We start from the raw sequence: 111,205 nt of genomic DNA, 5'->3' as shown, positions 1-111,205 counted from the left end.
GCCGGGAGCTGGCCACCGCGGGTTCGCGGGTGCGGCTGTGCAAGGGGGCGTACTCGGAGCCGGAGTCGGTGGCGTACCAGTCGGCGCTGGAGGTCGACAAGTCGTACGTCCGGTGCATGAACATCCTGATGTCCGGCGAGGGATACCCGATGCTCGCCACCCACGACCCGCGACTGATCACGATCGGGGCGGACCGCGCGCGGTGGTTCGACCGGGCGCCGGAGGAGTTCGAGTTCCAGATGCTGTACGGCGTCCGGCCCGACGAGCACGCCCGGTTGGCCGGCGAGGGCTACACGGTGCGCGTCTACGTCCCGTACGGCGGCCAGTGGTACGGCTACCTCATGCGCCGGTTGGCGGAACGTCCGGCGAACGTGGCGTTCTTCGCCCGCGCATTGACCTCCAGATCGTAACCGCGTCCGGCTGAACGGCGGATTCCGCCGCCGTTCGGTTCGCCATAACCTCCGGCGGTGACCGACCCGGGAAGCGACCGTCCGAGCGGCCGACGGTGGCCGCTCTGGCTCGGCCTCGGCCTGGCGTTGACGCTGCTCGCCTGTGTGTTGCCGGTGGGGTTGGCGGCGAAGTACGTCGATCGGTTGCCCGACGCCGCGGGCGCGGCGGCCCGGTCCACCCCGCCCCCCGCGCGCAGCCCGCGGCCCGGCGACCCGACTCCGGTGGCGCAGGCGTGGCTGCGGGAGCGGATCGCCGAGCTCCTCCAGCAGCAGGCCGCCGCCCTGCTCCGCGGTGATGAGCGTGGCTTCGTCGCGGTCGCGGACCCGGCCTCGCCCGCGGCGGGCGCGCTGAAGCGGCAGTTCCGGGCGCTGCGCGCCCTGCGGGTGACCGCCTGGCAGCCGCGCGTGGACACGGTCCCGATCCGGGTGGCCGGCGGCGTCGAGTGGCGGGTCCGGGTCAGCTACCAGCACTGTTTCGTGGTCGCCTCCTGCCGTACCGGCCCCGTGGTGATGGAGAGCCGCTGGCGCGACGCGGCGGGGCGGCTGCGCATGGTCGCGGTCGAGTCGTCGCTGTCGGCGCGCGAGGGGCCGCGCCCGTGGGCGGTCAGCGACCTGGTCGTGGCGGTCGGCAGGCGGGCGCTGGTGGCGACGACGCCCGCGCACCGGAAGCTGCTGCCCGGGCTGCTGGCCGAGGCGGAGGCGGCGGCGGTGGTCGCGGACCGGTACGCGGTGGGCGAGGCGCGCCCGGATCGTTACCGCGTCTTCTACGCGGGGGCCGCGGAGTGGCGCCGGTGGTACGGCGGCGGGCGGCCGTCGTGGACGGCCGGCTACGCGGTGGCGGTCGGGGGCGGCCACTACGAGGTGGTGCTCAACGGCGGCCGGCTGCACAGCACGGTGCTGGGCGATCTGCTGCGGCACGAGCTGACGCACGCGGCCTCGCTGCCCGATCAGGGCTACCGCGACGGCGGCAACTGGTGGCTGGTCGAGGGGATGGCCGAGCTGGCCGGCGCGGGTGGCCGGCCGGTGCGCCAGTACGACGGCCTGCCCGAGCTGCGCCGGCTGCTGCAGTCGGACGCGTGGAACGGCCGGCTGGAGACGGCCGAGGCGGCTGCGGCGGCCGACGACTGGGACGTCACGGCCCGGTACGCGATCGGCTATCTCGCGGTGCGCCACCTGGTCGACCGGTTCGGCGAGCGGCAGCTGCTCGCCTTCTTCGCGGCGGTGGTGCACGACGGTGCGACCCCGGAGGCGGCCGCTCGGCAGGTGTTCGGCGAGGAGTGGCCGACGCTGCAGGACGACTGCGTCGCGTACCTGCGGGCAGCGGCGGGGTAGCCGGCGGGGACCGCCGTGGCCGGCGCTCGGTGTGCGCCTGACATAGTGGGCGTGCTCCCAGCGCGGAGTCCCGGTCCGCGTCCGTAAGCGGCTCGGGGCACCCGTCCGGTGGGCCCGGTGGTGCCGCCGGGCCGCCGGGCGCCGCGATCCGCGTCGCCGCCCCGCTTCACTGATCATGATCAAGTAGCCGAAGCCGTCGCGGCGGTCACAGCGGCACCGCTACCGTTCCAGTTACACGCGCGTTGCCCGCCCCGGCGCGGAGCATCCCCGCCGGGCGGCACGCGCCGGGGATGGGATGGATCGGTGAGCCATGACCGGATCACCACAGTCCGATGGCCGGCTGTCGGAGGTCAAGTTCCTCACCGTCGCCGAGGTGGCGACGGTGATGCGGGTGTCGAAGATGACCGTCTACCGCCTCGTGCACTCCGGTGAGCTCACCGCCGTGCGGGTGGGGCGGTCCTTCCGGGTGCCGGAGCACGCGGTGCACGAATACCTACGGGGGGCGTTCCAGGAGTCCGCGTGACGATCGCCACGCCGACGGCGCCGCCGTCGCGGGTCGCGGGCAGGCGTGGTGACTCATGTCCATGGGGCCGCGTTGGTGCTGATGAGGCCGTCGGGCTACCCTGGAGCCCGACCGTGACCACGCCCCGGGTCGTCCCACGCCCCCCATGCGGGTCCGGTCCGCTGTCCAGATCGGTTGCCGGCGTCGCCTCACCGCGACTTCCGGCCCGACCCGCACGTTCGTTGAAAGGGCTGTCGTATGGGCTCTGTGGTCAAGAAGCGCCGCAAGCGTATGGCCAAGAAGAAGCACCGCAAGCTGCTGCGCAAGACCCGCGTCCAGCGTCGCCGTCTCGGCAAGTGACCGCGGCCGGGTCCTGACCCGGCCCGGGTAACGCCGGCTCCCCGTCGACCTCCGGAGGCCCAGATGAGATCGCGGCTCCACCGCCCCGGTCCAGGCCGGTCCGTCCGGAGGACACGTTGACCGTCGACCGGTCCCCGGAAGTTCCGGGGACCGTCGTCGTCACCGGCATCAGCCGCCCGCTCGGCGCGCGGGTCGCCGCCCGGCTGGCCGACGACCCGCGAATCGCGCGGGTCGTCGGCGTCGACGCGGTCGACCCGTCGCCCGAGCTGGCGGCCCTGCTCGACCGCGTCGAGCGCGTCCGCGCCGAGGCTGGCGCGGCGGGCACGATCATCGCCGACCTGCACGCCGAGGCCGTCGTGCACCTGGCGGTCCTCACCGCGCCCGACCCGCAGCACGGCGGCCGGGCGGCGATGAAGGAGCAGAACGTCATCGGCACGATGCAGCTGCTCGCGGCCTGTCAGCAGGCGCCGCGGGTGCGCAAGCTGGTGGTCCGCTCCTCGACCGCCGCGTACGGCGCCTCCTTCCGCGATCCCGCGGTCTTCACCGAGGAGACCGAGCCGCGCGAGGTGCCGCGGGGCGGTTTCGCCCGGGACATCCTCGACATCGAGGGCTACGTCCGCGGGTTCCGTCGCCGTCGCCCCGACGTGACCGCGACCGTGCTGCGCTTCGCGCCGTTCATCGGCTCGACGATCGACACCACGTTGACCCGGTACTTCGCGCAACCCGCCGTCCCGACCGTGCTCGGGCGCGACCCGCGGTTGCAGTTCGTACACGTGGACGACGCGTTGGAGGTGCTGCACCGCTCGGTGACCGGGGAGCACCCCGGCACCTTCAACGTCGCCGGCGCCGGCGTGCTCACGCTGTCCCAGGCCATCCGGCGGGCCGGCCGGGTCGGTGTGCCGGTCGTCGAGCCCGGGCTGTCGGCCGCGGCCGGGTTCGCCCGGAGCCTCGGCTTCGGACGCTACGGCCTCGATCAGGTCGACCTGTTCGTGCACGGCCGGGTGGTCGACACCACCCGGCTGATCGAGGAGTACGACTTCACCCCGCGCTCCACCGCCGCCGCCTTCGACGACTTCATCCGCGGACACGCCGGCGGCCGGGTCGTGCGCGCCGAGCAGCTCGCGGCCGCCGAGGCGGCGATCCTGGACGGCATTCGTCGGGTGCGGGCCGCTGTCGAGGAGCGATCATGAGCGATCGGCGCGCACCGCGGCGTGGCCGCGACAGTAGGGTCTCGCCCGGCGGCCCGGCCGGCATCAACGGCAAGCGGGTCGTGCTGCCCCCACCCGTGCCCGGTGCCCCGGACGCCGACGCCGCGCCGCGCAACGGGCAGCGGCCCACCGGGTCGCCGCCACCCGCCGTGGCCGATCAGCCCGCTGACGTCTGGGACCGTCGGGTCGCCTCGGGTCTGGCGTTCCTGCGCCGTCGCCTCAGCGGCGACTACGAGGTCGACGAGTTCGGCTTCGACCCCGACCTGAACGACCACGTGTTCCATCCGGTGCTCCGGCTGCTCTACCGCGAGTGGTTCCGCACCGAGGTCTTCGGGATCGACAACGTGCCGACCACCGGGGCGGGCCTGGTCGTCGGCAACCACTCCGGCACCGTCGCGCTGGACGCGCTCATGCTCTCCGCGGCGCTGCACGACCGGCACCCCGAGGGCCGTCACCTGCGGCTGCTCGGCGCGGACCTGGTGTTCCGGATGCCGTTCGTCTCCGAGCTGGCGCGCAAGTCCGGGGGCACGGTCGCCTGCAACCCGGACGCGGAGCGGCTGCTGCGCGGCGGCGATCTGGTCGGCGTCTTCCCCGAGGGCTTCAAGGGCGTCGGCAAGCACTACTCGCAGCGCTACAAGCTGCAGCGCTTCGGCCGCGGCGGTTTCGTCTCGGCGGCGCTGCGCACGGGCACCCCGATCATCCCGGCGGCGATCGTCGGCGCCGAGGAGATCTATCCGATGCTCGCGGACATCAAGCCGCTGGCGCGGCTGCTCGGGCTGCCGTACTTCCCGGTCACGCCCACATTCCCGTGGCTCGGGCCGCTGGGGATGGTGCCGCTGCCGAGCAAGTGGATGATCGAGTTCTGCCCGCCCATCCCGACCGCCGACATGATGGAGCACGCGGACGACCCGATGGTCGTGTTCAACCTCTCCGACCAGGTCCGGGAAACGATCCAGCAGGCGCTCCACCGGCTCCTGGAGCGTCGCCCCGACCCGTTCGCCCCCTGAGGCGCGGCCCGGGCGCTCAGTCGAGCGTGCGCAGGTCCAGCGCGTGCCAGCTGGTCGTCTCGTTGTCGCCCGTCGACCACCACAGCAGCCCGGCCCGGGTGAGCACGCTGCCCACGCCGTCGGCCACCACCACCGTCCGCTTCCGCTGGATGTCGTAGAGCACCAGCTGCTGCTTGGACGTCACCGCCGTCTGCGAGTTGACCAACGACAGCACCTCGAAACGGTCGAGCAGCGCGACGTCCATCACCGACGCGGTCGCGGTGCCGCCCGCCACGCGTTGCCGCTCGGACCCGTCCGGACGCATCAGGTCGAGCCGTGCGGGCCCGTCCTCACCGGAGAGGACGAGCACGCGGCACCAGACCGGGCTGCAGGTCAGCAGCTCGGTCGGCGCCGCCTTCACCCTGACCACCTGCTCGCCGTCGACGTCGCGCAACTGCACCGGCCCGGTCTGGCCGCTGCCCGCGCTGACCAGCCACGGCCACGCCGACAGCGCCCACTGGCCGGGCTCCGTGCGGGCCGTCACCGGACCCCCGCTCAGCGCCACGGACCGGATCTCCGTCTCGCCCTGCGTGTCGCGCGGCACGGACATCCAGTGCAGGCGGCCGTCGGCAGCGACGATGTCGTACTGGGAGTTGAAGAAGACGACGTCACCGGTGTCGGCGGTGACGCGGCGCGGCGGGGCCCCGGTCCGGAGGTCGGCCGCCCAGATCTCGGTCCGGCCCAGCCCGGCCCCGTCCGCGACGGATTCCGCCCACGCCACGTCATCGCCCGCCAGCACGAAGCCCACGTACTGTGGGGAGGCGGCGGCGGGCAGCCGGCGCAGCTCGCGCACCTGACCGTCGGCGGCCCGCAGCACGAGCCGGAGCTGTCGCCCGTCCGCGCTGGGTGCGGTGCCCAGCGAGGCGTGCGCGTCGAGGAAGAACAGCGGGGCGTAGCCGGGACCGTCCGGCAGCACACCGGGAATCTCGGTCGGCTTCGCGTCCGGCCAGGTGCCGGCGAGGGTGACCAGCCCCGGCGCGGCGGGCCGCTGCGGGGTCTCCGTCGGGAGGCCGAGCAGCGCGGCGGCGGCGGCCAGCGCGGCGACGAGGCCGACGGTCGTCCACCCTCGGCCACGGCGCGGGCCGGCCTCCGCGCGGGTTCCGCCCGGACCCGGGCCGCCCGCCGGCGCCGTCACCGAACCAGCCGCCGTCTGCGACGCAGCGCCAGCCCGGCGGTGACCGCGCCGACCACGAGGCCGGCGGCGGCCGTCGACGGCACCGCGATCCTCGCCGCCTTGCGCCCGGTGCGGAAGTCGCGGACGCCCCAGCCGCGCTCGCGTGCCTCGCGGCGCAGGGCGCTGTCCGGGTTCACCGCGACCGCGTGCCCGACCGCCGAGAGCATCGGGATGTCGTTGGAGGAGTCGCTGTACGCGGTGCAGCGGCTCAGCTCCAGCCCTTCGACGTCGGCGAGCTGGGTGATCGCATCGGCCTTGGCGGGCCCGTGCATGAGTTCGCCGACGAGCCGACCGGTGTAGGCGCCGTCGGCGACCTCCGCGACCGTGCCGATCGCCCCGGTCAGCCCGAGCCGTTGCGCGATGACCCGGCCGATCTCGACCGGCGCGGCGCTGACCAGCCAGACGCGCTGCCCGGCATCGAGATGCAGCTGTGCGAGCGCCCGCGTGCCGGACCAGATCCGGGGCGCCATCAGCTCATCGAAGATCTCTTCGCTGAGGCGCTCGACGTCGTCGACCCGCCAGCCCTCCACAAAGGCCAGCGCGGCCTCCTTTGCCTGCGACATGTCGCCGGCGTGCTCGGTGGCGAGCAACCGGAACCGCATCTGCTGCCAGGCAAAGCGCGCCAGGTCGCCGGTGGTGAAGTACTTGCGGGCGGCGAGGCCGCGGGCGAACCAGTAGATGGAGGCGCCCTGCATCATCGTGTTGTCCACGTCGAAGAACGCGGCGGCCCCGAGATCCGGCGGGACGGCCAGCGCCTCCTCCAGCTCGGTCGCGGCCCAGCCGGCGGTGTGACCGTGCGCGTCCGTGCTGACGGTCACCTTACGGGTACGGGCCACGCCCCGACCTCCCTCCGCTCGAACAGCGCCATTCCGCCTCCCGCGAGGGTATCCGGCGCACCCCCCGATCACCCGTGTTGTGCCACGCGGATGCGTGTCGGGGGCCTCCGACGCGATGTCGGAAGCCCCCGGGCGGCGCGTTGCTCAGTCGAGGATCCCCTCCAGCAGCCGGCCGAGTCCGCCGAAGAGGCCCTCATCGGTGCCGGCCGGCGCCGGGGTCGCGCTGGGGGTGGGGCTCGGCGTGCCGGCGTCGCTGTCCGGCGTCGGGCTGCCCGGAGTCGCCGGCGCCGTCGTCCGTTCCACGGACGGCGGCGATGCCGGGGTCTGCCAGTGCGGCGGCTCCGCGTACGACGGCGCGGACGCGGTGACGCAACTGTGCGGCAGCGGTCCGAGGGCGTCGGCGCCGGGCGAGCCGTCCGGACCGCACGGGAGCGCGCGGCGCAGCGAGTCGGCGCGCTGGTCGACCGCGTCGAGCAGCGCGAGCGATTGCTGTGCGCGGTGCCGGTTGCCGCCGGTCGTCGTGGCGACCAGGGTCGCGACGGCCGGGCGCTGCTCGACGACGAACGCGCGGATCGCGTCCAGGGCGGCCGCGTCCTTGCGCTGCGCCGCGGAGGTGGTCATCAGCTTCACACCCTGCCGGGTGTCGGCGTCCATGTCGTCGAGTACGGTGCTGAAGCCGCTGCCGCCACGCACCGTGCCGGCCTCGCCGAGCCGGGTGCGGGCGAAGTCCAGCGAGAGCTGCCCGCGGGACAGATCCGAGCCGGCGAGCGCCAGCTGGGCCCGTTCGGTTGAGCGCTTCACGCCGTACAGCGCGTCGCCGGGCACGGCGTTCTCGCTGGCGGCGGACATGCCGGAGACCGCGACGGCGCCCGCCACGACGCCGACGACGATCGCACCCCGGGCACGCGCCCGCTGCGCGGCGAGCGCGGGACGGATCCGTCGCGGCTCACGGCCGGCGTCGCCGTCCGCCGCGGCGTCGGGACCCGCGGTGACCCCGATGCCGTCGCGTTCGGCCGTGGCGATCAGCATCGCCCGCAACCCGGCGCGGAAGTCGGGCTCGGGTCGGGCGTCGATCGACGGCTGGAGTGCGGTGATGCGGTGCCCGACGGCCACAAGCTCGGCAAGATCCTCGTCGACGCGGTCGCGCACGTGGTGCCGTCGGCCCCCGTCGGCTTCGTCGAGAAGCTGCGCGAGGCGCTCGGCGCGTCGGCGGTAGAAGATGAGCGTGTTCACTGCGGACACCTCCCTTCGCTGGTCACGACTATGCGGCCGGCGTGCTCGCCGGCCGATGCGACCGTGACCCGGTCCGACCCGGCGTGGTCGGACCCGAGGCAGCTGCCCGGTCCGCCCTGGGCTGCGGAAATCCCGGGGCCGCCGGCGGTCGCATCCCAACAAACGGGTGATGCGCGGGACCGGTTACGGGTGGATCGGCAAAATAACTACGAAGAGTGAGCGGCGCCCCGGCGATACCCGGTCCACTCACGATTGAAACCCATCGGGTAGAAGGCGCGCCAGCGCGCGCACCGCCCGGTACTGCAGGGCCTTGATCGCCCCCTCGTTCTTCCCCATCGCCTGCGCGGTCTCGGCGACCGAGAACCCTTGCAGGAAGCGGAGCACGATGCACTCCTGCTGCTCCGGGTTGAGCTGCTTCACCGCGGAGAGCAGGGCCACGTTGGTGATGTGGTCGAGCACCGCCGCCTCCGGGCTGCCCTCGGGCCCCCGGTCCTCGCGGTCCGCATCTAGAACATCACCCGTAGTAACCTCCAGTCGGTACCGACCCGACTTGAAGTGGTCCGCCACCAGGTTCCGCGCGATCGTCACCAGCCAGGCGCCGAGGTCGCGTCCCTGCCACGTGAAGCTGCCGATCCGCTTCAGTGCGCGCAGGAAGGTGTCGGACGTGAGGTCCTCGGCCAGTTGCCGGTTCCCGACCCGGAAGTAGACGAACCGGAAGACGGTGTCCACATAGCGGTCGTAGATCAGGCCGAACGCCTCGGCCTCGCCGGCCTGCGCGCGTTCCACCAGCGTCCAGACCTCGGTCGCCGGGTCCGACGGGTGTGGACGGCTCGGGTAGCCGCCGGGGGAGCCGCCGGAGCCGCTCGACTCCTCGGTCGCGGGGACGGCCGGCAGCACCGCCGTGTCCGTCTCCGCGGGTGCGTGCCCGCTGCCGCCGTTCGGGGCCTGCTTCGGTCCGGGCTGGACCGGCATCGTCGGCCGGGTCGGCGCCGCGACGCGTCCCGACTTCGCATTGCTCCCCGGCGGCACGTGCCGGGTGGGCGCCTCGTTCAGGTGCGGCCGGTTCCGGATGCGCTTGCTGCTCCCGTCGCCCCGGACGGCCAGGCTCAGCATCTCGTTCATCGACCCGCGCAGGACCTGCAGGCCGTCGTTGAGCGCGGTGCGTGCTGACTGCACCTCGCGGCTGGCGAGTTCGCCGCCGTATGCGTACGCGGTCACTGACCCTCCTCCGCTCGCCCGCCGGCGAGCGCGGCCGGGCCCCGCGACCCGGCACCGTCGCTGTGGGAGTGGGCCCTCGCCCGGTCGCGCCCCACCGCCACCGCGGCGGGGAGCGCCACAAGGCGACACCCACCCTTGAGGTGCTGGTGCAGTGTCTGGACGGGCACAGCGGCCTCCTCGGGCTGAGGGGTGTCGACTCACAGCAAAACGGGCGCGCCGACCCTCGTGATGATAGGGCCAACGTCACCCACGCGTGTGGAGTCCGTTACACAGAGCTGAATCATTTCCTTAAAGCAACCTTTGATGTCGCACACCCTGTCCGGCGTCGGCTACTAAACGGCGCGATCGACGCATCCCGGCAGCTCGCGGCGGCGGAACGGGCGTGGTGCTCAACCGTTCGGCGCGTCGGGGCCGCGCGATGACCGCCTCCCGAGCGCCGGGAGGCCGTCGTGGCCCGCCGCGAGGGCTGAGTCGGGGCGCCGACTGTGCCAGACTCATCGATCGTGCAGGAACCCCCCACCGCTGCCGATTTCGACGCCTTCGCCGGCAACCTCGCCGAGCGGGTACGCCGTGCCGCCGCGACCGGCGCCCATCGGCCGGCCCTGATCTGGCGCGACCGGACCGTCACCTGGGGGGAGCTCGACGCCCGGGTCGACGAGGTCGCGCACGCGCTCGGCCAGCTGGCCCCGCCCGGCGCCGCCCCCGCGCCGCGGATCGCGATCGCGCTGCCCAACTCGCCCGACCTCGCGGTCGCGTTCTTCGCCACGCTGCGGGCCGGCCTCGTGGCGGTGCCGGTCAACCCCGAACTCACCGCGCGGGAGCTGCGCCATGTGCTGGCCGACTCCGGCGCGGCGCAGCTGATCTGCACCGAACAGGTCCGTGATGCCGTCGCCGGGCTCCGGGCCGAGCTGCCCGGGCTGCACGCCGTACACACCGAGCTGCCCACGCTGCCCGGCGGCCCGCCGCGGCCCGCGGCCGTGACCGACGTCGCGGATCTCGCCGTCCTGCTCTACACCTCGGGCACCGAGGGCTGGCCGAAGGGCGCGATGCTGTCGCACCGCGCCCTGCTGGCCAACCACGCGCAGCTGGCCGGCCTCCGGCCGCCCGTGGTCGGGCGCGACGACCGGCTGCTGCTCGCGCTCCCGCTCTTCCACGCGTACGGCCTCAACACCGGGCTCGGCGCGGTCGCGTACCACGGCGCCTGCGGGGTGCTGATCGACCGGTTCGACCCGGTTGAGACCATGGCCGCCGTCGTTCGGCACCAGGTCACCGTCGTGATCGGAGTGCCGTCGATGTTCACCGCGTGGTCGACGCTGCCGTCGTCCCCGCCGGGCCCGCTGCGGTTCGCGGTCTCCGGCGCCGCCCCGCTCGAGCCCGCCAGCGCGCTGCGCTTCGCCGAGCTCACCGGGGCGCCGGTCCACGTCGGGTACGGCCTGACCGAGACGGCGCCGGTGCTCACCTCCACGCTGGCCGCTCCCCGGGTCAAGCCCGGCTCCATCGGCCGGCCGATCCCCGGGGTCGAGCTCCGGCTCGTCGCGGCCGACGGCGAGCTGCTGTGGCGCGACGGAGCGGCGGGCGCCCAGCCGGAGGAGGAGGGCTGGGACCTCGACGTGGCCTCCGACGGCACGGACCCCGGCGAGATCGTGGTCCGGGGGCCGAACCTGTTCTCCGGCTACTGGCCGGACGGTCGGGGCGGGCCCGACGCCGAGGGCTGGTGGGCCACCGGGGACGTCGGATACGCCGACGCGGACGGGGACCTGTTCCTCGTCGACCGGCTGGGGGAGCTGATCCTCGTCAACGGGTTCAACGTCTACCCACGCGAGATCGAGCAGGTGCTCCGGTCACACCCCGGCGTCGCGGAGGCCGCGGCGATCGGGGTGCCCGACCCGCGGACCGGTCAGGCGGTCAAGGTCTACGTGGTGCGGACTCCGGGCAGCGAGGTCGACGCCGCCGAACTGTCCCGGCACTGCGCGCACAATCTGGCACGCTTCAAGTGCCCGTCTTCCGTCGAGTTCGTCGACACGCTGCCCCACTCGGCGATCGGCAAGGTACGGAAGAAACTGTTGGGGTCGGCGCCCTCCGCGGGAACCGGCGCGGCACGAGCGGAGGAGGGCGGTGCCGGTGAGTGAGGCGCGGCTGACCCTGATCACGCGGCCGGGATGCCACCTGTGCGACGACGCCAAGGAGGCGATGGACCGGGTGACGGCCGCCACCGGCGAGCGCTGGGTCGAGCGGGACGTGACGGGTGACCTGGAGCTGGAGCGCGAGTACGGCGACCGGCTGCCGGTGGTGATCCTCGACGGCAGGGAACACGGCTACTGGCGGGTCGAGGAGGAGCGGCTCCTGCGCGACCTGCGGCGCGGGCCGCGCTGACGGGGTCGTATGGTGCTCCGGTGGCATCGGCACCTACGCACCTCGTCTGGGACTGGAACGGCACGCTCCTCAACGACCTGCACCTGGTCGTCTCCGCGACGAACGCGGCGTTCGCCAGCGTCGCCGGCCCGACCGTGACCGCCGAGGAGCATCGGGTCCAGTTCCGCCGCCCGATCTCCGCCTACTACGCCGAGGTGCTGGGGCGGGCGGTCGACGCCGAGGAGTTCGGCCGGCTGGACACGATCTTCCACGACGCGTACCGCAGCGGGCTCACCACGTGCGAGCTGGCCGACGACGCGAAGAGCGCGATCGAGTCGTGGCAGGGCACCCAGTCGCTGCTGTCGATGTGGTTCCACGAGGAGCTGCTGCCGGCCGTCGAGACGTACGGGCTGACCACGTCGTTCCGGCGCGTCGACGGGCTGCGCGCCGCGGTCGGCGGCGGCCCGAAAGCGGACCACCTCGCGCGGCACCTCGCCGAACTCGGCATCGACGGCCGGTCCGCGGTGCTGATCGGCGACTCCATCGATGACGCGGACGCGGCCGAGTCCGTCGGGGCGACCTGCGTGCTCTACACCGGCGGCTTCACCGACGCCGAGCGCCTGCGCGCCTCCGGCCGCCCGGTGGCCGACACCCTGACCGAGGCGGTCGCACTGGCGGGTCAGCTGCGCAGGTAGGCCAGCACAGCCGGCACCCGGCGGTGCTGCTCGTCGTCCGCGGTCGGCGTGCCCGTCGCGGTTGCGGTGGTCATGTCGTCGACGCTATTCATGCGCACCGCTCACCCCCATCCTGCCGACCGGCCTCTTCACGGTAGGGCTCTCCCTGCCACGTGCCGTCGACCACGTCGTCGCCGCGCCGTCGGGTGTCCGACGCGGGCGGTCGGAGAAGTCGGAATGGGGCGATAATCGCGAAACCGTGCCCGTTCCGCCGCGTGCGGGGATCATGCGAACGGAGGGTCCGGTGAACGATTGCCGCGATCGATCAAGATCGCGATTTGTGCACGCCTTCACAAGCGAATACTCTGATACCCCGAAGAACCCCGCTAGCACAGCCGATCACGGCGATCGCGACAGGGGCACCCGCAGTGGCCGGCCGGTTCGGCAGGTCGAGGATCGCACCGCACGGAGTCACATGAGTCAGAACCGCCCAGGCGCGCCCGGCCGAGCCGGTGCCGTTCCGGCGCTTCCGGATCTCCCTGAGGCGACCGTGGCGCGGCTGCCCGAATACCTCCGCGCTCTGCACAATCTCGCCGACTCCGGCGACGACACGGTCTCCAGTGAAGGGCTCGCCGCAGCCGCGGGCGTCAATTCAGCGAAATTGCGCAAGGATCTCTCGCATCTCGGCTCGTACGGCACGCGTGGCGTCGGTTATGACGTGGCTCTCCTCATCGAACAGATCGAATACGTGCTCGGGCTCACTCAATGCCGGGCGGTCGCCCTGGTGGGAATCGGTAATCTCGGTCACGCTCTGGCCGGGTACGCCGGCTTCGCCAGCCGCGGCTTCCGGATCGCCGCGCTCTTCGACGCCGACCCCGCGCGCGTCGGCGAAGAGATCAGCGGCCTGACCGTGCGGCACATCGACGAGCTGCCGACGATCGCCGCCGAGGAGTCCATCGCGATCGGAGTGATCGCGACCCCGGCGGCCGCCGCGCAGACCGTCGCCGATCAGTTGGTCGCCGTCGGCGTCACCAGCATCCTCAACTTCGCGCCCTGCGTGCTCACCGTTCCCGAGGGGGTGGACATGCGCAAGGTCGATCTCGCGATCGAACTGCAGATCCTGTCCTTCCACGAGCACCGCAAGGCGGCGCTGACCGCGCTGCCGGGCGGGCTCGTCGGCGGGGCCGAGGAGACGGACGGGCGGGCGGGGCGGGCCGGAGTGGAGGCGGTCGGCTCGTGAACCTGCTCGTCGTCGGCGCGTCCTACCGCACCGCCCCGGTCGCCACGCTGGAACAACTCGCCGTGGCACCCGGGCAGCTCACCGACATCCTCCGCCGCCTGGCCGCCCAGCCCTACGTCCGCGAGGCCGTCGTCCTCTCCACCTGCAACCGGGTCGAGGTCTACGCCGCGGTCACCGGCTTCCACGGCGGCCTCGGCGACGTCTGCGCCGTGCTCGCCGCCCAGGCCGGCTGCGCGCCGGCCGAGCTCGCCAACAACCTGTACGTCCACTACGAGGCCGCCGCCGTGGAGCACGCCTTCCGGGTCGCCGCCGGGCTCGACTCGATGGTGGTCGGCGAGGCGCAGATCCTCGGCCAGCTCCGTGACGCGTACCACGCCGCGACCGAGGCCGACACCGCCGGCCGGCTGCTGCACGAGCTGATGCAGCAGGCGCTGCGGGTCGGCAAGCGGGCGCACGCGGAGACCGGCATCGACCGCGCGGGGCAGAGTGTGGTGACCGCGGCGCTCGACGTGGCCGCCGGCCAGTTCGACGGGGGCCTCGCCGGCCGGCCGACGCTGGTCGTCGGCGCGGGCGCGATGGGGGCGCTGTCGGTGGCGACGCTCTCCCGGCTCGGCGTCGGGTCGCTGGCCGTCACCAACCGGGGCGCCGCCCGCGCCGTCCGGCTCGCCGAGGCGTACGGGGCCAGCGCGCTGCCGTTCGAGGAGTTGCCCGCGGCGCTGTCGGAGGTGGACGTGGTGGTCGCCGCGACCGCCTCGACCGAGCCCGTGCTCACCCGTGAGGTGGTCGTCGGCGCGCTCGAGCGGCGCCGGGCCGCCGGGCGGTCGGCCACGCCGCTGGTCCTGCTCGACCTCGCCGTGCCGCGCGACGTCGAGGCCGCCGTGGCCGAGCTGCCCGGCGTCGTGGTCGTCGACATCGACCGGCTCGCCACCTCGGTGACCGAGGCGCCGGCCGCGGCCGACACGGCGGCCGTGACCCGGATCGTCACCGGCGAGGTTGAGGCGTTCCTCACCTGGCTGCGCGGGGCCGACGTCGCGCCGACCGTCGCCGCGCTGCGCGGCCGCGCCGACGACGTGGTCAGCGCCGAGCTGCGCCGGCTCGCGCAGCGCCGCCCGGACTTCACCGACGAGCAGCGGGCGGAGGTCGCGCACACCGTCCACCGGGTGGTGCAGCGGCTGCTCCACTCGCCGACCGTACGGGTCCGCCAGCTCGCGGCGGAGCCCGGCGGCGACCAGTACGCGGCGCTGCTGCGGGAGCTGTTCGACCTGGAGGTGCCGCAGAGTTCGGGCGCCGACGCCGTGCCCGATCTGGGAGGTGAGTGATGACCGCGCTACGTCTCGGCACCCGGGGTAGCGCCCTGGCCGTGGCCCAGTCCGGACGCGTGGCCGACGCGCTGCGTGCCGCGACCGGGCGCGAGGTCGAGCTGGTGGAGATCGTCACCGCCGGCGACCGCTCCACCGCCCCCGTCGCCTCGCTGGGCGTCGGGGTGTTCGTCTCGGCGTTGCGCGACGCGCTCGGCGCGAAGGAGATCGACTTCGCCGTCCACTCGTACAAGGACCTGCCCACCGCCGGTCACGACGGCCTGCACATCGCCGCCGTGCCGCAGCGGGAGGACCCGCGGGACGCGCTGATCACGCGCGATGGCCGAATGCTGACCGAGCTGCCGCCCGGCGCCACGGTCGGCACGGGGGCGCTGCGGCGGATCGCCCAGCTGCACGCGCTCGGCCTGCAGTTGCAGGTCACGCCAATTCGAGGCAACGTTGACACCCGGATCCGTCGGGTCACCGGTCCGGACGCCGATCTCGACGCGGTCGTGCTCGCCCGCGCGGGGTTGGCCCGGCTCGGGCGCTCCGACGAGATCACCGAGACTCTCGACCCGATGCTCATGCTGCCCGCCCCCGCTCAGGGGGCGCTGGCGGTGGAGTGCCGGGCGGACGACACGGACCTGGTCGAGCTGCTCGCCGCACTCGACCATGCACCGACCCGCGCCGCGGTCACCGCGGAGCGGGCGTTGCTGGCGACGCTGGAGGCAGGTTGCAGCGCGCCGGTCGCGGCGTTCGCGGAACTCGCCGAGGGCGACCACGGTGACGAGATCTACCTGCGCGGGGCGGTGATCAGCCCGGATGGAGCTCGCGACATCCGGCTGTCCCGCACCGGAACGCCCGCCGACGCCGCGGAGATTGGTAAAGCGCTCGCCGCCGATCTCCTCGACGCCGGCGCCGACACGATCCTTGTCGCGCCCATGCCGTCCGGCGCACAAGCCCAGCAACTGGGGAGCACAGAATGACCCGCACCCGTAAGCCCGTAGGCCGTATCGCGTTCGTCGGGGCCGGCCCCGGCGACCCGGGCCTGCTGACTCGCCGGGCGCACGACGCCCTGGTCGAGGCCGACCAGGTGATCTACGACCGTGGCGTACCGGAGCCGCTGCTGGACGCGATCCGCGCCGAGGCGAAGGCCGACGCGCAGTTCAGCCCCGCCGAAGGGGTCCCGGGCGACGTCGCCAAGATGCTGATCTCGGCGGCCCGTTCCGGGCTCTCCGCCGTGCACCTGGTCGCCGGTGATCCGTTCGGGCACGACGCGGTCGTCAAGGAGGTGCAGGCGGTGGCGCGTACCGCCGTGCACTTCGAGGTGGTCCCGGGCGTCGGCCAGGCCGAGGGGGTCGCGACCTACGCGGGCGTGCCGCTGCCCGGCGTACGCACCGCCGCCGACGTCGACGACGTCGCCACGCTGGACTTCGACGCGCTCGCCGCGGCGATCGGGCGCGGCTCGCTCGCGTTGGCGGTGGATGCCGGTGACCTCGCGGCGATCCGCGACGGCCTGCTGGCGGCGGGCGTCGACGGCACGACCGCCGTCGGGGTGACCGGAGACGGCACCGGCGAGACGCAGTACACGACGACCTCCACGGTGGACAGCTTCGTGGCGGCGGCGCTCGGCTTCACCGGCCGTGTCGTGCTCACTGTCGGCGGCGGTGTCCCGCAGCGGGACAAGCTGAGCTGGTGGGAGAACCGGCCGCTCTACGGCTGGAAGGTGCTCGTCCCGCGGACGAAGGAGCAGGCCGGCGCGATGAGCGCCCGGCTGCGCGCGTACGGGGCGATCCCCTGCGAGGTGCCGACGATCGCCGTCGAGCCGCCGCGCACCCCGGCCCAGATGGAGCGGGCGGTCAAGGGCCTGGTCGACGGGCGCTACGCCTGGGTCATCTTCACCTCGGTGAACGCGGTGCGGGCGGTCTGGGAGAAGTTCGCCGAGCACGGCCTGGACGCCCGGCACTTCGGTGGCGTAAAGATCGCCTGTATCGGCGAGGCGACCGCGGACGCGGTCCGCGCCTTCGGCATCCAGCCCGAGCTGGTGCCGGCCGACGAGCAGTCGTCCGAGGGCCTGCTGGCCGAGTTCTCGCCGCACGACGAGATCCTGGACCCGGTCGGCCGGGTGCTGCTGCCCCGCGCGGACATCGCGACCGAAACGCTCGCCGCCGGTCTGATCGAGCTGGGCTGGGAGGTCGACGACGTGACCGCGTACCGGACGGTCCGGGCGGCGCCGCCGCCCGCCGAGATCCGGGACGCGATCAAGTCCGGTGGCTTCGACGCCGTGCTCTTCACCTCGTCCTCGACCGTGCGCAACCTGGTCGGCATCGCCGGCAAGCCGCACGCCCGCACCGTGGTCGCGGTGATCGGCCCGAAGACGGCGGAGACGGCGACGGAGTTCGGCCTCCGGGTCGACGTGCAACCGGCGCACGCATCGGTGCCGGACCTGGTGGAGGCGCTCGCGTCCTACGCCGTGGAGCTGCGGGAGAAACTGGCGGCCATGCCGGCGAAGCAGCGCCGTGGTTCCAAGGTGCAGGGCCCGACCGCCCTGAGATTCAGGTGAACTAGGAGTCGTCATGGGTTTCCCGGAGGTACGCCCGCGCCGCCTGCGACGGACCGCGCCGTTGCGCCGGCTCGTCGAGGAGACGCGGGTCGCCCCGGCCGAGCTGGTCCTGCCGCTCTTCGTGAAGGAGGGGCTGACCGAGGCGCGGCCGATCCCGTCGCTCCCCGGCGTGCTGCAGCACTCGCGTGACTCGCTGCGCAAGGCCGCGGTCGACGCGGTGCAGGCCGGCGTCGGCGGGCTGATGCTCTTCGGGGTGCCGACCGCCCGCGACGAGACCGGCTCGGCCGGCCTCGATCCCGACGGCATCCTCAACGTCGCGATCCGCGACGTCGTCGCCGAGGTCGGCGACGCGACGGTGGTGATGAGCGACCTCTGCCTGGACGAGTTCACCTCGCACGGGCACTGCGGGCTGCTGGCGCCGGACGGCACCGTGGACAACGACGCGACGCTGACCGCGTACGGCGAGATGGCGGTCGCGCAGGCCGCCGCCGGCGCCGGCGTGGTGGGACCCTCAGGGATGATGGACGGACAGGTCGGGGTGATCCGGCGCGCGCTGGACGCCGCCGGCTACCGGGACACGGCGATCCTGGCGTACGCGGTGAAGTACGCCTCCGCCTTCTTCGGCCCGTTCCGCGACGCGGTGGAGTCCACGCTGCAGGGCGACCGGCGCACGTACCAGCAGGACCCGGCGAACCTGCGCGAGTCGCTGCGCGAGGTGGAGCTGGACATCGCCGAGGGCGCCGACATGGTGATGGTGAAGCCGGCGCTGCCGTACCTGGACGTGCTGGCCGCGGTGCGGGCGGCGGTGGACGTGCCGGTGGCGGCCTACCAGGTCTCCGGCGAGTACGCGATGGTCGAGGCCGCGGCGGCGAACGGCTGGATCGACCGGGAGCAGGCCATGATGGAGTCGCTCACGTCGATCCGGCGCGCCGGCGCGCAGATCATCCTCACCTACTGGGCCGCGGAGGCCGCACAGCTACTGCGCGATCGCTACTGATCCCGCGAGCTGTCGCGGCCCGCGAGCTGTCGTGGCCCGCGAACTGTCGTAGCCCGCGAGCTGTCGCGGCCGGGAGGCGCGGTAGTGCGCTGGCTCTCTCCTTTGCTCTGCTTACCCATAGGGAACGGACAGCGTCCGGATACCGGACACGACCTGTTGCCTCCGGGTAAGCAGAGCAAAGGTGGCCGTTGCGAGATGGTCGCCGCCGCTGTTCAGTGGTGTTATCCACAGCCCCGTCCACAGGAATCTCGGCCTGGTTGCCGCCCCGCCGTGCGGCTGCCAGGGTGCGGGCATGAGCGACGCCGTCGAGCCGCCGGACGGAACAGCGCGAGTGGGGGAGTACCCCGTCGCGGGGCTGGTCCGGCGTGCGCGCCGGATCGCCGACCTCAGCCAGCGGCAGCTGGCCCGGTTCGCGAAGGTGTCGCCGGCGACGGTCGGCAGGATCGAGGCCGGGTCGATGACGCCGAGCCTGGCGGTGCTGGAACGGTTGCTCGGCGCCGCGGGGCTCTACCTGGCGGTGGTGGACCAGAACGGGCGTGTCGTGCTGCCGATGCAGGACCGCGACGACCTGCGCGACGGTGCCGAGCGGCGCTACCCGTCGCACCTGGACACGATCTGCGACCCGGAGCCGGGCGAGTGGTGGGGGGACGTCTACGGGTTGGCCCGGCCGCCGGAGACATACCACCGCGACCGTGGGTACCGCGACGCGCAGCGGCGGCGCAGCCAGTGGGAGGTCCGGGTCGCACAGAACCGGGGCGTCCCGCCGCCGCCCCCCGACCCGGCCTTTTACGGCTACTGAACGAGTCGGCGTGACGCGTACGCCTGCTGAAACGGCCGGCCCGCCACCCATGGGGGCGGCGGGCCGGTTCGTGTCGAGCGGATGCGGACTAGTCGTCGTTGAGGATCGTGCCGATCGCGATCGGGTCCGCCAGGCGCAGCCCGGGGACGCCGGCGACGACGAACGCGAGCTTCTCGTCGGCCTCCCGCTTGCGGTCCCCACGCGCCGCGACCGTGAAGGTCAGCGACGTCTCTCCGGCGGCCAGCGTGCGGCACCCGGCGTACGGGTCGTAGTCCGAACCGGACGAGGCCGTGATCCCCAGCGTGGTGGCGCAGATCAGCGCCGGCTGGGAGAGCGGCCGCGACACCCGGACGGTGAACGCGATCGGGGTCGTGCCCCGCGCCCCCTCGACCACCGACACGTCGTCGACGGTGAGCGAGGCCCGCGACCGGAAGCGCGCCACCTGCGGGTCGTGGTCACTCGACCCGCGCGAGCCGTCGCCGTCGTACCCCGGCGTCCAGTCCGCGTTGATGTGCGCCGCGCGCATCTGCACCAGGTCGCCGTGGAGTGGCCCGTTGACGAAGAGATGGTCCAGCGTCTGCACCTGCCCGCCGAAGACGTACGAGTACGCCGCCGACGGCGCGTCCGCGGCCAGGTCGTCCCAGAGGTTGCGCAGCCCCGCCTCGTACAGCGGCGCCAGCTGGTCCGACGGCGTGGGCGAGGCGCCCGTCGCGATCGGGTCGTCCGGCCGGGGGAAGACGTTCAGGTCCCCGCCGAACACGACCCGCGCGTGCGGGTCCGCCGCCTCGATCGCCGTGACGATCGCCGCGCCGTACCCGGCCTGTTCCCGCCGTTGCCCGACGCGGGCGTCCGGGGTCGACGAGAAGTGGTTGCTCAACGCCCACAGCGTGAGGTGCTCGGTCACGCCCGGGGCCGCGAGCACCTCGAACTTCGCCACCTGCGGTGCCCGCGTGAAGACCTTCGTCCCGTCCACGCCGGTCGAGCGGTCCAGGTCGGCCGGGAGCTCGGCGTTGAGGGTCTTGGGGTTCTGCACGTCGGCGTTGGTCGGCACGCCGGCGGCCCGGTACTGCACGGTCGGCGCCGATCCGAGGACCGGGTCGGTGGCGGTCGCCTCGGCGAGCGACAGCCGGTCGGTCCGGTACAGGAACGCCGAGGTGATGCCCCGGGCGTCCGCACCGGTCCGGTCGTAGGCGGCGGCGTACGCCGGGCCGCCCGCGGCCGCCACGGCCAGCGCCAGCTCCTGCAGCGTGTCCGGCGCGCCGTCGGCGTTGTTGGTGTCGCCGCAGACCAGCGCCCGGTCGGAGACGGCGCAGATGTCCTGGTCCTCCGCCTCCTGCACGAGGATCAGGTCGGGGGAGTGCAGGTCTTTCCTGATCTGGTCGGCGAGCGCCGCGAGCGACGCCTCGTACTCCTCGGCGCTGGCCGGAACGTAGTCGAACGGCGGGCTGACGCCGGGGCAGCCGGAGTTGCCGACGAAGTCGCAGCCGTCGAAGGGGTCGTCGCGGAAGTCGTACAGGTTGTGCACGTTGTACGTGGCGACCGCGAACTCCTCGGAACGCTTCGCCGGCTGCGGCGGGTGGTTCGCCGACGGGTCGGTGCCGGCGGCGAAGGCGGCCTGCTCGACCTGGATCCCGTACTTGCTGAAGGAGTACGAGAGACCGCCGACCGCGTCCGCGGTCAGGGTGTCGAAGGTGTGCACCGGCGGCAGCAGCGCGGCGCTGTCCTGCGCCGTCCACTTGACGCCCGAGGTGCCGATCAGGATCCGTTGGCCGTTGCCGTCGTCGAAGAGCCGGTCCGGGTTGTTGTCCAGCGGATGGGCGTCCCGGAAGGTCCGCCGGGCGTACGGGTCGGCGCGCTCCATCAGCGGATCCTCGCGGTCCACCAGCCAGATTTCCGAGTCGGCGGTGGAGGCGAAGGTGCTGCGCGGGCCGACCGAGCCGCTGCCGGCGCGCACCCGCATCCGCATCCCCTCGTGCCGCTCCCAGAACCGGTCGGCGGCGACGAGGTCGGCGGGCGGTGTGGCGTCGACGGTCGCGACGGCGGTGTCGACGTCGAGACCGGAGGCCAGCTTCTGGACCAGCGACGCGCCGGTGAGCTGCGTCATGAAGCTGAACTCCGCGACCCGGGCCCGCAGCACCACCTCGTCACCGACCGTCGGCTCGTAGCCGCCGATCAGGGACGTGTTGCTGCCCATGAACACGAAGATCCCGTCGGAGCTGGTGGCGTCGTCGTCCTCGACGCCGGCCCGGCTCTGCAGGAAGAAGCCGTGCTGTGCGGCCCCGGCCGACGTGCGGGAGAGGGTCCGCTGCGTGATCACACCGCGGACGTCGTGCAGCACGCTGCTGCTGCCGTTCCCCGACGCCGGTGCGAGCGGCGAGCGGTCCGTCCGCCCGGACTCCGCGTCGGTGGTCGGCCCCTGCACCTCACCGACGGTGAGGACGGTGGTCACCTGGATCGTCAGGGCGCACGACGTGGCCGCGCCATCGGCGTCGGTCGCGGTCAGCGTCACCGCGTACGAGCCGGCGGGGACGTCGGCCGTCGCCGTCACGGTGGCCCGCGCGGTGCCGCCGACGCCCGCCGCGGGGGAGAATGCCGTACGCGAGATCAAGCCGCGGGTCGGCGTCGGCGTGACGGCGGTGACGGCCAGGTCGACGACGGTGTCGTCCGCGTCGGTCGCGGTGACCTCCCGGCTCGCGGTCGTTCCCATGGGGGTGACCAGCGCGGTGCCGCAGGTCAGCACGGCCGGCTGATCGATGGGGCCGCCGCCGTCGACGGCGTGGGTGCCGAGCCCGTCGAACGTGTCGACCGGGAACCCGGCCCACTGCGTCGCCGGGTCGAAGGCGTCCGTCGGGTCCGTGTCGCCGGCGGTGACCGAGGGGAGCCGGCGCAGGGTGTTGTCGGCGGTGCTGGTCAGCCCGGCGCCCCACTCGGTGCCCGGATCGACGCCGACCTGCCCGATCGAGTCGATGACGGCGCCCGTGGCGCCACCCTTGCGCAGCACGATCGCGTCGTCGCCGTTGAACAGGGCCGCGCCGGTGGTCTGGTCGGCCTCGGCCAGAATCGCGGCCGCGGCCGACGAGTGCGCGAAGACGAAGGTGTCCGCGGCCGCGACGGTGCCGGCGAGCGCGATGTTCGTCGGGGTGGGCGATCCGTTGAAGTAGAGCTGGAGCAGATATTGGCCGGCGCCGAGGTCGACCGGGGCGCCGGTGCCGTTGTAGAGCTCGACCGCCTTGTTGTTCGACGAGCCCTCGACGTACTCGGAAATCAACAGCTCGGTCGGCGCGGCGGTGGCCGCGGCCGGCGCGAAACCGACGGCGGCGACGGTCGCCGCCGCGCCGGTCGTGACCGCCAGAAGCGATCGGAGCGAACGCCGCGACCGGATCCGGTCGGCGGGCGGGGGACAGTGGGCGCGCAGACGGCGCATGAAGCCTCCACAGGGGCGGGCCAGGGTTCAACGCACGTTAAGGGGCGTTTCTGGCCTGCGTCTATCCCCCGGTGGTCTCTGTGATGAACCTTCCGATTTGAGCCCGACGACCGATCAGCCGACGGGTCAGTGCTCGGCTTCCAGGCGGTGCGCGATGTCGGCCACGTCGGCCCCGAACTCCCACCAGTCGCGGTCCGGCTCGAAGCCGAGCTCGGCGTTCACCTTGAGCATCGACTCGTTGGCCTGCGCGTTCCAGGTCTGCACCTCGGCGAGCTTCGGCTCGGCGGCGCGCAGTTCGAAGAGCATGCGCGCCTTGATCGCCCGGTCGATGCCGTAGCTCCGGTGCCCCTGCGCGACGATCGTGTCGTACTGGTCCGCCCGGGTGGGGTGCTGCGCCGGCACGACGACCTCGGTCAACCCGGCCACCTCGCCGGTCTGCTCGTGAATGGCGAGCACGATGTACGGCTTCATGCCGCGCCGGTGCAGGCAGGCGAGACTCTCCCGGAGCCGCTCCGGATCGTACGAGCTCGGGCGCAGGTCGAGGTCGCCGTCCTCGACGTCCCGCAGCTCCGCCTTGGCCCGCGCGTACGCCTCGATCATCTGGGGGTCGGTCGGGCCGCCGGGGTGAAACTCGATCCGGTAGCCGGCCGCGACCCCGCGGGCCATCTCGCCGAGCGCCAACCAGTCCACTGCGGACAACCGCAGCACGCTGCGGATCTCCACGTACTCCCGGTTGAACCCGTTGGCGTCGTAGAACGCGACGGCCGGCGTCCCGCCGATCACCTCGACGCCGAGCGCCGTGAACCCTTCGTGATAGACCCGGCGCGCGGCGATCCCCAGCAGGCGCCGCCCCAGCCCCCGGCGGCGCACGGCGGGATGGACCAGCAACTCCACGACGCCGATCTCACCGAGCAGCAGGACGTTGACGTAGCCGACGATGCGCGTCGGCGAACCGTCGGCGTCGGGCTTCTCCTCGGCGATCCACGAGATGCGCCGCTCGCCCGGCATCGTTTCGCTCAGGTACTCCCGAAGGGAACTGTCCTGCCACAGTGGATCATCCGGCAGGTCGGCCGCGACCGCCGCATTGAGCGTGTCCAGCAACGACTGGAGCTCGCCGGACGACGCCGTCCTGGGATCCCACTCGCGCACCATCACGCGTCTAGCTTGCCGCGATCGCAAGCGTGGGGGAAGTGCCCGTCGCGGAAAAGTATCGGGTAATGACGCTACGTGCGACTGCGGCGCCCGTATTCGTTCGCGGTGTCGAAGACGTCTTGGGCGTATGGTCGCACGTCATTGTAGGAAAGAATGGCGTTCCACCAGTCCGGCGCGGCCGTGAGGTCGCGGCCGTTCTTGCACAGATAGTTACCGGCGGCGAGGGCGGCGTCATAGATGTTGTTGGGATTCTTCACGCCGTCGTTGTCGCCATCGGCGCCGATCTCCCGCCACGTGCTCGGAATGAACTGCATCGGGCCGATCGCCCGGTCGTACATCAGGTCGCCGTCGATCTCGCCGCGGTCGGTGTCGCGGATCAGTTGCGTCCCGCCCTGGCCGGTCAGCGGCGGACCCACGATCTGCGGGCTCGCGAGGCCGTCGGGCTGCAGGGTGGCGTTGTACGTGCCGTGTTGCGACTCGACCTTGCCGATGGCGGCGAGCGTGGTCCAGGTGAGCCGGCATCCGGGCGTGGTCCGCGCCAGGACGAGCTCCGCATAGCCGTACGCCTGCAGCGCCACCGCGGAGATCCCCAGCCGGGCGGAGAGCGGCTGCGCCCACCCCGCCAGCGCCTCGGCGGGGCGGCCGACGGTGACGCCGCCGGGGGCCGGGGTGCCGGTGGGCGTGCCGAGCGGCGGCGCGGCGGTGGGGTCGACCGGCAGCACCGGCAGGTCGGGAACGTCCTGCGTCGGCCCGGCCTCCGCCTCGGCCGCCGCTGGGCGCGGCGCGGGGGCGGTCGCCGGCACGACGAACGCGCCGGCGGCGCCGGCGGTGACGACGAGGGCGAGCAGGAGCAGCGCGGGCAGGGTCAGTCGGCCGCTCGGCCGGCGCGACCACGCGGCCACCGTCCGGCGGGTGGCGTTACCCGCCCGCCCGACGGGCGCCAACCCGCCGACGGCGTGGGTGAACGCCGCCCGCAGCCGCCGGGTCCGGCCCGGCACGGCGGCAGCGCCGGCCGGTGGGGGAGCGACGTCGGCGCTGGCCGGCGTCGCGCTCGCGCCGGCGGGCGCGGTCTGTGCGGGCGCGGTCTGTGCGGGCGCGGGTGGGGTGTCGGTAGCCGTCGTGTCGGTGGCCGTCGTGTCGGCCGCGCCGGTCGCGCCGGCGTCGCCTGTCGTCGACGGCGCGGCGTTCGACCGCGCGGCGGTGACCGCGGTCGGTCCGCCCGCGGCCGGCGCCGTGGTGCTCTCGCCGGTGCGCGCCGTGGCGGTCGCCGGAACGGGCCGCGTCTCGGTGGGGGTCGCGGACCGGGCGGGCGGCAGCGGCTCGGATTCGGGTCGGGGCGCCGGGACCGTGGCCGGGGCCGGGGCCGGGGGCGCGACTGCCGGAGGCGCGACTGCCGGAGGCGTCGCGGGCCGTAGTCGCCGGACGCGCGCGGTCTCCTCCCCATTCACCACCCGTCGAGTATTACCCATGAATGCGCCGACGTCAGGGGCCGCCGTACCCTGATGCCATGCCGCGCTACGAGTTCCGCTGCCGCGCCTGCGGCGACACTTTCGAGGTAAACCGTCCGATGGCCGAGGCGTCCGCGCCGGCGCCCTGCCCGCAGGGGCACGGCGACACGGTCAAGCTCCTGTCCACCGTCGCGGTGACGGGACGCGGGGCGGCCGGCGGCCGGGAGTCGGTGCCCACCGGCGGCGGCGGGTGCTGCGGCGGCGGATGTGGCTGCTGAGGCACGGACGGTCTGTCGCGTTCGTGTAGATTATGGAGAGTTACGAGGGATGTTTCCTTCCAAGATCATCCGGAAGGCGCCCAAGTCTGTCCTCTCGTGCCACAACCGCACCCGCCCGTCGTCGTTGCGTCAGCCGTAGCAACCCTGTTGGTCATGCGCAGGTCGATGGAGGCTACTGACATAGTCCCTGGTTGAGACCTTGAGTCGGGTCTTTGTGAACCGTTTCTACGATGCGCCCCTGGCCGGGCGTACGGGAGCATGGATCTCGACTTCCAGGGGGGCGGAGGTTCAACGGGTGTCGGCACGCACGCATCTGCCGAGTGGTCTGGTGACCTTTCTGTTCACCGACATCGAGGGCTCGACGCGGTTGGCCCGGATGCTCGGTGCCGGATACCTGCCGGTCCTGAGCGAGCATCGCCGACTGTTGCGTCGCACCCTGGCCACGAGCGACGGCGCCGAGCTCTTCACCGAAGGTGACTCGTTCTTCGTCGCTTTCGCCGACGCGGGCGCGGCCATGGCGGCCTGCGCATCGGCGCAACGGGCGCTGACCGAGCACGAGTGGCCGACGCCCGACTCGACGCCGCGGGTCCGGATGGGGCTGCACACCGGGCACGCCGAGCCGGTCGGCGGTGAGTACGCCAGCCCCGAGGTGCACCGCGCGGCCCGGATCGCCGCCGCGGCCCACGGTGGACAGGTGCTCTGCTCGGCCGCCACCGCGCGGCACGCCGCGCCGCTGCCCGCCGACGCGTCGCTGCTGGATCTCGGGCTGCACCGGCTCCGTGGCTTCGACGACCGCGAGCGGCTGTTCCAGCTCGTGGCGCCCGGCCTGGAGCGGCAGTTCCCGCGTCCGCGCACCGTCGACGCCGCGACCCACAACCTGCCCAACCAGGCGACCGCGTTCGTCGGCCGGGAGGCCGAACGCGCCGAGCTGGACGCGCTGGTCCGCGGGCACCGCCTCGTCACGGTGGTCGGCGCCGGCGGCGCCGGGAAGACCCGCCTCGCGGTCGAGCTCGCGGCCCGCACGGTCGGGGTGTACCCGGACGGCGTCTGGTTCGTCGACATCGCGACCGTCACCGACCCCGGCCTGGTCGCGTTCGCGATCGCCGCCGTGCTCGGGTTGCGTCCCGAGCCGGGCCGTCCCATCGTCGACACGTTGGTCGAACACGCCACGTCGCGCCGGATGCTGCTGCTGCTGGACACCTGCGACGCGCACCTGCCGGCCGTCGCCGACGTGACCGCGCGGCTGCTCACCGGCGGCAGCGGGGTCCACGTCCTCGCGACCAGCCGCGAGCCGTTCGGGCTGCCCGGCGAGGTCGTGTGGCGCATCCCGCCGCTCTCGGTCGAGCCGCCGCCCGGCGGTGGCCCCAGCGACGCGGTGGCGCTGCTGCTGGAGCGGACCTCGGCGGCGCGCGGTGGCCGGTTTCCCTCGCCGGCCGAGTCCGTCGACCTGCAACGGGTGGTCGCGCGCCTCGACGGCCTGCCGCTGGCGATCGAACTGGCGGCGGCGCGGCTGCGGGTGCTCTCCGCCGGCCAGTTGGCCGAGCGCCTGGACGACGTGCTCGGCACGCTCGACGCGGGCCGGAGCGAAGACGCGGGCCGGACCGAAGACGCGGGCCGGAGCGAAGACGCGGGCCGGGGGGACGATGCCGCCAGGGGGGACGACGCCGGCCGGCCGGGTCCTGCCCGCGACGACCGCGCCCGCGTTCGTCCCCCGGGGTGGGTTTCGGCCGCGCGGGGCGGCGACGGCCGTACGGCGATGCGGGAGACCTCGGCCGACGCGCGCCGGCGCGCACTCGCCGCCGGGGTGCTCGTGCCGCAGCAGCGCACGCCGCGCTCGGTGACCCAGCGGCACATCACCATGCAGGCCACCGTCTCCTGGTCCTACCGCACGCTCGGCCCCCGAGCGGCGCGGCTGCTGCGCTGGCTCTCCGTCTTCTCCGGTCCGGTCGACCTGCCGACCGTGGAGTGGCTGCTCGAAGAGGACGCGCTGGACCCGCTGGCGGTGCTGGTCGACAAGTCGATGATCCAGGCGGAGCCGCACGCCTCGGGCAGCACGTACCGGATGCTCGACCCGATCCGTGGCTATGCCGCGCGGCGACTGGTCGAGGCGGGCGAGGAGCGGGCCGCGCGCGACCGGCACGTGGCGTGGGCGCTGCACGCGCTGCGCCAGGCGCATCTCGGGCGCGACGGGCAGCCGGTGACGCTGTCGCTCTACGCGCTCGATCCGCTCGCCGACGAGGTGCGCGCGGGCCTGCGCTGGAGCGCGACCGGCGGCAGCGCGCGGCGGGGACTGCAGCTCTCCAGCGGCCTGGACCAGTGGTGGCGGGAACGCGGTATCGGCCGCGAGGGGCGGCTGTGGCTCTTCCGGCTCTACGGGCGGATCGCGGAGACCGGGGAGCCGATCCCCGAGGCGGAGCTGGCCGCGGCGTACCACATGCATTCGCTGCACGCCGGTGCGGACGGGGAGTTCGCCGAGGAGCTTCGCTTCTCGCAGCGCGCCGAGGCGGCGGCGCGGCAGGCCGGCGACGCCGCGCTGCTCGCCCGGGTGCTCGGCGGCCGCGGCGCGACGTTGATCGACATGGGACAGCTGGTCGAGGCGGAGCGGGTCTGCCGTGAGGTGATCGACGGCGCGAACGCCGACGGCGTGGCCGGCGACGGGTTGTTCGCCGTCTACAGCCTCGCCGAGCTGCTGTGGCGGCGCGGCGCGCTGGACGAGGCCGCCGAGCTGCTCGGCGCCGCCCGGCCGGTCGAGGCCACCCGGCCGGTGGAGCGCGGTCGACGCACCGTGGACATGCTGCTGGGCATGGTCGCGCTGGCCCGTCGCGACCTGGTGGCGGCGCACGACCACCTGGTCGTGGCGCTGCGCTCCCGGATGACGTACGGCTTCCACCGTCGCGCCTGCGAGACGCTGAACGCCATGGCGGTGCGGTGCGCGCTGGGCGGCGACCCCGTCACCGCGGCGCGGCTGTTCGGGGCGGCCCAGGCGACCCGGACGGTGCTGCGCGGCACGCCCGGAATGTTCGGGGCGTACTGGGCGGACGAGCAGGCGGCGGTGCGGTCCGCCATCGGTGACCCGGCGTTCGACGCGGCGTACGCCGAGGGGGCCGAGCTGAGCCTCGAGGAGGCGGCGGTCGTGGCGCTCGCGGTGGAGCACCCGGACCTGACGATCGGCTCGCGCCGCTTCGCGGGCGGGGAGATGGGGGCGCGGGAGGCGACGCCGCGGCACCCGGCGGGCAAGCGGGAGGCGTCGGCGGTGCGCGACGTGGCCCCCCGTCGCGACCCGTCCCGACGCGACTCCGCGGCCACCACCGCGCCGCGCTCCGCCCGTCCGCGCCCCTGACCCGGGTCGCGGCCGCCCGCGGGCGATCCGCCGCGACGCGGGCGGCGACGGCCGCCCCGGGGCGATCCGGGGCGGCCGTCGCCGGTGCGGCGGTCAGCGTACGAAGCGGGGCGCGCTCGCGGCGCTCTCGTTCCCGATCCGGTCGACCGCGCTCACCACGTACGTGTACTGCCGACCCGCCTGAGCGGTGGGGTCCAGGAAGGTCTGCGAGCGGCGTTCCGTGCCGCGGACGGTCGCCAGGATGGCGCCGGCGTCGGCGAGCTCGCACCGGCCGGGCACGGTTCTGCCGTCGAACCGGTACACCACGTAGGAGGTGGCGCGGTCGAACGGGCCCACGCCGTTGGCCGGGTGTCGCCAGGTCAGCCGCACCCCGCCGGCCTGCCGCTCGGCGCTGATGACGACCGGCGTCATCAGCGGCCGGCTCGGCAGGTGCGGCATGGTCGGCACCAGGGCCGGTTTCGCGTAGTGCTCGCGGGCGTAGATGTCGGTGGCGCCGAGCTTGTTCGCCCGCACCTGCACGGCGCTGAAGTGGATGTTGCCCGTGACCTGGGGGTGGTCGCGGTTGAAGGTGAGGTGGCGGGACATCTCCGCCGGGTCGTGCCAGGCGGCGGGCTGGCCGGGTTCGCCGATCTTGTAGTCCGCCTGTCCGACGTAGAGCTGCACGTGCGTGCCCTCGACCACCTGCGCCCACCACGGCACCAGCTTGGCGTAGTCCGCGACGGCGAACCCGAGATGCCAGTAGACCTGCGGCACGATGTAGTCGATCCACTGCTGCTTCACCCACTTGCGGGTGTCGGCGTAGTTGGCGTCGTACGACTGGGTGCCGTTGGTGTCGGAGCCCAGCGGGTCCGCGGCCCTGTTGCGCCAGATCCCGAACGGGCTGACCCCGAACTTCACCCACGGCTTGGCCGCCTTGATCTGCTGGCCCATCTCCTGGATCAGCAGGTCGATGTTGTGTCGCCGCCAGTCCGCCCGGCTCGCGAAGCCGGCGCCGTGGCGCGCGAAGGTCTCGGCGTCCGGGAAGTCCTGCCCGGCCGCGGGGTACGGGTAGAAGTAGTCGTCGAAGTGCACTCCGTCGACGTCGTACCGGGTGACGGCGTCCATCATCGCGGTCTGCACGAACCGCCGTACCTCGGGGATGCCGGGGTTGTAGTAGAGCCGGGAGCCGGCGGCGTTCACCGGGTAGGCGACGGTCCAGTCGGGATGCCGGCGCGCCGGGTGGCCGGGCGCGAGCTTGTCGAGGTCGGGTCCCGCGCCGTCCGGCATGGAGACGCGGTACGGGTTGAACCAGGCGTGGAATTCCAGGTTCCGCTTGTGCGACTCCTCGACGAGGTAGCCGAGCGGGTCCCAGCCGGGGTCCTGGCCGCGCACCCCGGTCAGGAACTCGGACCACGGCTCGTGCGGCGACGACCAGAACGCGTCGGCCGTCGGCCGCACCTGGACGACGACGGCGTTGTGGTTGAGCCGCTGTGCCAGGTCGAGCCAGCGTTGGTATTCGGCCTTCTGGGTGGCGACCCGGTCGGGGGCGGTGTAGGACGCCTTCGTCGGCCAGTCGATGTTGACGACCGACGCGATCCACATTGCCCGGAACTGTCGCTTCGGGGTGGCGGGGTCGGGCGCGCAGGCGGCGGAGGTGGGGGTCGGGGAGGCGCTGGCGCCCGCCGCCGGCGTCGTCGTGGTTGTGGTGGCGAGGCCGCCGAGCAGCGCCGCCGTGATCAGTGCGGCCCGGAGCCGGGCTGGTCGTGCGGTCATGCTGGGTCCCTTCGGGAGGGGAGCGACGTCGCGGACCATTGCCGGCAAGATCCATCGTCGGCCCGGTTCCGCTGGAAGGAAATTTTCATAATCCGGGTGCCGCGCGCAAGACTCCTCCGGGTCTGCCGCACCCCTTGGCTGCGTGGTTGCCGCGATTATTGCTCGCGTTTCGTCCGGCTTGAGATGGTTCATGACTGATTCGGGCCGCTCGGCGCGAGAATGGCACACCGGGGAGGCGTCCGGGGCTGATTGGATCACTCCGGCTATCTTGTGGTCGTGCATGCGGACGAAGCGGCGGCGCGGGGCGCGCTGTGATCCACTTTCCCGCCGTACGTCAGGGTCCGCTCCGTGCCCTGAGCGTGCGGCTGCTGGCGGCCCTCGGGCTCGTGTTGTGCGTCGTCAGCGTGGTCTACCTGGACCGTGACGGCTACCGCGACCTCAACGAGGACGGCGTCAGCCTCCTCGACAGCTTCTACTACGCGGTCGTGAGCCTCTCGACGACCGGATACGGCGACATCACCCCGGTCACCAACTCGGCGCGACTGGTCAACGTCCTGGTCATCACCCCGGCGCGGGTGCTCTTCCTGATCATCCTGGTCGGCACCACGCTGGAAGTCCTGACCGAGCAGTTCCGCACGACGCGCCGGGTGGTGCGGTGGAGGAGAGACGTGAAGGACCACGTGATCATCTGCGGCTACGGCACCAAGGGCCGCAGTGCGATCTCCGCGCTGCTGGAGACCGGCTTCGACAAGCAACGGGTCGTGGTGGTCGAGCGCAACGCCGTGGCGCTCCGGCAGGCGACGGCGGAGGGATTCGTCACGGTCGAGGGCTCGGCCACCCGGTCCAACGTCCTCAACGAGGCGAGCGTCAAGAGCGCCCAGGCGGTGATCATCGCGACGGACAGCGACGACGCCGCCGTCCTGGTGACGCTGACCGTACGGCAGCTCACCGGCGGCAAGGTCCGGATCATCGCGGCGGTACGGGAGGCCGAGAACGCCCCGCTGCTCAAGCAGAGCGGCGCCCACCAGGTGATCGTGTCGTCGTCCACGGCCGGCCGGCTGCTCGGGCTCTCGACCTCGGCGCCGCCCCTCATCGATGTGGTGGAGGACCTGCTCACCCCCGGCCAGGGGATGGCGCTGGCGATGCGCTCCGCCGAGCGACACGAGGTCGGGCTCGCCCCGCGGGATCTGGAGGCGCTCGTGATCGCGCTGATCCGGCGCGGCCGGGTGGTGTCGCTGGCCGAACCGGCGGGAATCGCCGTGGAGACCGGCGACATGCTGGTCTACGTCCGCAACGACCGTCCGTCGAACAACGGCGTCACGGTCTGATCCCCGACCCGATCCGGAAAAACCCCCGACCCCGATCACGGAAAAACCCCGCCGGTCAAGGACTTGTTCACACGATCGGAGATCGAAATCCTTGACCGACGGGGCCTTCGGCGTGGTCGGCGGGGTGTTAGAGGATCGTCCAGGTGTCGCCGGAGGAGAGCAGAGACGCGAACTCCTCTTCCGGGGTCCCCGTCGTCTTCGCCTTCGCGACCTCCACCTGCGACTGCACGAGGCTGTCGTAGGACGGGCGGGAGACGTCGCGGAACACGCCGATCGGGGTGTTCCGCAGGTCGAAGCCGGGCAGCCGGGAGAGGGCGAACGCGTACGCCGGCTCCTGCACCGTCGCGTCGTGCACCACGATCTCCTCCGGGCGCACCGAGGACGTCGGCCGGACCTCCAGCCCGAAGCCGCCCGGCGGGTGCACCACGCAGAACTGGCCGTCGGCGCCGAACGTGATCGGCTGACCGTGCTCCAGCCGGATCAGGAAGTCGTCCCGGGTCTCCGGGTCCTTGAGCTGGTCGAACGCGCCGTCGTTGAAGATGTTGCAGTTCTGGTAGATCTCCACGAACGCCGAGCCCTCGTGCTCGGCCGCGGCCCGCAACACCGACTGCAGGTGCTTGCGGTCCGAGTCGATCGTCCGCGCCACGAAGGTGGCCTCGGCGCCCAGCGCGAGCGAGAGCGGGTTGAACGGCGAGTCCGCCGAGCCGACCGGGGTCGACTTGGTGACCTTGCCGATCTCGGAGGTCGGGGAGTACTGCCCCTTGGTCAGGCCGTAGATCCGGTTGTTGAAGAGCAGGATCTTCAGGTTGACGTTGCGGCGCAGCGCGTGGATCAGGTGGTTGCCGCCGATCGACAGCGCGTCGCCGTCGCCGGTCACCACCCAGACCGACAGGTCGGGACGGGACACCGACAGCCCGGTCGCGATCGCCGGGGCGCGGCCGTGGATCGAGTGCATCCCGTAGGTGTTCATGTAGTACGGGAAGCGCGACGAGCAGCCGATCCCCGAGACGAAGACCGTGTTCTCACGCGCGATGTTGAGCTCCGGCATGAACGACTGCACCGCGGCGAGAATCGCGTAGTCGCCGCAGCCGGGGCACCAGCGCACCTCCTGGTCGGACTTGAAGTCCTTGGCGGTGAGCTTGAGGGCGACCGGGGTGCCGCCGGCGCGCCCGTTGGGCACGGACTCAGGCATTCTTCACGACCTCTTCCAGCATGGTCTCCAGCTCGGCGGCGGTGAACGGCAGGCCGCGGACCTGGTTGTAGGGGATCGCGTCGACCAGGTAGCGGGCCCGGATCACGTGGGCGAGCTGGCCGAGGTTCATCTCGGGGATGACGACGCGGTCGTAGGAGCGGAGCACCTCGCCGAGGTTGGCCGGCATCGGCGACAGGTGCCGCAGGTGCGCCTGCGCCACCGGGAGGCCGCGCTGCCGCAGCCCGCGGCAGGCCGCGCCGATCGGCCCGTACGTGGAGCCCCAGCCGAGCACCAGCACCCGGGCGTCGCCGTCCGGGTCCTCGACCTCGACGTCCGGCACCGGGATCGCGTCGATGCGCGCCTGCCGGGTACGGACCATGAAGTCGTGGTTCGCCGGGTCGTACGAGATGTCGCCGGTCTTGTCGGCCTTCTCCAGGCCGCCGATGCGGTGCTCCAGCCCCGGCGTGCCCGGGATGGCCCACGGCCGGGCCAGCGTCTCCGGGTCGCGCAGGTACGGCAGGAAGCTCTTGCCGTCCTCGCTGTTCGGCGCCGTGGCGAACTCGACCTGCAGGTCGGGCAGCGAGTCGACCTCGGGCAGCAGCCACGGCTCGGAGCCGTTGGCGACGTAGTTGTCCGACAGCAGGATCACCGGCGTGCGGTACGTCAGCGCGATCCGCGCCGCCTCGATGGCGGCGTGGAAGCAGTCGGAGGGGGAGCGCGGCGCGATCACCGCGACCGGCGCCTCGCCGTGCCGGCCGAAGAGCGCCATGTTCAGGTCGGCCTGCTCGGTCTTGGTCGGCATGCCGGTCGAGGGCCCGGCCCGCTGCACGTCGACGATGACCAGCGGCAGCTCCAGCGCCACGGCCAGCGAGATGGTCTCGCCCTTGAGCGCCACGCCGGGGCCGGAGGTGGTGGTCACGCCGAGCGCGCCGCCGTACGAGGCGCCGAGCGCCGCGCCGATCGCCGCGATCTCGTCCTCGGCCTGCATCGTCGTCACGCCGAACCGCTTGTGCTTGCTCAGCTCGTGCAGGATGTCCGAGGCCGGGGTGATCGGGTACGCGCCGAGGAAGACCGGCAGCTTCGACCGCACGCCGGCGGCGACGAGCCCGAGCGAGAGGGCCTGGTTGCCGGTGATGTTGCGGTAGGTGCCCGGCCGCATCTTCGCCGGCTTCACCTCGTAGCGCACCGAGAAGTTCTCGGTGGTCTCGCCGAAGTTCCAGCCGGCCCTGAACGCCGCGATGTTCGCCGCGACCAGCTCCGGCCGGGCGGCGAACTTGCGCTCCAGGAAGCGGATGGTCGACTCGTAGGGGCGCGAGTACATCCAGGAGAGCAGGCCGAGGGCGAACATGTTCTTCGCCCGCTCCGCGTCCTTCTTCGAGATGTCGTGCTCGGCGAGCGCCCCGACCGTCATCGAGGTCAGCGCGACCGGGTGCAGCGCGTAACCGTCGAGCGTGCCGTCGTCGAGCGGGCTCACCGTGTAGCCCACCTTCGCCAGGCTGCGCTTCGTGAACTCGTCGGTGTTGACGATGATGTCGGCGCCGCGCGGCAGGTCGCCGAGGTTGGCCTTCAGTGCCGCCGGGTTCATCGCGACGAGCACGTTGGGCGCGTCGCCCGGGGTCAGGATGTCGTAGTCGGCGAAGTGCACCTGGAAGCTCGAAACCCCGGGCAGGGTGCCGGCAGGGGCCCGGATCTCGGCCGGGAAGTTCGGCAGCGTGGAGATGTCGTTGCCGAGCTGAGCGGTTTCCGAGGTGAACCGGTCACCGGTGAGCTGCATGCCGTCGCCGGAGTCGCCAGCGAAACGGATGACCACCCGATCCAGTTGACGGACCTGCTTGGTCACGTGAGCTGACCTCCTTGCGAGCCGGCGGCGGCGGGTTCGCACGTCGATGGGCCGGCCCGCTCCGTTCTTCACCCCAGAGCCTACGTCGGGCTGAGCGGTCTGCCATGGCCCGGGTCCGCGGTGTGGGAGGACGAACTGGCAGGGTTGGCGGTGTTTCGCGCCCACCCACGCGGCCCCGGCCTACATCGACGTTACCCACATCACGCCCGGACCCACGTGTCAGATTCCCGCGTCCGCGGGGGTCAAGCGGGGAACGGCGCCCGATCCTCGGGCCGCGGGTCGTCGGTCATCCGCCGCCGCAGCGAGACGGTGGCGATCGTCAGGGCGGCGACCACCGTCAGGACCGACACGATGATCACTACCCGGCTCACCCACGGGTTCGCCGGCGCGGCGCCCTGCGCGGCCACCGGCGCGTACGTGGGGAGCAGCCCCTGCGAGGCGGTCGTGATCGGCTCGGGGGCGGCGGGCTGCGGGGCGTCCGTGGCGGCGCCCGCCGGATCCGGGCTGCGCCGGTGCCCGCCGGTGGCCACGAGGTCGCCGGTGTGCGTCTCCCCGGCCGTGCCCGCCGGCCCGGGGCGGGCGGGCGTGGGGGGCGCGGGTGGGGCCGGCGGCGAGGTCCGGGCCGGCCGCGGCCGGGTCGGCGGTGGTGCGGTCGCGACCGGAGGCGTCGGCTCCGGCGCGGGCGGCGTGGTCGCGGTCGGCGTGGGCTCCGGGTCGGTCGCCGGCTCGGTGGGGTCCGACTGCCCGTCCGTTCCGGCGGCGGGCTCGGTCGCGGACGCGGCGCTCAGCGTGGGCGCCGGCGGGACCCACAGCGCCGGCAGGGCGGCCAGGCCGAGCGCGGCGAGCGCGGTGACCGCGCAGACGCGGGCGATCGCGTACGCGGGTCGCCGCTGCCGGGACTGCGTGGACGCCATTGACCCTCCGGGCTGAGCTACGGGCCCCCATCCTTAACGACCGTTGTCATCCGGCACTAGTCCGCGAGTGAAACAAATGGGTAACACGAGCGGGATCGCGCCGACCGTGGCGCGGCGGGGCACGCGGTAGGCTCCGGCGCATGAGCGGTTACCTGGGCTCCTACGCCACGCTCGGGCTGCTGCTGCTCGTCGGCGTGATCTTCTTCGTCGTCGCGTTCGGCGCCAACCGCCTGCTCCGCCCGGCCCGCCCCGCCGACCCGCCCGGCAAGCGCGAGACGTACGAGTGCGGCCTCGACCCGGTCGGCGCCGACTGGGCGCAGGCCCAGATCCGGTACTACGTCTACGCCTTCCTCTACGTGCTCTTCGCGGTCGAGGCGGTGTTTCTCTTCCCCTGGGCGGTCGTCTTCGACCGGCCCGGCTTCGGCCTGATCACCGTCGCCGAGATGGGTATCTTCGTCGCGGTCCTCGCGCTCGGCATCCTGTACGCCTGGCGCAAGAACGTCCTGCGCTGGAGTTAGCCCCCCGCTGCCGTCGTCCGGGCGCGCATTCCGGCCCGTCCCGGCCGATCAGGCGAGCGCCCGGCGGGAGACCGCCGGCGGCCGGTCCCCCCGGATCGAGGCGACCACGTCCAGCACCCGTCGTGTCTCGCGCACCTGGTGCGCCCGGAACACCCGCGCCCCCAGCCACGCCGACACCGCGGTCGCCGCGAGCGTCCCCTCCAGCCGCTGGTCGACCGGCAGGTCGAGCGTCTCGCCGATGAAGTCCTTGTTCGACAGGGCCACCAGTACCGGCCATCCGGTGCCGGTCAGCTCGCCCAGCCGCCGCGTGATCTCCAGCGAGTGCCGGGTGTTCTTGCCGAAGTCGTGGGCCGGGTCGATCAGGATGCCGTCCGGGCGTACCCCCAGCGCGACCGCGCGCTCCGCGAGCCGGGTGACCGTCCCCACCACGTCGGCCACGACGTCGTCGAAGGCGGCCCGGTGCGGACGGGTCCGCGGCGTCAGGCCGCCGGCGTGCGAGCAGACGAGCCCGGCGCCGGTGTGCGCGGCGACCCGGGCCAGTTCCGGGTCCGCGCCCGCCCAGGTGTCGTTGAGCAGGTCGGCCCCCGCGGCGACGGCCTCCGTCGCGACCTCGGCCCGCCAGGTGTCGATGGAGATCACCACGTCCGGGAACGCCTCCCGCACCGCGGCGATCGTCGCGACCGTGCGCCGGATCTCCTCCGCGACGTCGACCTCGGCGCCGGGGCCGGCCTTCACGCCCCCGATGTCGATGATCTCCGCGCCCTCGGTCACCGCCCGTTCGACCGCGCGCAGCGCGGCGTCGGCGGCGAAGGTCGCGCCCCGGTCGAAGAACGAGTCGGGCGTACGGTTCACGATCGCCATCACCGCGAGCTCGCCATCGGCGAACGTGCGCGGGCCCAGTCGTAGTGGTCCCATCCTCGAAGCCTCCTCGCCGGGCGCCGCGGGGCCGCGGTCTCCTGCGAACATGATCGCGCGTCGGGGGCGGCCGGAGCGTGCCACCCGGCGCGGGCGGCGTGGTCGCGCCGACCCGGTCGGGGTGGCGGGGTCGCTGTGTCCCGTCCCCCGTGCCACGATCGGTCCATGGGTCAGCTTCTGCTCCTCTTGGTCGTCGCGTTGACCGTCGCCGCGGTGGTCTTCGGGGTCACCGTGCTGGTCACCGGCGGCGATCCCGGTCTGGTCCCGGCCGAGCCGGACGGGAAGGCCGTTCCGCTGCCCGCCACCCGGCCGCTGGTCGAGAACGACGTCGCCCGGGTGCGGTTCGACACGGCGGTGCGGGGTTACCGGATGGCCCAGGTCGACCAGGCGATGCGGCGGGCGGCCTACGACATCGGCTACAAGGACGAACTGATCGGGGTGTTGGAGGCGGAGGTCGCGGCGCTGCGCGAGGGACGCGTCGCGGAGGCGGACGTGCTCCGGCGCGCCCGCGAGGCGGCGCTCGCCCCGGTGGCACAGAAGCCGGACCCGGCGACCGACGGGGCCGCGGGCGCCGAGGAGGAGCAGGCGTCCGCGACGGAGGCCGCCGCCGCGCCGATCGGCCCCGCGGAAGCGGCGACGGAGCGGGCGAACGCCGACGTGCCCGACCCGACCGGCGACCCGACACCGGCCGCAACGGAGACGGCTTCCACCGACGCGCCGCCGACCGCCGCAGAAGCGGGTGGGCCCGCGCCCGCCGTGACCGTGCCCGCGGATGCCCCGGTCGGCGGCGACCGGAGCGCTGCCGCGGCCAACGGCTCGACGGTGCCGTCGCTGCGGGGGGATCTTCCGGCGGAGCCGGCGGTCGACGAGGGCGGCATCGACTCGGTGACCCGCGCGGAGACGCCGGAGGACGGGCGGGTGGGCCGTCCCGGACCGGACCGGACGGAGGGCGACGCGGCCGCTCCGGCCGTGACGCCCTCCGGCGATGCCCCCGCGGAGCGGCGGTGAACGGAGCGGACGCCGGCATGAACGGGCAGGGCGACGCCGAGGGGCTGCGCGAGGCCGCCCAGCCGGGGGCGGGCGAGGTGACGGCGACGGTGATCGTGAACGCCCCCGCGCCCCGGGTCTTCGCGGCGCTCACCGCCTGGGAGCGGCAGTCCGACTGGATCCCGTTCACCACGGTGCGGGTCCTGGTCGGCGACGGCGGCGAGGGGAGCCGGATCGAGGCGGTCACCGCGGTCGGCCCGGCCGTGATCCGCGACGAGATGCGGGTGGTGCACGTGGACGCGCCGTACGAGGTGCGGGTCGTGCACGACGGCCGGCTGCTGCGTGGGCCGGGGGTGATGCGGTGCACCCCGATGGGGCCGGAGCGCACCCAGGTGGTGTGGCACGAGTGGTTCCAACTGCCGGGCGGCGTCGCCGGGCGGGTCGCGTGGCCGGTGCTCTGGCCCGGCTCGAAGGTCGGTCTCACCCGTGCGCTGCAGAAGTTCGCCCGGCTCGTCGAGGTGGGCCAGCTTCCGTAGCCCGGAACCGTCCGACCGGTGGCCTACCGTTGCCGCGTGACTGATCTGCTCATCGGGGCCGACGGCCTGGCGCGCTGCGGGTGGGGCGCGAGCACGCCGGACTATGCGATCTACCACGACGAGGAGTGGGGGCGGCCGCTGCGCGGCGACGACGCGCTCTACGAGCGGCTGACGCTGGAGGCGTTCCAGTCCGGGCTCTCCTGGCTGACCATCCTGCGCAAGCGGGAGGCGTTCCGGGCGGCCTTCGACGGGTTCCGCATCGGGGCGGTGGCCGGCTACGGGGAGGCCGACGTCGCGCGGCTGCTCGCCGACGCCGGCATCGTCCGCAACCGGGCCAAGATCGAGGCGGCGGTCGCCAACGCCCGGGCGGCGCTGGAGCTGCCCGACGGCCTGGCCACACTGCTGTGGTCGTACGCACCGGCGCCCCGCGCGCGGCGCCCGGCCTCGTTCGCGGAGGTCCCGGCGCTCACCCCCGAGTCGACCGCGCTGGCCAAGGAGCTGAAGAAGCGCGGCTTCCGGTTCGTGGGCCCCACCACGGCGTACGCGCTGATGCAGGCGACCGGCATGGTCGACGACCATCTGGCCGGCTGCCACGTGCAGCGGCCGGCGGAGGCCGTGATGGGATGACACCATGAGCGACATCAGCCAGCTCGGTGCGCCGGCGCCCCGCACCGGCGACCAGCAACAGCGAGCGGCCGTGGGCGCCTGGGCGGTCGTCATCCCGGGGCGCCGTTACGAGGCCGAACGTCTCTTCCACCACGACACCCTGGAGCTGACCGGCCTGGCGGACGGGCCGCGGCCCGCCCCCGGCGACGAGGTGCTGGTGGTGACCGACGGCGAGGCCCCGGTCGTGGTCGCGTTGGCGCGGGTGGCGGTGGACTACGACGGGCGCGAGGGGCCCGACGGCGGCGAGCCGCGCCCCGACGACGGCACGCTCGTGCTCACGTACACCCGGCGCGCGTTCGACGAGCCGCTGCCGGCCGACGGCCTCACCGTCGACGGGCTGCTGACCCGCCTCGACCCGGTCACCTTCCGGGACTTCGCCGGCCGGCTCGCGCCGCTGCCCGAGAAGACGACCTGGCTGGTCAGCATCGACCTGCCGATCGAGGCGCCGTCGCCGGCCGAGGCCGTCCGGCTGTTCTGGTCGTACGTGATGGAGCTGGGCCCCCGCGAGCTGCCCGCGTTCGTCTCGCCGTCGGGCGACGAGCTCGCGATGCAGGCGTTCGTGCTCGGCGACGAGGCCAACCTCGACCCCGAGGAGGACGAGGACTGACCGCTGGCGCGTCGGGGCGAGGGCGCCCGTCACCGCCCCTGGTAGACCGGCTTCTCCTTGTTGACGAAGGCCGCGGTGGCGTTGCGGTGGTCGGCGGTGACGCCGCAGATCGCCTGCGCCTGCGCCTCCGCGGCCAGCGCCTCCGACAGCGTTCCGGCGTCGCCGATCGAGAGCTGTCGCTTGATCGCGCCGTACGCCACCGTGGGCCCGGCGGCGAGCCGTGCCGCCAGCTCCTGCGCGGCCGGCAGCACCAGCGCGTCGTCGTCGACCAGCCGGGTCAGCAGGCCCAACCGGTACGCCTCGTCGGCGCCGACCGGCTCGGCGAGCATCAGCAGCTCGATGGCCTTGGCGTGGCCGACCAGCCGGGGCAGCGACCAGGACGCCCCGGTGTCGGCGGCGAGGCCGACGTTCGCGAACGCCATCAGGAACTTCGTGCCCGGTCCGCCGATCCGGAAGTCGGAGAGGAACGCCAGCGAGGCGCCCGCCCCGGCCGCCATGCCGCGGACGGCGGCGACGACCGGCTTCGGCAGGTCCGCCAGGCCCGCCGCGATCGGGTTGTAGTGCCGCTGCACGGTGCCGAGCGGATCGACGCTCGGTGCCTCCAGCGTGGCCACGTGCTCCCGCAGGTCCTGTCCGACGCAGAATCCGCGACCGGCGCCGGCGAGCACCACGGCGCGGCAGGACCGATCCGTCGCCAGCGCCGCGATCGTGTCGCGCAGCGCCTCCTTCAACGCCACGTCCAGCGAGTTCATCGACTCCGGCCGGTTGAGGGTGAGGGTGACGACCGCGTCGGTGCGGTCGATGAGCAGCGGTTCGGTCACTGGTGGGACCCTCTCTGTTTGACGGCTCGACTGCAGGCGTCGAGGCACTGGTCGACGAAACGGTCGGCGGCCGGCCGGAGCCGCGCGGCGTGCCGGTCGAAGAACGCCGCGGCGCTGGTGCCGGGCCAGCGCTCCGGGAGCAGCGCCGGCGGAAGCTGGGGGTCGCGGAAGAGGAAGCTGCGCCAATCGTGCACGAGGCGGAACCGCGCCGCGTACGCGTCCTCGTCGCTGCTGCGGGTGGTGATCTGCGACAGCAGCGGGCGTTGCGACTCCACGAAGCGTTCGTACGCCGCGGCGATCTCGGCGAGGTCCCAGGCCCGCCGCACCACCCCCATCGCGCCCGGCGTGCCGGCGGCGTGCGTGGCGGTGAACCGTTCGTAGCGCACCCCGGCCTCGGTGAGCAGCCCGTCGACGTCCTCGCCCGGTCGGGTCGCCACCCAGGTGCGCTCGTCGAGCATGCCGTATCCGAGGTACGCCAGGTTGGCGCCGAGACGCTGCCGTTCCCGCCGGGACGGGGGCGCGTCGAGGACGAGTAGATCGAACCGGTTGTCCCAGCCGATCTTGCCGGTGCGGTAGATCCGGGCGGCCGCCTCGTCGAGCCGACGGGCGGCTTTCGGGGTGAGCAGGTAGCCCGGTCCGGCGGCGAGTCGGAGTGGGTGCAGCCAGCCCTGGCGGACCATGCGCGATACTGCGGTGCGGACCGCCGGGGGCGCGATGCCGAGCGGCGCGAGCAGTCTGACCAGGGCGGCAACGGGTGCGCGACCACCGCGGGGCCGGAGGTGGTCGCCGTACAGGTCGAAGAGCGCCGACCGTGCCTGCATGACGGGTCATTGTGACAGCCCGCCGCAAGATAAGCTAGATCTTGTCACATCAATCCAGGCTCGGTTTGGGTCAAGCGGTGTTCATCAGGGAAAATCGTTGCTCGGCACCGCGGGCCGTGAGCGCGGTGAGGCTGACGAAGCGGCTGCGGGGCTGCCCGCGGCCCTGATGTAAGTCTGAGGGGAGACAACATGGCGGCGATGAAGCCGCGGACGGGCGACGGTCCGCTGGAGGTCACCAAGGAGGGCCGGGGCATCGTCATGCGGGTTCCGCTGGAGGGTGGTGGCCGGCTCGTCGTCGAAATGACTCCCGACGAGGCCAACGCGCTCGGTGACGCGCTGAAGGCCGCCGCCGGCTGAGAGCTGGTGCGGTCCGTCGCTGCGCTGCGCGGGCGGGGCCGTACGAGGGTGTGACCGGCCCGCCGGTACGGCAGATGCCGTGCCGGCGGGCCGGCTATGGTGCCGGAAACGCCGAAGATCTCCGGGAGGTGCGTCGGTGCTCGCCATCCGTCTCGTGGTGGATCCGGCCATGCCCGGCACCCTGGTGCTGCCGGTCGGCACCGACGCCGACCCGCCGGTCCCGGCGGTCACCGCGCTGCGGGCGCCCGACGACGCGTTCGCCGAGGCGGGCGCGCTGGCCCGCGCGACCGAGCGCCCCGGCGCGCCCGGCGCCGTGCAGGCGCTGCCCCGCCCTCTGCGCACCCCGTCCCGGCTGCTGCTGGTCGGGATCGGCGCGGGCGACGAGGCCGGGTGGCGGGCCGCCGGCGCCGCCCTCGCGGGGTGTCGCGGTGGTGAGACTTCGATCACGATAGCGATGCCCGCCGATGCCCCCGCCGAGGCCGTGCGCGGGCTCGCCGAGGGGCTGTGGCTGGCGTCGTACCGGTACCGGATGCCGGGCGTCGAGCCGGACCCGATCGACGGGGGCGAGGTGCTGGTGGCGGTCTCCGACACCGCCCCGTACGAGGTGGCGCTGGCGGACGCGCGGGCCACCGCCCGGGCCACCCGGCTCGCCCGCGACCTCACCAACACCCCCTCCTCGCTGAAGAGCCCCGCGTGGTTCGCCGACCGGGTCTCCGCGGCCGCCGCCGAGCATCCCGGGCTCACCGTCGGCGTCCGCGAGCCGGCCCAACTCGCCGCGGAGGGCTTCGGGGGGATCCTCGCCGTCGGCGGCGGATCGGCACACGGGCCCCGGTTGGTCGAGCTGGCCTGGCGGCCGGAGGGCGCCACCGACGCCACCCCGCACGTGGTGCTGGTCGGCAAGGGCATCACCTTCGACACCGGCGGCATCTCGATCAAGCCGCGCGACGCGATGAAGCTGATGCGCAAGGACATGGGCGGCGCCGCCGCCGTCGTCGCGGCCACCATCGGCGCCGCCGCGCTGCGGCTGCCCGTACGGGTGACCGCGCTCGCGCCGCTCGCCGAGAACATGGTGAGCGGCTCCGCGTTCCGTCCCGGCGACGTGATCCGGCACTACACCGGGGTCACCAGCGAAACCACCAACTCCGACGCCGAGGGGCGACTCGTGCTCGCCGACGCGCTCGGCTACGCGGTGCAGCGGCTCGCGCCCGACCTCCTGATCGACCTCGCGACGCTCACCGGCGCGAACGCGGTCGCGCTCGGCAAGCGCACCGCGGCGCTGTACAGCGACAACGACGAGTTGGCGCGGGCGGTGCTCGCGGCCGGCGCGGCGGCGGGCGAGTCGGCCTGGCGGATGCCGCTGCCCGCCGACTACGTGGAGTACCTCGGCAGCGAACTCGCCGACCTGTACAGCGCGCCGGACCGGGGCGCGGGCTCGGTGACCGCGGCGCTGTACCTGCGGGAGTTCACGGGCGAGCTGCGCGACCGGTGGGTGCACGTGGACATGTCCGCGCCGTCCTGGGCGGACGGCAACGACGGGGAACTCACCCGCGGCGCCACCGGCTGGGGCGTGCGCACGCTGCTGCGCTGGCTGCCGACGCTCGTGCCGCCGGCTACTTCCTGACCGCGACGAGCAGCCCGTCGCCGGAGGGCAGCAGCGCCGGCACCCACTCGTCCGACTCCCGCACCGCCTTGATCACCTCGCGGACGGTCACCGTGTCGACGTCGCGCGCGGCCGGATCCGCGATCCGCCCGCCGGCCAGCGCGCCGCTGAGCGCGAGCACCCCGCCGGGACGCAGCAGCCGCCGCGCGGCGTCCACGCAGGCGCCGTATTCGGCGTTGTCGGCGTCGACGAAGACCATGTCGTACGCGCCGTCGGCGAGCCGGGGCAGCACGTCGAGGGCGCGGCCGGTGATGATCCGGGTGCGCGACGGCGCGAATCCGGCCTCGACGAAGATGCGCCGGGCGATACGTTGGTGCTCGTTCTCCACGTCGATCGTCGTCAGAACCCCGTCCTCGCGCATGCCGCGCAGCAGCCACACCCCGCTCACGCCGGTGCCCGTGCCGATCTCCACGACCGCCCGTGCGCTGCCGGCGGCGGCGAGCAGCCGCAGCGTCGAACCCGCGCCCGGCGTGACGGCCTCCAGGCCGAACTCCCGGGCGAGCCCGCGCGCGGTCTGCAGGACGATGTCCTCGGCGACGTACGTCTCCGCGAAGTGGAGTGTCTGCGCGGTCGTCGGGCTGACGGCGGATCTGGCGACGGTGCCGATGGTGCACCTCCAGCGGGGTCGGGGCGGCGGTTTCCGGTATGAGCGTAGAGGTGAGGCGGGCGTACCGGCAGCCGTGACATCGGCCGCAAACGCCCATTGTTGATCGATTTCCGGAGCCGGTCATCCGAACCGGTCCCGCCTCGCCTTCTCCCGGCGGCGGATCCACGAAACGTCACCCGCGACCACGCCTTGGACAACCGCTGAATGCTCTTCGATTATCCGTGCGATCCTGGAAGCGCCAGCGCCGTCGTCGGACCCGCTCCGCACGGCGCTGCAGGGGACGGACTGGGAGGCAGCAGACGTGACCGACGGCTGGAATTGGCGCCAGCCCGACGGGACCGTGCCGGCGTACCCGCCGCCGTCGGGCGGCCCGCCGGCCCCGGCGGGTGGTGGCGCGAGCGCCGGCTCCTCGCCCTGGTGGTCCGACGCCCGCAACGATCCGTGGCGCGACCCGCGCACGCCGGCCGCGATCGTGGTGTCGACCCCGCCGCCCGACGCGGGCGCCGTTCCGGAGCCGGTCGTCGACCCGGACGCGCCGTCGCCGCGCCGCCTCGGCCCGGTCTTCGTCGTCGCGCTCGTGACCGCGCTGCTCGCCGGCGCCCTCGGCGGCGGTCTCGGGTACGCGCTCGCGCTGCGCGGCGGGCTCGGGCCCGGCGGCGCGCTCGGCGCGGTCGCCGCCGAGCCTCCGGCGCTGGCCAAGCGCCCGGCCGACTCATTGGCCGGGGTCGCCGAGCGGGTACGGCCCAGCGTCGTCACCGTCCGAGTCAACGGCGGCGTCGGCGCCAGCGTCGGCTCCGGGTTCGTGGCCACCGCCGACGGTTACGTCATCACGAACGACCACGTTGTCGAGGCGGCCGGCAGCTCGGGTGCCGCGACCGTGGTCTTCAGTGACGGCTCGACGGCGTCGGCGAAGGTGGTCGGCAAGGATCCGGAGTCCGACCTCGCGGTGATCAAGGTCAGCCGTGGTGGGCTCGTCCCGGTCGAGTTCGGCGATTCGGACGCGATCGCCGTCGGTGATCCGGTGCTGGCCTTCGGTTCGCCGCTGGCGCTGGCCAACACGGTCACGGCCGGGATCGTCAGCGCCCTCGACCGGACCATCCAGGCCGGCGAGCCCGGCGGTCAGGTCCGCTACTACGCCGCGATCCAGACCGATGCCGCGGTCAACCAGGGCAACTCCGGCGGGCCGCTGGTGGACGCGGCCGGACGGGTCGTCGGGGTCAACTCGGTGATCAAGTCGCTCGCCGTCGACGAGCAGCAGGCCGGCAACATCGGGCTGGCGTTCGCGATCCCGATCAACCAGGCCAAGCGCGTCACCCGGGACATCATCGACACCGGCAAGGCCCGGCGCACGGTGATCGGGGCCCAGGTGACCGACGCCGGTCGCGCCTCCGGATCCGGCGTACGGCTCTCCGCCGTCACGGCGGGCGGTCCTGCGGCCGGCGGGGGTCTGCGGGCCGGGGACGTGGTGCTCAAGATCGACGGACGTCCGCTGGCCGAGGCGACCGATCTCATCGCGCTGGTTCGGAAATATCCGCCCGGTGCGGTGGTGACGGTGGAGTACCGGCGGGGGAGCGCGGTGCAGCGGAGCTCGGTGACCCTGGCGGCGGACGCCAAGTAACCACCCGGACGGCCCCTTGCCGACAAGGCCCGTGACGTGCGTACTCTTGCGCGGACGGCACAGGGAGGCGGGCCATGTTCGAGAACCTCAACTGGTGGGAGATCGGAGGTCTCCTGCTCGTCGCGTTGCTGATCTTCGGGGACCGGCTCCCCGCGGTGATCTCCGACGGCCTGCGCATGGTGCGCAACCTGCGCAACATGGCGAACAACGCGACGACGGACCTGAGCCGGGAGCTCGGGACGGACATCCGGATTGAGGACCTGCACCCGAAGGCGTTCATCCGCAAGCACCTGATCAGCGAGGAAGACGAAGAGGCGCTCCGCAAGCCGCTGCAGGGGCTGTACGACAACGTCCGGTCGGATCTGACCGGGGTGCACGACGAGCTGAAGGACGTCGCCTCGGCGGCGGACCTCCGCTCCGCCCCCCGCTCCGGCGGCGCGCCGGTGGGCGGCGCCCACGACGGTGGCTCCGCGATCACCACCCGCCCGCAGACCTTCGACCACGACGCCACCTGACGTCCGGCCCGCAGCGCCGTAGTCGCTGAACAACGCGTCGGCGAAAGCGACGATCCGCCACCGGCCGGGGCCGGTGGCGGATCGCCGACGTGTCGGGGTGTCGGTCGTCAGCGGCCGGCGGGACGCAGGCCGAGCGACTTGCCGAGCAGCGACTCGCGGCGGACCGCCAGCCGCTCGGCGACACCGTTGAGCGCCACCGCCGCCGGCGCGGTCGGTTCGGCCAGCACGATCGGGGTCCCGCTGTCGCCCGCCTCGCGGACCCGGGTGTCGAGCGGGATCTGCCCGAGCAGCGGCACCTGGGCGCCGATGAGCCGGGTCAGCGACTCGGAGACCGCGGCCCCGCCGCCGGCGCCGAAGATCTCCATCCGCTCGCCGTTCGGCAGCTCCAGCCAGGACATGTTCTCGACCACGCCGACGAGGCGCTGGTGGGTCTGCAACGCGATCGCGCCGGCCCGCTCCGCGACCTCGGCGGCCGCGGTCTGCGGGGTGGTGACCACGAGGATCTCGGCGTTGGGCAGCAGCTGCGCCAGCGAGATGGCGACATCGCCGGTGCCCGGCGGCAGGTCGAGCAGCAGGACGTCGAGGTCGCCCCAGTAGACGTCGGCGAGGAACTGCTGCAGAGCGCGGTGCAGCATCGGGCCACGCCACACGACCGCGGCGTTGTCGGCGGTGAACATGCCGATGGAGATCACCTTCACGCCGTGCGCCTGCGGCGGCATGATCATGTCTTCCACCCGGGTCGGGCGGCCCTCCGCGCCGAGCATCCGGGGCACCGAGTGGCCGTAGATGTCGGCGTCGATCACGCCGACGGCCAGACCGCGCGCGGCCAGCGCGGCCGCGAGGTTCACCGTGACGCTCGACTTGCCGACGCCCCCCTTGCCGCTCGCCACCGCGTAGACGCGGGTCCGCGAGCCGGGCTGCGCGAACGGGATCACCGGCTCCTCGGTGGCGCCGCCGCCGCGCAGCTTGCTCTGGAGCGACTGGCGCTGCTCGGGGCTCATCACGCCGAACTCGATCTCGACGCCCGTGACCCCGGCCACGCCGCCCACCGCACGGGTGATGTCGGCGCGCAGCTTGTCCTTCAGCGGACAGCCGGCAACGGTGAGCAACAGCTCGACGCGTACGACGCCGTCGGCGCCGATCTCGGCGGAGCGCACCATGCCCAGCTCGGTGATGGGGCGGCGGATCTCCGGGTCGTCGACGGTGGCGAGGGCGGCCTGGAGCGCGTCCTCCATGGTGCTCACGGGTGCTGACATGACCGCTATGCTACGTCGCCCGCCGGGGGCGACCGCCGCTCACCAGGACCCGTGTGAGCCAATCGATGCGGGATTATGAGGGACGCGCTCCGGTCACGCGGTGTGTTCAGGAAAGTTTATTTGGGGCTGGACGCCGTACCGCCCCGGGTGCAACGATCGTTGTAGAACGCCGCGCGCCTAGCCCCTTGAGGCGCGCGGCGATAATTTTTCCGCTAGTCGGTCTCCGGGCCCTCGTACGGCTCGTCGAACCGGCTGCTCTCCGCCCGCTGGCCGGCGTGCCGCCGCTCCCGCTGCCGCGCCTCCAGTCGCTGCCGCCGCTGGGCCACCTCGTCCAGCTCCTCCGCCAGCCGGCTCAGCTCGGACCGGAGGAAGTCGCGGGTGGCGACCTCGCCCAGCGCGATCCGCAGCGCCGCGATCTCCCGCGCGAGATACTCGGTGTCCGCCTTCTGCGCGGTGGCCCGCCGCCGGTCCTCCTCCACGGCGAACCGGTCGCGGTCGGCCTGGCGGTTCTGCGCGAGCAGGATCAGCGGCGCGGCGTAGGACGCCTGGGTGCTGAAGAACAGGTTGAGCAGGATGAACGGGTACGGGTCCCAATGCAGCCCGAAGATGCCGGCGAGGTTCAGCACGATCCAGACGATCACGAAGATCGTCATGTACGCGATGAACTGCGGCGTCCCCATGAACCGGGCGAACGCCTCGGCGAAGTGCCCGAACGACTCCCCGCTGATCCGGGGCAGCCGTACCCCGCGGGGTTCCCTGGGCTGGTCGAGCCGGGCTTCGCGGGCCTGGTCGGCCATTACGCTCTCCCGGCCGTCGTGCCGGGGACGGCCCGCAGGGGCGCATCCCGGTCCCGCCAGTCGCGCGGCAGCGAGTGGTCGAGGACGTCGTCGACGGTGACCGCCCCGACCAGCCGGTTGGTGGCGTCGACGACGGGCATCGCGACCATGTCGTACGTCGCCATCCTCCGGGTGATCTCGGGCAGTGGCGTGGTGGGCTGGAGCGGATCGATGTCGTTGTCGACCACGCCGCCGAGGATCTCGGCCGGGGGCTCGCGCAGGAGCCGCTGGAAGTGCACCATGCCGAGGTACGTGCCGGTGGGTGTCGCCATCGGCGGGCGGGCGACGAAGACCTGCGCGGCGACCGCGGGGGAGAGCTGCGGCTCGCGGATCCGGGCGAGCGCCTCGGCGACCGTGGTGTCCGGGGTGAGGATGACCGGCTCCGACGTCATGACGCTGCCGGCCGTGCCGGGGCTGTACTTCAGCAGCTGCCGCACCGGGTCCGCCTCGTCGGGCTCCATCAGGTCCAGCAGCACCTGCTGCTCGGGGTGGGGCAGCTCGGCGAGCAGGTCGGCGGCGTCGTCGGGGTCCATCTGCTCCAGCACGTCGGCGGCGCGCTCCCGTCCCACCGCGGCCAGGATCTCCACCTGGTCATGCTCGGGGAGCTCCTGCAGCACGTCGGCGAGGCGCTCGTCGTCGAGCGCCGCGGCCACCTCGTCGCGGCGCCGGTCGGGCAGGTCCTGCAGCGCGTTCGCGAGGTCGGCCGGGCGCATCGTGTCCAGCACCGCCAGCAGGTTCGCCGTCCCCTGCGTCTCGGACGGCCCGAGCAGCCCGCGTACCCGGTCCCAGTCCAGCTGGTGCAGGTGGCCGCGCCGGCTCAGCCGCCCGGTCTGCTCGCGGACCGCGAGGCGGATCAGCGACCACTCGCCGCGGCGGCTGCGCTCCATCGCCACGTCCACCACGGTGCCGGGCCGGTCGAGCTGGTCGATCGTGACCCGCCGGTCCAGCAGGTCCTCCAGGACCAGCAGCTCGCTGGTGCGCTTCTCGAAGCGCCGCAGGTTGAGCGTTCCGGTGCCGAGGACGACCGCGCCGGAGTCGATCGAGGTGACCCGGGTGATGGGCAGGAAGATCCGTCGACGCATCGGCATCTCGGCGACCAGGCCGACGACCTGGGGCGGTCGGTTGGTGGCGCGCAGGCGCGCGACGGCGTCCCGGACCCGTCCGATGTGGTCGCCATTGGGGTCGAAAACGGCGACTCCCGCTAGTCTCGCGATGTACACCCTGTTCGCCGTGGTCACCGGTCAAGCGTAAGGGCCTAGGGTTAGGGACCATGTCGACCTTGGCCTACGAGATCGTGGACGTGTTCACCGACCGGCCGTTCGCGGGCAATCCCCTCGCCGTCGTCTTCGGCGCCGAGGCGCTGGCCGCGGAGCAGCTGCAGGCGATCGCCCGCGAGTTCAACCTCTCCGAGACGGTGTTCGTGCTGCCCGCGACGCAGGGTGCGGCGAGCTACCGGGCGCGGATTTTCACTCCGGGGCGTGAACTGCCGTTCGCGGGGCACCCCAGCGTCGGCGCCGCGGCGACGGTGGTGCGCCGCGGCCAGTGCGCGCCGGGCGAGGTCGTGCAGGAGTGCGGGGCGGGCCTGCTGCCGATCGAGGTGACGGCCGACGGCAGGGCCGCGCTGACGGGTGGCACCCCGACCGTCGGGCCGGAGCTGGACCCGGCGGTGCTGCTGGGGATCGTCGGGCTCAGCGCGGAGGACTACGCGGGCCCGCCGCCGCGGCAGGCCGGCTGCGGCCTGGAGTGTCCGTACCTGTCCGTGCGTCCCGACGCAGTCGCCCGGGCCGTGGTGGATCCGGCGGCGGCCGCGCGGGCCGGCGTGCCCAAGGTCAGCGTCTTCGCCTGGAACGCGGCGGATCACACGGTCCACGCCCGGGTCTTCTGTCCGGGGGTCGGCGTGCCCGAGGACCCGGCGACCGGGTCGGCCGCGCTCGGCCTGGGGGTGTGGGCGGTGGCCAGCGGACTGCTCCCGGCCGAGGGCCGCTCGTCGTACGTGGTGCACCAGGGCACCGAGATCCACCGTCCGTCCGTGCTGAGCTGCACCGTGACCGCGGCGGGCGGGGTGGCGGTCGGCGCCACCGTGGCCGGCCACGTGGTGCCGATCGCCCGGGGCGAGATCGTCGTGCCGCCCTTTGTCGGCTAGGTGCCCCTGTCAGCGGATTCCGCGCCGGCAGGGGTCCTTCCCGGCCGGTCAGCGGCGGCGGACCCGGTGCAGCCGGAACGGCTTCTTCGGACGGCGTACCGCGGGGGTGTCGCGGGGCGGCGCGGCGAGCGGGTCGTCCGGCAGGGAGCCGGGCGCGGCCAGCGGCGCGCCGGCGGGGGCGAGCCGGTTCAGCGCGCAGCCGGTGGACACCCAGCGCTCGACCAGCTCGGCCGCGGACCCCGGCGCGTTGAGCCGCTTCGTCGCGAGCTGCGGGGCGAGCGTCGACCACTCCTCGGTGCCGGGCAGGATCCGGGTGACGGTCGCCGGCCAGGTCACGATCCGCCCGCCGTGATCGCCGCGCAGCGTCACGGTCGCCGCGGCGGCCCCGGCCAGCCCCGGCGCCGACTGCTCGCCCGGCCCGCTCACCACGTGCAGCGCACCCTCCAGGGGGAGGCACCAGAGCCCGAGCGCCGGAGCGTCACCGACCGCGATCCACGCGACGGCGGCCTTCTTGATCGCCTCGTCGGTCAGCGCCGAGGCAGCCTCGTCAGTCACGTCCTGCATCCTGCCGCACCGTGGCGCGCGCCGCCGGGCGCCCGGCGTGCGGCGTGCGTCAGACCAGCGCGGGGAAGCGGTCGACCAGCTCCACGGTCTCGCTGAGCGTGGCGACGGCCGCGCCGCGCCACTCGGCGTCCGGGTCGAACACCAGGTGGTCGGCGAGGTCCGGCGCGGTCAGGCGTACGGGGGTCATGCCGACCGCGGCCGCGCCGGTCAACTCGCGGCTGCCGCCGTCGCCGACGTACAGGCAGCGCTCCGGGGGCACGCCGAGTCGCGCGCACGCCTCCAGATAGATCGCCGGATCCGGCTTGCAGTGTCCGACCTCGATCGAATAGACCTGCGCGTCGAGCAGCGGCGCGACCGGCAGCGCGGGCAGCAGCACCGGCAGTTCGTGGGTGCAGTCGCTGACCACGGCGGTGCGCAGACCGCGCCGGCGCAGCCCGCGCAGCGTCGCTACGGCGTCCGGGCGCAACGCCGTGTCCGCGCGCAGCGCCTCGACCCGCGCCGCGGCCGCCGCCGCCAACGCCTCCGCGGACGGGCTCGCCCCCGCCTGCCGCGCGATCCAGCCGAGCGTCTGCTCCGCCGACCCGTACCGGCCGCGCGCGCGGGCGTGGAAGGACCGGTCCAGCACCTCGACGACCGCGCCGGGATCGCATCCCAGCATCCGGGCGATCTCGACGTGGGTGGGCCCCCGGGTCACCGCGCGGGTCAGAGTGCCGAAGAAGTCGAAGAGCACCGCTCGGTATGAGGGCAAGGCGGATCAGCCTCCGGGGATGGGCGAGGATCGGGCGAGCGTATCGAGCTGATCACGGTGCGTACATCACCCGGTGGATGATCGTGCGTGAGATGTATGCAACAAGCGACCAGGCAGGATGATTACGTGCCGAAGGCCCACCCACCGTCACCCCACCGGGTGTCACTCGATCCGCTGACAACCGGCGCGCTCGCGCTCGCCGTCGCGGCGGTCTCGTCCTCCGGCCCCCTGATCGCGTACGCCGCCGCGCCGGCGCTGGCGATCGCGTTCTGGCGCAACGCCGTCGCGGCGGGCGGGCTCGCCCCGGTCACGCTGCTGCGTCGCCGCGCCGAACTCCGGGCGCTGTTCACGGGCGCCCACCGGCGGCAGGGCCGCTACTGCGTGCTCGCCGGCCTCGCGCTCGCCGCGCACTTCGCCACCTGGACGCCGAGTGCCAAGCTCACCTCGGTGGCGACCGCGACCGCGCTGGTCGCGACCCAGCCCGTGTGGCAGGGCTTCATCGCACTCTGGCAGGGCAAGCGGCTGCGCCCGGTGACCTGGGTCGGCATCGGGGTGGCGGTCGTCGGCGCGGTGGTCGCCACCGGGGCGGACTTCGCCGTCTCCGGACAGGCCTTCACGGGTGACCTCCTCGCGCTGGCCGGAGCGGTGACGGCGGCGATCTACACCGCGTTCGGCGAGCGCGCCCGGACCGCGGTCAGCACGACGACGTACACCACGATCTGCTACGGCGTCTGCGCCGCGGTCCTGCTGGTCGGCTGCCTGATCGGCGGGGTGCGGCTGGTCGGCTTCGACGACGCGACCTGGCTGGCGATCCTCGGTCTGGTGGTCGGCGCGCAGCTGCTCGGGCACTCGATGTTCAACTACGCGCTGCACCGGGTCTCGGCCACCACCGTCAGCGTGCTGATCCTGCTCGAGGTGCCCGGCGCGGCCGTGCTCGGCTGGCTCTGGCTCGGGCAGACGCCCCGGCCGGCGGCGCTGCCGGGGTTGGCGCTGCTGCTCGTCGGCGTCGCGATCGTCGTGATCGGCGGCGCCCGGATCGGCCGGCGCACGGTGCCGCCGCCGCTGCCCCCGCAGCCGGAGCGGGTCGCGGCCTGAGGCGTCGGGCAGGAGCCGTTACGACGCCAGCCCGACCGCGCGCTCGCTGGCCTCCCAGAGGCGGGCGGCCAGCGCCGGGTCGGCGGCGTGCCGCAGCGGCGCCCGCTGCCGGCGGTCGACGTAGTAGCCCCCGCTGGTCAGCCGTGCGGTGTCGGTGTGCGCGAGCCACACCAGGGTCTCCGCCCCCTTCGCGGGGGTCCGCAGGAAGGGGGCCAGCCGCATGCCCAGGGCGACCAGCCGGCTGTCGGCGGCGAACCGGGTGCGCACCACGCCGGGATGGAACGACGCGGTGAACAGCCGCGGCCAGCGCCGCGCCGCCTCGGCGGCGAAGAGGATGTTCGCCTGCTTGCTCGTGCCGTACGCCCGCATCGCGCGGTAACCCCCGAGCTGTCGGGACAGGTCGGCCGGGTCGAGCGCGCCGCTGCGGTGCGCCGCGGAGGCGGTCACCACGATCCGGCCCACCCGGTCGTGGAGCAGGCAGCTGAGCAGGAACGGCGCGAGATGGTTGGCCTGCATCGACAACTCGAAACCGTCGACCGTCGTGGTCGGCCGGAGCACGATTGCCCCCGCGTTGTTGGCGAGCACGTCGATCCGGTCGTAGGCCGTGCGCAGCTCGTCGGCGAGCGTCCGCACCGTGTCCAGCACCGCGAAGTCCGCCCGGTACGTCGCCGGTCGCGCGCCGCTGGCGTCGCGTACCTCGTCGGCGGCCGCGCCCAGGCGGGCCGGGTCGCGCCCGACCAGCACCACCTCGTCGCCCCGGCGCGCCAGCTCGATCGCGGCCGCGAGCCCGATCCCCGAGCTGGCGCCGGTCACCACGGTCACCCGCCGGCGCTCCGAAGGTCCCCCGACGCCACGCTCAGTGAGATCTTCCACAGGTTGGTTCTCGCCGGTCATGCGCCGAGGCTACCGTGGCGTAACAACGCCTTATCGATCCCTAAGCCGGGCTGACGTCCAGCCCGGCGACACCTCAGATGGGAGCCCCCGATGGCCGCAGTTGGTCGCCCCCGCCGGTCGTGCCTCGCGGTGCCCGGCTCAAGCGTCAAGATGCTCGACAAGGCCCAGGGACTCCCCGCGGACCAGGTCTTCCTCGACCTTGAGGACGCCGTCGCGCCGTTGGCCAAGCCGGAGGCGCGCAAGAACATCGTGGCCGCGCTGAACGAGGGCGACTGGGGCGGCAAGACGCGGGTCGTCCGGGTCAACGACATGACCACCGCCTGGACGTACCGGGACGTGGTCGAGGTGGTCGAGGGTGCCGGCGAGAACCTGGACTGCATCATGCTGCCGAAGGTGCAGACCGCCGGGCACGTCGAGTGGCTGGATCTCACGCTCACCCAGATCGAGAAGACGCTCGGCCTGCCGGTGGGGCGGATCGGCATCGAGGCGCAGATCGAGAACGCGGCCGGACTGGTCAACGTGGACGCGATCGCGGCGGCCTCGCCCCGGGTCGAGACCATCATCTTCGGGCCGGCCGACTTCATGGCCTCGATCAACATGAAGTCGCTCGCGGTCGGCGCGCTGCACCCCGACTACCCCGGCGACCCCTACCACTACATCCTGATGCGGATCCTGATGGCCGCGCGGATGCACGACAAGCAGGCCATCGACGGGCCGTTCCTGCAGATCCGCGACGTCGACGGTTTCCGCGAGGTGGCGAAGCTTTCCGCCGCGCTCGGCTTCGACGGCAAGTGGGTGCTGCACCCGGGCCAGATCGACGCGGCGAACGAGGTCTACTCCCCGGCGCAGGAGGACTACGACCACGCGGAGCTGATCCTGGACGCGTACGAGCACTACACCTCGGAGGCGGGGGGCCGGCTCGGCGCCGTCATGCTCGGCGACGAGATGATCGACGAGGCGTCCCGCAAGATGGCGTTGGTGATCGCGGCCAAGGGCCGCGCCGCCGGCATGAGCCGGACCTCCCGCTTCACCCCGCCGCAGGGCTGATCGGCGGTACGCGCAACCGGCCCTGGCGGCATGCCGGGGCCGGTTCACGTCGGCGCGCTCGGCCGGGCGCGATCAGTACTCCTCGCTGAACCCGGACGGCTCCTGGTTGGCCAACCAGACGAAGAAGATCACGAGGGCTGCGGTGGCCAGTACGGCCACGACGGTGGCGATCCAGCCCATGATGATGCCGGCGAGCGCCATGCCGTCGCCGCTCTCGGGCTGCCCGAGCTGTGCGCGGGTGCGGATCTGCCGGCGCGAGACATGCCCCAGGACCGCGCCCGCGATCCCCAGATATCCGCCGAGGCCGTACCCGCAGAGCCCGACGATGCCGACGATCGACACCACCAGCGACGCGATCGAAAGGCCGTTGCTCGGTGGCGCGGCCATGACCGGGTAGCCGTAGGGCGGGTATCCGGGCGCGGGCGGGGCGTAGCCCGCCGGCGGGAACTGGCCGTGTCCCGGCTGTCCGACCGGCGGCGGTCCCGGCAGCGGCTGCTCCGTGGTCGGCTGCGCGGCCATCTGGTAGGTCGGATCCTGGGAACCCGTCGGCTGCTGGGCCGGCCCGGAGGGCGCGCTCCAGGGGCCGGGCTGCTCGGGCTGCGTCATGAGGTCTCTTTCGGGTTGGCGGCGATGCCACGACAGGGTAGTGGTCGCTGGCCCGCACCGGTCCACGCCGGACCCGCTGCCGCACGTCGTTGCCCGGAACGCCCCGGCGGGGCAGGATTTCGGTCATGGAATTCGACGCCCCCGCCGATGCGGTCTCCGGCAGTCCACTTCGCGGTGACGCCCGCCCGGCCCCGAACGGCGATCGCGACGACATCGCCGCGGACGACCCGGTGACGCTCCGCCTCGACGGCCGGGTCGCGCTCGTGACCGGGGCGGGCAGCCCCGACGGCATCGGCTACGCGACCGCCCGGCGCCTGCGTGCCCTGGGCGCGCGGGTCGCGATCGTGTCCACCACCCGGCGGATCCACGAGCGGGCCGCGGAGTTGGGCGCGGTGGGGTTCGTCGCGGATCTGACCGATGAGGCGGAGGTCGGCGCGCTCGCCGACGCGATCGTCGAGCAGCTGGGCGACGTGGAGGTGCTGGTCAACAACGCGGGGCTGGCGAGCCGGGCCAGTCCCGAGGTGCTGCGCCCGGTCGCGCAGCTGACCTTCGACGAGTGGCAGGCGGAGATCAACCGGAACCTGACCACCGCGTTCCTGTGTAGCCGGGCGTTCATCGGCGGGATGGCCGAGCGGGGCTGGGGTCGGATCGTGAACCTGGCGGCCACGGCCGGTCCGGTCAACGCCCTGCCGACCGAGGCGGCCTACGCCGCGGCGAAGGCAGGGGTGGTCGGCCTGACGCGGGCGCTCGCCATGGAGATGGTGGCCGACGGCGTCACCGTCAACGCCGTCGCGCCCGGGACCATCTACACCGCCGCGTCCACGGTCGCGGAACTCAAGCAGGGCCTCGGCACGCCCATCGGCCGCCCCGGCACCCCGGACGAGGTGGCGGCGGCCATCGCCTTCCTCTGCTCACCCGCCGCCTCGTACATCACCGGACAGATGCTGGTGGTGGACGGTGGCAACAGCGTGCGCGAGGCCCAGTTCCGTTGAGCGCGGCGGGGTTCAGACGTTCTGGTCGGCAGCGCCGATCATGGCCAGCCCGAAGAAGCCGCAGCAGGCCAGCACGGAGAATCCGGTGAAGATGTAGCTCAGCACGAGGCCCCAGGTGGCCAGCTGGTCGCCCTGCTCACCGGTCTGCCGGATCTGCTTCTTGGCCAGGTGGCCGAGGACGATGCCGGCCGGCGAGAAGACGAACGCGAAGACCAGCGACAGGATCGCCATCGTGTTGGTGCCGGTCGGCTGCGCGCCGGGCACCGGGTAGCCGGGGGCGCCGTAGGGGTTTTGCGGGTAGCCCTGCTGCGGCCCGGGCTGCCCGTACGGGGACTGGGCCTGGTAGGGGTCGTTGCCCGGCTGGTACGGGTCGGGGCTGCCGCCCGGCTGGTACGGGTCGGGGCTGCCGCCCGGCTGGTACGGGTCGGGGCTGCCGCCCGGCTGGTACGGGTCGGGGCTGCCGCCCGGCGAGGGGTAGGTCATCTTTCTTTCCTCCTACGTTGCGGACCGCGAGCGGCCCTCGGTGAACCTTTTCACACCGGATGTATCGACCGGCTCCCTTGGCGTCGCTCGGCCGGCGGGTCGATACTGACCGAGCGTTCAGTTACTCGTCAGTACGTCGCCGATCTCCGGAGGCTGAACATGGCCCGCCTAGCCCAGACACCCGGATTGACCGAGGTCCAGCGCTCGATCCTCGACACCGTACGGGAGTTTGCCGACAAGGAGATCATTCCGCACGCACAGCGGCTCGAACACGCCGACGAATATCCCGCGGACATCATCGACGGAATGCGGGAGATGGGCCTGTTCGGGCTGACCATCGCCGAGGAGTACGGCGGGCTGGGCGAGTCGCTGCTGACGTACGCCCTGGTGGTCGAGGAGCTCTCGCGGGGCTGGATGTCGATCTCCGGCATCGTCAACACCCACTTCATCGTCGCGTACCTCATCTCCCAGCATGGCTCGCCCGAGCAAAAGCAGTCGCTGCTGCCGCGGATGGCCACCGGGGAGGTCCGGGGCGCGTTCTCGATGTCCGAGCCGGGCTGCGGCTCCGACGTCTCGGCGATCCGGACCAAGGCGGTCCGCTCCGGCGACAACTTCGTCCTCAACGGACAGAAGATGTGGCTGACGAACGGGGCGTACTCGTCCGTGGTGGCGACTCTCGTGAAGACCGATCTCGGGGCTGACTCCGTCTACGGCAACATGACCACGTTCCTGCTGGAGAAGGAGCCGGGCTTCGGGGAGACCGCGCCCGGGCTGACCATCCCCGGCAAGATCGACAAGATGGGCTACAAGGGCGTCGAGACCACCGAGATGGTCCTCGACGGGGTGACCGTGCCGGAGAGCGCGGTGCTCGGCGGGGTGGACGCGGGACTGGGCCGCGGCTTCTACCAGATGATGGACGGCATCGAGGTCGGCCGCGTCAACGTCGCCGCCCGCGCCTGCGGGATCTCGATCCGCGCCTTCGAGCTCGCCGTCGCGTACGCCCAGCAGCGCCAGACCTTCGGGGCGCCGCTCGCCCGGCACCAGGCCATCGCGTTCAAGCTCGCCGAGATGGGTACGAAGATCGAAGCGGCGCACGCCCTGATGGTCAACGCGGCGCGGCTGAAGGACTCCGGCCAGCGCAACGACGTCGAGGCCGGGATGGCGAAGCTGCTCGCCTCGGAGTACTGCGCCGAGGTGGTGCAGGAGGCGTTCCGGATCCACGGCGGATACGGCTACTCCAAGGAGTACGAGATCGAGCGCCTGATGCGGGAGGCGCCGTTCCTGCTCATCGGCGAGGGCACCTCGGAGATCCAGAAGACGATCATTTCGCGGGGTCTGCTCAAGCAGTACAAGCTCTGACCAACTAGGGGTAGATCTCCTGCCTCGGCAGGAGTCGCCGCCCGGGCGAAGCAGGCATGCTGGCGCATGTCAATTCTTCGATCCCGGGAGGTCTGATGACTACTCGTCGACTACTGCTCCGGACCGGCGTCACGGCGACGGTGGCGCTGACCGCGGGCGCGGTGACCGGCACGTCCGCGGCCGCCGCGCCGGCGGCGCATCCCCGTCGTGATGCCCTGCAACAGGCGCTCGACGACGTGGTGGCGCTCGGCGCGTCGGGCGCGTTGGCCGAGTTGAGGGACGGCGACGGCGTGTGGCGGGGCGGCAGCGGAGTCGCCGAGCTCGGTCACTCCCGACCGGTGCCGACCGACGGGCGCTTCCGGGTCGGCAGCGTCACCAAGACCTTCGTCGCCACGGTGGTGCTCCAGCTGGTGGGGGAGGGCCGCCTCGGTCTCGACGATCCGGTCGAGCGGTGGCTGCCGAAGACGCTCCCGGCCGGCGACCGGATCACCGTTCGGCACCTCCTGCAGCACCGAAGCGGCCTCTACAACTACACCGACGAGGTGTTGTCGAGGATCGAGGACTTCATCCGCGACCGCTACCGCACCTACCGCCCGCGTGACCTGGTGGCGCTCGCCGCGGACAAGCCGCTGCTCTTCGAGCCGGGCACGTCCTGGTCCTACTGCAACACCAACTACATCCTGCTCGGCCTCGTGATCGAACGAGTCACCCGGCGCGCCTACGGCGACGAGATCGCCCGGCGGATCCTGCGTCCGCTGCGCGCGTGGCGCACCGAACTTCCGGGCACCGATCCGTTCATCGCGGGCCCGCACGCCCACGGCTATCTGCCGGTGGAGCGGGACGGCGGGATCCAGCCGGTGGACATCACGGCGATGAACCCGTCGGTGGCCGGCGCCGCCGGCGAGATGATCTCTACTGCCGCGGATCTCAACCGGTTCTACCGCGCGCTGTTGACCGGACGACTGCTGCGCCCGGCCCAACTGCGGGCGATGACGACGCAGTTGGCCGGCCCGCTCGAGTACGGCCTCGGCATCTTCCGGGTCCCGCTGCCCTCCGGCACGATGTTATGGGGCCACACCGGGGGCATTCCCGGCTATGTGACCTATGCGCTGACCACCGAGGACGGTGGAGCGCAGCTCGCGATCTCGCTCAACCCGTGGGGCGGAGACCCGTCGCCGGCGCTGGAGCAGCTGGTGCTGACCGCCTTCAGCGGGACGGCGCCGACCACCCGATCGGCGACGGCGGCGGTGCGGATCCCCCTGCTCGACCGGGGGTGGTGAGCGGGGACGGTGAGGCCTATGCCTGGCGGGTCAGCCCGCCGACGGCGCGTTCGACCGCCAGGCACAGGTCTTCCACGTAGTCGATGCCGGCCTCCATCGCGATCCGACGCGCCTCGGCGGAGACGATGCCGAGCTGCAGCCAGATCGCCGGAGCGCCGATCGCCACCGCCTCTCGGACGACGGGCAGGGCGTCCTGCGCGGGGCGGAACACGTTGACCAGGTCGACGGGGTGCGGGATCTCGGCCAGCGACCGGTAGACCTGCTCGCCGAAGATCTCGTCCGCGTACGGGTTGATCGGGATCACCCGCCAGCCGTGCCGCTGCATCTGCAGCGGCACGCTGTGTGCCGCCTTGCCCGGGTCACGGGAGGCACCGACGACCGCGATGACGGCCGAGTCGGCCAGGATCTGCTGTGGAGTCCGCACGTCGCGACTGTAACCCCGCAGCCGCGGCTACAGCAGCGTCAGTTGCTCGCCGGCGGGCTCGACGGGCCGGTGCGGGCGGGTGCGCAGGGTCCGCGACTCCTCCGGCGAGGTCGGCACCTGGCGCGCCTCGCCGGGCTCCGCGCGGTGCACCCCGTGCCGCCGGCTGGCCATCCGGACCCGCGCGACGAGCTCGCGCTGGTAGGTCTGCGGCAGGTAGGACCCGCTCCGGTAGAGCTCCCGGTAGTGCGGCACGAGGTGCGGGAACTCCCGGCCGAGCCAGGCCGCGTACCACTCGCGGGCGCCGGGGCGCAGGTGCAGCGGCAGTGGGGTGATGCTGACCGCCCCGGCGGCGGCGATCGACGCGACCGTCTCCTCGATGGACTCGTCGGTGTCGGTGAGCCCGGGCAGGATCGGCGCCATCAGCACGCCGACCCGGAAGCCGGCGTCGGTGAGCGCGCGCACGGCATCGAGCCGCCGACGCGGGCTCGGGGTGCCCGCCTCCACCGATCGCCACATCCGCTCGTCGAGGAAGCCGATCGAGAACGAGATGCCGACCCGGGTCACCTCGGCGGCCTGCCGGAGCAGCTCCAGATCGCGCAGGATCAGGGTGCCCTTGGTCAGGATCGAGAACGGGTTGGCGAAGTCGCGCAGCGCGGAGATGATCTGCGGCATCAGCCGGTAACGCCCCTCGGCGCGCTGGTAACAGTCGACGTTGGTGCCCATCGCGATGTGCGCGCCCCGCCATTTCGGCGCGGCCAACTCCCGCCGCACCAGCTCACCCGCGTTGACCTTGACGACGATCTTGCTGTCAAAGTCGAGCCCGGCATCGAGATCGAGGTAGGTGTGCGTATTGCGCGCAAAGCAGTAACTGCACGAATGAGAACACCCGCGATAAGGGTTGATAGTCCACTCGAAAGGGACGCGGGACGCGCCGGGAACGCGGTTGATGATGGACTTTGCCTGCACCTCGTAGAACGTCATGCCCGCGAAGCCGGGGGTGTCGAAGGTGCGGACGGTCGCGCCGGGCAGCGCCAGCGGCAGGGGTGGAGCCGCTGGCGCCGCCCTCGGGGGGAGGTCCGTGCCGGGCCGAGCCGACGGATCGGGTCGGGCCGACAGGTTGTCCCAGCGCATGGCCACTATTCGAACACGCGTACGAGCAGATTGCAACCAACCTGGCCGGTCAGTCGCGGGCGGGACCGGTGCTCTCCCGGCGGACGAGCTCTGCGCCCACCTCCTCGATCCGCGGCGGCCGCCCGTCGGCCGGCGGTTGCAGCGCGAGCGTCATCGCGCGGGCCCCCATGTCGGCCAGGGGTAGTCGGACGGTGGTGAGGGCGGGGGTGACGTCGCGGGCGACCGGCATGTCGTCGAAGCCGGTGACGCTGATCCGGCCCGGCACGCTGATGCCGCGGGCCCGCAGCAGTGCCAGCACGCCGATCGCCATCGGATCGTTGAGCGCGGCGATAGCGGTGATGTCGGGCTCGGCGTCGAGCAGCGCGGCCGCCGCCGACGCGCCGCCGTCCCGGTCGAAGTCGCCGTAGACGATGCGGCGGGCCGGGAGCCGGTGTCCGTGCTCGCGCGCCGCGCGGCGCAGCCCGGCGATCCGGTCGGTGGTGGTGGTGAGCAGCTTGGGCCCGGCCACCACGCCGATCTCCGTGTGCCCCAGCGCGTACAGCTCGGCGCCGAGCAGGTAACCGCCCATCTCGTTGTCGGGCACCACGGCGTCGCCGGCGTGCTCGTGGCGCCCGATCACGACCGCCCGCCCGCCGGTGCTCTCGTACACCCGTAGCTTGCTGTTCATCGTCTCGGTGAACGCGTCGTCGTGGTAGCCCGAACCGGCCAGCACGATCGCGGCGACCTGGTGGGCCCGGAGCAGCTCGACGTACTGCAGCTCCTTGTCCGGGTCGCGGTAGCTGTTGCAGATCATCACCAGGCGCCCGTGCTCGGTCGCGACGCGCTGGAGCCCCCGGGTGATCTCCGCGAAGTACGGGTCGGAGACGTCGTGGACGACGACTCCCACCGTGCTGCGGTGCGAGCGGGCCAGGAGCTGGGCGTGCGCGTTCGGCACGTACTGCAGCTCCTCGACGGCGGCGAGCACGCGCTGTCGAAGCGCCTCGGTCACCGGCTTGCTGCTGCCGTTGATGATGCGTGAGGCGGTCGCGGGCGACACCCCTGCCCGCCGCGCGACGTCAGCCAAGGTGGCCATGCGATCCGCCCTTCCCCGGCACGAACCGGACGCTCGTGAGGATAGCGCGGCGTCCATTGTTGATGAGGAAAGCCCTTGCCGAAGATGCCCTCCGGCCAGTAGCGTCCCGTGGAAAGCGCTTGCCTGACGAGGCCTGAGGAGGCTGCGGTATGGCCCGAACGACCATCGGGATCGTGCTCAACGGGGTGACCGGGCGGATGGGCTACCGGCAGCACCTGGTCCGGTCCCTGCTCGCGATCCGGGACCAGGGCGGGCTGCCGCTGCGCGACGGCACCCGACTCTGGCCAGAGCTGATCCTGGTCGGACGCAACGAGGCGAAGCTGCGGGAGATCGCCGAGCGGCACGGCCTGACCGAGTGGACCACGGACCTCGCCGCCGCGCTCGCTCGGCCGGACGTGCAAATCTACTTCGACGCCCAGGTCACGGCGCAGCGCGAGAAGGCGATCCGGCTGGCCATCGAGGCCGGCAAGCACATCTACACCGAGAAGCCCACCGCCGAGGATCTCGCCGGCGCGGTCGAGCTCGCCCGGCTCGCCGACGCCGCGGGCATCAAGCACGGCGTCGTCCAGGACAAGCTCTTCCTGCCCGGGCTGCGCAAACTGGACCGCCTGGTCAAGGGCGGCTTCTTCGGACGGATCCTGTCGATCCGCGGCGAGTTCGGCTACTGGGTCTTCGAGGGCGACTGGCAGCCGGCGCAGCGTCCCTCCTGGAACTACCGCAGCGCCGACGGCGGCGGGATCGTCGTGGACATGTTCCCGCACTGGCACTACGTGCTGGAGCAGATCTTCGGCAGGGTGACCGCCGTGACCGCGCACGTATCGACGCACATTCCGCAGCGGTGGGACGAGAACGGCGAGCCCTACGAGGCGACGGCCGACGACGCCGCGTACGGCATCTTCGAGCTCTCCGGCGGCGTCATCGCCCAGATCAACTCGTCCTGGACCGTCCGCGTCTACCGCGACGAGCTGGTCGAGTTCCAGGTGGACGGCACCGAGGGCAGCGCGGTGGCCGGCCTGCGCAACTGCCGCGTCCAGCACCGGTCGACCACGCCGAAGCCGGTCTGGAACCCGGACCTGCCGGCGACCGAGGACTTCCGGTCGCAGTGGCAGGTGGTGCCGGACAACGACGAGTTCGACAACGGTTTCAAGGCGCAGTGGGAGCTGTTCCTGCGGCACGTGGTCGAGGACGAGCCGTACACCTGGGACCTCTGGGCCGGCGCCCGCGGCGTGCAGCTGGCCGAGCTCGGCCTGCGGTCGGCGCGCGAGGGCCGGCGCATCGAGATCCCGGAGCTGGACGCGTGAGCGCGGTCAACCTGCCGGACGGGCGGTTCCGCTTCAGCGGCGCCGGCCGGGAGTTCACCGTGCCGGGCGCCGCGTTCCGGTGCCGCACCGCGTACGCGGCGGCGCACGTGGTCGCCGATCCGACCGCCGAGAACGCCCCCGGCGCGCCGGCCGCGCTCGACTGGGACACCACGCTGGCCTTCCGGCACCACCTGTGGCGGCACGGCTTCGGCGTGGCGGAGGCGATGGACACCGCGCAGCGGGGGATGGGGCTGGACTACCCGACCACCCGTGAGCTGATCCGGCGCAGCGCGCGGGAGGCCCGGGCCGTCGGCGGTGAGATCGTCGCCGGGGTCGCCACCGACCAGCTCCCGGCGGGACCGGCGTCGCTGGAGGAGGTGCGCCACGCGTACGCCGAGCAGCTCGGCGACGTGCAGGAGGCGGGCGCGCGGCCCGTACTGATGTGCAGCCGGCACCTGGCCGCCGCGGCCCGGTCGGCCGACGACTACCTGGCGGTCTACGGCGAGCTGCTGCGCCGGGCGGACGGGCCGGTGGTGCTGCACTGGCTCGGACCGATGTTCGATCCGGCGCTCGTCGGCTACTGGGGCAGCTCCGACCTCGACGTCGCGACCGACACGGTGCTCGCCCTGATCGGCGAGCACGCCGACAAGGTCGACGGCATCAAGGTGTCGCTGCTGGATGAGGCGTTCGAGGTGGCGCTGCGGCGGCGCCTGCCGGCGGGGGTGCGGCTCTACACCGGTGACGACTTCAACTACCCGACGTTGATCCGGGGCGACGAGGTGGGGCACTCGGAGGCGCTGCTCGGCATCTTCGCGGCGATCGCGCCGGCGGCCGCCGCGGCGCTGCGCGCGCTGGACGCCGGGGACGCGGCGTCGTACGACCGGATCCTCGCCCCGACCGTTCCGCTGTCCCGCCACATCTTCGGCACGCCCACCTACTACTACAAGACCGGCATCGTCTTCCTCGCCTGGCTCGCCGGCCACCAGGACCACTTCACGATGGTCGGCGGCCTGCACGGCGGCCGGTCGCCGCGGCATCTGATCACGCTCTTCCGGCTCGCCGACGCCGCCGGGCTGCTGCCGGACGCGGAGTTGGCCGCACACCGGGCGCGCGCCTGGCTGACGACCGTGGGGGTGGCGCAGTGACGGTGGACCCGATGCGGCGGTTCTCGCTGAACCAGGCGACGACGAAGTACTGGCCGATGCCGGAGCTGGTCGCCGGTTGTCTCGACGCCGGGGTGACCGGGGTGGGGCTGTGGCGGGAGGAGACCGCCGCGTACGGCCTGGACAAGACCGCGGCGCTGATGCGCGACGCGGGTCTGACGGTCACCTCGCTGTGCCGCGGCGGCTTCTTCAACGCACCGGGGTGGTACGACGAGAACCGACGGGCGATCGACGAGGCGGCGACGCTGGGCGCCCCGGTGCTCGTGCTGGTCTCCGGCGGGCTGCCGGAGGGCGGCCGGGACGTCGACGGGGCGCGGGCCCGGGTCGGCGCGGCGATCGGGGAGCTGGTGCCGTACGCGCTGAGCGCCGGGGTGCGGTTGGCGATCGAGCCGCTGCATCCGATGTTCTGTTCCGATCGCTGCGTGGTGTCGAGCCTCGGGCAGGCGCTCGACCTCGCCGCGCCGTACCCGGCGGAGGCGGTCGGCGTGGTGGTCGACACCTACCACGTGTGGTGGGACGACCAGGTGTGGGCGCAGATCGGGCGGGCCGGACGCGAGGGTCGGATCGCCTGTTTCCAGGTCGCCGACTGGATCACGCCGCTGCCGGAGGGCGTCCTGCTCGGGCGGGGTCTACCCGGTGACGGCGTGGTGGAGCTGCGCCGGTTCCGCGAGGCCGTCGACGCGACCGGGTTCGACGGCCCGGTCGAGGTGGAGGTCTTCCACGCGGAGGTGTGGGCGCGGCCCGGCCGCGAGGTCCTCGACGCCGCTCTCGCCGGCTACCGCGCGCACGTGGCCTGACGGCATGGACGGCCGCGTCCGGGCACCTCACGCGTGAGGTGTCCGGCCGCGGCCGTATCCCGTTTTCGAGGCGGCGATCAGTGGTTGTGCGCGGCGAGCTGCTTGCGGACGTCGTCCATGTCCAGCGCGCGCACCTGCTCGATCAGCGACTCGAGCGCGGACTCCGGCAGTGCCCCGGGCTGTGCGAAGACGATGACGCCGTCGCGGACCGCCATGATCGTGGGGATCGACCGGATGTCGAACTTCGCGGCGAGCTCCTGCTGGGCCTCGGTGTCGACCTTCCCGAAGACGATGTCCTGGTGCTTCTCCGAGGAGCGCTCGTAGACCGGGGCGAACCGCAGGCACGGCCCACACCAGCTCGCCCAGAAGTCGACCAGGACGATGCCGTCCCCGCTGGTGATCGAGTCGAAGTTTGCCGTGGTCAGCTCAACGGTCGCCATTGATCTCTCCGATCGCAAGATTGGCTTACTCCAGGAAGAACCGCGGCACTCGTGCTGGGCATTCCCGACCGCCGGCAGCTGAAACGCGCCCTCGCCCGCGTCGCTGCCGCATACATCGACCGAGATGGTTCCCGCGGCCCGCCGTGGGGATGTCGGATTGCGGCAGGTGTCGTCACTCTCCGTACTGGGAACGCTCCCAGATGTGAGGGATGGTCCTGGCGGAGCGTAGCGACGGGTGCGATTCTGACGTGCGCAAATATTGGCCCTCATGATCGCCTGGCGTCGCTCGTCGGTTCACTCCACGTGATGTAACAAAAACATAACTGTGACGCCGATCTCTGGTCGGGGCCTTCCGGAGTGCCCGTGCCCTCGGGCAGAATCTCTGTCATCAAAGCGTGGGCGGCGGGTGCCGGGGAGGGCCCCGCCGCTCATTGCGTCCGGCCCCGGTTTCGGCGGGCCGATGTGGCGAATCCCGGCCGGCGGCGGCCCCATCCACATCCTTAACCCTCGGTAAGGCATGCTGTGCGGCGACTTCGTCGCCGCCTTTCGAGGAGTTTCCGATGCAGTTCGGCCGGTACTACGAAGAGTTCGAGGTGGGCGCGGTCTACCGGCACTGGCCGGGCAAGACCGTCACCGAGTACGACGACCACCTGTTCTGTCTGCTCACGATGAACCACCACCCGCTGCACATGGACGCGCACTACGCCGAGTCCGCGACCCATTTCAAGCGCAACGTGGTGGTTGGCAACTACATCTACTCGCTGCTGCTCGGCATGTCCGTGCCCGACGTCAGCGGCAAGGCGATCGCCAACCTCGAGGTCGAGTCGCTGCGGCACGTCGCGCCGACCTTCCACGGCGACACGATCTACGGCGAGACCACGGTGCTCGACAAGCGCGAGTCGGGCTCCAAGCCCGATCGCGGCGTCGTCTCGGTCGAGACCCGGGGGTACAACCAGGACGGCACGCTGGTGTGCGTCTTCCGACGCCGGGTAATGGTCCCGAAGCGGGAGTACGCCGTCGCGGCGGCGCCGGAGGGTGTCGACCCGGAGCGGCCGAGTTTCCCGGAACCGCAGGCCTGACGTCGACGTCCGGGTTGGCCGTCGGAGATGTCGCCCGCCCCGGTTCCGCGCGGGGGCCGGGGCGGCGGGATCCCCGCGGACCAACGCGGCGAAGGGGGATGCGAGGTTCGCATACGGCGTAGTGGTAAGAATGGGGCATATGCCGACTTCGGGAGGTGCTATGCCGAGTCGTTCTCCCTTCGGGGAGCCCAGCGCCGCCCTCGGCCCGGCGTCCGTCGCCGGATTCTCCGCACCGGAGTGGGAGTTGCTCGTCCGGCTGCCCGGGCGGGTGATCGTCTCAGCCACCTCTCTGGAGCTCGACCGTCCCGGCCGCACCGTCGCCGAGGGCATCGCCGGGGTGGCCGCGATCGCCGCCGGGCGCGCCTTCGACAGCGACCTCGTCCGGGCCGTCGTCGCCGCGATCTACGCCGAGTCCGATGGGGACGGGCCGACGGGCGCGGCCGGCGTCCCGACGGACGGGCGCGCCGACCTGCTCGCGAGCTGCCGCGAGGCGGCACGGGTGCTCGCCCGCCGGGCCGACCCGGCCGATTCGGCGGCGTACCGGCAGTGGGTGCAGTCGATCGCGGCGCGGGGGTTCGCCGCCGGCCGTTCCGGACCGCTGTCGTCGGTCGGTGGCGCCCGGGCCGGCGCCGCGCAGCGGCAGTTCCTCAACGAACTCGGCGCCGCGCTGGAGCTGACATGACCCGGTCCCGCCCGGGTGGCCGAACGGGCCGTACCCTCTGCAGACCGTGCAGGGTGAACAGGCCGAGGCCGAAATCGAGATCGGCGTCGGGCCGTGGCCCGGCCCCTGGCCGCGCGACCCCCACTACGACCCGGAGCTGCTCGCCGGGGGCGACCGTCGCAACGTCGTGGACCGGTACCGCTACTGGCGCCGGGAGGCGATCGTCGCCGACCTGGACCGGCGGCGGCACGAGTTCCATGTGGCGATCGAGAACTGGCAGCACGACCTCAACATCGGGACCGTGGTGCGGAACGCGAACGCGTTTCTCGCGGCCGAGGTGCACATCGTCGGCCGGCGCCGGTGGAACCGCCGCGGGGCGATGGTGACCGACCGTTACCAGCACGTCCGCCATCACGAGACGATCGAGGGCTTCCTGGCCTGGGCGCACGGGCGCGACCTGCCGGTGGTCGGCATCGACAACCTGCCTGGATCGCGCCCGATGGAGACCGTCACCCTGCCGCGCCGCTGCGTGCTGCTCTTCGGCCAGGAGGGGCCGGGGTTGTCGGACGCGGCCCGCGCCGCCTGCGACGCCCTGTTCTCCATCGCCCAGTACGGCTCCACCCGCTCCATCAACGCCGGCGTGGCGAGCGGGATCGCGATGCACGCGTGGATCCGCGCGCACGCCGCGCCCCCGCCCGCGCCGGGGACGTCGGGCGATGGCTGACCGACTCCACTGTGGGCTGTGGATTCTCCGGTCGATCGCAGCGCCGGCGTCGCCAGAGGCGAGAGGAATGTGGCTCTATGCGATAGCCTGTCCAGTGAGCGCGGGCAATCTCCTCGCGGAAGAGGTCATGCACGACCTCGCCGAGTGGACGCGGTCCGCGCTCATGTACGGGGCGCCCTGCCCCTACCTGCGCGGGAAAGCGTGAACGCGCTTTCCCGCGATCGAGTGACCACCGCGAGACGCATAACTGTTATTCTGGTTCTGCCGTGACGAGGGTCCCGGCGCGCCACACGGAGGGGGTTGGCCCGCAATGGTCAAGAAGATCCTCACCTGGGGCGGCATCGCCTTCCTGATATTCTTCATCGCCTTCCGGCCGGACTCCGCGGCAGACGTGTTCAAGTCGCTCGGCGCCGGCATCATGGACATCGCGCAAGGTTTCGGCGACTTCTTCACGAGCCTGGTCGCCTAGCCGCCGATGGGCAACCCCGAGCCGCCCGATCCCGACGAGGAATCCGCCCGGCGCCGGAGGCAGCGGGACACGGAGCCGATCCCGCGGCTACAGCCTGAGCAAGACCCTGGCTACGGGACTGATCCCTCCTATTCGGACGAAACGTCCTACCGCACCGTTTACGGTGCCGATCCCGGCGGCACCCGCCAGGTCCACGAAGAGCCGGTCATCACGTACGCGCCGCCGGACATCTCGGCGGACGAGCTCGCCGGCCTGCAGATCGACTCCTCCGGCAACATCGTCCGGCCTCGGCGGGTGCTGCCGCTGGAGGACGAACCCACGGCGTTGGTGGCGCGTTACCTCTTCCCGACCGAACGGTTCCGGGGGGAGTGGAAGCGACACTGGATCCACCTCGCCATCCCGTTGCTGATCGGCGTCTTCGCCACCTTCGTCCTCGGCTACCTCTCCGGTTACCTCGCCAGCCAGGAGGTGGCCGGGCTGACCACCGCGGTCGTGCTGATCTGGCTCGTGGTGCTCGGCTGGGTCGCCTGGCGTATCACCGACTGGTATTTCGACCGCTTCATCCTGACGAACAAGCGGGTGATGGTCGTCAACGGCATTGTCACCCGCAAGGTCGGCATGATGCCGCTGCAGCGAGTCACCGACATGAAATACGAGCAGAGCCCTCTCGCCCGGTTCCTCAACTACGGGACGTTTGTTCTCGAATCCGCCGGCCAGGACCAGGCATTGCGCGAGATCAAGCACCTGCCCAATCCGAACGAGCTCTACCTGCGGGTCGTCGAAGAGATGTACGAGCCGCACGCGGTGGAGGCCCGGCTGGGCAAGGAACAAGCGCAGCAAAAGAAGGAAGAACAGGAAGACGGGGCGTAATCCCCGGGTGTCCGATCATCGGACGCCAAGTGAACCCGATCCACGATGTAGCTCGCCCGCCGACCGTGGAAACGTGGCGATCGGCAGGCAGTTCCGGGGAGGCGCGCGGTGGCCGGCAGGGACGGCATGGAGGACGAGTTCCGCGACTTCGTCGCGGCCCGTTCCGGCGCCCTGCTGCGTACCGCCTATCTGCTCGCCGGTGACTGGGCGACCGCCGAAGACCTGTTGCAGACCGCGCTCACCAAGACCTACCTGGCGTGGAAACGGTTGGGCGCGATCGAGGCCGTCGAGCCGTACGCGCGCCGCGTGCTGGTGAACACCGCGACGAGCTGGTGGCGACGGCGCTGGCACGGCGAGCGCCCGACCGAGGTGTTGCCGGAGCGGGCCGCCCCCGACCGGATCGAGGAGCAGCTCGAGCGGGACGCGCTGTGGCGGCACGTGCAGGCGTTGCCGGCCCGGCAGCGCGCCGTGCTGGTACTGCGCTTCTACGAGGACATGTCCGAGGCGCAGACCGCGGCGCTGCTCGACATCTCGCCCGGCACCGTCAAGAGCCAGACCTCGCGCGCCCTCGCCACGCTGCGGCAGCGGCTCGACGCGGAGGGCGCGGAGGCGCCCCGCCGGCGCGCGGCCCCCGCGCGGATCCCCACCCCTCGCCGGGGTTCCGCGGCCGTCCGGCCCGCGGCGCCGGTCGACGGGGCGGCGCCGCGGCCCGTGTCCGGGCTCGCCGAGCCGCTGGCCGGCGCCGGGATGTCCGTGCCGGGCCCGGTCGGGCCCTCGGCCGACGCGGACGCGGCCGGGCCGCCCCTCGCCACCGTGGTCGCGTCGACGGTGCCCGCCTACACGACCACGGTGGACGAGCGGTGACGGCGGTGGAGGACTCGCTCCGGGCGATGTTCTCCGCCCGGGTGGCGGCGGCTCCACCCCCCGACGACGTGGCCGCGTACGCCATCCGGCGCGCCCGCGCGCTGCGCCGACGGCAGGGCGCCGCGTCGTCCGTCGCCGCGGCCGCGGCGCTCGCGTTGATCCTCGGCGGGGCGGTGTGGTTGCGCGACCGGGCGGAGCGGCAGAGCGGACCGATGCCCGGATTCGCCGCCGGCTACGACGCGCCGGCCGGCACGCCGGCCGCGACCCCCGGCCTGGTCCACAGCACCCGGATCGGCCTCGACCTGCGGGTCCGTGACCGGCTCTGGACCGCGGACGGTCGGAACCTCGCGCTCGACGGCGTGGGCGAGGTGCGCGGCGCCTACCGGGTGCCCGCCGGCTGGATCTACGGCGGCGCGTCGCAGGTGCGGCTGTTGCGGGAGGACGGGGTCTCCACCCTCCTGACCGGCTCGGCCCCGCACTGGGTCGTCAGCCAGGACGGCCGGCGGCTCGCCGCGTTGAGCGGCACCGCGCTGCGGGTCGCGACGATCGGCCCCGCCGGCCTGACGACGATCGACAAGCTCGCTGTGCCCGCCGGGGCCACGCCGGTCGCGTTCCTCGGCGAACGCGTCGTGCTCGCCGCGCCGCCCGGGCGGTCGGGCCACGGCTTCGTCGACCCGCGGTCGCCGCTGGAGGTCAGCTGGCGGCCGGAGGTGGTGGCCGTCTACGGACCCCGCGCAGCGGGGATGGTCGCGCTCGTCACCCGTCCCGGGGAACCGGGCCGATGCCTGGCCGAGCTGCGGGCCGGGCCGGGGGTGCTGCAGACCGGCCGGGTCGGGGCGTGCGCGACGCCGGCCCGCGCCGACGGGCGCGGGAGCGCGCTGTCGCCGCGCGGTGACCGGCTCGCCGAGCCCGGCGATCGCGAGCTCACGCTGCTCGACGTCGAACGGGCGCTACAGGGGCGGGACGCGCGCGTCGGCTGCCCGGTCCGCACCACCGTGCCACCGGCCTGGGCCGACGGCGGGACCGTGGTCGGTGGGGACGACCGCGGCGTGGTGCGGTGCGGCACCGACGGCACGCACGAGCGGCTGCCGCTCCCGCCCGGCGTCGGCCCGGGATGGCGCTTCGTGCCGCGACTGGTGACCGCCGGATAGCACCCGGCGATCCTTGCGGTGACAAGCAACCTTCCGCCGCGCGACCGGCGTCCATTCGTCGTGACGACGCCCGAACTGGAAATGGCGCTCCGGCAATGCCTGGCCCATCAGGCCGCGCCGTCACCCACGCTTCCCGACCTTGCCGCGTCGGCGATCCGGCGGGGACAGCGGATCCGCCGCCGCCGTTCGGCCACCGCCGTGGCCGTCGTCGTGCTGACCGCCGCGGCCGGCGGCGCGGGCGGATGGCAGCTCGCCGGCCCGGCGCACGACCGGGGCCCCCGCGTTCCGGTGGCCCGGGCGACGAGCGGGGTCCCCGTCGCCGAGACCACCACGGCCGCGGCCGTCGCGGCGCCGGCCGAGCCGCTGCCGGCCCCCGCCCGACTCGAAACCCGGGCGATGGCCGCCGCGGCGGCGCCGGTCGACCTGGTGGTCGGCGATCTCCTGCGGACCACCGGGGGAGAGCGGATCGACCTTTCCGGAGTCGGCCGCGTGACGCAGGCGCAACGGGGCGGCGGTGGCTGGCTCATCGTCGCGGCGACCCGGGCCGGCCGAAGTGCACTGTGGATGGTCACGAGGACCGCACCCCCGAAGCAGCTGCTGTCCGCCGTCGACGAGATCGTGCTCGCGCCGGACGGTCGGCGTGTGGTGTGGCTGCACTCCGGCCGGGCATCAGTCGCGACCGCCGCGGCCGGCCGGCTGACCGGCCTCCGCGAGACCCCGGTGCCGCCCCGCGGCCGCCCGGTCGGCTTCGTCGGCGACGGCGTCCTGCTCACCCGGCAACTGAGCGGCGGGGAGATCGAGGGTTACGACGTGTGGTGGCCGGACCGCGGCCCCTACCAGCCCGCCTGGAACCCGTCGCTGATCGGCGTCTACGGGCCGATGCCGGACGGCCGCACCCTCGTCGCCCAGGTGGCCGGAGAGGCGGGGCGACCCTGTCTGGCGCTGCTCGCGTCGGGCCCGGGCCTGCCGGTGGTCAAGCGCGCGTGCGCGCTGCCGCTCACCGGTGGCGGCGCGGGCACGGTCTCGCCGGACGGGCGGTGGCTGGTCGCCAACGGCACGACCCCGTCCACGCCCGCCGCCACGCCCGCGGCGGAGAGCGCCCTGCTCGTCGAGCTGCCCACCGCGTTCCGTCCCCGGGCCGCCGCCCACGCGGCGGGCCCCCGGCTGACCGGCGGCCCGGCCTGGACGGACGCCGCCACCCTGATCCATCCCGGCGGCCCCGCCGAGCTGGTCCGGCTGAGCGTCACCGCGCTCGCTAAGGGCGATCCCGAGGCGGTCGAGCGGCTGCCGGTCGCGGGGGCGCGCGCGGACGAACACCTGGTCGTGGCGCCGGGTCCGCTGGCCTGATCCCCGCACCGCCGGGCCCCGGGTGGGGGACGGGTAACGTGCAGGCGATGTCCAACCCGCCGTACGCTGCGGCGTCGTCGCCCACGCGCATCGACCTGCACGCCCACTCCACCGCCAGCGACGGCACGCTGACCCCGCCCGAGCTGATGGTCGCCGCGGTCGAGGCCGGGCTGGACGTCGTCGCGATCACCGACCACGACACCACCGCCGGCTGGGTGCCCGCGGCCGAGGCCCGCCCGGCCGGGATCACCCTGGTGCGCGGGGCCGAACTCTCCTGCCGGTGGTACGGGGCACGCCCGTCGATCCCACTGCACCTGCTCGCGTACCTCTTCGATCCGACCGAGCCGAGCCTGGTGGCCGAGCTCGCCCGACTGCGGGCCGCGCGACACCTGCGCGCCGAGCGCATCGTGGACCTGCTGCGCGCCGACGGCGTCGACGTGACCTGGGACGAGGTGCTGCGGTACGCCGCCGGGGGCAGCGTGGGGCGCCCGCACATCGCCCAGGCGTTGATCCGCGCGGGCCTGGTGACGAGCACTGCGGAGGCGTTCGCGCCGCACTGGCTCGGCGAGCGCTACCGGCTGCCGAAGGAGGACATGGACGTGTTCACCGCCGTGCGGCTGGTCCGGGCCGCGGGCGGCGTGCCGGTGTTCGCGCATCCGCGCGCGACCCGACGCGGACGGATCGTGCCGGACTCGGTGATCGTCGAGCTGGCCGCCGCGGGGCTCTTCGGGCTGGAAGCGGATCATGAGGACCATTCGGCCGAGGAGCGGGCGCACGTGCGTCGGCTCGCCGCCGAGCTCGGGCTGGTGGTGACCGGCTCCTCCGATTTCCACGGCACCCACAAGACGGTGCGGCTGGGCGCGCACACCACCGCCCCGGAGATGTACGAACGGATCGTCGCCGCCGCGGCCGGTGTGCCGCCCGTCTGACGGGCCCGATCGGGTCGCTTCCGGGACTTCCGGATTAGTGTCGGGACGTCCCGGTTAGGTTGATTGTGTGGATCTGAAGCTGTTCGGCGAGGTCTTCGTCACGCTGCTCGTCATCATGGATCCCCCCGGCATGGTGCCGATCTTCGTGGCGCTCACCGGCCCGCTGGCGCGCGAGGACCGGCACCGCGCCGCCTGGCAGGCGGTGACGCTCGCGCTCGGGGTGATCGTGGTGTTCGCGGTGGCCGGGCGGACGCTCCTGGCGTACCTGCACATCAGCCTGCCGGCGCTGCAGGCCGCCGGCGGCCTGCTCCTCGTCCTCATCGCGCTGGAGCTGCTGACCGGCAGGGCCGACAACCCCGAGCAGCAGGCGACCTCGAACATCGCGCTCGTCCCGCTCGGCACGCCGCTGCTCGCCGGACCCGGCGCGATCGTCGCGACGATGCTCTTCGTCCAGCGCGCCGACGGGCCCTCCTCCCAGCTGGCGATCGCGGTCGGCATCCTGGCCGTGATGATCGTGGTCTGGCTGACGCTGCGCTTCTCCGGCTTCATCGTCAAGGTGCTGCGCCCCGGCGGCATCGAGGTCCTCACCCGGATCGCCGGCCTGCTCCTGGCGGCCATCGCCGTCCAGCTCATCGCCGACGCGGTGAGCGCCTTCGTGACCGCGTACCTCAACCGGACGTGACCGCGCCGGAGCGCGGCGTTGGGCGGTGTCGGAGGCGGATGGCAGGATCGTCGCCGTGCGACGGCAATCCTCCTCAGCCAGCCGCGCCGCTGCGCCCGAACAGTTGGGCTTCGCGGGCATGCCGGAACGGCTCTTCGTGTGCACCCCCAGCAAGCTGGGGGCGTACGCCGACTGCCCCCGGCGCTACCGCTACTCCTACGTCGACCGGCCGGCGCCGCCCAAGGGGCCCCCGTGGGCGCACAACTCGCTCGGCGCCAGCGTGCACACCGCACTGCGCAACTGGTACGCGCTGCCACCGGAGCGGCGGCGCCCGGACGCCGTACCGATGCTGCTGAAGGCGACCTGGGTGCGCGAGGGCTACCGCGACGTCGAGCAGGAACGCGAGGTCTTCCGGCGGGCGCTGGCGTGGCTGGAGTCCTATGTCGAGACGCTGGAACCGGGCGCGGACCCGCTCGGCGTCGAGCGGGTGGTGGCAGTCAAGACCGCGGTGCTGGCGTTCAACGGCCGGGCCGACCGGATCGATTCCCGGCCCGGCCCCGACGGCCCGGAGCTGGTGATCGTCGACTACAAGACCGGCCGCACCGGTCTCGACGCCGACGACGCCCGCGGCTCGCAGGCGCTGGCGCTCTACGCGTACGCCGCCGAGCGCGTCTTCCACCGCCCCTGCCGCCGCGTCGAACTTCACCACCTGCCCACCGGCACGGTGGCCGCGCACGAGCACACGCCCGAGTCGCTCGCCCGGCAGGTCGACCGCGCCGAGGCGACCGCCCGCGACATCATGGCCGCCGAGCGGGCCGTCGCCGACGGCGCCGACCCCGACGCCGCCTTCCCCGCGACGCCCGGAACGCTCTGCGCCTGGTGCGACTACCGCCGGCACTGCCCGGCCGGCGCCGGCGCGCCGAGCAAGGACCCCTGGACCGCCGTCGACCGCCCCGCGGCTCCGACCGAATAGCCCCGCCCGGCGCGGGCGGTCAGCCGCGGGAGGCGCCGGAGGGCACCGCGCGGGCCGCGCGGGCCATCGCCGCCCGGTAGATCGGTCCCTCGACGAACCGGCGCGGGATCGCGTTCAACGCCAGCCGCAGGGTGCGCGCGCTCAGCGCCGCGGACAGCTCGGTGCCGGGCAGCGCGGGGGCCCCGTACATCCGCCGGGCCCAGGACGGCAGCAGGCCGAACGCGGTGCCGGCGAGCCCGAGGTACGCCATCCGGGGCGGACCCAGGCTCAGCGTGAGCCGCCACGGCAGGCTCAGCTGCGCGGGGGCCGGCGGCGCGGTGAGGAACAGCCCCGTCTCGGCCGCTTCCCGGGTCATCCGCAGCGTCGGTCGGATCTCCCGGTAGTACGCCGCCACCTGGGCCGCGGTGCCCGGCACGGTCGCCGGGTCCAGACCGACGAGCTCGGCCGTCCGCCGCTGTTCCGTGTAGTACGCGTCGACCTCGTCGTCGGTCAGCGCGACACCGGCGCGCCGCGCCGTCGTCAGGAACGACTCGACCTCCGCCACGTGCACCCACCGCAGCAGCTCCGGCTCGTCGATCCGGAACTCCTCACCGGTGCGCGGATCGACCGCCCGCATCCGGGCGTGGCGCCGCCGGATGCGCTCACCCGCCGCGCGCGCCTCGGCGGTCGTGCCGTAGATCGTGGTCGCCACGTAGTTCGAGGTGCGCTCGAGGCGACCCCACGCGTCGGAGCGGTAGCTGGAGTTCTGGGTGACGCCGGCGACCGCGCGGGGGTGCAGCGCCTGCAGGTAGAGGGAACGGAGGCCGGCGACCAGCAGAATCGGCTCGTTGTGCACCTTCCAGGTGACCGAGCCGGGTCCGAAAAGCCCGAGGTCGTCGTCGGCGTCCATGACGCCAAGAGTGCCACGGGCCGCGCAGAGGATCAGCCGTCGCTGCGGCGGCCCGCCTGGCAACTGGGACAGAGGCCCCAGAACGTCACCTCGGCTTCGTCGATCTCGAAGCCGGACGTGTTGTCCGCCTCGAGGCAGGGCGCCGCGCCGACCGCGCAGTCGACGTCGGCCACCTCGCCGCAGCTCCGGCAGACCACGTGGTGGTGGTTGTCGCCGGTGCGGGCCTCGTACCGGGCGGGGCTGCCGGCGGGCTCGATGCGCCGCGCCAGCCCGGCCCGGGACAACGCGCCGAGCACGTCGTACACCGCCTGCGTCGAGACCGAGTCCAGCTTCAGGCGCACCCGACGGGCGATCTCGTCGACGTCGAGGTGACCTCCGCCGGCGAGGACATCGAGGACGGCGAGGCGGGGTCGGGTGACCCGAAGTCCCCGCGAGCGCAGCAGCTCCTCGTCCGACACCCACCCATGACAACACGGGTGACGGGCGTCCTCCAAGCGCCGGTCGCGCCGACCTCCGCCGCGGCCGGCGCCGAATCGGTACCCGTCCCGGGCGAACCCGAACGGTTTTCGCTGCGTGTAACCCGGTGCGGGGGTCCGTCCGTGCGGGCCGCGGACCCTACCCTGGCGTGGCGGATCACCGCTGGCGGATGAGGAGGATTCGATGTTCGACGAGTTCATGGGCATGCCGATGCATCCACTGCTGGTGCACGCGGCGGTGGTGTTCGTGCCGTTGCTGGTGCTGGCGGCGGTGGTCTACGCGCTGGTGCCGCGGCTGCGGCCCCGGGTCGGCTGGGTGGCCGGGCTGCTCGCCGTCGCCGCCCCCGTCTCGGTCTTCGTCGCGACCGAGTCCGGCGAGGCGCTGCAGGAGCGGCTGGCCGCGAAGGGCTACCCGCCGGAGGGCCTGCAGAAGATCAGCGAACACGCGGAACTCGGCGAGCAGACGCTGTGGTTCTCCCTGGCCCTGGCGGTCGTCACCGGGCTGCTCCTGTTCGTCACGGGCGGCAGCAGCCGCGCGTCCCGGCTGCCCTCCTGGATCAGCCCGGTGCTCAGCGGGGTGATCGTCGTGTTGGCGGTCGTCGCCGTCGGCTACGTCTACGCCGCCGGGGACTCGGGCGCCAAGATGCTGTGGGGCAACGTCTGACCGGAAGGAAAGCCTGGTCGCGGCGTCCCTAGAAAAGAACCCGCGAGCAGAGCAGGCAGACCACCACCAGCAGCACGGCGCCGGCGACCATGCCGACGCCGTAGGTCAGCGTCCGCGCCCGCTGCTCGGCGATCGTCACGGCCGCCTCGTCCTGTGCGGGCAGTTGCCCGGGCGGGGGCGGTTGCACGACCACCGGCGGGCGCCACCCCGGCGGGGGCGGGGCGCTCGACGGCGGGCCCGGATAGTGATGATCGCCACGCGGCGGGGGGACCGGCCCGGCCGGCGGGAACGGCCCGACGGGCGGCACCGGCCCGGGCGGATTCACCGGCCCGACGGGCGGCACCGCGGCGGCTGGGTTCACCGGCCCGGCCGGCGGGAACGGCCCGACGGGCGGGAACGGTCCGGGCGGCGGGGCCGGGGCGGCTGGCTGGGTCGCGCCGGCTGGGGAGACGGGGCCGGCGGCAGCGGCCGGTTCGGCGGGCGCGTCGGTGGGCTCCGGCCGTCGCCAGAACCGGTCGTCGGCCGGTTCGTCGGTGGGCGTCGTCACGCCGACCGACGCTACCAATTCCGCCGCGTCGAACCGGCCCGACCATCCACCACGGTCGGGCGGGTAGGCTCACGGAACGTGAACGGGGTGGATGGCGACCGGGTGCCGGCGCGGGACGACGACCGGCCGGTGGACCTGACCGACGAGCGATTCGGGCTGCTGCCCGAGCAGACCGTCGACGACACCGATCTCGGCTGGGGTGACGGTCCGTCCTCCAACGACGACCGCCTGATCGCCGACCGTCCGCCGCACTGGGACTGACCGCCGCGACGCGCTGGGACTGAGCGGCGCAGCGCGCCTGGGACGCAGTGGCGCAGCACGCCTGGGACGCAGCGGCGCAGCACGCCTGGGACGCAGCGGCGCGACGCGCTACCCGCGCAGGACGATGACCCCGAATCGGGTGTCGTGCGGCAGCGCGGTCGTCCGGCGCGCGGCCTCGGGACGTACCGCCAGGTAGAGCGTGCCGGCCGCCGAGTCCGGATCCGGAACCGCGAGGACCAGCGCACCGGCGGCCACCACGCGGGGACCGGCGGCGGCGCCGCGCGGGAGCGCGAGCAGATCCACCCGGTCGCCCGGCCGGAGCACCGCGAGCGCGGCCGGCTCCGCGAGCCGGACGGGCAGCCCGACCGCGCCGGCCGGCAACGCCCGCCGGGGATCGTCCGCGCCGGCCGACTCCGTCGCCGTGGGCTTCGCCGACCCCGTCGCCGCGGGCTTTTGCGGCGGCGTGGCCGTCGGCGGGCAGGAGCCGGGGTCACCGGCGTAGAGCACGCCCGCTGCGGTCGCCAGCAGGACCGCCACCAGGGCGGTGCGCAACGCCGTCGTAGGGCGGGGCAGCCGCGGTCGCCACAGCGGACCGAGCGCGCCCTCCCGGGCGGGTGTCACCATCGCGCCTCCCGTCGCCACGCGGTGGCGCCGGAATCGGCGCCACCACTGGGACGGGACGCTAGGAGTCAGCGGGGCGCGCGGCGAGGCGCCGACGGACCGGCTGTGGATAACGCGGGTGCCTGTGGACAACGGGCCCGACGCGCCGCGGGCGTGCTATGCGAAGCGGCCGGGTGACGGTGCTGCGGGCTATGCGGCGCTGGACGAGGTGGTCGAGGACGCGGCGGGCTTGGCCTTGGCGGCGGAGTCGCCGCTGGAGCTGCTGGAGCCGTTCGACGCGGCCGGCTTGGCGGCCGGCTTGCTCTCCACCGAGCTGGTCGACGACGAGCCGGACGACCCGTTGCGCGAGTCGGTGCGGTAGAAGCCCGAGCCCTTGAAGACGATGCCGACCGAGTTGAAGAGCTTACGCAGCTTCCCCTGGCACGCCGGGCACTCGGTCAGCGGCTCATCGGCGAAGGACTGCACCGCCTCGAGGTTGTTGCCGCAGGCGGTGCAGGCGTACTGGTACGTGGGCACGGTCTCCTCCGAATCCTGCCAAGCGCTTGGCACTCCACCCATTCGAGTGCCAATGGTGCGTCATGACACCCGCCGCCGTCCAGCGCTGCCGCGATCGGTCACACTCCGGCGACGGGGAGCCACCGCAGGCCAGCCGGCGTGATCACCGCCCGGACCCGGCCATCGTGCGGCTCCGTTGGCACCGTGTCCAGCAGCTCGCCGTCGTGCAGCAACGCCACGGTCAGCGCGGCCGGGTCCACCCGCGCCAACGCGCGGTCGTACGAGCCGCCGCCGCGGCCCAGCCGTACGCCGCTGCCGTCCACCGCCAGCGCGGGGAGCACGACGAGGGAGGCGACGGTGACGCTCCTCACCCCGAGCCGCGGCCCGGTCGGCTCCCGCAGCCCCCGGCCGGCGGCGTGCAGTTCGGCGCCGCGACGGTGCTCCGCCCATTCCAGGTCCAGGTCGGGTCGGAGCACCGGCAGCAGCACCCGGCCGCCCGGCCCGACGGCGTCGGCGAGCACGTCCGGCAGGTCGGGCCCGCCCGGTTCGGAGCCGACCGGGACGTAACCGGCGACACAGCGCGGCGCGAGCCGGCGTACCAGCTGCCGCAGCTCGGCCTGGACGCGGCCGGCGGCGGCCGCGCGCGCCTCGGGCGGCAATCCCCGGCGGTGTGCGAGCAACCGCCGCCGGAGCTCCAGCTTCGCCGCCCGGACGATCTCGGGCTGATGGGAAGAATCCGACACGCACAACTCCCTGCGGCAACGCTCGGCGAAGCATCCGAGGTGTGTCAGCATCGCAGTAAGGGGTGCGGATCCGCCGGGGGGAACAGTGACGCTGCGTGGACGTCTGACCGCGGCGTTCCTCGCGGTCGTGCTCGGCCCGGTGCTGCTCGGCGCGTTCTTCGTCGCGTCCACGGTCGCCGCGGTCAGCCACAACCGCTCCATCGAACGGCTCGATCTCGCGGCGACGAGCGTCCGTACCTCGGTCAGCGCGCTCTGCCAGCAGTTGCACGCCGCCGCCGACGCGGTCGCCGTGCTCGCCAACCCGTCCCAGGTCGCCGGGGCCGCCAACCAGGTCGTCGCGCGGGGGCTCGCCTCGGCGGTCGTGGTGATCCGGCCCGACGGCCGGCAGCTCTTCGCGACGCCGTCGCAGCCGCCGCGGCCGTGGGCGGAGTGCGGCGGCGCCGGCGGGGACGCCGGGCCGGCGGCGATCGCGGCCCGCGTCGAGATGCGCGACGCCGGCGGCACCCCGCTCGGCACCGTCGTCGTGGCGCGGCACCTGGACAGCGCCTTCGTGGCCCGGCTCGCCGCCGCGACCGGGGTCGCCGTCACGCTGCTGCCCGGGGCCGACACCCCGGCCGACGCCACGCTCAGCACCGAATCGCCCGCCACCCGCCGCGCGGTGGTGGCGGCCGGGGAGCGCCTCAGCGGCGACGGGACCGCCGAGACCGACGTCGGCCGGTACGTGCGGCGGGTCGGGCCGTCGCCCGGCCAGCCGCTGCCGCTCGTGCTCTCCGTGCCGCGCACCGTCCCCGAGGGGCTGTACGCCGTGCTCGTCGCCACCGTGCTGCTCGCCGGCTTCTGCGCGGTGCTGGCCGCCTGGTGGCTGGCCCGCTCCACCACCCGGCCGTTGGCCGAGTTGGCGCACGCCGCGGACCGGGTCGCGGACGGGGACCTGGCCGCGCGGGTGCCGGTGCGCACCGCCGACGAGGTGGGGCGGCTCGCCAGCACGTTCAACCGGATGACCCGGGAGACCCAGGCGTACGTGCAGGCGCTGACCGCCAGCCGCGACCAGCTGCGCGGCCACCTCGCGATCCTCGGCGACACCCTGTCCAGCACGCACGACCTGCAGCGGATCCTGCAGGTGATCCTGCAGACCGCGCTGGCCGCCACTGGCGCGCGGGCCGGCGCGGTGCTGCTGCTCGATCCCGCCACCGGGCTGCTCGACGGCCAGTACGCCGAGGACGGGCCGGGTAACACCAGGCTGGCGGCGCTGCCGGACGCGGCGGGCGGCGCCGACGCCGTGGCGCCGCCCGTGCTGCCGGCCGGCATCGGTGACCACCAGCCGTCGACGCTGACGCTGCCGCTCGGGACCGGGCTGCTCGGCTCGGTCGTCGCCACCGGGGAACCGGTGCGGGGACGGGTCGACCGCGACGGCCCGGAGCTGTCGCCGGACGAGCCGGCCTGCCGCACCTACGTGGCCGTACCGTTCTCCGTCGCGGCGCCGGCGGTCGACCCGCCGCGGTCGGCTCCCGGGCGCCCGCCGGCGGAGCCGCCGACGCCCGCGCCGCCGACGTCGATCGGCGTGCTCGCGGTCTACGACCGGCTCGGCTTCGACGAGTTCGACGGCGCGGATCTGGCCACGCTCCGCACCTTCGCCGCGCAGGCCGCGGTGGCCGTCGACAACGTGCGGGTGCACCGGGAGGCGGAGCGGCTGTCGATGACCGACGGGTTGACCGGGCTGTGGAACTACCGCCGGCTGCAGGAGCAGCTGCACCGTGAGATCGAGCGGTCGAACCGGTTCGGTCGGACGCTGACCGTGCTCGCCCTCGACCTCGACCGCTTCAAGGAGGTCAACGACACGCACGGGCACCCGGCCGGCGACACCGTGCTGCGGGAGTTCGCGCGGCGGATCAGCGCCGAGATCCGCGAGGTCGACGTGGCCTTCCGCAACGGCGGCGAGGAGTTCGTGGTGCTGCTGCCCGAGACCGACGCGCACGGCGGGGCGGTGGTGGCCGAGCGGCTCGGAGCGGCCATTCGCGACACGCCGATCACGATCCAGGCGAACGGCGGAACCGACACGGTGGAGCTGCCCGTGACCGTCTCCATCGGAGTGGCGGTCTACCCGGAGCACGGAGCGACGGGGGAGCAGGTGCTCGACGCGGCCGACGACGCGCTCTACGCGGCGAAGGCCGGCGGCCGGGACACGTACCGGGTCGCGACCGTCCGACCGCGGCCGGACGGCGACGAGGTGCCGGTGGCGTCCGGGCCGGGTAGCCCGGAAGGTGACCTTCCGCAGGCCGGCGGCGCGTCTTTCGGGCCACAGCCGCCGAGACAGAGTCGTGGCCGATAGTCTCGCGACATGTCGGAGCATGCAGCCACCCCAGCAACGACGACCCCCAGTCCGAGCAGCGGCCGGCGGGCGGTGAAAGCCGTCATTCCCGCCGCCGGCCTGGCGACCCGCTTCCTCCCCGCGACCAAGGCCGTGCCGAAGGAGTTGCTGCCGCTGGTCGACCGGCCGGTGTTGCAGTACATCGTCGAGGAGGCGACGCAGGCCGGCCTCGGTGACGTGCTGCTCATCACCGGACGCGGCAAGACCTCGATGGTCGACCACTTCGACCGCCAGCCCTATCTGGAGTCGCGGCTGGAGGAGAAGGGCGACCTGAAGCGGCTGGAAGCGGTGCGCCGCCCCAGCGAGCTCGCCGAGATCTACACGTGCCGGCAGGGCGAGCCGCTCGGCCTCGGCCACGCGGTGTCCTACGCCGAGTCGCACGTCGGCAACGAGCCGTTCGCGGTGCTGCTCGGTGACGAGTTCGTCGCCAAGGACGACCCGTTGCTGCCCGCCATGATCGAGCTGCAGGCCCGTACCGGCGGCATCGTGCTGGCCTTCATGGAGGTCGCGCCCGAGGACGTCAAGCGGTACGGCATCGCCTCGGTCGCCCCCGCCGACCAGGAGTTGGGCGGCACGACCGAGGTGGTCCGGGTCACCGGGCTGGTCGAGAAGCCGTCGCCGGAGGACGCGCCGAGCCGGCTGGCGGTCCTCGGCCGGTACGTGCTGCCCGCCCACATCTTCGACGCGATCCGCCGCACCAAGCCCGGCAGCGGCGGCGAGATCCAGTTGACCGACGCCATGGCGATGCTGCTGGCGGAGGGGACCCCGGTCCACGGCATCGTCTACCGCGGCACCCGCTACGACACCGGGGCGCCGCTCGGTTACCTCCAGGCCGTGGTGCAGCTGGCCTGCGAGCACGAGGGCCTGGGCGAAGAATTCCGCGGCTGGCTGCGCCAGTTCGTCGCCGACATGCCCGAGGTGCGCGCTACATGACAGCAACGGCCGACGCCGAGCAGGCCGGTCTCACCGAGTTGACACCGCTCGCCGACTACCTGGGCAGCGTGCTGCGCAGGCTCCGGCCGCTGCCCCCGCTCGAGATCGACATCACCCAGGCGTACGGGAACCTGCTCGCCGAGGATGTCATCGCGCCGCACGCGTTCCCGGCCTTCGACCAGGCGGCGATCGACGGCTACGCCGCCCGCTGGGAGGACATCGCGAGCGCGGGCCGCGGCGGGCAGTTCGGCCCGACCGGTGGGCCCTCGGACGGGCCGGGCCGGCCGGTGCGGCTCAACGTGGTCGGTGATCTCGGCGCGGCCAGCTGGCGGCCGGTGCGGCTGACGCCCGGCACCTGCTTCTCGGTGGCGGCGGGGTCGCCGCTGCCGAACGCGGCCGACGTGGTGGTGCCGATCGACTGGACCGATCAGGGCATGGCGGCCGTCGAGGTTTTCCAGGCCCCCAAGCGCGGCTACGGCCTGCGCCGCGCCGGCGAGGAGCTTCCCGCCGGCGCGGTGCTGGCCCGGGCCGGCACCTACGTCACCCCGGCGATGGTGGCGGTCTTCGCGGCGACCGGGATCGGTCACGTCGTGGTCCGGCCCAGTCCGCGCGTGGTGATCGTGGCGACGGGCGACGAGCTGGTCGACGTCGGCCGGGGGAGCCAGCCGGGTCAGGTGGTGGACGCGAACTCGCACGCCCTCACCGCCGCGGCCGCCGAGGTGGGGGCGCTCGCCTATCGGGTCGGGATCTGCGACGACGACCCCGAGGGGCTGCGGGGGCTCCTCGAGGATCAGACGCTGCGGGCCGATCTGATCATCACCACCGGCGGCACCGGCACCGGGCCGGGCGACATGGTGCGCCGCATCCTGTCGCGCCGCGAGGCCGGCCGCGCCGGACCCGTCGCCTTCACCGAGGTGGCGCTCTATCCCGGCACGTCGCTGGGCTTCGGCACGGTCGGCGCCGAGGAGGTGCCGGTGGTCTGCCTGCCCGGCGAGCCCGGGGCGGCGCTGATCGGCTTCGAGGTGCTGGCCCGGCCGGCGATCCAGCTCCTCGCCGGCGCCGAGCCGGTGTTCCGGCCGAGCGTGCGGGCGCACCTGCTGGAGACCGTCTCGTCGCCGACGGGGCTGCGCGAGTTCCGGCCCGCGCACGTCGCGGAGCGGCGCGGCGGCGGCTACACGGTGCAGCCGCTGCGCGGTGGGCCGTACACCCTGTCGGGGTTGGCCGAGGCGAACGGCCTGCTCGTGCTCGGCGAGCGGGTGACCACCGCGGCGGCCGGCTCCACGGTGGACGTGCTTTTGCTGGACCGCCGACGATGATCCGTTCGACCCCGGGATGGCCGGTGGAGCTCGCCGACGGACCGGTGCTGCTCCGCCCCTACCGGCGGTCGGACGCGGCGGCCTGGTCGGAGGTGCGGCGACGGAACCGGGCCTGGCTGGCCCCGTGGGAGTCCGTCCCGCCGGGGCCCTGGGACGAGCTCAACTCGGCCCGGGCGTTCCGCTACGTGCACCGCGACCAGCGGTCGTCGTCGCGGCGCGGCGACAGCATGCCGTTCGCGATCGTGCTGCGCGAGGCCGGCGGGGAGCGCTTCGTCGGCCACCTCAACCTCGGCAACATCGTGCGCCGGGCGTTCTGCTCGACGTACGCCGGCTACTGGATCGACGCCGCCGTCGCGGGGCGGGGCATCATGCCGACCGCGCTGGCGCTCGCCGTCGACCACGCCTTCACCGTCGGCGGGCTGCACCGGATCGAGGTCAACATCCGCCCCGAGAACGGGCCGTCGCGACGGGTCGTCGAGAAGCTCGGCTTCCGCGAGGAGGCGTATCACCCGCGCTACATGCACATCGACGGGGCGTGGCGTGACCACATCGGCTACGCGCTGACCAGCGAGGAGGTCACCCCCGAGGGTGGTCTGCTGGCCCGCTGGAAGCGTGGGCGCGCCGCCGCTCGTTGATCTTTTTCTGTGCATCCCGGTCGGCGCGGCGCGCCGGTTTCCCGCACGGCCGCCCGTAACCTCAGGTAACTGGGACGTACGGCAACCAACAGCCCATTGTTCCTCCGGGAACCCGACACTGGTCCGGGCGGGCCAGCCGGTTGCCGCTTGCAGGTGACGGGAGGGGTGAGGGTGCCGACCTCGGTGCTCCTCGCCGTCCTCGCCGCCGCCGGGTTGCTCGCCCTTGCGCCCGCACTGGTTCGCCGGTACGACGCGACCGAGCGCCTGGTCGCGGAGCGGGCGCAGTCGACGGCGCGGGTATTGCAGCGCCGCCGGCGGCGTCGTACTGTCCCGGGCCGGCGTCCCGTCAACCCACCGCGCCTGGTCGTGACGCTGCGCGCCGGGGTGCCCTCCGACGACCCGGTCTCCGGCCCGCCGGCCGCCGCGCCCACCTCCGGGCCGCCCGGCTCCGGCCGCCGCGGAAGGTTGCGCGCGGTGCCGCGCAGCGCCGGCCGGCCGCGCCGGCGCCCGCCCACCCGCCGGCACACGCCCGCCGTCTACCGGCGCCGCCGGGTCTTCGCCGCGCTGGTCCTGCTGAACTTCGTCGAGCTGGTCGGGGTCGTCGTGGTCAGCCCCGGCTTCTGGATCGGCTTCTCCGTCACCGCCACGCTGCTCGCCGCGTACATGGTGCACATGCGCAACCGCGCCCTCATCGACCGGCGGCGGCGTCGCGCCGAGGCGCGCGAGGCCGCCTGGCTCGCCGCCCGGCAGGCCGAGGTCCGGCGGGAACAGGCCCGGCGCGCCGCGGCCCGCCGGGAGGCGCAGCGCCGGCTGGCGGCGCAGCGCGAGGCGGTACGCCGGGCCGCGATGGGCCTGGACCGGCCCAGCGACGTCCCGGCCGCCGCCTCCGGCGGCGGCGTCGCCGGCTCGGTCTCCTACCGGCGCGCCGGCGGCCTGCGCGGCCGCGCCTACGAGGCCGGCGGCCACGGCGCCGCCCACTCGGCGTAACCGCCCGTCGGGGTTCATCTCCGACCGGGTGCGTGCGTCCTCGATCGGCGCGAAAGTCCCTGATGGGTCCGTACGGCGGGGGTGATCGGCGGCACGCCGGGGCGGATTCGCCGTACCGCCTCCGGACCTGTTAACCTAGGCGCCGGTCCGCTGCTGGGAAACCGGCGGCGGCGACCGACTGGACCAAGGTTCAGCCGGGGGGCTGTGGCGCAGACCGGTAGCGCACCTCGTTCGCATCGAGGGGGTCAGGGGTTCAAATCCCCTCAGCTCCACATATTTTCGCAGGTAAAAGGGCTGATCACCGAGTTCTGGTGACCAGCCCTTGATCATTTGACCGTCGTTTGACCGTGGCGCAAATCACCGCCCCACGATCCCATCGAGGCGGATCGGACTATCCGGTGGCGACGCCGAGCGCTTCGAGAATCGCCGGCACCGGTACGACGTAGCTGCGTCCGACCCGCAACACCCGTACTGGAAACGCTCCCGCCTTGGCTATGGCGTACGCCTTGCTTCGGCCGATGCCGAGGATGGCCCCGGCTGTCTCGACGTCGGTGGTGAGGCCAAGAGCCCGGACCCTTTCGAGGGTCCATGGCCGGTCGGTGCTCATCGGGACACCTCCGAGCCGTCCGTGTCGGCGAGCGCCGCCCGAGCTGCCTCGCGGGCAACGCGGAGGTCGTCAGCGATCGTCTCGGCGAACATGGCTTGACCGAGGCCGTGTCCCGCGTGGGTGTAGCGCCATTCCTTCTCGGTGATGACCTCGTCGGCGGGTGCCGGCTCCTGGTTGATCGCGCGGAGATGATCGGCGCGAGCGGCGCGTAGGGCGGTGTAGGTGGTGGAGTATCGGCGGCTTTTGGTGGCCGTGTGGCCTCGGTAGCCGAGTTGATGTGCCCAACGGCGCAGGCTGACCTCCTTGTGTTGGGGCCGGGTGGCGAGGGTGCAGCACGTTCGGATGAGGGTGCGGGCGTGTTCGGTGATCGGTAGGACGGCGATCGTGGCCAGGGCACTGATAGGGCGGTCCACGGTTACACCCGCGACTTCCGGTGTAGAAGCTGGCGAGTTCGATATCTAGTCTATTGTTGCGCATATGCTCGCTCAAGCAGTGAAATTAGAATGCTTAAGCTGTTCGGTCAGCGCCTCGATTCGGCGTTCGCAGACAGTTGGCGCTTCTGGAAATATATGTTCCACTCTAGGACTATCCCAATAGCGCGATACTGATACCCAACAGTAAAGAGGCGAATACGATTGCCCATCCGATTATGGTCAAAGGCGCTCGGCGTCCTTTTCCGGAACGCCACCAGCTTGCGAATGTAATCGCAACTAGGAGCGTGAACGCCGCAACGCCGAGTCGGAGAAGAATGACATCTGTGTTCGCATCCGCAGTGATCGTTCCAGTGTGCACGCATGGATCGTAGTGGCGTCCGGTTCGAACTGTGCTAGCCGGGGACCGCCGAGCCGTGCCCGGGGAACCGTGTTTTGAGGCTACGGCGAGCAGATCGTGCGAATAAGGACAAATCCGCAATGGATGGTATAAGTCAGCTCGGCTAACTCGTCGACGACACCTTGATCGGCTAGCAGGCCAGAGCTCACGCTGTCGTCTTTGCGATTGATCCAGGCTCCTAGACGCCCTATGTGGCTACGATCACGGTCTCTGGAGGGCTGATGATGGCGAGAGGCGACGCATGTCAATACCAGTAGAGGTCTTGACCGCCGCTAGTGCGGCGGTCGCGGGAACCATGGGTACCGACGTTTATCAGTACGCACGTGCCCGTCTCAAAGAGATGATCGCACCCCGGAACACGGCCACGGGGCAGGAGCCTGCAGAGTTGGTACGGCTTGACACGCTGGCTCAGGCGGTCGCAGCGTTGCAGCCTGAGCAACGTCCGATTATGGCGGAAGGCGTTCGGGTGCCAGTCGAAGAGATTCTTGCGGATTGTGCGGACACCCTCCCAGCGAGTTCGCTTGAGGAATTCGTCCGTAGCGTTAACGAGAAGCTCGCTGAAAGTTCCCCTGGGGCGTCCCAGCAAATCGTCGCACAAAATATTGTAGGCGGCAGCATCTATACGGCGGGGAACGACAACAACATCGGAGTAACACGCTGATGGTTGAACCGCAGGTTGGAGTTGTCCGTCCAATACCGCAACAGGTCACTGGAAATCAAGTGGAGGGCGGTCTTGCCGTCGCCGGCCGCGACAACAACATTACGACCTATCTAACGGGGTTGCGTCGTCTGCGACCCCGTCCGGTAGACCCGGAAGCGGTGATGCCAGAGAATCAGTTTGTAGAGCCGGGCTTCTTCGCTTCGCCTCTCCGAGAAATTCGTTCGCCTATTGCGCCGAATCCGCCTGTGAGGATCGTGGTACTGCGGGCACCGGAAGGCTACGGTCGCCGGTCTGCCGGGTTGCGACTGCTTGCTTCGACGACAACTCCACGCGAGCGTCTTTTTGAACTTCTTCCAGACTGGGATATTCCGGACGCCGAAAGCCTTCCCCAAGAGTCCAATTCTGGATATCTGCTCAATCTCAGGGGAGTCTCCCAGCCGCTCCCCAACCAGTTCTATGAGGATCTGATTGGGTATGCGCGAAAGCTGCAGGCGCGTGGTAGCTACCTCGTAGTGACGGCAACGTCCTCGGTGTGGACGAGGGCTTGGGTGGACGGTGTACGTCACGGAATTCTTGTACAGGACATTGGCTGCCCTAACTCCGTCGATGTTGTCAAGAAGTATCTTCGTGCTCGCCCAGCTGTCGCCGAGCGGGCATCTTGGGTCGATGACCCAAGTAGCGTTTTCTACGGCGTTCTTCCAGAAAACTCATCACCAAGCGAATCCGTTCGGTTGGCGCACATTATCGCGGTAGCCGACAATTCAAAAGATGAAGAAAAGCTCGACGAGTACCGAGGTTGGCGCGACAAACTGAGCCAATGGTTTAGTGGCGGTACGGAAGAAGTCGAAGTGCGGGCTATCCGGATTACTGGTTCGCTTCTGAACGGTGCACCTGCTGCCGTCCTTCTTGACTGTGCTGATCAGCTGTTACTGGCACCGGAGATCAATCTTCCCCCGCGCGAAGGCGGACTTCTTGCACGTCCAGATGCGCGCAGCAGGTTGAAGCCGGCGGGCATATCGTTCGACGCGAAAACCGGTGCTGCTTCTCTGATTCATGACTCGCAAGGACCGGCGATCCTCGAATATGTGTGGAAGGAACACACTCAGCTTAGTCAAGTCTTGACTCGTTGGTTGCAGGAAATTAGCCGGGGTTCAGCGCAAGGGCATCTGGAGGTTCTGGCCAGTTCATTATCGAAGCTTGCGGAGGCGGTGGGATTAACTCCCCTTCTCACCTTGGCAGAGGGCTGGCTTGTTGAAGGAGAAGAGAAGAGCATCGATCTTGTGGGTGACCTTCTCTCCGATCTAGCGGTCCATCCGATTTTTGGTAGCCAAGTGCGTGCTGAATTAACGAAATGGGCGAGTGGCAAGAGGGAACCCTCGCGGCAGCGCGCAGTTGCTCGTGCGATCTCTGGAGAATTCGGCCGCACGTATCCCAGCCAAGCGTTGACCAGGGCGAAGTATCTGCTAGTTTCGGCCGGGACGCCGCAGGTAAGTGCGGATGCTGTCAAGGCTGTTAGGGGGCTAGTAGGCGCTCCTGACATAGCCGTGCTAGCTGTTGACACCATTGTGAAGTGGATTACTCCGACAGATGGTAAGCCTGCGGCAGTTGAGACGGGTGTTTTCCTCGATGTCTTTGCTCCCCCCGCAGAAAATCAGTCAGATTTTTCACCGCTCCAGGTCGCTTTAACTCGCAGCGGTCAAGCGGAGCAAGCGGTTCGAGCTCGCCTCGTTGACGGTTGGCTCCAGGTTATTCGGCAAGGCCCGCAGAGGGACTCTGCGGTACCGGGTTTGCTGAGCTGGCGGCGAGCTGCCGAGGACGATCAGTTGCCGCAAGAAGCAGTGGTAGACGTACTAATTCAGCTCGGTCGTGTTGTTGGTCATATCGATCCGCCGGTCCGTGATGTTATTGCGCCGGAAGGAAAGCTGAGGGGCGTTCTGATTAGCCGGCTCTTCGCGCAGATTAACTCTGCTTATGGTCTCGCTGGCGGGGAAATTGATGTCGTGCCACCCCGATCCGAGGATAGGTTATCTCCGTCGACCTCGACCGAAATCGGCATTCGTACGTAAATGGGAATCGTCCTCTGGTTCAAGGAGCTGCGACCCGGGCGTCGCGGCTCCTTTTCCGCTTCCTTGGAGAACCGTGACTTTGATCTGCGATATCATGCACGGTTTCGTTATAGGTGGCGCCTCAATCCTGCGTCGGAAATGTTGCCCCCGATTTCCCCCGATGCTCTTGCTCGGTATGTTCTGCGAGAATTGGCCAGCGCGCAGGCTATTAAATACAGGGCGTTCGACTATGGTCGAGCTGAAGATGCTATAAACGCTGCCCTGTGTGATGAGGTGTCCGATGACGAAAATCGCATCCTGGTTATGGGGTACGTTAACTTACGCATTCCGAGGAGGGGCCGTGCCATCCTAAAAAGCAGGATGGGCGCGGAGGTGGCTATCCAGTCAGCCTTTGCCAAGGAGAACGTGCAGCTCGAGCTTTTACTCCGCAGATTGACTGATCCGGCTATCGGTCCGATGTGGTGGATGCAGCGGTACGCGGATATTCAGTTCGCCGTGGGAGATCCAAAGCCGAAGGTAAAGTCGATGCTGGAAGCGTTCGCCGAGCTCAGAAGAGCGCTGGAGGTGGCTAAGGTCGATAAGATCGATGATCTCCGTCTGCAAGCGCGGCACAAGCTCGATGAAGTTTTCGCTGCGATTGAGGATCCGCAGTCGTTCACGCTGGTGATAGAACTTATGAACCGATTTCTCGATGAAATGGGTGTGCAAAAATCAAAATAGTCTTCAAATGCTGCGTCGGCGCGTTCTAGTAAAGGCGTTTACTGCGGCGTCTTCGGCTTCGGGCAAGGTGTGTAGGTATTTTTGGGTTGTGGCGATGTTGGCGTGACCGAGCCGCTCCTTCACCACTTGGAGATCCGCGCCGCCGGCCAGTAGCCATGAGGCGTGCGCGTGCCGGAGATCGTGGACGCGTACCTTCCTGATCTGCGCTCGGTTGAGAGCGGGGTACCAGACCGTCGTGCGGAACCACGACCGGGGAATATGGCCATCGGTGGTCACGCCTCGCTTGCCTCGCGGAGAGTCCTTGCCGCCGGCCCGGCGCTGCGCGCGCTAGATCGCGAACGCGTCCTTGCAGCTTTGACACTTGCACTTCCCGGCGGTGTACGCGCTCAGCGTCCCGTGGCGGTACTGCCGACCCTTGTCATTCGGCTCGGTCAGCCCCAGGGTTTCCGGGTCTGGGACCGCGCGCAGTCGGGGAGTCGACGTGTTCTCCGAGTCGCGGATCGCGAACAGGAGGTCATCCGGCCCGAGGTCCTTGTCGTCGACATGAGCCTTCAGCTTGGCGGAGATCTGCGGACTGAGCTTCAGGCGCCGGTGTTCCTCGTCCTTCGGGTACTCCTTGACCAGAAAGCGTCCGCCCTCGGGGTGGAACCGCTTGGTCAGCTCGACCGCGACCCGAGTCACCAACAGCATTCGGGTGGCGAAGTTGATGTCTTGGGGGCGTAGCCCCGTCAGCTCACCCCAGCGAAGGCCGGTCTCGATGTCCGTCTCGACCAGTAGACGAAACTCGTTCTCCGGGAGCTGGGCATAGGGCGCGCAGAGCTTACAAGCGAGGGATAGACATGAGCCGTCTCCGGGCCGTCCGGGCCGGCCGGGCCGTCAAGCGCCGACCAATGGCGGCCGAGGACGACCAGCAGCACCGGAAGGAACAGCAGTTCAGCCGCCCTGTAACGGCGGCTGAACTGGTGAGCGACGCACGACCTGTACGCCGGATACAGCTAGTGTCTGCTGCCGTGGAGTTCGCTGCGGGAATCCCTAGTCGGTGGATCGTGACCCTGCGGTCTGGCGGGGTCATGGAGCTGGCGGCTGACGTGTACAGCGAAGAGGACGGCCAACTGCTCTTCAACGTGTTGGTCGACGCAGACGCTGATGAGCAGGATCAGATGGTGATTGACTGGCGGACGCCGAATAACCCACGACGCGTCGGCATCGTGGTGGCCAAGGTGCCGGCAGCCGAGGTCGCCGATCTCTACACCGCTCCGTCATGGTTCGACGACGGCAGCCGTGCCGACACGACCACCTGACCGACGGGTCAGGGTGCAGCTGCCGACAGCAACGATGCCAGCAACCGCGCGGACAGAGCCGCCCGCTCCCGACCGGTGCAGGACGGTTGCCCGAGGCCGGACGCGTGGACGGACCCGGCCGGACGGACCGAACTTACAAGCGACGGGCCATCGATGCGCGAGGTGTCGGGGTACCGTCGACGGTGGTGGCTCGCTGGGTCGCGGCCGGGTGAGTTCGCCGGGACTCTTTAGCTTGGAGCGGCGCTATGGCCTCGTCCGTCGACCCGCGCTTCGGTATAGCTCTGCGTGACCTTCGGGAGCAGTGCGGTCTGTCGCTTCGATCTCTCGGGCAGCTCGCCCATCGGAGTAAGAGCCATCTGCACGAGCTGGAGACAGGGCTCAAGGCTCCAACAGTCGACACGGCGCGCCATTTGGATCAAATTCTCAAGGCACGAGGTGAACTTGCTCGCTTGGTCGATGCGCCGATTGACCATGCGGCCGAGGCCGCGGAGTTGCGGGCAAGAGTTGCCGCCAGCGATGTCAGTAGGGACGTGCTCGACCGCATCGAGCAGGGTGTTGACGACCTTGCCAGTTGCTATCCGACGATGGCCCCGGCTGATCTTTTGCCGCTGGTGCGGCGGCACCTCGCCTATGTCGGGCGGTTGCTGAATGGACGGGTCACGCTTGCCCAGCGACGACGGTTGTTGGTTGCTGGCGGCTGGTTGGCGGTGCTGCGGGCGACCGTCCATGTCGATCTTCGGCAGCGGAATGCGGCGGCTGCGCATTTGCGGGCGGCTCGTGATCTTGCGGAACACGCTGATCACGCCGAGATCCAGGCATGGTGTCTGGAAACCCGGGCCTGGGACGTTCTGACTCAAGGTGACTATCGGACGGCACTCGATCTTTCGCACCAAGCTCAGCGAGTCGCCCCCAAGGGCAGCTCTGCCTACATTCAGGCGACTGCTCAGGAGGCTCGTGCGTGGGCGCGGATGGGGGACGTCGGTGCGACCCGGCGAGCGTTGGACCGGGTGGAGCGGCTTACGGCGAATCTGCCCGTTCCTGAGCGAGCCGAGCACCACTATCGCTACGACCCGGCCAAGGCCGCCGCGTACGCCGCCACGACTTTGGCATGGGCGGGTGACCCCTGTGCCGAGCAGGTAGCGCGGGCGGTGCTGGCCGACCTGGACCCGGACGGCGATGGGGGAGCGCGGCCACGCCGGTCCGCGTCGGCCCGTCTCGACCTCGGTCTTGCCCTTGTCGCCGCCGGGCAGCCGGACGAGGCGGTCGCTCTCGGGGCGCAGGCTGTGGCATCCGGGCGCGTAGTGCCGTCGAACTGGTGGCGAGCTGCCGAGTTGCTGGCGAAGGTGGAGCAGGCAGGGGTGCCAGAGGCGGCGACATTGCGCGACCTGTGCACCGAGTACGCCCCTGGACGCCGACCAGCAGCGGACAGCACAGCCGGTTAGCGGACAATCACCTTCTGGATCGATGACGTCCGCGGCGTGACGCTGGTCCTCAGTGCACTCGGGCGCGGACCAGTGCATCACCAGATGGTCCTCCGCGCCCTCGACGAGGAGGGGCGGACACGTGACGTTGATTGTCGGACTCCTGCGACGGATCGTCAGCCGGTACTTCCCGTCGCTGCCGGCTGCCCCCGACATCGGACAGCGCATCCAGGCAGGGGAGCAGGAGGCAGCCCGGCGGCGGCTGCTGGACCAGGCGCGAGGCAGACAGCAGCGCTCGTCAGCGGACGGGGAACCGCTCACCCCTGACTCGGGGGCGCGCTTCAGCGAGCACGGCGAATGACCGCCCACAGGCAGTTGCCGCCTCTCTGGAATTGCGGCGGCTGTGGCGCATCCTGGCCATGCCCCACGCGGCACCGGGAGCTGCGCGCGGATATCGACGATGTTCCGGTGCCCCGGACGCAACGCGTCTCGTACGCGGAGTACCTGCTCGCTGTCGCCCTCACCCTGGCTCGCAGGCACCGGCCCGTGTGGTCCTGGCGGAAGTGGCGACAAGTTTGCCGCTGTGGAGCTGACCTGCCCTGCCGTGCCCGGCACCGCATCCCTATCAACCGTGGCCACTGGCCGGGCGAGGAGACGCAGTGAAAGACGACCAGGAGCAGGTGATCCTGTCGATGCACGTGCGAGGGCTCGACGGCCTGTGCGTTGGATGCCGCGCATGGTGGTCCATGCTGACGCCGTACCCGTGCTGGCAGGTGGAATGGGCAACCAGCCAGCAGGCTCGGACGATCACCGCCCGGTTCCTGGCGGGTGTGCGGTGACCACCCACGGCCCGGTCATGCCGATCTGGAGCTGCGGAGGCTGCGGCCTGCCGTGGCCTTGTCCGACGCGGAGGCGGGAGCTTCGCGCGGAGTATGCAGATGCTCCGGTGTCGCTCGCCCTCTACCTCGGCTCCTACCTCGTCCAGGCCGCCGAGGACATGCCCTGGACGCCGGCCGGCGTGCTGCATCGCCGCTTCCTCGGCTGGGTCAGAGCGGCGGACCGGTCGACGCCAGCAGTACAGCAGCGAAGTACAGCAACCGTGCCCGAACTTGACCGGGACAAGCGCCAGCAGGCCGGATGACCTCACACGACGGCCGATTCGACCGGCTTGCCGACAGTTCGCATCGAGGGGGTCAGGCGTTCGGCCTAACCGTTGAGGCTCAGCCCATCCTCCGCGGCACGGGTTGCCGGCTTGGGGTGCAGGATTTCTCCGACGCGAACGTTGAAATTGCCTGAGTAGCTACGTTCGGCGAATGGCTCCGGCACTTCCTCGCCCTGCTGCTCCATGTCCGCGATCACCTCATGCAGTAGATCCTGGAGCCCCTGCAGAGCCTCGATTTGGAAGGAAGCCAGCCACGAAAGAGACGGAAACTCGGCGCAGGTGGCGACGAACTCGTTGTCCTGGGCTGACCACGTAACGCGGTAGGTGTAGTGGGTTAGCTTGGGATCGGCAACGGTCTGCATGAGATGGCCTCCTTTTCGGCCGCCTTTAACGCTTGCCGTTCGATGACTAGCCGAGCGACGACCGCGACTCATCTTCAGAGGTCCCGGACACCGACGGTCTGGCCGTCACTGTGCTCGCCTGTCGGCCTGAAACCCAGCTTCAGGTAGAACTGCTCCGGCCCTCCGGCGCGGGGCTCCCAGGTGACGTATGCCCGGGTGCCGCCGCGCGCCCGGATCTCCCCGCAAACGGCTTCGACGGCGAACCGGCCGTATCCGTTTCCCTGAGCATCGGCCGCGATGTTCAGCCGCCAGAGGCCCGAGCGTATGTCGTCGGGGTCACGGTCGGGATCCCACGGGATGTCGAGGAAAGCCATCAGAAAGCCGACCAGCCGGTAGCCGTCATAGATCAGCCTCGGCCACGCGTTGTCGGGAAAGACGTACGCCTCGGCCAGCGACTTGACCACCGGCGCGACCAGATCCTCCTGATCGGGGCGCACGGACAGCGCCAGGGCAGCGTCGTAGTTCTTCGAGGTGATCCTCTCCAGCCGCATGCGGCGAACCCTAGTGGGGCCGACGCGGGCGCAGCGAGCGGATAACGCGTGCCAGCCCGGGCGAGCCGACGGCCAAGGGCGCATGACCTTCGGGGTTACCAGGGCGCGATCGTCATGCGTACCGTTGGCCAGAGTGTCGCCGCGATGCATCCCGCGCTACGAGGAGGTTCGGGATGGACCCCATGCCGGAGCTGACCTTCGGCCAGCGTCTGAAGCTCTACCGTGAGCGCTCGGGTAAGACGCGCGCCGTGCTCGGCGGGCTGGTGGGCCGGAGCGCGGAGTGGGTCAAGGCCGTGGAGACCGATCGGATCCTGCCGCCCCGCATACACATGCTGGATCGGATCGCCCGCGCCCTCAAGGTCGACGTGGCCGCCCTGATCGGGGAGATGTCCACCCGGTCCGCGGTGGTCAACGGGCCGGAGCACCCCGCACTCGCCTCGGTCCGTGCCGCCGTGAACCGCTTTCCGATGACCGACGACGTCCCTCCTCAGCCGTTGCCGCAGATCAGGGAGCGGGTCGCCGCAGCCTGGCGGGCACGCCATCAGGCGTCGGACCACCGAACCGTGCTCGGCGCTCTGCTTCCCGACCTGATGTGGGACGCCCAGCGTGCCGCATTGATGTACGAGGGCGATCAGCGTCGCCAGGCCCACGCTCTGGTGGCCGAAGTCCTCGGGCTGACCCAGATGTTCCTCGCGTACCAGCCCGCGGCCGAGCTGCTGTGGCGGGTCGCCGACCGGGCGATGGTGGCGGCGCAGGAGTCGGGCGATCCCGAGGCGCTGGCACGGGCCGGGTGGTTCCTCTGCCAGGCACATCGCGACGCGGGGGACTGGGATACGGCAATGTCGGTGACGCTCGACCTGGTCTCAGGTCTGGAGGCGCGAGCGGCCGACGGGAACCCCAATCTCCTCGCCCTCTGGGGTGCGCTCAATTTCGAGGCTGCATACATTGCGGCTCGCGCCGGCGAGGAGGGCCGCGCCTGGCGCTTCTGGGACCGCGCGGACGGAGTGGCGCAGCGATTGCCGCAGAGCTTCTACCAACCGCAGACGTCGTTCTCGCGCATCATCATGGGCGCCCACGCGGTGACGGTGGCCGTCGAGCTGCAGAAGTCCGGGGAGGCGGTCCGGCAGGCCAACCGCGTTGACCCGGCTGGCATCCCATCGCGGCCGCGACGCGCGCGCCACCTGATCGAGGTCGCCCGCGGCCATTACGGCAAGGGCGACAGCGAGTCCACTGTGGCGAGTCTGCGGCAGGCGTACGAGTCGGCACCCGAAACAATCCGCTTCAACGGGTACGCACGCCAGATCACGCTGGATCTGCTCGACGGGCCGCGCGCGGTGCGCAGCGACGTGCACGATCTCGCGCTGAAGGTCGGCCTGGTCTCCTGACGTAGGGGTACGAACCCTACCCGTTCCGCGCTGCGACGCTGCGTACGTTCCCCCTCACGGGATGCGGCGGGCGGTGCGGATTCGCCTGGTCGCCGTGTCCCCCTCAACTCGGGGGCGGGGGAGCCCACCCTCATCACTGAGGGAGGTCCGGTGCGGCGTGTTTCGTACGAGGAATACGTCTCGGCCGTCGCCCTCACCCTCGCCCGTCGGCACCGGCCGGTCTGGTCATGGCGCAAGTGGCGACGGATCTGCCGTTGCGGCGCTGACCTGCCCTGCCACGCCCGACACCGCGTCCCGATCAACCGTGGCCATTGGCCGCGAGAGGAGGACCAGTGACAGGAAACGCGGAAGAGGCGATCCTGGCGTCGCACGCCCGAGGGCCGGACGGACTCTGCACCGGCTGCCGCGCATGGTGGTCGCGGCTGACCCCGTACCCGTGCTGGCAGATCGACTGGGCGACCAGCCGGCAGGCGCGGTCGCTGACGGCGGCGCTGCTCGGAGGCCGCGAATGACCACGCACGCCCCGGTGCTGCCGGTCTGGAGATGCGGCGGCTGCGACGCGCCCTGGCCGTGCCGGACCCGACAGCGAGAGCTGCGCGCGGAGTTCGACGAGGCTCCGACGTGCCTGGCTCTCTACATGGGTGCCCAACTGGTGCGCGCCTCCGAAGACCTGACCTCGGTGCCGGCGGGCGTGCTGCACCAACGTTTCCTCGGCTGGCTCCGGTGAGCAGCCTGCGGCCCAGCGACGAGAAGTTCCACTACAGCGACGGCTCCCACAAGTGGATTCCGCCGGAGCCCGACTGCGACCAAAAGGTCTGGGACGAGCAGGTCCGCCAGCACAAGCAAGGCCACCTCACAAACGAGCAGCCCAAGGTGCGCATCCAGCGCCTCGTCTGACGCCAGCAGTACAGCAGCGAAGCAGACGGGATGGCGTCAGGCGCTGTGCGCCGCCGCCGGCGTTCGAGGAGGCCTGCAACAGGTTCGGCCCAGCCGGCGATAGTGAGGCGTGACGAGCCAGATACAACCGTCTGACCAAGATTTGTGGACGGCTATCGCAGCCGGCGACGAGATCGCCTTCGGCCGACTCTTCGACCGATATGCCCGGGCGGTGTACAACCACGCGTTCCGGCTCACTGGCTCTTGGACGCTCGCGCAAGACGTTACGCAATCGACCTTTCTCGTCGCGTGGCGTCGGCGGGGCGAGGTGGACCTGGTTGACGGGTTGGCGTTGCCTTGGCTGCTGGTGGTCGCTACCAATGCGACACGTACTGAGTGGCGTTCGGCCCGGCGGTGGTTGGCAGCCCTGCGTAGGTTGCCGCCGGAGCGGGAGGCTGACGTAGACCCGGCCAGCGACGTAGCCGCGCGGCTCGATGACGAACGGCAGATGGCCAAGATTCTGGCGGTGGTCCGCCGACTCCCTCGCGCAGAACGCGAAGCGGTTGCCCTGTGTCTGTGGTCCGGAGTGCCGTACGGCGAGGCGGCGACAGTCCTCGGTATCAGCGAAGGCGCGGTCCGTTCGCGCGTGAGTCGCGCACGAGCCCGGCTGGCACGGATGGTCACTGACGACAACAAGCAGGAGGAGGAGCGATGAGAGACATTCTCGACGCGCCTATTGAGCGGGATCTACCGCCCGGCGAGGCGGCGCGAATGCGGGCGGACCTGATGAGGTCGATCCACCGTTCGCGGCCCCGCGCGGCAGTGCGACTGGGGATTGTCGCGATGGCGGCGGCCGCAGCGGTGGTCGTCGGCGTGGCGGTGGCGCCAAACGGCGACGATGTGCAGCACTTGGCGATGGGTCCCGACGAGCTGTCACCGACGCTGCGCCAGGCGATGGAGCAGTGCCTGTCGTGGAACGCGCAGCACGAGCAGATTCCGGTGTCCATGGACCAGCTAGCCGTGGCCGCCGAACAGGACCATCGTGCCGTGGCACTGTTCATGACGGAGACCGGGTACCTCACCTGTGATGTCTCAATGTCACCACGTGAGGGGGTCAGTGGGGGTATCACCGCGGAACGCGACTGGCCACAACGGGGCTGGTTGCCCGGCCCGGTCCAGCGACTCCTGCTTACGTCGACCGAAATCGACGGCGGTGACGTCGCCGTGACTGGCCGGGTCAGCGCTCGCGTGCACCGGCTGGTGCTCGAACACGGCGACGGGCACACGACCGCGGCACGGCTGGCTGACGGCGTGTTCGGCCTGCTCACGGAAGGCAGCAGTGTTAGGGAGAACGCTGAGTTGGTCAGCTATGACGCCAGAGGCACCGAAATCGACCGGCGTCTGCTGTTTCGTCCGTCCGACGAGTTCGATCACTGCTACGCCGACTCATCCGGCAACGTTGTCTACGGCAAGCCTGGCACTGACTGCCAACCGGCCGAGCGCTGGAGTCGATAAGCAAACCCATAGGTGAGGAGAACCCGTGATCGTTCGTTCGGGCCGAAGCGGTCGCCTGCCCGATCCGTGCCCGATGCAGCGGCCACCGGCGGTCCACCCGACACACATGCACGGGCTGCGTCAACGCTGAGTGCCCGCCCGCCGGCCCGATCGGTCACCGAAGGCATGGATCAACGCGGTTCCCAAGCTGACAGTGTCATGCGCGCTGCTAGGCTGACGCGGCTCGCGCGAGAGGTGGGGTCCGCCCGGTGCTCTGGATGGTGCTGCGTAGGTCGGTCGCGGTGGTGGCCGTCGGCATGGTGACCGCGTGCGGTTCTTCAACAGCTCATACAGCGGATCGATCGGCGGGCGGAACAATCCCCTCCACGGGTCAGGCGACGAGCTCGGCCGCAGCCGCGAAGCCGGCTCCCCCCACAGTTCCGCCGACCGGCGGAGCCGGCTACTCCGCGACGCTGTCCGCACGCTTGCTGGACACGGACTCACTGCCGCCGGGATTCACTGCGGAGATCGCGACAGTGATGCCGGCGGATGCTGGAGAGCAACGCCAGGGCGGCGAAGTGTCCTGCTCGGACAACATGATCCCGCTACTGTCGGCCGCGCGGCTGACCGGTACTCCGTCAGCGATGGCCGCAGCCACCCTCAGCTATGACGCCGGTCCCGATGACTTCTGGGTGGGAACCGAAATCCTCAGGACCTACGCCGATGACGGTGCACGACGAGCAATGACCGACCTGCGCACCTTCATCGGCCGTTGCCCCACCCTCGTCGTGTCGTCCGGCCTTGGCATCGGCGACAGGTACCGCTTCGCAGTCGCGCCGGGGCCGCGGCTGGGCGATGACAGTATCCACGTCAGCTGCAGCACGACGTCCGGTTCCGGCACGTTGGAATGGGACAGCGTACTCGTCCGGATCGGAACCGCTCTGGTGGTCGTCAAGGAGCAGGGCAACAAGCCGGGTGGCAACAGATACCTCACCCAGCTCGCCGAAGCTGCGCTCCGCAGGTTCCAGGCGACCGGATCCTGAACGGCCTTGCGGGCCCTGAGGCCAAGGCCGTTTGCGACCCCGAGTGGCGGGACTCCGGACGGGGGTGGTGCCGGCCGGACGATTCCTGAAACCATTGAGCAATGCCGCTATCTCCCCCCTTCCGGGTGTGGCGTCCGATTCTGTTCTGGCCGCTGCTGCTCGCGGCGGTCCTGGCGACCGTCCTGGTGCCGTTGCTGCTCGCGGGCATGGCGAGCGGGGGAAGCCCGCACCTCCGGCCCGAGCCGCGCACGATGGTGTACTGGGCCGCCGGGTTCCTGACCGTCTTCGCGTTTACCGTGGGCGCGCGCCACGCCGTCCGGAGTCCCGCAGCGACGGGCCGCGCGTATCTGGCCGGCCTGGCGAGAGCGCTCGCGGTCGCGGGTCTGGTCGGCGCGCCCTATGTCGCGGCGTACGGGGCGGTCTGTCGCTGGGTGTTCCCGATCAATGACCCGGGTGAGGGCGGGCCGGGCGCCGGTCGGGAGATCATCTGGATGTCGGTGCGGTCGGTCGGTTTCGGCCTGGTCGCGGCGGCGTTCGGCTACGCCCTCGGCACGGTGGCCCGCCGCATCTGCCAGCTTTCCGGGCGCCCGCTCGGGCCGGTCCCGCTGCTCGTCGCCCCGCTGTCCGGGGTGTCGGCTTCCGAAGCTGGGACGGTGCCGCCGCAGGACGGCGCCGACGCGGGAGCCGCCGCGCGGAAGCCGCTCAGTCGCAGCTCGTACTGGGTGGCTGCCGCGATCACCGTCGCCGGTGTGATGATGTGCCCGCCTTTCGTCTCGCACACCGCCTGGTTCGCGATGGAGTCCAATCCGGAACCGGCCGCCTACCTGGACGCCGGGCAGACCGTCGAGGTACGGCTCGACCACGCGGGGGAGTACGGCATCTACGCGGTGTGGCCGGCCGCCGGCGGTGCGGACGCGTGCCGGGTAGCCGGGGATGACGGGGCTCCGGTCGACACGAGGAGGCCCAGCATCCGCTTGCCCCTCGACGTCAGCGACAGCGTGACGTGGATCTGGGTCTCCCGCTTTACCGCCGAGCCGGGCACGTACGCGGTGAGCTGCGTCGGAGAGCGGGCGGAGTACTTCGTCGGCGAGGCACCGCGGATCGGTGGGCTGCCGGGTCACCTGGCGACGGTTCCGGGTGGGCGCGTCCCACTCCTCGTGGCCGGCCTCGTGCCCGGTGCCGTCGCCGTGGCGGTGATCGCGCTGGACCGCGCCCGGGCACGGCGACGATCTCCGGCCTCCGCCGGATAGCCGTACCGCGGCCCCGGTGTCGTGGTGGGCGGTGCGTGGTAGGCGGTGCACGGACGGACGTGGGCCGGAGCTTCGGCGAAGCTCCGGCCCACGTCGAGAAAGGTGCGCGTTACGGGATCGGGTACTCCGCCACGTAGACGGGCTGGCCCACCCGCGTCATGTCGGCCGCCTCGCCGACCCCGTTGACCACGTGGTCGATCGTGCCGGCGCTGAGGTTGACCGTCATGATGTGGTGCAGCTTCACGCCCGGGGTCACCGGCACCTCGAAACCGTTCTCGGTGTGTATGGACGGGTTGTTCTGGTTGAAGACGTACACCCCGCCGCCGTGCAGGGTGTGGTGTCTGACCCGGTCGCCCACCTTGTAGCCCGCGTACCCCTCGACGTCGCCGTTCATCCAGTCGGCCTGCGTCGGCGGGTCGTACGGCAGTTCGTTCTGGTAGAGGATCGTCGTGCCGTGCTCGCCGTTCCAGACCGTGTTGTAGCGCTGGAAGTGCTCGACGAACAGCCCGGTCGCGGTCACGTGGTCGCCGTTGATGACCGCGCCGTAGCGACCGGTGTTGGTCTTCCAGCGTTGGGTGTCGCCGTTGACGCCGCCGGTGAAGCCCTCGACGCCGTGGTCGCCGCGCCACACCCAGGTGTGGTCGATCAGGACGTGGTCGCTGTTCACCTCGAGCGCGGTGTCCGCCTTGCCGACGTGCGGTCCGCCGACCCGGAAGTAGACATCCGACAGGGTGATGGGGTTGCGCGGGTTGCTGTCGTTCCGGCCGTACTTCTGGCCGACCCGCAGCAGCACCGGCGACTCCTTCAGGCCGGCGTCGACCGTCACGCCGGCCACGATCACGCCGGGCACCCCGGCGACGTCCAGCGGGATGGCGCCGCGCACGGCGGTGAGGGTGGCGTGCCCGATGCCGAGCACGACGGTGTCGGGGCGCTTGACCTCGATGCTGCGGGCGATGTCGTACACGCCGGGGGTGAGCAGCAGGTGCTTGCCGCGCGCGAGCTGGTTGTTGATCACCTGGACCGGGTCGGACGGCTTCGCGACGAAGAACTCCGAGATCGGGACCGTCCGGCCCGGCGTCATGCCGTTGGCCCAGGAGACGCCGCGGGTGTCGCGGCGCGCGGCCGGGACCCGCACCTGGTACGCGCCCTTGGCGTCGACGAAGAGGTACGGCTTCTCCCGGCTCAGCGGGGTCGTCTCCAGCGTGGTGTACGGCGGGCTCGGGAAGCCGGCGTCGGCCGGGGCGCCGACCACGCCGGCGAAGACCTGGTTCCAGACGCCGTTGGACCAGCCCGCGAGCTCGCTGTTGCGGGTCAGCCACTGCTGCTGCGAGCCGTTCGTGGTCGACGGCAGCCGCGAGTCGGCGATGAAGCCGCCGCTGGCGTACTGCGGGCCGGCGGTGCAGTAGTCCATCAACGACAGCCCGCCGCCGCTGACGTTGAGCCGGCGCATCGACACCGCCTGCGAGACCGCCCAGAAGTTCGCGGTCGACCGGCAGTCGTCCTGGCCCTTGGCGTTGATGTTGATGGACAGGTTGGACAGGGTGCGCCAGAAGTTGACCAGCGCGAGGCAGTTGCCGGTGCCGCCGTCGGCGAGGCAGCGGTTGTAGACCTCGACCTTGCCGTTGATGGTCACGTCGGTGGGGGAGGCGCCGAGTCCGGAGATCTCGGTGTAGTAGCCGACCTTGAACTGCAGCGGCCGCTCGGCGCTGCCGTAGGTGCCGGGCTTGAAGAGGTAGGCGTACCGGTTGGTGCCCATCTCGTTGTTGACCTGCTTGGCGTGGGCCGCGTCGAGCGCCGCCTGGATCTCGCTGACCGGCATGCTCGGGTCGAAGATCGTGACGTTGGGCCCGAAGTCCGGGGTACGGGGCGGGGCCGTGCCGGCGCTGGCCGCCGTGCTGGTCGCGGTGACGGCGGTCGTCAGCACGAGACCGAGCGCGAGCGCCCGGCCGAGCCGCCGCCCCGGGCCGGGGGACTGTGTCGTCATACGGTTCGTCCTCTCCGCTGGTCGGAGCGGCGGGGGGGCACGCTCCGGGGGCAGCGAGGTGGGTATCGGCGTGGAGGTGTGAGAGAGCGCTCTCCCGCTTCGTCGCACTTGTATCACGCTCTGAACGAAGTGGTTGAGATGTTTCTACCGGGTAAACCAGTCGCGCGCTACGGCGACTTTTCGGGCCTCGACCACATATCGGTGCCTACGGCTTGCGGGCCATCAGGAACGCCTGCGGGGTTTTCTCGCTCTCGTCCGCTTCCCGCACCAGCCTCGCCACCTCCACCAGCCCGACCCGGCGCACCAGCTCCGCGACCAGGTTCGGCGGGAAGCGGTACACGTCCAGCGACACCGGGAGGCCGTACGCCTGATCGAGATGCACCCGCTCGTCACCCACCTTGAAGGCGAGCAGCAGGTGCCCGCCGGGCGCGAGCACCCGATGAAACTCGGCGAAGGCCAACGGCAGCTGCTCGGGCGGGGTGTGGACGAGCGAATACCAGGCGACGACCCCACCGAGACAGTTGTCGGGCAGCTCCAGCGCCAGCATCGACCCCTCGGTGAACCGCAGCTCCGGGTACGACCGGCGCGCCACGGCGACCATCTGCGGCGACAGGTCGATCCCGGACACGGTCAGGCCGAGATCGGCCAGATGCGCGGCGACGCGGCCCGGGCCGCAGCCGATGTCGACCACCGGCCCCCGCACCAGCTCGGCGAAGACCGCGAGCATCGCCCGATCCCACGGCTTGGTCGTGAGCTCGTCCCGCAGTCGTCTCGCGTAGTCGACCGCCACCGTGTCGTACGACGCCCGCGTGGCGTGGAGGTATCCAGAGTCCACCATGGTGGACGAAAGTAGCTCATCCACATCGGACCGCGCGGCGGGCCGCCTCGCGTGTGCAGCCTACGGCGGGGAAGGTGCGACGCTGCTCGGCCCGACGGTGCCCGCCGGCCTCGGAGTGGCGCTTTCGGTGAGGCCGCTGACGGACCAGGCGATGAGCACCGCGGCGGCGACACCGACGATCAAGATCCACCCGGCCGCCGAGCCGAGGAGGCCGAGGAAGGCACGGAACAGGAGCGGCACCGACTCCTTGGTGTTCTTCCAGTCCCGGTGCGCGCGGTGCGCCGCCTGGTAGGCGCGCCCGGTGACGAACCCGACCGCCATCCCGAGAAGCGCCATGGCGATCGCTATCCCTCTATCCATGCCGGCATCATGGTCGAGACATGGCAGACAGCCAGTTCACAATCTGACAGTTGGCAGGAAGGTGTGAGTCACGGGCGGCCAACTGTTGATAGGCGTACGGTCCGCGGGACGCCAGCACGCCGACGAGCGCGGCTGGATCGCCGGACCCCGGCGGTCGTTAGCGGCTCTCCCCGCCGGGTACCGAAACAGGTGATGCCCTGAAAGCGGAAACCGGAGGAGGAGACATGACGACGGCAAATCCGGCCGCCCGGGCGCCGGCGCAGATGGCCGACGCGAACGTCGGGCGGCGCGCCGCTGTCGCGCAGGCCGACGAGACGAAGCCCGCGCTCAAGACCACCGAGTTCTACATCTTCCTGATCGGCGTGGGCGCGGTGCTGATCGCGTCGCAGCTGGTCGGGACGGCCGCGAACGGGGTCGACCCGTTCCGGGCGGACAAGGCCTGGTGGTACATCACGCTGCTCACGATCGGATATCTCGGCAGCCGGGGCCTCGCGAAGGCCGGCAGCTACTGGCGTAACAACGAGGGCCGCGAATAACGCGGCCCGGGGCGTCCCGCTCCCACGCCCCGGGAGCGGGCCTGCCCCGCTCGGTCTCGCGCGACCGGTCGTCACCGGCGGATGCGCGGGACGCCGGGCCCCGCGACGGTCATTGGCCGCCGCGGGGCGCCGGGCGCCGGCTGTGCCGTACGCGGGTCAGTAGGCGTGGGTCACGGTGATGGTGGTGCTGGGGCAGGAGTTGGCGTAGCTGGTGAGCACGTTCTTCTCGGCCGTGTCGACGCTGAGCCGCCACCGCGTCTTCACCGCCACCCATTCCCCGACGTAGCGGCACTTGTCGTACGTCGGCAGCCAGCTCGCCGGGTCCTGGTCACCCTTGGCCTGGTTGACGTTGTCGGTCACCGCGATGAGCGCGCGGCCGTCGCCGAGGTCGTTGGCGTACGACTGCCGCCGCGACGTGGTCCAGTTCCGCGCGCCGGAGTCCCAGGCCTCCGCCAGCGGCACCATGTGGTCGATGTCCAGGTCGCTGGTGGCGGTCCAGTAGGCGCGGTCGTAGTACGAGTACCAGCGGCCGCCGCTGAGCGAGCAGCCCGAGCCGACCGACGGGGCGGTCACGGCCTCGGCGATGAGGACCTCGTAGCGGGTGTTGCAGCCATCGCCGTCGGCATCGATCCAGTGCGGGAACAGATCCCGGTTGTAGCCGGTGCGCACCTCCGTGGCGACCGGCAGGTTCGACACGGCGGTGGGCAGGGACATCGTGACGGTGGCGGCCCGGGCGGGGGCGGCGAGTCCGGCGACGGCGAGGGCGCTGCCGGCCAGCAGGGTGGCGGCCCAACGGAGGGTACGGGTCATGGGGGCTCCATCTACATCGGAGGCGGGATTGCCTCGCCTAGATATAGAGAGCGCCCGGAGACATCGGTAGATAGCAGATTGTTAATAACAGGCGGCGGCGCTAGAAACGGACTATGACAACGGAAAGCCCTTCCCTGGTTGCGGTGCGTGACGCTCCCTGATGGCACATCCCGGGCGATACGGAGATTTGCCTGATCGAGTGACCCCCATCCGTGCTATTGGTAGTCATTTGCCCGATCTGTTAAGCCATGCTCGCAGCGCCGAAATCTCGTGCACCGTGACCCGTTGTGCCGGTCATGCCGGGTCGTTAAGCTCATCTGTGCGCGCCCCTATCGCCCGCTTCCCCCGTGGCAGGCGATCGGGGCGCGCTTTTTCGTCCCACCGCTGGGCGCCCGCCCGGCAACCGTCCGCAGGCCGCCTCAGATCCAGCGGTTGCCGAGCCACATCCGCGCCGACCAGTCGTCGTACGGGATGACGTCGCCGACGTAGATCGGGTGGAAGTAGGCGAAGCAGATCGCGACCAGCAGGACGTACGCCCCGGCGACGATCGCGCCCACCATGCGTCGATTCGGGGCGGGCGCGCCGGAGTGGTCGGCCGGCGCCGGGGCGCGGACCGGCGAGATGATCGCCCCCAGCACGTAGACCACGCCGAGAATCAGGAACGGCTCGGCCGGCGCGGCGTAGAAGGCGAACATCGTGCGCCCCTGCAGCGCGAAGAAGAACCAGGGGAGCAGCCCGACCGCGACGCAGAGCAGGATCGTGTACGCCCGCCAGTCGCGGCGCGCGATGCCCAGCCAGAGCAGCGCGGCCAGCGCCGGCAGGAACGACCACCAGAGCACCGGCGTGCCGAGCAGCAGCACCTCGGACGCGCAGCTGGACGCGCCGCAGGCGCCCTCGTTCGACCAGTGGAAGGCGACGGGGCGGGCGAGCAGCAGCCACTGCCACGGCCACGACTGGTACGCGTGCTTCGTGTCGAGTCCCTGGTGGAACTTGAGCGCCTCCAGGTGGTAGTGCGAGAGGTTCAGCAGCGCGCCGATCACCGGCGGCTCCGACAGCCCGTTCTGCTCCCGCCAGTGCCGGTAGAAGCCGTCGTCGCCGAGCAGCCACCCCGACCAGCTCGCCACGTACGTGACGACGATCAGCGCGCCGAAGAGCAGGAGCCAGCCGATCTGGTCGAGCAGGGCCCAGAGCCACGGCCAGCGCATCCCGACCGAGCGCCGGGCCCCCGCCTCCCAGACCACGATCAGCAGCACGAAAGCCGGCACGAACCAGAGGGCGCTCCACTTGACGGCCAGCGCGCAGCCGAGCAGTACCGCGGCGAACAGCCGCCACCACGGCACACCGCGGGTGACCCGGCGGGTCGCCCGCCGATCGTTCGGGTCCAGGCCGGCCTCGGCCACGCGCAGCCACCGCCGCCGGGTGGCGTCCCGGTCGATGACCAGCGCGGCGAACGCGGCGAGCACGAAGAAGAGCAGGAAGATGTCGAGCAGCGCCGCGCGGGAGAGCACCAGGTGGAATCCGTCGAGCGCCAGCAGCAGCCCGGCGGCGCAGCCGAGCACGGTGGACTGGAACATCCGCCGGGCGATCCGGATGAGGATCAGCACGGAGAGCGTGCCGACGACCGCCGCGGAGAAGCGCCAGCCGAACTCGGGCGAGACGGTCGCGATGTGCCCGGCCGCCGAGATGTTGCCGTCCGCGTCCTGGTATCCGAACGCCCACTCGCCGAGCGCGATGAGCCACTTGCCGAGCGGCGGGTGCACGACGTACGCCGCGGTGTTGTCCTTGTAGTTCCACTCGACGCCGTGGTTGAGCAACCCCCACGCGTCCTTGGCGTAGTAGGTTTCGTCGAAGATCTTGCCCTTCGGGTGACTCAGGTCGACGAACCGCAGCACCGCCGCGATCAGGACGACCACCCCGGTGGCCAGCCAGGACACCGGATCGAGCCGGGCGTCGAACGGCGCGAGCCGCCGGCGGATGATGGCCGGGATGCGGGCGCGCGCCGCCGCGCGCGGCGCCGCGGCGCCGTCGCCGGAGCGCTCGCCGGTCGTCTCCGTGGTCGTCACGCTCGATGTCTCCGCTGTCGCCGCCGGGATCACCCCGCGATCGTAGGCTGCGGGGACGCCGAACGGGGGCTACGCGCGCCGGTGGCGCTCATGGGTGTCGATGGGAGAGGGCGAACTGTGGGTGAAAAGTCGGATACTGGGCGTTTGATCCTGGTTGGCGCCCCTCTCGGTAATCCCGGGGACGCGTCGACCCGGCTGCGGGAGACCCTCGCCGCCGCGGACGTGATCGCCGCCGAGGACACCCGCCGGCTCGCCCGGCTCGCCCGCGACCTCGACATCACGCTCACCGCGCGGATCGTCTCCTACTTCGAGGGCAACGAGGAGCGGCGTACCCCCGACCTGGTCGACGCGATCGCCGGCGGCGCCGTCGTCGCGCTGGTCACCGACGGTGGCATGCCCAGCGTCTCCGACCCGGGATACCGGCTGGTGCGGGCCACCCTCGACGCCGGGGCACCGGTCACCGCCGCGCCGGGTCCGAGCGCCGTCACCACGGCGCTCGCCCTCTCCGGACTGCCCTGCGACCGGTTCTGTTTCGAGGGCTTCCTACCCCGGTCGGGCGGCGCCCGCCGCTCCCGGCTGCGCGAGCTCGCGGCCGAGCAGCGGACCCTGGTCTTCTTCGAGTCGCCGCACCGGGTGGCCGGGGCGCTCGCGGATCTCGCGGAGGCGTTCGGCGCGGACCGGCCGGCGGCGCTGTGCCGGGAGCTCACCAAGACGTACGAGGAGGTGCTGCGGAGGCCCCTCGCCGAGCTCGCGGCCTGGGCGGCGGGCGGTGACCCGCGCGGTGAGATCACGCTCGTCGTCGGGGGCGCGCCGGCGACGCCGGCCGTGCGGCCGGCGGACGACCAGCTGCGCGCCGAGGTGGCGGAGCGGGAGGCCGCCGGCGCGTCGCGGCGGGACGCGATCGCCGCGGTGGCCAGCGGGTACGGCCTGCGCCGACGCGAGGTGTACGAGGTGGTCCACGCCGAGCCGCGCTGACGAACCCGACCGGGGGTCAGGTCGACGCGGCCGGCGCGGTCAGAAGGCCGCCGCGAAGAAGGCCGCCGCCATCAGCAGCGGGCCGGTCAGGGCGACGGCCGTCGCCCGCCGTCGCGACCGGGGCTCCAGCAGCCGCAGCGCTCCCGTGCCCCACACGATGCCCGCGCCGCAGAGCAGCACGAGCGCCAGCCCGAGCGCCCACCGCAGGTGCAGCGTCACCCCCGACCCCACGTAGGCGCCGCGGCCACCGGCGTCGACCATCCGCGCCGCGACCTGCGTCCCTTCGGCGCGCTGCCGCTCGTGAATCCCGAGCAGCGGCACGCGCTCGGTGGTGAAGCCGCCGCCGTTCGCGGTGAACGTGCCGACGCAGCGCTGCTGCACCCCGTCGCCCGTGCAGCGGCTGACCGTGGCGTTGCCGGACCTGCCGTGCCCGACCGCGAGCCAGAGCGGCTCGGCGCTGACCCAGGCGAAGAAGGCCGCGAGCAGCGAGAGCAGCACCAGCGAGACCAGCCCGACGGCCGGGCTGCGGGGCGGCTTGGGTGGCTTGCGGGGCCGGGTCGGTGGCGCCTCGCCGTGCGGCCGGCGCCCCGGCCCGCGTCCGCCCCGCATGCGCTGCGCCGGCCAGCCGCTGCCGTCCCGGCTGACCTCCTCCACGGGCAGCCAGAACGCCGCGGCCTCGCCCGGGGCCGTCGCCGGCTCCGCCTCGGCCGTCGCTTCGGCGGGGGTCGGGGTGTCGGTGGTGACCGCGGGAGGGTTCTTCGCCTTCACCGCCGCCTCGGGCGCGACCGGCGGGTTCTCCGCGGCGGCGTGCCGCGCGCGGGTGCGGTCGCGCCCCGCGGCCACGCGCGGCAGTTCATCGGTGTTCGCGGGTACGCGCGGCAGTTCGTCCGTGCTCGCGGATACGCGCGGCAGTTCGTCGGTGTTCGCGGGTACCCGCGGCAGTTCGTCGGTGTTCGCGGGCACCCGCGGGAACTCGTCGGTGCTCCGCGACAACCGCGGCAGCTCGTCCGGGGTGGCGGCGACGGCCGGCAGTTCGTCGGTCGCGGCGTCGGTCGGGCG

The 111,205-nt window shown here is 72.1% G+C and carries 115 protein-coding genes, 1 tRNA gene and 2 pseudogenes (2 of these 118 cut by a window edge); 72 read left to right on the top strand and 46 right to left on the bottom strand.

What is annotated here, in order from left to right; all coding sequences use genetic code 11:
- From BLW47_RS02760 to BLW47_RS02735, 6 genes are all read left to right on the top strand, one after another.
- Positions 1-410, top strand: partial view of a proline dehydrogenase family protein gene (locus BLW47_RS02760; protein ID WP_091550932.1) — the final stretch only. Its footprint begins 511 nt before the window's first position; 410 of the gene's 921 nt are visible here — the last part of the coding sequence; its start codon lies beyond the left edge, outside the window; its stop codon occupies positions 408-410.
- Between the two features lie 57 nt (positions 411-467).
- The gene (locus BLW47_RS02755; protein ID WP_091550930.1) at positions 468-1,781 is read left to right on the top strand and encodes a hypothetical protein; all 1,314 of its coding nucleotides are present in this window, start codon (positions 468-470) and stop codon (positions 1,779-1,781) included.
- A gap of 310 nt (positions 1,782-2,091) precedes the next feature.
- Positions 2,092-2,304 (top strand): helix-turn-helix domain-containing protein, encoded by a 213-nt coding sequence (locus BLW47_RS02750; protein ID WP_091550929.1) that lies wholly within the window; start codon positions 2,092-2,094, stop codon positions 2,302-2,304.
- Positions 2,305-2,541: 237 nt separating this feature from the next.
- A complete protein-coding gene (locus tag BLW47_RS02745) occupies positions 2,542-2,643 on the top strand; it encodes a 30S ribosomal protein bS22 (RefSeq protein ID WP_007465623.1) in 102 nt (33 codons plus the stop codon).
- A 116-nt stretch (positions 2,644-2,759) separates the two neighbouring features.
- On the top strand, positions 2,760-3,833 hold the full coding sequence (locus tag BLW47_RS02740; protein ID WP_091550928.1) for an NAD-dependent epimerase/dehydratase family protein: 1,074 nt from the start codon (positions 2,760-2,762) through the stop codon (positions 3,831-3,833).
- Positions 3,830-4,858 carry a lysophospholipid acyltransferase family protein gene (locus tag BLW47_RS02735; protein ID WP_091550926.1) on the top strand — a complete coding sequence of 343 codons (1,029 nt, stop codon included), beginning with the start codon at positions 3,830-3,832 and terminating at the stop codon, positions 4,856-4,858. The genes BLW47_RS02740 and BLW47_RS02735 overlap by 4 nt, the downstream gene beginning before the upstream one ends.
- Before the next feature lie 16 nt (positions 4,859-4,874).
- On the opposite strand, the gene BLW47_RS02730 is transcribed toward BLW47_RS02735, so the two are convergent.
- The 5 genes and pseudogenes from BLW47_RS02730 to BLW47_RS25020 form a co-directional block, all read right to left on the bottom strand.
- On the bottom strand, positions 4,875-6,032 hold the full coding sequence (locus BLW47_RS02730) for a TolB-like translocation protein (protein WP_091550925.1): 1,158 nt from the start codon (positions 6,030-6,032) through the stop codon (positions 4,875-4,877).
- Positions 6,029-6,979, bottom strand: coding sequence for an HAD family hydrolase (locus BLW47_RS02725; protein ID WP_175543475.1), 951 nt, complete (start codon positions 6,977-6,979; stop codon positions 6,029-6,031). Before BLW47_RS02725 ends, BLW47_RS02730 begins: the two co-directional genes overlap by 4 nt.
- Before the next feature lie 297 nt (positions 6,980-7,276).
- A pseudogene (locus tag BLW47_RS02720) lies at positions 7,277-8,140 on the bottom strand (DUF5667 domain-containing protein); the annotation flags it as partial.
- Positions 8,141-8,386: 246 nt separating this feature from the next.
- On the bottom strand, positions 8,387-9,253 hold the full coding sequence (locus tag BLW47_RS02715; RefSeq protein ID WP_425435337.1) for an ECF subfamily RNA polymerase sigma factor, BldN family: 867 nt from the start codon (positions 9,251-9,253) through the stop codon (positions 8,387-8,389).
- Between the two features lie 101 nt (positions 9,254-9,354).
- A complete protein-coding gene (locus tag BLW47_RS25020; protein ID WP_175543474.1) occupies positions 9,355-9,525 on the bottom strand; it encodes a hypothetical protein in 171 nt (56 codons plus the stop codon).
- 336 nt (positions 9,526-9,861) lie between these two features.
- Here BLW47_RS25020 and BLW47_RS02710 point away from each other — a divergent pair, with 336 nt between their 5' ends.
- The 9 genes from BLW47_RS02710 to BLW47_RS02670 all read left to right on the top strand — a co-directional run bounded on the left by BLW47_RS02710 (position 9,862) and on the right by BLW47_RS02670 (position 19,281).
- Entirely contained in the window at positions 9,862-11,487 is a 1,626-nt protein-coding gene (locus BLW47_RS02710; RefSeq protein WP_245736296.1) for an AMP-binding protein, read from the top strand.
- Positions 11,480-11,731 (top strand): glutaredoxin family protein, encoded by a 252-nt coding sequence (locus BLW47_RS02705; protein ID WP_091552424.1) that lies wholly within the window; start codon positions 11,480-11,482, stop codon positions 11,729-11,731. The genes BLW47_RS02710 and BLW47_RS02705 overlap by 8 nt, the downstream gene beginning before the upstream one ends.
- Before the next feature lie 20 nt (positions 11,732-11,751).
- Positions 11,752-12,405 (top strand): HAD family hydrolase, encoded by a 654-nt coding sequence (locus tag BLW47_RS02700; protein WP_091550919.1) that lies wholly within the window; start codon positions 11,752-11,754, stop codon positions 12,403-12,405.
- A gap of 454 nt (positions 12,406-12,859) precedes the next feature.
- On the top strand, positions 12,860-13,624 hold the full coding sequence (locus BLW47_RS02695; protein WP_091550918.1) for a redox-sensing transcriptional repressor Rex: 765 nt from the start codon (positions 12,860-12,862) through the stop codon (positions 13,622-13,624).
- Positions 13,621-14,943: a glutamyl-tRNA reductase gene (locus tag BLW47_RS02690; protein ID WP_091550916.1), complete on the top strand. Its 1,323-nt coding sequence runs from the start codon at positions 13,621-13,623 to the stop codon at positions 14,941-14,943. Before BLW47_RS02695 ends, BLW47_RS02690 begins: the two co-directional genes overlap by 4 nt.
- On the top strand, positions 14,940-15,908 hold the full coding sequence (gene hemC / locus BLW47_RS02685) for a hydroxymethylbilane synthase (protein ID WP_175543473.1): 969 nt from the start codon (positions 14,940-14,942) through the stop codon (positions 15,906-15,908). Before BLW47_RS02690 ends, hemC begins: the two co-directional genes overlap by 4 nt.
- A complete protein-coding gene (locus BLW47_RS02680) occupies positions 15,905-17,485 on the top strand; it encodes a bifunctional uroporphyrinogen-III C-methyltransferase/uroporphyrinogen-III synthase (RefSeq protein ID WP_091550913.1) in 1,581 nt (526 codons plus the stop codon). The genes hemC and BLW47_RS02680 overlap by 4 nt, the downstream gene beginning before the upstream one ends.
- Before the next feature lie 13 nt (positions 17,486-17,498).
- A complete protein-coding gene (gene hemB, locus BLW47_RS02675) occupies positions 17,499-18,482 on the top strand; it encodes a porphobilinogen synthase (RefSeq protein WP_091550911.1) in 984 nt (327 codons plus the stop codon).
- A 292-nt stretch (positions 18,483-18,774) separates the two neighbouring features.
- Positions 18,775-19,281 carry a helix-turn-helix domain-containing protein gene (locus tag BLW47_RS02670; protein ID WP_091550909.1) on the top strand — a complete coding sequence of 169 codons (507 nt, stop codon included), beginning with the start codon at positions 18,775-18,777 and terminating at the stop codon, positions 19,279-19,281.
- A gap of 88 nt (positions 19,282-19,369) precedes the next feature.
- On the opposite strand, the gene BLW47_RS02665 is transcribed toward BLW47_RS02670, so the two are convergent.
- From BLW47_RS02665 to BLW47_RS02655, 3 genes are all read right to left on the bottom strand, one after another.
- A complete protein-coding gene (locus BLW47_RS02665; RefSeq protein ID WP_091552421.1) occupies positions 19,370-22,663 on the bottom strand; it encodes a lamin tail domain-containing protein in 3,294 nt (1,097 codons plus the stop codon).
- Positions 22,664-22,831: 168 nt separating this feature from the next.
- Positions 22,832-23,857, bottom strand: a complete 1,026-nt coding sequence (locus BLW47_RS02660; RefSeq protein WP_091550908.1) for a GNAT family N-acetyltransferase — start codon at positions 23,855-23,857, stop codon at positions 22,832-22,834.
- Positions 23,858-23,928: 71 nt separating this feature from the next.
- Positions 23,929-25,308, bottom strand: a complete 1,380-nt coding sequence (locus tag BLW47_RS02655; protein ID WP_091550906.1) for a lytic transglycosylase domain-containing protein — start codon at positions 25,306-25,308, stop codon at positions 23,929-23,931.
- Positions 25,309-25,364: 56 nt separating this feature from the next.
- Here BLW47_RS02655 and BLW47_RS02650 point away from each other — a divergent pair, with 56 nt between their 5' ends.
- Complete coding sequence (locus tag BLW47_RS02650) at positions 25,365-25,583, top strand: FmdB family zinc ribbon protein (protein ID WP_091550903.1); 219 nt, start codon at positions 25,365-25,367, stop codon at positions 25,581-25,583.
- Positions 25,584-25,878: 295 nt separating this feature from the next.
- A complete protein-coding gene (locus BLW47_RS02645) occupies positions 25,879-28,923 on the top strand; it encodes an ATP-binding protein (RefSeq protein WP_091550901.1) in 3,045 nt (1,014 codons plus the stop codon).
- A gap of 93 nt (positions 28,924-29,016) precedes the next feature.
- On the opposite strand, the gene BLW47_RS02640 is transcribed toward BLW47_RS02645, so the two are convergent.
- A complete protein-coding gene (locus tag BLW47_RS02640) occupies positions 29,017-30,675 on the bottom strand; it encodes a glycoside hydrolase family 10-like protein (RefSeq protein WP_091552418.1) in 1,659 nt (552 codons plus the stop codon).
- A gap of 311 nt (positions 30,676-30,986) precedes the next feature.
- On the opposite strand from BLW47_RS02640, the gene BLW47_RS02635 reads away from it, so the two are divergent.
- Positions 30,987-32,003, top strand: a complete 1,017-nt coding sequence (locus BLW47_RS02635; RefSeq protein ID WP_091550898.1) for a potassium channel family protein — start codon at positions 30,987-30,989, stop codon at positions 32,001-32,003.
- A 127-nt stretch (positions 32,004-32,130) separates the two neighbouring features.
- Here the strand turns inward: BLW47_RS02635 and BLW47_RS02630 are convergent, their stop codons facing one another.
- The 3 genes from BLW47_RS02630 to BLW47_RS02620 form a co-directional block, all read right to left on the bottom strand.
- A complete protein-coding gene (locus BLW47_RS02630) occupies positions 32,131-33,195 on the bottom strand; it encodes a 2-oxoacid:ferredoxin oxidoreductase subunit beta (RefSeq protein WP_091550896.1) in 1,065 nt (354 codons plus the stop codon).
- Positions 33,188-35,035, bottom strand: coding sequence for a 2-oxoacid:acceptor oxidoreductase subunit alpha (locus BLW47_RS02625; protein WP_091550893.1), 1,848 nt, complete (start codon positions 35,033-35,035; stop codon positions 33,188-33,190). The genes BLW47_RS02630 and BLW47_RS02625 overlap by 8 nt, the downstream gene beginning before the upstream one ends.
- A 242-nt stretch (positions 35,036-35,277) precedes the next feature.
- Positions 35,278-35,949: a hypothetical protein gene (locus BLW47_RS02620; protein ID WP_091550892.1), complete on the bottom strand. Its 672-nt coding sequence runs from the start codon at positions 35,947-35,949 to the stop codon at positions 35,278-35,280.
- Positions 35,950-36,089: 140 nt separating this feature from the next.
- Between BLW47_RS02620 and BLW47_RS02615 the strand changes: the two genes are divergently transcribed.
- Positions 36,090-36,467 (top strand): NADH-quinone oxidoreductase subunit A, encoded by a 378-nt coding sequence (locus BLW47_RS02615; RefSeq protein ID WP_091550890.1) that lies wholly within the window; start codon positions 36,090-36,092, stop codon positions 36,465-36,467.
- A gap of 48 nt (positions 36,468-36,515) precedes the next feature.
- Here BLW47_RS02615 and folP read toward each other — a convergent pair whose 3' ends face one another.
- Entirely contained in the window at positions 36,516-37,382 is an 867-nt protein-coding gene (gene folP, locus BLW47_RS02610; RefSeq protein ID WP_091550888.1) for a dihydropteroate synthase, read from the bottom strand.
- Positions 37,383-37,547: 165 nt separating this feature from the next.
- Here folP and BLW47_RS02605 point away from each other — a divergent pair.
- The 4 genes and pseudogenes from BLW47_RS02605 to BLW47_RS02590 all read left to right on the top strand — a co-directional run.
- A pseudogene (locus BLW47_RS02605) lies at positions 37,548-38,072 on the top strand (DivIVA domain-containing protein); the annotation flags it as partial.
- Positions 38,073-38,407: 335 nt separating this feature from the next.
- Complete coding sequence (locus BLW47_RS02600) at positions 38,408-38,905, top strand: SRPBCC family protein (protein ID WP_091552415.1); 498 nt, start codon at positions 38,408-38,410, stop codon at positions 38,903-38,905.
- A gap of 36 nt (positions 38,906-38,941) precedes the next feature.
- Positions 38,942-39,532, top strand: coding sequence for a DNA-3-methyladenine glycosylase I (locus BLW47_RS02595; RefSeq protein WP_091550885.1), 591 nt, complete (start codon positions 38,942-38,944; stop codon positions 39,530-39,532).
- 4 nt (positions 39,533-39,536) lie between these two features.
- The gene (locus tag BLW47_RS02590) at positions 39,537-40,178 is read left to right on the top strand and encodes a hypothetical protein (protein WP_245736294.1); all 642 of its coding nucleotides are present in this window, start codon (positions 39,537-39,539) and stop codon (positions 40,176-40,178) included.
- A gap of 29 nt (positions 40,179-40,207) precedes the next feature.
- On the opposite strand, the gene BLW47_RS02585 is transcribed toward BLW47_RS02590, so the two are convergent.
- Together BLW47_RS02585 and BLW47_RS02580 are read right to left on the bottom strand one after the other, a co-directional pair.
- Positions 40,208-40,999 (bottom strand): enoyl-CoA hydratase-related protein, encoded by a 792-nt coding sequence (locus BLW47_RS02585; RefSeq protein ID WP_091550883.1) that lies wholly within the window; start codon positions 40,997-40,999, stop codon positions 40,208-40,210.
- Positions 40,996-41,820, bottom strand: coding sequence for a PaaX family transcriptional regulator (locus BLW47_RS02580; RefSeq protein WP_091550880.1), 825 nt, complete (start codon positions 41,818-41,820; stop codon positions 40,996-40,998). The genes BLW47_RS02585 and BLW47_RS02580 overlap by 4 nt, the downstream gene beginning before the upstream one ends.
- Before the next feature lie 189 nt (positions 41,821-42,009).
- On the opposite strand from BLW47_RS02580, the gene BLW47_RS02575 reads away from it, so the two are divergent.
- Together BLW47_RS02575 and BLW47_RS02570 are read left to right on the top strand one after the other, a co-directional pair.
- Positions 42,010-42,177: a DUF3117 domain-containing protein gene (locus BLW47_RS02575; protein WP_007455245.1), complete on the top strand. Its 168-nt coding sequence runs from the start codon at positions 42,010-42,012 to the stop codon at positions 42,175-42,177.
- A 136-nt stretch (positions 42,178-42,313) separates the two neighbouring features.
- Positions 42,314-43,798, top strand: coding sequence for a leucyl aminopeptidase family protein (locus BLW47_RS02570; RefSeq protein WP_245736293.1), 1,485 nt, complete (start codon positions 42,314-42,316; stop codon positions 43,796-43,798).
- On the opposite strand, the gene BLW47_RS02565 is transcribed toward BLW47_RS02570, so the two are convergent.
- Entirely contained in the window at positions 43,788-44,363 is a 576-nt protein-coding gene (locus BLW47_RS02565; RefSeq protein WP_245736414.1) for an O-methyltransferase, read from the bottom strand. The two genes, BLW47_RS02570 and BLW47_RS02565, sit on opposite strands and share 11 nt — an antisense overlap.
- A gap of 382 nt (positions 44,364-44,745) precedes the next feature.
- On the opposite strand from BLW47_RS02565, the gene BLW47_RS02560 reads away from it, so the two are divergent.
- A complete protein-coding gene (locus tag BLW47_RS02560) occupies positions 44,746-46,062 on the top strand; it encodes a S1C family serine protease (protein WP_091550876.1) in 1,317 nt (438 codons plus the stop codon).
- 74 nt (positions 46,063-46,136) lie between these two features.
- Positions 46,137-46,577 (top strand): twin-arginine translocase TatA/TatE family subunit, encoded by a 441-nt coding sequence (locus BLW47_RS02555; protein WP_091550873.1) that lies wholly within the window; start codon positions 46,137-46,139, stop codon positions 46,575-46,577.
- A 107-nt stretch (positions 46,578-46,684) separates the two neighbouring features.
- Here BLW47_RS02555 and BLW47_RS02550 read toward each other — a convergent pair whose 3' ends face one another.
- From BLW47_RS02550 to BLW47_RS02540, 3 genes are all read right to left on the bottom strand, one after another.
- Complete coding sequence (locus tag BLW47_RS02550) at positions 46,685-47,833, bottom strand: Mrp/NBP35 family ATP-binding protein (RefSeq protein ID WP_091550871.1); 1,149 nt, start codon at positions 47,831-47,833, stop codon at positions 46,685-46,687.
- 212 nt (positions 47,834-48,045) lie between these two features.
- The gene (locus BLW47_RS02545) at positions 48,046-48,630 is read right to left on the bottom strand and encodes a DUF1003 domain-containing protein (protein WP_091550870.1); all 585 of its coding nucleotides are present in this window, start codon (positions 48,628-48,630) and stop codon (positions 48,046-48,048) included.
- Positions 48,630-49,907, bottom strand: coding sequence for a magnesium transporter MgtE N-terminal domain-containing protein (locus tag BLW47_RS02540; RefSeq protein ID WP_091550867.1), 1,278 nt, complete (start codon positions 49,905-49,907; stop codon positions 48,630-48,632). Before BLW47_RS02540 ends, BLW47_RS02545 begins: the two co-directional genes overlap by 1 nt.
- Positions 49,908-49,939: 32 nt before the next feature.
- Here BLW47_RS02540 and BLW47_RS02535 point away from each other — a divergent pair, with 32 nt between their 5' ends.
- A complete protein-coding gene (locus tag BLW47_RS02535; protein WP_091550865.1) occupies positions 49,940-50,812 on the top strand; it encodes a PhzF family phenazine biosynthesis protein in 873 nt (290 codons plus the stop codon).
- A 48-nt stretch (positions 50,813-50,860) separates the two neighbouring features.
- Here the strand turns inward: BLW47_RS02535 and BLW47_RS02530 are convergent, their stop codons facing one another.
- Positions 50,861-51,376, bottom strand: coding sequence for a hypothetical protein (locus tag BLW47_RS02530; RefSeq protein ID WP_091550862.1), 516 nt, complete (start codon positions 51,374-51,376; stop codon positions 50,861-50,863).
- Between the two features lie 49 nt (positions 51,377-51,425).
- Entirely contained in the window at positions 51,426-52,124 is a 699-nt protein-coding gene (locus tag BLW47_RS02525) for an HAD family hydrolase (protein ID WP_091550860.1), read from the bottom strand.
- A gap of 126 nt (positions 52,125-52,250) precedes the next feature.
- On the opposite strand from BLW47_RS02525, the gene BLW47_RS02520 reads away from it, so the two are divergent.
- Positions 52,251-53,219: a DMT family transporter gene (locus BLW47_RS02520; RefSeq protein WP_245736291.1), complete on the top strand. Its 969-nt coding sequence runs from the start codon at positions 52,251-52,253 to the stop codon at positions 53,217-53,219.
- A gap of 18 nt (positions 53,220-53,237) precedes the next feature.
- On the opposite strand, the gene BLW47_RS02515 is transcribed toward BLW47_RS02520, so the two are convergent.
- Positions 53,238-54,092 carry an SDR family NAD(P)-dependent oxidoreductase gene (locus BLW47_RS02515; RefSeq protein ID WP_425435336.1) on the bottom strand — a complete coding sequence of 285 codons (855 nt, stop codon included), beginning with the start codon at positions 54,090-54,092 and terminating at the stop codon, positions 53,238-53,240.
- 111 nt (positions 54,093-54,203) lie between these two features.
- Here BLW47_RS02515 and BLW47_RS02510 point away from each other — a divergent pair, with 111 nt between their 5' ends.
- Entirely contained in the window at positions 54,204-55,160 is a 957-nt protein-coding gene (locus BLW47_RS02510) for an HpcH/HpaI aldolase/citrate lyase family protein (RefSeq protein ID WP_091550852.1), read from the top strand.
- Positions 55,161-55,232: 72 nt separating this feature from the next.
- Here the strand turns inward: BLW47_RS02510 and BLW47_RS02505 are convergent, their stop codons facing one another.
- A complete protein-coding gene (locus tag BLW47_RS02505; RefSeq protein WP_091550850.1) occupies positions 55,233-55,766 on the bottom strand; it encodes a DUF4190 domain-containing protein in 534 nt (177 codons plus the stop codon).
- A 125-nt stretch (positions 55,767-55,891) separates the two neighbouring features.
- Between BLW47_RS02505 and BLW47_RS02500 the strand changes: the two genes are divergently transcribed.
- Complete coding sequence (locus BLW47_RS02500) at positions 55,892-56,758, top strand: SDR family NAD(P)-dependent oxidoreductase (protein ID WP_175543472.1); 867 nt, start codon at positions 55,892-55,894, stop codon at positions 56,756-56,758.
- A gap of 12 nt (positions 56,759-56,770) precedes the next feature.
- Here the strand turns inward: BLW47_RS02500 and BLW47_RS02495 are convergent, their stop codons facing one another.
- Positions 56,771-57,241, bottom strand: a complete 471-nt coding sequence (locus BLW47_RS02495; RefSeq protein ID WP_091550845.1) for a DUF4190 domain-containing protein — start codon at positions 57,239-57,241, stop codon at positions 56,771-56,773.
- Positions 57,242-57,400: 159 nt separating this feature from the next.
- On the opposite strand from BLW47_RS02495, the gene BLW47_RS02490 reads away from it, so the two are divergent.
- The gene (locus BLW47_RS02490) at positions 57,401-58,600 is read left to right on the top strand and encodes an acyl-CoA dehydrogenase family protein (protein WP_091550843.1); all 1,200 of its coding nucleotides are present in this window, start codon (positions 57,401-57,403) and stop codon (positions 58,598-58,600) included.
- Positions 58,601-58,695: 95 nt separating this feature from the next.
- On the top strand, positions 58,696-59,880 hold the full coding sequence (locus BLW47_RS02485) for a serine hydrolase domain-containing protein (protein ID WP_091550841.1): 1,185 nt from the start codon (positions 58,696-58,698) through the stop codon (positions 59,878-59,880).
- Between the two features lie 16 nt (positions 59,881-59,896).
- Here the strand turns inward: BLW47_RS02485 and BLW47_RS02480 are convergent, their stop codons facing one another.
- Genes BLW47_RS02480 through BLW47_RS02470 form a run of 3 tightly spaced genes read right to left on the bottom strand, consistent with a single transcriptional unit; the run spans position 59,897 to position 62,507 of the window.
- Complete coding sequence (locus BLW47_RS02480; protein WP_091550838.1) at positions 59,897-60,304, bottom strand: CoA-binding protein; 408 nt, start codon at positions 60,302-60,304, stop codon at positions 59,897-59,899.
- Positions 60,305-60,331: 27 nt separating this feature from the next.
- Entirely contained in the window at positions 60,332-61,435 is a 1,104-nt protein-coding gene (locus tag BLW47_RS02475; protein ID WP_091550835.1) for an Rv2578c family radical SAM protein, read from the bottom strand.
- Between the two features lie 49 nt (positions 61,436-61,484).
- Positions 61,485-62,507, bottom strand: a complete 1,023-nt coding sequence (locus BLW47_RS02470; RefSeq protein ID WP_091550833.1) for a LacI family DNA-binding transcriptional regulator — start codon at positions 62,505-62,507, stop codon at positions 61,485-61,487.
- Positions 62,508-62,656: 149 nt separating this feature from the next.
- Here BLW47_RS02470 and BLW47_RS02465 point away from each other — a divergent pair, with 149 nt between their 5' ends.
- The 3 genes from BLW47_RS02465 to BLW47_RS02455 are packed head-to-tail and all read left to right on the top strand — an operon-like array spanning position 62,657 to position 65,768.
- Positions 62,657-63,808, top strand: a complete 1,152-nt coding sequence (locus BLW47_RS02465) for a Gfo/Idh/MocA family protein (RefSeq protein ID WP_091550830.1) — start codon at positions 62,657-62,659, stop codon at positions 63,806-63,808.
- Positions 63,805-64,953 carry a dihydrodipicolinate synthase family protein gene (locus tag BLW47_RS02460; RefSeq protein ID WP_091550827.1) on the top strand — a complete coding sequence of 383 codons (1,149 nt, stop codon included), beginning with the start codon at positions 63,805-63,807 and terminating at the stop codon, positions 64,951-64,953. Before BLW47_RS02465 ends, BLW47_RS02460 begins: the two co-directional genes overlap by 4 nt.
- 11 nt (positions 64,954-64,964) lie before the next feature.
- On the top strand, positions 64,965-65,768 hold the full coding sequence (locus tag BLW47_RS02455) for a sugar phosphate isomerase/epimerase family protein (protein WP_091552407.1): 804 nt from the start codon (positions 64,965-64,967) through the stop codon (positions 65,766-65,768).
- Between the two features lie 77 nt (positions 65,769-65,845).
- Here BLW47_RS02455 and trxA read toward each other — a convergent pair whose 3' ends face one another.
- A complete protein-coding gene (gene trxA, locus BLW47_RS02450; RefSeq protein WP_091550824.1) occupies positions 65,846-66,208 on the bottom strand; it encodes a thioredoxin in 363 nt (120 codons plus the stop codon).
- A 560-nt stretch (positions 66,209-66,768) separates the two neighbouring features.
- On the opposite strand from trxA, the gene BLW47_RS02445 reads away from it, so the two are divergent.
- From BLW47_RS02445 to BLW47_RS02395, 11 genes are all read left to right on the top strand, one after another.
- Positions 66,769-67,287 (top strand): MaoC family dehydratase, encoded by a 519-nt coding sequence (locus BLW47_RS02445; protein WP_091550821.1) that lies wholly within the window; start codon positions 66,769-66,771, stop codon positions 67,285-67,287.
- 160 nt (positions 67,288-67,447) lie between these two features.
- The gene (locus BLW47_RS02440) at positions 67,448-67,969 is read left to right on the top strand and encodes a hypothetical protein (RefSeq protein ID WP_091550819.1); all 522 of its coding nucleotides are present in this window, start codon (positions 67,448-67,450) and stop codon (positions 67,967-67,969) included.
- A gap of 46 nt (positions 67,970-68,015) precedes the next feature.
- On the top strand, positions 68,016-68,672 hold the full coding sequence (locus tag BLW47_RS02435; RefSeq protein ID WP_245736289.1) for a TrmH family RNA methyltransferase: 657 nt from the start codon (positions 68,016-68,018) through the stop codon (positions 68,670-68,672).
- Between the two features lie 310 nt (positions 68,673-68,982).
- Positions 68,983-69,141: a hypothetical protein gene (locus BLW47_RS25015; protein ID WP_175543471.1), complete on the top strand. Its 159-nt coding sequence runs from the start codon at positions 68,983-68,985 to the stop codon at positions 69,139-69,141.
- Positions 69,142-69,147: 6 nt separating this feature from the next.
- Positions 69,148-70,011: a PH domain-containing protein gene (locus BLW47_RS02425; protein WP_091550817.1), complete on the top strand. Its 864-nt coding sequence runs from the start codon at positions 69,148-69,150 to the stop codon at positions 70,009-70,011.
- Between the two features lie 108 nt (positions 70,012-70,119).
- Positions 70,120-70,875 (top strand): SigE family RNA polymerase sigma factor, encoded by a 756-nt coding sequence (locus BLW47_RS02420; protein WP_425435309.1) that lies wholly within the window; start codon positions 70,120-70,122, stop codon positions 70,873-70,875.
- 5 nt (positions 70,876-70,880) lie between these two features.
- The gene (locus tag BLW47_RS02415; protein ID WP_139307141.1) at positions 70,881-72,026 is read left to right on the top strand and encodes a hypothetical protein; all 1,146 of its coding nucleotides are present in this window, start codon (positions 70,881-70,883) and stop codon (positions 72,024-72,026) included.
- 18 nt (positions 72,027-72,044) lie between these two features.
- The gene (locus tag BLW47_RS02410; protein WP_139307140.1) at positions 72,045-73,373 is read left to right on the top strand and encodes a hypothetical protein; all 1,329 of its coding nucleotides are present in this window, start codon (positions 72,045-72,047) and stop codon (positions 73,371-73,373) included.
- Between the two features lie 47 nt (positions 73,374-73,420).
- Positions 73,421-74,302 (top strand): PHP domain-containing protein, encoded by an 882-nt coding sequence (locus BLW47_RS02405; protein WP_091552401.1) that lies wholly within the window; start codon positions 73,421-73,423, stop codon positions 74,300-74,302.
- A 67-nt stretch (positions 74,303-74,369) separates the two neighbouring features.
- A complete protein-coding gene (locus BLW47_RS02400; RefSeq protein WP_091550811.1) occupies positions 74,370-74,984 on the top strand; it encodes a MarC family protein in 615 nt (204 codons plus the stop codon).
- Between the two features lie 118 nt (positions 74,985-75,102).
- The gene (locus tag BLW47_RS02395) at positions 75,103-75,936 is read left to right on the top strand and encodes a RecB family exonuclease (protein WP_091552398.1); all 834 of its coding nucleotides are present in this window, start codon (positions 75,103-75,105) and stop codon (positions 75,934-75,936) included.
- Between the two features lie 19 nt (positions 75,937-75,955).
- Here the strand turns inward: BLW47_RS02395 and BLW47_RS02390 are convergent, their stop codons facing one another.
- Positions 75,956-76,825, bottom strand: coding sequence for an oxygenase MpaB family protein (locus BLW47_RS02390; protein ID WP_091550808.1), 870 nt, complete (start codon positions 76,823-76,825; stop codon positions 75,956-75,958).
- 32 nt (positions 76,826-76,857) lie between these two features.
- Positions 76,858-77,283 (bottom strand): Fur family transcriptional regulator, encoded by a 426-nt coding sequence (locus tag BLW47_RS02385; protein ID WP_091550806.1) that lies wholly within the window; start codon positions 77,281-77,283, stop codon positions 76,858-76,860.
- A 202-nt stretch (positions 77,284-77,485) separates the two neighbouring features.
- Between BLW47_RS02385 and BLW47_RS02380 the strand changes: the two genes are divergently transcribed.
- Positions 77,486-77,965 (top strand): DUF2231 domain-containing protein, encoded by a 480-nt coding sequence (locus BLW47_RS02380; RefSeq protein ID WP_091550803.1) that lies wholly within the window; start codon positions 77,486-77,488, stop codon positions 77,963-77,965.
- A gap of 28 nt (positions 77,966-77,993) precedes the next feature.
- On the opposite strand, the gene BLW47_RS02375 is transcribed toward BLW47_RS02380, so the two are convergent.
- Positions 77,994-78,512, bottom strand: coding sequence for a hypothetical protein (locus tag BLW47_RS02375; protein ID WP_175543470.1), 519 nt, complete (start codon positions 78,510-78,512; stop codon positions 77,994-77,996).
- A 78-nt stretch (positions 78,513-78,590) separates the two neighbouring features.
- Here BLW47_RS02375 and BLW47_RS02370 point away from each other — a divergent pair, with 78 nt between their 5' ends.
- Entirely contained in the window at positions 78,591-78,773 is a 183-nt protein-coding gene (locus BLW47_RS02370) for a hypothetical protein (RefSeq protein ID WP_091550800.1), read from the top strand.
- A gap of 108 nt (positions 78,774-78,881) precedes the next feature.
- On the opposite strand, the gene BLW47_RS02365 is transcribed toward BLW47_RS02370, so the two are convergent.
- The 3 genes from BLW47_RS02365 to BLW47_RS02355 all read right to left on the bottom strand — a co-directional run bounded on the left by BLW47_RS02365 (position 78,882) and on the right by BLW47_RS02355 (position 80,632).
- Entirely contained in the window at positions 78,882-79,397 is a 516-nt protein-coding gene (locus BLW47_RS02365; RefSeq protein ID WP_091550797.1) for a hypothetical protein, read from the bottom strand.
- Positions 79,398-79,583: 186 nt separating this feature from the next.
- Complete coding sequence (locus BLW47_RS02360; RefSeq protein WP_245736287.1) at positions 79,584-79,943, bottom strand: FmdB family zinc ribbon protein; 360 nt, start codon at positions 79,941-79,943, stop codon at positions 79,584-79,586.
- A 65-nt stretch (positions 79,944-80,008) separates the two neighbouring features.
- Positions 80,009-80,632: a 5-formyltetrahydrofolate cyclo-ligase gene (locus tag BLW47_RS02355; protein WP_245736285.1), complete on the bottom strand. Its 624-nt coding sequence runs from the start codon at positions 80,630-80,632 to the stop codon at positions 80,009-80,011.
- An 85-nt stretch (positions 80,633-80,717) separates the two neighbouring features.
- On the opposite strand from BLW47_RS02355, the gene BLW47_RS02350 reads away from it, so the two are divergent.
- The 6 genes from BLW47_RS02350 to BLW47_RS02325 all read left to right on the top strand — a co-directional run bounded on the left by BLW47_RS02350 (position 80,718) and on the right by BLW47_RS02325 (position 87,143).
- Entirely contained in the window at positions 80,718-82,961 is a 2,244-nt protein-coding gene (locus BLW47_RS02350; protein WP_091550792.1) for a diguanylate cyclase, read from the top strand.
- Positions 82,962-82,970: 9 nt separating this feature from the next.
- The gene (locus tag BLW47_RS02345) at positions 82,971-83,933 is read left to right on the top strand and encodes a UTP--glucose-1-phosphate uridylyltransferase (RefSeq protein ID WP_091550789.1); all 963 of its coding nucleotides are present in this window, start codon (positions 82,971-82,973) and stop codon (positions 83,931-83,933) included.
- Positions 83,930-85,249 carry a molybdopterin molybdotransferase MoeA gene (locus BLW47_RS02340; RefSeq protein WP_091550786.1) on the top strand — a complete coding sequence of 440 codons (1,320 nt, stop codon included), beginning with the start codon at positions 83,930-83,932 and terminating at the stop codon, positions 85,247-85,249. Before BLW47_RS02345 ends, BLW47_RS02340 begins: the two co-directional genes overlap by 4 nt.
- The gene (locus BLW47_RS02335; RefSeq protein ID WP_091550784.1) at positions 85,246-85,884 is read left to right on the top strand and encodes a GNAT family N-acetyltransferase; all 639 of its coding nucleotides are present in this window, start codon (positions 85,246-85,248) and stop codon (positions 85,882-85,884) included. The genes BLW47_RS02340 and BLW47_RS02335 overlap by 4 nt, the downstream gene beginning before the upstream one ends.
- 165 nt (positions 85,885-86,049) lie before the next feature.
- Positions 86,050-86,871 (top strand): divisome protein SepX/GlpR, encoded by an 822-nt coding sequence (gene sepX / locus BLW47_RS02330; RefSeq protein WP_175543469.1) that lies wholly within the window; start codon positions 86,050-86,052, stop codon positions 86,869-86,871.
- A 198-nt stretch (positions 86,872-87,069) separates the two neighbouring features.
- Positions 87,070-87,143, top strand: a tRNA-Ala gene (locus BLW47_RS02325).
- A 119-nt stretch (positions 87,144-87,262) separates the two neighbouring features.
- Here BLW47_RS02325 and BLW47_RS02320 read toward each other — a convergent pair.
- Both BLW47_RS02320 and BLW47_RS02315 read right to left on the bottom strand, forming a co-directional pair.
- Positions 87,263-87,478 (bottom strand): hypothetical protein, encoded by a 216-nt coding sequence (locus tag BLW47_RS02320; RefSeq protein WP_091550780.1) that lies wholly within the window; start codon positions 87,476-87,478, stop codon positions 87,263-87,265.
- Positions 87,475-87,891 (bottom strand): replication initiator, encoded by a 417-nt coding sequence (locus tag BLW47_RS02315; protein ID WP_091550777.1) that lies wholly within the window; start codon positions 87,889-87,891, stop codon positions 87,475-87,477. The genes BLW47_RS02320 and BLW47_RS02315 overlap by 4 nt, the downstream gene beginning before the upstream one ends.
- 1,078 nt (positions 87,892-88,969) lie before the next feature.
- On the opposite strand from BLW47_RS02315, the gene BLW47_RS24575 reads away from it, so the two are divergent.
- Together BLW47_RS24575 and BLW47_RS02310 are read left to right on the top strand one after the other, a co-directional pair.
- A complete protein-coding gene (locus BLW47_RS24575) occupies positions 88,970-91,036 on the top strand; it encodes a hypothetical protein (protein ID WP_139307139.1) in 2,067 nt (688 codons plus the stop codon).
- Between the two features lie 189 nt (positions 91,037-91,225).
- Complete coding sequence (locus BLW47_RS02310; protein WP_139307138.1) at positions 91,226-91,756, top strand: hypothetical protein; 531 nt, start codon at positions 91,226-91,228, stop codon at positions 91,754-91,756.
- A gap of 3 nt (positions 91,757-91,759) precedes the next feature.
- Here the strand turns inward: BLW47_RS02310 and BLW47_RS02305 are convergent, their stop codons facing one another.
- Positions 91,760-92,032: a tyrosine-type recombinase/integrase gene (locus tag BLW47_RS02305; protein ID WP_091550772.1), complete on the bottom strand. Its 273-nt coding sequence runs from the start codon at positions 92,030-92,032 to the stop codon at positions 91,760-91,762.
- Positions 92,033-92,083: 51 nt separating this feature from the next.
- The gene (locus BLW47_RS02300) at positions 92,084-92,446 is read right to left on the bottom strand and encodes a hypothetical protein (RefSeq protein ID WP_091550769.1); all 363 of its coding nucleotides are present in this window, start codon (positions 92,444-92,446) and stop codon (positions 92,084-92,086) included.
- A 149-nt stretch (positions 92,447-92,595) separates the two neighbouring features.
- On the opposite strand from BLW47_RS02300, the gene BLW47_RS25485 reads away from it, so the two are divergent.
- From BLW47_RS25485 to BLW47_RS25865, 5 genes are all read left to right on the top strand, one after another.
- Positions 92,596-93,057: a hypothetical protein gene (locus tag BLW47_RS25485; protein WP_245736283.1), complete on the top strand. Its 462-nt coding sequence runs from the start codon at positions 92,596-92,598 to the stop codon at positions 93,055-93,057.
- 245 nt (positions 93,058-93,302) lie between these two features.
- Complete coding sequence (locus BLW47_RS02290; protein WP_091550767.1) at positions 93,303-94,499, top strand: helix-turn-helix domain-containing protein; 1,197 nt, start codon at positions 93,303-93,305, stop codon at positions 94,497-94,499.
- A gap of 121 nt (positions 94,500-94,620) precedes the next feature.
- Positions 94,621-94,839: a hypothetical protein gene (locus tag BLW47_RS02285; RefSeq protein ID WP_139307136.1), complete on the top strand. Its 219-nt coding sequence runs from the start codon at positions 94,621-94,623 to the stop codon at positions 94,837-94,839.
- A gap of 298 nt (positions 94,840-95,137) precedes the next feature.
- Positions 95,138-95,317: a hypothetical protein gene (locus tag BLW47_RS02275; RefSeq protein ID WP_091550761.1), complete on the top strand. Its 180-nt coding sequence runs from the start codon at positions 95,138-95,140 to the stop codon at positions 95,315-95,317.
- Complete coding sequence (locus BLW47_RS25865) at positions 95,314-95,619, top strand: hypothetical protein (protein WP_091550758.1); 306 nt, start codon at positions 95,314-95,316, stop codon at positions 95,617-95,619. Before BLW47_RS02275 ends, BLW47_RS25865 begins: the two co-directional genes overlap by 4 nt.
- Before the next feature lie 65 nt (positions 95,620-95,684).
- Here BLW47_RS25865 and BLW47_RS02265 read toward each other — a convergent pair whose 3' ends face one another.
- The gene (locus BLW47_RS02265; RefSeq protein ID WP_091550755.1) at positions 95,685-96,002 is read right to left on the bottom strand and encodes a type II toxin-antitoxin system HicB family antitoxin; all 318 of its coding nucleotides are present in this window, start codon (positions 96,000-96,002) and stop codon (positions 95,685-95,687) included.
- Positions 96,003-96,076: 74 nt separating this feature from the next.
- A complete protein-coding gene (locus BLW47_RS02260) occupies positions 96,077-96,532 on the bottom strand; it encodes a GNAT family N-acetyltransferase (RefSeq protein ID WP_091550752.1) in 456 nt (151 codons plus the stop codon).
- Between the two features lie 173 nt (positions 96,533-96,705).
- Here BLW47_RS02260 and BLW47_RS02255 point away from each other — a divergent pair, with 173 nt between their 5' ends.
- From BLW47_RS02255 to BLW47_RS02220, 8 genes are all read left to right on the top strand, one after another.
- Positions 96,706-97,917 (top strand): helix-turn-helix domain-containing protein, encoded by a 1,212-nt coding sequence (locus BLW47_RS02255; RefSeq protein WP_091550750.1) that lies wholly within the window; start codon positions 96,706-96,708, stop codon positions 97,915-97,917.
- A 332-nt stretch (positions 97,918-98,249) separates the two neighbouring features.
- Positions 98,250-98,429, top strand: a complete 180-nt coding sequence (locus BLW47_RS02245; RefSeq protein WP_091550745.1) for a hypothetical protein — start codon at positions 98,250-98,252, stop codon at positions 98,427-98,429.
- Positions 98,426-98,644: a hypothetical protein gene (locus BLW47_RS02240; RefSeq protein WP_091550742.1), complete on the top strand. Its 219-nt coding sequence runs from the start codon at positions 98,426-98,428 to the stop codon at positions 98,642-98,644. The genes BLW47_RS02245 and BLW47_RS02240 overlap by 4 nt, the downstream gene beginning before the upstream one ends.
- Positions 98,641-98,814 carry a hypothetical protein gene (locus BLW47_RS25010; protein ID WP_175543468.1) on the top strand — a complete coding sequence of 58 codons (174 nt, stop codon included), beginning with the start codon at positions 98,641-98,643 and terminating at the stop codon, positions 98,812-98,814. The genes BLW47_RS02240 and BLW47_RS25010 overlap by 4 nt, the downstream gene beginning before the upstream one ends.
- 109 nt (positions 98,815-98,923) lie before the next feature.
- Positions 98,924-99,508, top strand: a complete 585-nt coding sequence (locus BLW47_RS02235) for an RNA polymerase sigma factor (protein WP_091550739.1) — start codon at positions 98,924-98,926, stop codon at positions 99,506-99,508.
- Entirely contained in the window at positions 99,505-100,308 is an 804-nt protein-coding gene (locus tag BLW47_RS02230) for a hypothetical protein (protein WP_091550736.1), read from the top strand. Before BLW47_RS02235 ends, BLW47_RS02230 begins: the two co-directional genes overlap by 4 nt.
- 464 nt (positions 100,309-100,772) lie before the next feature.
- Entirely contained in the window at positions 100,773-101,330 is a 558-nt protein-coding gene (locus tag BLW47_RS02225) for a hypothetical protein (protein ID WP_091550734.1), read from the top strand.
- Between the two features lie 101 nt (positions 101,331-101,431).
- Positions 101,432-102,580, top strand: coding sequence for a hypothetical protein (locus BLW47_RS02220; protein ID WP_139307135.1), 1,149 nt, complete (start codon positions 101,432-101,434; stop codon positions 102,578-102,580).
- 109 nt (positions 102,581-102,689) lie between these two features.
- Here BLW47_RS02220 and BLW47_RS02215 read toward each other — a convergent pair whose 3' ends face one another.
- The 3 genes from BLW47_RS02215 to BLW47_RS02205 all read right to left on the bottom strand — a co-directional run bounded on the left by BLW47_RS02215 (position 102,690) and on the right by BLW47_RS02205 (position 105,762).
- Positions 102,690-104,564, bottom strand: coding sequence for an adenylyl cyclase (locus tag BLW47_RS02215; RefSeq protein WP_091550729.1), 1,875 nt, complete (start codon positions 104,562-104,564; stop codon positions 102,690-102,692).
- Positions 104,565-104,769: 205 nt separating this feature from the next.
- Complete coding sequence (locus tag BLW47_RS02210; protein WP_091550726.1) at positions 104,770-105,402, bottom strand: class I SAM-dependent methyltransferase; 633 nt, start codon at positions 105,400-105,402, stop codon at positions 104,770-104,772.
- A gap of 60 nt (positions 105,403-105,462) precedes the next feature.
- Positions 105,463-105,762 carry a hypothetical protein gene (locus BLW47_RS02205; protein ID WP_139307134.1) on the bottom strand — a complete coding sequence of 100 codons (300 nt, stop codon included), beginning with the start codon at positions 105,760-105,762 and terminating at the stop codon, positions 105,463-105,465.
- A 224-nt stretch (positions 105,763-105,986) separates the two neighbouring features.
- On the opposite strand from BLW47_RS02205, the gene BLW47_RS02200 reads away from it, so the two are divergent.
- Positions 105,987-106,298, top strand: a complete 312-nt coding sequence (locus tag BLW47_RS02200; RefSeq protein WP_245736280.1) for a hypothetical protein — start codon at positions 105,987-105,989, stop codon at positions 106,296-106,298.
- Positions 106,299-106,454: 156 nt separating this feature from the next.
- Here the strand turns inward: BLW47_RS02200 and BLW47_RS02195 are convergent, their stop codons facing one another.
- Positions 106,455-107,108, bottom strand: a complete 654-nt coding sequence (locus tag BLW47_RS02195; protein ID WP_091550721.1) for an HNH endonuclease family protein — start codon at positions 107,106-107,108, stop codon at positions 106,455-106,457.
- 419 nt (positions 107,109-107,527) lie between these two features.
- Positions 107,528-109,171 (bottom strand): dolichyl-phosphate-mannose--protein mannosyltransferase, encoded by a 1,644-nt coding sequence (locus BLW47_RS02190; protein WP_425435308.1) that lies wholly within the window; start codon positions 109,169-109,171, stop codon positions 107,528-107,530.
- 117 nt (positions 109,172-109,288) lie between these two features.
- On the opposite strand from BLW47_RS02190, the gene rsmI reads away from it, so the two are divergent.
- Positions 109,289-110,146, top strand: a complete 858-nt coding sequence (gene rsmI, locus BLW47_RS02185) for a 16S rRNA (cytidine(1402)-2'-O)-methyltransferase (RefSeq protein WP_091550719.1) — start codon at positions 109,289-109,291, stop codon at positions 110,144-110,146.
- 39 nt (positions 110,147-110,185) lie between these two features.
- Here rsmI and BLW47_RS02180 read toward each other — a convergent pair whose 3' ends face one another.
- Positions 110,186-111,205 carry the 3' portion of a hypothetical protein gene (locus tag BLW47_RS02180; RefSeq protein WP_091550716.1) on the bottom strand. Its footprint extends 246 nt past the window's final position, so 1,020 of the gene's 1,266 nt are visible here — the last part of the coding sequence; the start codon falls outside the window, past its right edge; the stop codon is at positions 110,186-110,188.

Source organism: Micromonospora pattaloongensis (assembly GCF_900107255.1).
GTDB lineage: Bacteria > Actinomycetota > Actinomycetes > Mycobacteriales > Micromonosporaceae > Micromonospora_I > Micromonospora_I pattaloongensis.
This window is presented reverse-complemented; position numbering and strand designations above follow the sequence as displayed.

What these genes read in the sequence shown, in the direction of transcription:
- BLW47_RS02510 (WP_091550852.1), top strand. Translation starts at nt 54,204, where the DNA reads ATGGCCGCAGTTGGTCGCCCCCGCCGGTCGTGCCTCGCGGTGCCCGGC.
- BLW47_RS02530 (WP_091550862.1), bottom strand. Translation starts at nt 51,376, where the DNA reads ATGCAGGACGTGACTGACGAGGCTGCCTCGGCGCTGACCGACGAGGCG.
- BLW47_RS02580 (WP_091550880.1), bottom strand. Translation starts at nt 41,820, where the DNA reads ATGCAGGCACGGTCGGCGCTCTTCGACCTGTACGGCGACCACCTCCGG.
- BLW47_RS02630 (WP_091550896.1), bottom strand. Translation starts at nt 33,195, where the DNA reads ATGCCTGAGTCCGTGCCCAACGGGCGCGCCGGCGGCACCCCGGTCGCC.
- BLW47_RS02475 (WP_091550835.1), bottom strand. Translation starts at nt 61,435, where the DNA reads ATGCGCTGGGACAACCTGTCGGCCCGACCCGATCCGTCGGCTCGGCCC.
- BLW47_RS02490 (WP_091550843.1), top strand. Translation starts at nt 57,401, where the DNA reads ATGGCCCGCCTAGCCCAGACACCCGGATTGACCGAGGTCCAGCGCTCG.
- BLW47_RS02365 (WP_091550797.1), bottom strand. Translation starts at nt 79,397, where the DNA reads ATGGTGACACCCGCCCGGGAGGGCGCGCTCGGTCCGCTGTGGCGACCG.
- BLW47_RS02660 (WP_091550908.1), bottom strand. Translation starts at nt 23,857, where the DNA reads ATGGTGCGCGAGTGGGATCCCAGGACGGCGTCGTCCGGCGAGCTCCAG.
- BLW47_RS02210 (WP_091550726.1), bottom strand. Translation starts at nt 105,402, where the DNA reads ATGGTGGACTCTGGATACCTCCACGCCACGCGGGCGTCGTACGACACG.
- BLW47_RS02195 (WP_091550721.1), bottom strand. Translation starts at nt 107,108, where the DNA reads ATGACCCGTACCCTCCGTTGGGCCGCCACCCTGCTGGCCGGCAGCGCC.
- BLW47_RS02230 (WP_091550736.1), top strand. Translation starts at nt 99,505, where the DNA reads ATGAGAGACATTCTCGACGCGCCTATTGAGCGGGATCTACCGCCCGGC.
- BLW47_RS02495 (WP_091550845.1), bottom strand. Translation starts at nt 57,241, where the DNA reads ATGACCTACCCCTCGCCGGGCGGCAGCCCCGACCCGTACCAGCCGGGC.
- BLW47_RS02345 (WP_091550789.1), top strand. Translation starts at nt 82,971, where the DNA reads ATGTCGGAGCATGCAGCCACCCCAGCAACGACGACCCCCAGTCCGAGC.
- folP (WP_091550888.1), bottom strand. Translation starts at nt 37,382, where the DNA reads ATGGGACCACTACGACTGGGCCCGCGCACGTTCGCCGATGGCGAGCTC.
- BLW47_RS02340 (WP_091550786.1), top strand. Translation starts at nt 83,930, where the DNA reads ATGACAGCAACGGCCGACGCCGAGCAGGCCGGTCTCACCGAGTTGACA.
- BLW47_RS02670 (WP_091550909.1), top strand. Translation starts at nt 18,775, where the DNA reads ATGAGCGACGCCGTCGAGCCGCCGGACGGAACAGCGCGAGTGGGGGAG.
- BLW47_RS02215 (WP_091550729.1), bottom strand. Translation starts at nt 104,564, where the DNA reads ATGACGACACAGTCCCCCGGCCCGGGGCGGCGGCTCGGCCGGGCGCTC.
- BLW47_RS02470 (WP_091550833.1), bottom strand. Translation starts at nt 62,507, where the DNA reads ATGGCCACCTTGGCTGACGTCGCGCGGCGGGCAGGGGTGTCGCCCGCG.
- BLW47_RS02240 (WP_091550742.1), top strand. Translation starts at nt 98,426, where the DNA reads ATGACCACGCACGCCCCGGTGCTGCCGGTCTGGAGATGCGGCGGCTGC.
- BLW47_RS02405 (WP_091552401.1), top strand. Translation starts at nt 73,421, where the DNA reads ATGTCCAACCCGCCGTACGCTGCGGCGTCGTCGCCCACGCGCATCGAC.
- trxA (WP_091550824.1), bottom strand. Translation starts at nt 66,208, where the DNA reads ATGGCGACCGTTGAGCTGACCACGGCAAACTTCGACTCGATCACCAGC.
- BLW47_RS25485 (WP_245736283.1), top strand. Translation starts at nt 92,596, where the DNA reads ATGAGCCGTCTCCGGGCCGTCCGGGCCGGCCGGGCCGTCAAGCGCCGA.
- BLW47_RS02220 (WP_139307135.1), top strand. Translation starts at nt 101,432, where the DNA reads ATGCCGCTATCTCCCCCCTTCCGGGTGTGGCGTCCGATTCTGTTCTGG.
- BLW47_RS02750 (WP_091550929.1), top strand. Translation starts at nt 2,092, where the DNA reads ATGACCGGATCACCACAGTCCGATGGCCGGCTGTCGGAGGTCAAGTTC.
- BLW47_RS02555 (WP_091550873.1), top strand. Translation starts at nt 46,137, where the DNA reads ATGTTCGAGAACCTCAACTGGTGGGAGATCGGAGGTCTCCTGCTCGTC.
- BLW47_RS02335 (WP_091550784.1), top strand. Translation starts at nt 85,246, where the DNA reads ATGATCCGTTCGACCCCGGGATGGCCGGTGGAGCTCGCCGACGGACCG.
- BLW47_RS02575 (WP_007455245.1), top strand. Translation starts at nt 42,010, where the DNA reads ATGGCGGCGATGAAGCCGCGGACGGGCGACGGTCCGCTGGAGGTCACC.
- BLW47_RS02650 (WP_091550903.1), top strand. Translation starts at nt 25,365, where the DNA reads ATGCCGCGCTACGAGTTCCGCTGCCGCGCCTGCGGCGACACTTTCGAG.
- BLW47_RS02300 (WP_091550769.1), bottom strand. Translation starts at nt 92,446, where the DNA reads ATGCTGTTGGTGACTCGGGTCGCGGTCGAGCTGACCAAGCGGTTCCAC.
- BLW47_RS02390 (WP_091550808.1), bottom strand. Translation starts at nt 76,825, where the DNA reads ATGGACGCCGACGACGACCTCGGGCTTTTCGGACCCGGCTCGGTCACC.
- BLW47_RS02200 (WP_245736280.1), top strand. Translation starts at nt 105,987, where the DNA reads ATGACGACGGCAAATCCGGCCGCCCGGGCGCCGGCGCAGATGGCCGAC.
- BLW47_RS02695 (WP_091550918.1), top strand. Translation starts at nt 12,860, where the DNA reads ATGAGTCAGAACCGCCCAGGCGCGCCCGGCCGAGCCGGTGCCGTTCCG.
- BLW47_RS02265 (WP_091550755.1), bottom strand. Translation starts at nt 96,002, where the DNA reads ATGCAGACCGTTGCCGATCCCAAGCTAACCCACTACACCTACCGCGTT.
- BLW47_RS02745 (WP_007465623.1), top strand. Translation starts at nt 2,542, where the DNA reads ATGGGCTCTGTGGTCAAGAAGCGCCGCAAGCGTATGGCCAAGAAGAAG.
- BLW47_RS02590 (WP_245736294.1), top strand. Translation starts at nt 39,537, where the DNA reads ATGAGCGACATCAGCCAGCTCGGTGCGCCGGCGCCCCGCACCGGCGAC.
- BLW47_RS02205 (WP_139307134.1), bottom strand. Translation starts at nt 105,762, where the DNA reads ATGGATAGAGGGATAGCGATCGCCATGGCGCTTCTCGGGATGGCGGTC.
- BLW47_RS02320 (WP_091550780.1), bottom strand. Translation starts at nt 87,478, where the DNA reads ATGAGCACCGACCGGCCATGGACCCTCGAAAGGGTCCGGGCTCTTGGC.
- BLW47_RS02395 (WP_091552398.1), top strand. Translation starts at nt 75,103, where the DNA reads ATGCCGGAACGGCTCTTCGTGTGCACCCCCAGCAAGCTGGGGGCGTAC.
- BLW47_RS02440 (WP_091550819.1), top strand. Translation starts at nt 67,448, where the DNA reads ATGCCGAGTCGTTCTCCCTTCGGGGAGCCCAGCGCCGCCCTCGGCCCG.
- BLW47_RS02545 (WP_091550870.1), bottom strand. Translation starts at nt 48,630, where the DNA reads ATGGCCGACCAGGCCCGCGAAGCCCGGCTCGACCAGCCCAGGGAACCC.
- BLW47_RS25015 (WP_175543471.1), top strand. Translation starts at nt 68,983, where the DNA reads ATGGTCAAGAAGATCCTCACCTGGGGCGGCATCGCCTTCCTGATATTC.
- BLW47_RS02680 (WP_091550913.1), top strand. Translation starts at nt 15,905, where the DNA reads ATGACCCGCACCCGTAAGCCCGTAGGCCGTATCGCGTTCGTCGGGGCC.
- BLW47_RS02380 (WP_091550803.1), top strand. Translation starts at nt 77,486, where the DNA reads ATGTTCGACGAGTTCATGGGCATGCCGATGCATCCACTGCTGGTGCAC.
- BLW47_RS02500 (WP_175543472.1), top strand. Translation starts at nt 55,892, where the DNA reads ATGGAATTCGACGCCCCCGCCGATGCGGTCTCCGGCAGTCCACTTCGC.
- BLW47_RS02425 (WP_091550817.1), top strand. Translation starts at nt 69,148, where the DNA reads ATGGGCAACCCCGAGCCGCCCGATCCCGACGAGGAATCCGCCCGGCGC.
- BLW47_RS24575 (WP_139307139.1), top strand. Translation starts at nt 88,970, where the DNA reads ATGGTTGAACCGCAGGTTGGAGTTGTCCGTCCAATACCGCAACAGGTC.
- BLW47_RS02615 (WP_091550890.1), top strand. Translation starts at nt 36,090, where the DNA reads ATGAGCGGTTACCTGGGCTCCTACGCCACGCTCGGGCTGCTGCTGCTC.
- BLW47_RS02255 (WP_091550750.1), top strand. Translation starts at nt 96,706, where the DNA reads ATGGACCCCATGCCGGAGCTGACCTTCGGCCAGCGTCTGAAGCTCTAC.
- BLW47_RS02715 (WP_425435337.1), bottom strand. Translation starts at nt 9,253, where the DNA reads ATGCTGAGCCTGGCCGTCCGGGGCGACGGGAGCAGCAAGCGCATCCGG.
- BLW47_RS02620 (WP_091550892.1), bottom strand. Translation starts at nt 35,949, where the DNA reads ATGGCGTCCACGCAGTCCCGGCAGCGGCGACCCGCGTACGCGATCGCC.
- BLW47_RS02640 (WP_091552418.1), bottom strand. Translation starts at nt 30,675, where the DNA reads ATGACCGCACGACCAGCCCGGCTCCGGGCCGCACTGATCACGGCGGCG.
- BLW47_RS02535 (WP_091550865.1), top strand. Translation starts at nt 49,940, where the DNA reads ATGTCGACCTTGGCCTACGAGATCGTGGACGTGTTCACCGACCGGCCG.
- BLW47_RS02505 (WP_091550850.1), bottom strand. Translation starts at nt 55,766, where the DNA reads ATGACGCAGCCCGAGCAGCCCGGCCCCTGGAGCGCGCCCTCCGGGCCG.
- hemB (WP_091550911.1), top strand. Translation starts at nt 17,499, where the DNA reads ATGGGTTTCCCGGAGGTACGCCCGCGCCGCCTGCGACGGACCGCGCCG.
- BLW47_RS02290 (WP_091550767.1), top strand. Translation starts at nt 93,303, where the DNA reads ATGGCCTCGTCCGTCGACCCGCGCTTCGGTATAGCTCTGCGTGACCTT.
- BLW47_RS02550 (WP_091550871.1), bottom strand. Translation starts at nt 47,833, where the DNA reads ATGTCAGCACCCGTGAGCACCATGGAGGACGCGCTCCAGGCCGCCCTC.
- BLW47_RS02455 (WP_091552407.1), top strand. Translation starts at nt 64,965, where the DNA reads ATGCGGCGGTTCTCGCTGAACCAGGCGACGACGAAGTACTGGCCGATG.
- BLW47_RS02600 (WP_091552415.1), top strand. Translation starts at nt 38,408, where the DNA reads ATGAACGGGCAGGGCGACGCCGAGGGGCTGCGCGAGGCCGCCCAGCCG.
- BLW47_RS02260 (WP_091550752.1), bottom strand. Translation starts at nt 96,532, where the DNA reads ATGCGGCTGGAGAGGATCACCTCGAAGAACTACGACGCTGCCCTGGCG.
- BLW47_RS02445 (WP_091550821.1), top strand. Translation starts at nt 66,769, where the DNA reads ATGCAGTTCGGCCGGTACTACGAAGAGTTCGAGGTGGGCGCGGTCTAC.
- BLW47_RS02465 (WP_091550830.1), top strand. Translation starts at nt 62,657, where the DNA reads ATGGCCCGAACGACCATCGGGATCGTGCTCAACGGGGTGACCGGGCGG.
- BLW47_RS02485 (WP_091550841.1), top strand. Translation starts at nt 58,696, where the DNA reads ATGACTACTCGTCGACTACTGCTCCGGACCGGCGTCACGGCGACGGTG.
- BLW47_RS02735 (WP_091550926.1), top strand. Translation starts at nt 3,830, where the DNA reads ATGAGCGATCGGCGCGCACCGCGGCGTGGCCGCGACAGTAGGGTCTCG.